Source organism: Taibaiella chishuiensis (genome assembly GCF_003014535.1).
GTDB lineage: Bacteria > Bacteroidota > Bacteroidia > Chitinophagales > Chitinophagaceae > Taibaiella > Taibaiella chishuiensis.
Genome location: NZ_PYGD01000001.1, coordinates 1,440,636 through 1,555,978 on the forward strand (window position 1 = coordinate 1,440,636; position 115,343 = coordinate 1,555,978).

Here is a 115,343-nt window from a genome sequence, read left to right on the forward strand (position 1 = left end):
CAAGGCGCTCAAAATCCCGGTAGCGCATGGCGAAGGCCGTTATTTTGCCGATGCCGAAACCCTGGCCAAACTCGAAAGCAATAACCAGGTAGTGTTCCAGTACTGCAGCGAAGAAGGTACGGTAGACGCCGCCTTTAACCCCAATGGTGCTATCAATGATATTGCCGGTATCTGCAACGAAGGCCGTAATGTATACGGTATGATGCCGCACCCCGAGCGTGCCTGCAGCGAAGTGTTGGGCAATACCGACGGCGTGGCGGTTCTCCGTTCGCTGATCGCCAGCTGGTCCTAAGCTATAGAAAAAGAGTCTGAATAAATAAAGAGCCGCTTGATATCAAGCGGCTCTTCTGTTTTATATTTTCGGAGGAATCAGGCGTCCAGTTGCGCCCGCAGGTTGCTCAGCTCCATAAAGAAGGTATCTGCATGGGCTGCCAGGAAGCGGTCGGTAAAGGCTGCGAGTTGCTGTGCCTTTTGCCGGTATTCGGCGCCGGTACTTTTCAGTACGCCTATTTCCTGGAATTTCAGTTTCAGCTGGAATTCGATGGCTTCCCTTTTACTTTTATCCCGCAGCAACACATCGTCTTCATCACCCGACCACAATACCGGGTCGCTGTGCTCGCCGATCAGGTCCAGGGCCTGTTGCCACTGGTTATTGCTTTTATACCGTGCAATTTCGGCCAGTGCCCGCATAAAGTCTTCTGTTCTTCCGGAGAGCGAATGCCTGATTGCCATACGTTATTTATTTTTCAGCGGCGGTTTCGAATGTACTGTAGAAATAAGGGGTCTTGGCTTCGAACTCGGCGCTGCAGGTATCTACCATTTTAAATACGCGGGTAATGCCGGCTGCTTTGCGTGCTTCGTACACCTCTTCGGCGGTACAGTCTTTTACGAAGGCAGCGATCTGTTCGTCGCTGAAGCCCATTTGTTTGGCCTGGCGCAGCAGGTCTACCGGTAATTTATCCAGGTGCTGGTATTGTTTGATCTTGTTTTCCAGGGTTACGATATCCTGGATCTGGTACAGGAACCAGCGGTCGATCAAGGTAAGTTCGCGTACGGTTTTGATAGAGATACCGGCCTGCAGGGCTTCTTTGATCCGGAAGATGCGGTCCCAGGTAGGGCGCTTCAGGTATTCCATCAGTTCTTCAGGACGCATCTGGCTGCGGCTGATCGAATCGAGACCGATGGCATTGTTTTCGAGGCTTTGGCAGGCCTTCTGCAAGGCTTCGGGGAAGGTACGGCCAATGGCCATTACTTCGCCTACCGATTTCATCTGCAGGCCCAGGGTATCGTCCGCGCCTTTAAACTTATCGAAGTTCCAGCGGGGCATTTTTACGATCACATAATCCAGTGCAGGCTCGAAATAAGCCGAAGTCGTTTCCGTGATCTGGTTTTTTAATTCGTCGAGGGTATAGCCTACCGCCAGTTTAGCGGCCACTTTTGCAATGGGGTAACCGGTAGCTTTCGAGGCCAGTGCCGAAGAGCGGCTTACCCTCGGGTTGATCTCGATAGCAATGATCTCTTCGGTTTCGGGGTTGAGGGCAAACTGTACATTACAACCGCCGGCAAAGTTGCCCAGGTCGCGCATCATATCGATAGCGGTATTACGCATCAGCTGGAAGGCCGTATCGCTCAGGGTCATAGCCGGGGCCACGGTAATACTGTCGCCGGTATGGATACCCATCGGGTCAAAATTCTCTACGGTACAGATAATCACAACATTGTCGTTCATATCGCGCAGCAGCTCCAGCTCGAACTCTTTCCAGCCCAGTACGGCTTTTTCTACGAGTACCTCGTGTATGGGCGATGCTTTCAAACCTGCATCCAGTGCGGCTTCTAGCTCGTCTTTCGATTTTACGAAACCACCACCGCTACCGCCCAGGGTAAAGGATGGGCGGATAACCAGCGGAATGCCGATCTCCTGGGCATACTCCTTGCCTTCCAGCAGGGAGTTGGCCACGCGGGCCGGTGCTACGGGAATATTCATTTCGATCATCCAGTTGCGGAACAGGTCCCTGTCCTCGGCTTTGTCGATCGCTTTGATATCCACACCGATCAGGCGCACATTGAATTTTTCCCAGAGACCCAGTTCCTCGACTTCCTTGGCGAGGTTGAGCGCAGTCTGGCCACCCATGGTAGGCAGTACTGCGTCGATTTGGTTCTCTTCCAGGATCTGTTCTATACTCTCGGCCGTAAGGGGCAGCAGGTATACCTTGTCGGCAACGATCGGGTCGGTCATGATCGTGGCGGGGTTGGAGTTGATAAGGGTTACTTTGATCCCTTCTTCCCGAAGGCTGCGCGCAGCCTGGGAACCGGAATAGTCAAACTCGCAGGCCTGGCCGATAACAATAGGGCCGGAGCCGATAATCAGAACGGATTTAATGGAAGTGTCTAAAGGCATTTTTTGAGATAAAAATGATAAAAATAAAAATGCAACAAAGAGGTTGTCTCATAGACCGGCAAACCTGCCGGCTTACGGGCTGCGAAAGTACATCAAAAAAAAGAATTTTTCCCCGGGAATCCCGACATTAACGACCCGGAAGGGTGGAGGCCGGGCCCGGCGTGCCCTGTATTTTCCCCGGCCTTGCTGTATCGGCTCCAGCTAGTCGGTAGCGAGGGCCAGCGTAGCGATACCCAGGCTGGCCGCACCGGCTTCTAATAAGGCCAGTCCTGCCGCTTCGAGGGTGGCGCCGGTGGTCAGTACATCGTCGACCAGCAGCAGGCGCTTGCCCCTGATCTGCGCAGCCTTTCCTGCCCGGAACACGGTGGCCACATTATCCAGCCGCTCCAGTCTCGACTTGCGGGTTTGCGATCCGGTATCCCTTACCCGCTCCAGGGCGTTTGCGGCTACGGGCAGGCTGGTGGCTGCTGCAATACCGCCGGCAATGAGTGCTGCCTGGTTAAAGCCTCTGCGGTAGGCCTTTTGCCGGTGCAAGGGCACGGGTACCAATAAGTCGGTGGCTTCGAGCCAGCCATCGGCCTGCAATTCCTGGCCAAATACATTGCCGAGGAACGATCCGGTTGCAGCACGGCCTTTGTATTTAAGCTGGTGCAGGAGGTGTTGCATCATGCCGTCTTTGGTAAAATAGGTAAATGCCGTGGCCCGGACCAGGGGCAGCCTGCCGGTAAACAAGCGTTGCACTTTGTTTTCGGGCAGACGGTGCAGTCCCGTACGGGGTAAGTTGAGCAGGCAATGCAGGCAAAGTACCTGCTCGGAACCGCTAAGCGCCCGGTCGCAGGCCGCGCAGAGATCGGGGAAAAAGAGCCCGCTCAGCGCATTGGCAGCGGTTTTTACGAAGTTGAAAGCCATAGAACAACAGGTTATGGCGGCCTTTTGGTTGCATGAAGATAATTAAAATATTACTTGCTTTTGTGCAATCGCTTCACCGGGGGCATCTCTATTTTAGCTTACTTTGCTTGTAGAAAATAAAAAAACAAACACCATGCTCAAACGCATTTTGCTAACCTTGTTGATTGCAGCCGGCTTTGCTCCTGCATTCGCTCAAAAGAACAAAATGGACAATTCCTATCAGCGCCAATGGCAGGAGGCCGATTCGCTGCTTAACGGCGGTTTGCCTCAATCGGCCGCAAAGGTCGCACGTAATATCCTGGCCGGCGCCGAAGCGCAAAAGGATCAGCCCAACATCATCAAAGCGCAATTGTTTTTGATGAGTACGGACGCGGACGAAGCCAGCGATACCGCTAATATCCACAAAGCGGAGCGTTATGCCGCTATGGCTACCGGGCCCGAAAAAGCCCTGTGGCAAAGCATTACCGCCCAACTGTACTGGGGGTATTTCCAGCAACACCGCTGGCAGTTGTACCAGCGCACGGCGCTCGCAGGCAATCCTCCTGAGGATATCGCCGCCTGGGACGCCCCCGCATTTTTTAAAAAGATATCGGCCTTATACCAGGCTTCCCTGGCCAACCCCGCCGAACTGCAGCAAATACCCGTAGCGCGCTATACCGCCCTGCTGGTAGCAGGTAAGAATACCCGTAAGCTACGCCCCACATTATACGACCTGTTGGCGTTCCGCGCCTTGTCTTATTTCGGCAACGATGAACGGGAAGTAATTAACCCGGCCAATAAATTTGAGCTGGATAAGGCCGCCGATTTTGACCCGGAGCAACAGTTCCGCGGCCTGAAGCCGGTAACTACCGATGCCAATTCCGTGCTCCTGCAGGCCTGCAACCTATACCGCGAAGTATTGGCGTTTCATGCAAAGGACAAAGAACAGGATGCACTGATCGATGCCGATCTGCAGCGACTGGCATTTGTTTATACCTATTCGGTACATCCCGATAAGGACAGCCTGTACCTGCAAGCCCTGCAGCACCTGGAAAAACAATATGCAGGCAATCCTGCCGTGGCCCAGGTATCCTTCCTGGTGGCTGCGCAGCTGGTCAATAAAGGGGAAGCACAACCTGTGCCGCGGGCAAAGGCCCGGGGCGGTGCTAAACCCGGCAATCGCGATCTGCCTGCCATCGTCGCGAAACTCAAAGAGATTACAAGCCGTTACCCGGGCACCGAAGGCGCTGCTAATGCGGCTAACCTGCTTAATAGCCTGCAGCAGGCTTCCCTGGACCTCAGGACCGAAGAAGTAAACCTGCCCGGCGAAAATATAAAGGCATTGATCACTTACAGGAATACGACTAAGGTATACCTGAAAGTGTACCGTATCAATAACGACCTGTTGCGCGGGCGCTACCGGAACCAGGCGAATATGCAGCAGCAATTGCGCCAGATGACGCCTTTGAAAAGCTGGGAACAAACTTTGCCCGGCAGTGCAGATATGGAAGAGCACAAAGCCGAAATCAAAGTGGATGCTTTAGTGCCGGGAACTTATGTACTGGTAGCCGATCTTACCGGTCAGCTTGACGATAAGGCGGGCAATATGGCGTCGGCCGCATTCTTCCAGGTATCCGGCTTAAGCCTGGTAGCCAATAGCGGCAGCGCTACGGCTTATGTGCTCGACAGGGCCACCGGCAAGCCCCGTGCCGGCGTTAAAGCCACCTACTGGCGGCAATCCTGGAACAATAAGAAGAACCAGGACGAACTGAAGCAAATCGGTACGGGTGTTTCCGATGCCCGTGGCCGCCTGCAGTTGCCAGCAAAATCCCAACATGACTATGAAAACAGGCTGGCGGCAGTAAGCCTGGCGGCTGGCAACGACAGCCTGGAGGTGAGCAGCTATTTCAATATCAGCAAACCGGAAAAAAGACTGCCTGTTGTCACGACCAAAACCTTCCTGTTTACCGACCGTTCTATTTACCGGCCCGGGCAAACGATCTTTTTTAAAGGGATCGTACTGAGCAGCTCCGACTACGAACGGCGGAACGAAGTACTGGCCAATAAAATCATGACCCTGGGCTTCTATGATGTCAACAACCAGAAGCTGCAGTCGATGGAAGTGACGACCAATGCATTTGGTTCGTACACCGGTAAGTTTACCGCGCCGGAAGGCTTACTGGGCGGGCAGATGACCATCAGGGATGAAGGCAATAGCGGCGATGTTTCGTTTTCTGTAGAAGAATATAAGCGCCCTAAATTCTATGTGGCCTTCGATACCCTGAAAGGCAGTTACAGCCTCGACCAGGAACTGACTGTAAAAGGTTTTGCCAAAGCTTATGCCGGTAATCATATCGACGGCGCTACGGTATCGTACCGCGTGGTACGCCGCGCCCGCTTCCCTTACTACTGGTGCTTTTACCGCTGGGGTATGCCATCATCACCGGAACGCGAAATTGCCAGTGGCAAAACCGTGACCGGCGCCGATGGTTCTTTTACGGTGAACTTCCGTACCCTCCCCGACAAATCGGTAGCCCCGCGTACCCTGCCGGTATTCTCTTACGAAATCATGGCCGATATCACCGATGTAAACGGCGAAACCCGCAGTGGTAAGGAGCAGGTACAGGCAGGCTACCGCAGCCTGCAGATCAAGGCCGGTATCGCAGAAGACAGCCGGCCGGAAGACCTGGCCGCCCTTGCAGTGCGCACCGAAAACCTGAACGGCATTTTTACACCGGCTACCCTGAAGGTATCGGTATATCGCCTGGTATACCCGGGACAATACCGTAAACGGCTTTGGGAAACACCCGACCAGTTTACAATGACCGAGGCTGAATTCCGCAAGGCCTTCCCCGATGATGAATACAAGGAGGAAAGCAGTTACCTGAACTGGGAAACCGGTAAGGCGCTGTGGCAGCAAACCATGACCACCACGGCTACCGGTACCCTGAACATACCCGCCGCCACCCTGGCCGAAAACGGCTGGTACCTGGTGGAACTGAGCGGCAAAGATGCCCAGGGCAACGAAGTGACCGAGAAAAAATATACCCATGTATGGGCGCCGAACCGTAAGGGTAATGCCCAAAAGGACCTGCTGGCTTATACGGATAAACAAACCTATGAACCCGGTAACGAAGCCGCAGTGTGGACCGCCACGCCGGTTAAAGATGCTCACCTGCTGGTATTACAAACCCGGATGTCGGGGGTAGAGGAGCAGGAACAGCAGGGCAATCCCATAAGTTTCAAAGTGACGGAAGAAGACCGTGGCGGCAGGGCCTTTGCCTGGTTATACGTTTATAAAAACAGGGTGTATACCGCCGAAAAACAAGTGAATATTCCCTGGACCAATAAAGAGCTGAGCCTCGAGTGGGGTACGCACCGTGATAAGCTACAGCCAGGCGAAGGCGAAACCTGGACGCTCACCATTAAGGGCGCAAAAAAAGAAAAAGTAGCGGCAGAGCTCCTGGCCGGCATGTACGATGCCTCGCTCGATGCGTTCCGCCTGCATAGCTGGTCGCCGGTAGGCAGCCTGTATCCCATGGTATATAACACCGGCCGGTGGCAGGGCAACTATGCCTTTGGCGTAGCCGATGGCATTAGCCTGGTTTATGGCAGGAATACGGACTACCTGCAGTACGAGAAATCGTACGACGAATTATATGGCCTGCCCGCGGCCAACGGGTATTACCCGTATGCTGAGGGCCGTATATCCGGCAGAAACATGAGGATGCGTGACGCCAGCAATATGACCCTGGCGGCTGCGCCGATGGCGAAAGGCGCGCCCGGTGCTGCCGATAAAGTGCTTTATGAAGATGTTATTGAACAGGAGGCTGCGCCCGCAAATGCGGAAGATGACCGCGATGCAACGCCCGGAACAGGACAGACCGCGCCCCAGGTGCGTAAAAACCTGCAGGAAACCGCCTTCTTCTTCCCGCAGCTGGCTACTGATGCAGAGGGTAATGTAACCGTAAAATTCACGATGCCCGAAGCCCTTACCGAATGGAAAATGATGGCGTTTGCGCATACCAAAGACTGGCAGACCGCTTACCTCGAAGGCAAGGTGAAAACCCAGAAAGACCTGATGGTGATGCCGAACCTGCCCCGCTTCCTGCGCCAGAACGACGAGATGGTGATCAGTACGAAGATCAGCAACCTGAGCGCTAAAACGCTGAACGGTACGGCTACGCTCGAAATACTGGATGCAGCAACCCTGCAGCCGCTCGCCCTGCCCTTCCGCTTAAAAGACGACAAACAAAGTTTTGAAGTAGCCCAGGGGCAAAGCACTACGGCCAACTGGACCATCCACATACCCGAAAGCCGCTATACACCGGTTGTATTCCGCATCGTAGCGCAATCCGGCAACTTCTCGGATGGCGAAGAAAATACCCTGCCGGTAATTACCAACCGCACCCTGGTTACCGAAACCCTGCCTTTGCCGGTAAGGGGCAACCAGGAACAATCGTTTACCCTCGAAAAACTCCTGAACAATAAAAGCAATACGCTCAGCAACCATGCCCTTACCGTAGAGTTTACCGGTAACCCGGCCTGGTATGCCGTACAGGCGCTGCCTTACCTGATGGAGTATCCTTATGAATGTGCCGAGCAAACCTTTAACCGCTTTTATGCCAATGCGCTGGCTGCGCACATCGTGGCCCAGTCGCCTAAAGTAGCTGCGATCTTTGCGCAATGGAAAACAGCCGATACTGCTGCCTTACTGTCGAACCTCGAAAAGAACGAAGAGCTGAAATCGGCCCTGCTGGAAGAAACGCCCTGGGTAATGGAAGGCAAAAATGAAAGCGAGCAGAAACGCCGCATCGCCACATTGTTCGAGACCCATAAAATGGCCCGTGAGCTGGACAAGAGCCTGAAAAAACTGGAACAGATGCAACTGGATGCCGGCGGCTTCCCCTGGTTTAAAGGCATGCCCGGCGACCGATACATTACCCAATACATTGTAACCGGTATGGCCAGGCTGCAACACCTCGGCGTTAAAGCAGCGAACGAAGGTGCGGCCCGTACTATCATTGGCAAAGCGCTGCCTTACCTCGACCGCTTCCTGCAGGAAGACTACGACAACCTGGTAAAAAACAAGGCCAAAATGGAGGAACAGCAGATATCTTATATCCAGGTACAGTACCTGTATATGCGTAGTTTCTTCGCGGATAAGAGCGTGTCTTCCGCCACGCAAAAAGCGTTTGGTTACTATAAAAAGCAGGCCTCCGTTTACTGGCCGAAGTTCAACCCTTATCTCAAAGGACAGATCGCCCTGGCCCTGCAACGTTTCAACGATACCAAAACACCGGCACAGGTAATGGCTTCGCTTAAAGAAACAGCCATCCGCAAACAGGAAACGGGTATGTACTGGAAAGATATGCCACGTGGTTATTGGTGGTACGAGGCGCCGATTGAAGCACAGGCCTTACTGATAGAAGCCTTTGGCGAAGTGGCAAAAGATAAAGCAGCCGTGGATGAACTGAAAGTATGGCTGCTGAAGCAAAAGCAAACCCAGAACTGGCAAACAACCAAAGCCACGGCCGACGCCTGTTACGCGCTGTTGCTGCAGGGCAGCGACTGGCTGGTGAACGAACCGGCGGTTACTATCAGCCTGGGCAACGAGCAGATCCGGTCTGTTGAAGTGAAAACGGAAGCCGGTACCGGTTATTTCAAAAAACGCTTCGATGGCCAGGACGTGCAACCCGCGATGGGCAATATTAAAGTAAAAGTAGACCAGGCTAAAAACGAAGGCGTAAGCTGGGGAGCCGTGTACTGGCAATATTTCGAAGACCTGGATAAAATTACGGCCGCAGCTACGCCGCTGAGCCTGAAAAAACAACTCTTTATCGAGCGTAATACCGACCGTGGTCCGGTGCTGACCGAGATCAAGCCGGGCAACGAACTGCAGGTGGGCGATAAGGTTAAAGTGCGCATAGAGCTGCGCGCCGACCGCGATATGGAATATGTACACCTTAAGGACATGCGCGCTGCCTGTATGGAACCGGTTAATGTGCTGAGCGATTATAAATACCAGGGCGGCCTGGGTTATTATGAAAGTACCCGCGATATGGCCACCAATTTCTTCTTCAGCTACCTGCGCAAGGGTACCTATGTATTCGAATATCCTGTATTCGTAACGGCCAAAGGCGATTTCTCCAATGGTATCTCTACCGTGCAATGTATGTACGCACCCGAGTTCAGCAGCCATAGCGAAGGCACAAGGGTTAGGGTAAAATAATTCCTGGCTTTTTTGTACACAACAACCAGGCGGCCCGGCGATTCATGCGCCGGGCCGCTTCGTTTTTTGTCACGGGATGGTAAAAAAATCGGATGCGATAGCTATATCTATTTTATAGATGCCGTTATCAATATTTAAGTAGTGTACATTCTCAATCTCTTAACCTGTTATTTGCACGTTTTTTCCTTCAATGCTTTATCTTTGCCCCAAAGCATGAAGCGACTCGCCGCCATATTATTCCTTTCCATTTTTACCCTTATGATGCTGCCCGTAAAGCAGATCGGTAAAATGTTATGGGATAACCAGATGACGGAAGAAGTTCATGAACATGGTCCCTGTCATAAGAAAATGACCAATAATGACCATGATAAATTCTGGTACCATCATCTCTTCGCTCCCGTGCGTATGGAAGACAGCAAAGTGGTCTGCTATAAGCACGCTTCCCGTCCTGAGGCATTGATCAAATGCCATCACCTGGACGTCCCTTTACAGCCTCCGAATTTTTGTTAATCAGTATCCGGGCATTTTCCTGCCCGGGGTGGTTGCTTTCCGTATTAACCGGCGTGCCTAGTCGTGCGCGGGTGGTTCGGGCAATCGCGGTTTCCCATTCCTTATCTGCTTAACAACAAATTGTTATGTCTAAAGAAAAATCATTTTTCGCAAACGCGAAAAGCGACTTGACTGCGGGACTTATTGTCTTTCTTATAGCCTTACCCTTGTGCCTGGGCATCGCCCAGGCCTCCAATGCGCCACCCCTGGCAGGTATTATCGCCGGTGTAATCGGTGGTATCGTTATCGGTTTTTTCAGTAAATCCCAGTTAAGCGTAAGTGGTCCGGCTGCTGGCCTGGTCGCTATCGTTATCGGCGCCCTCGAAAAGCTCGGCGCCTTCGAAATCTTCCTCTGCGCGGTGATCCTGGCCGGCGCTTTCCAGTTGCTGCTGGGCTTCCTGCGCGCCGGTAGCATTGCCAATTATTTTCCTACCAATGTTATAGAAGGTATGCTGGCCGGTATCGGTCTTACCATCATCATCAAGCAGATCCCCGATGCCGTAGGCTTCGTCAATCCGAAACATACCGAAGGTATGACCGATGCGGACGATGGCTTTACCCTGCAAAGCATTACCGATTCTTTTAATCACCTGGAGCCCGGGGCTATCATTATAGCCATGGTCGGTATTGGAATACTGGTATTGTGGTCGCTTAAAGGCATGAAAAAAGTGCAGATGATCCCCGCGGGCCTGCTCGTGGTGATTATAGGCACCCTGCTCAATCAACTGTTTGCCACCGTGGCGCCCTCGCTTTATGTAAGCGGCAACCACCTGGTTAACCTGCCTGTGCCTAAAACTGCAGGCGACTTTTTCGGTAATTTCAAACTGCCCGACCTGAGCGGTTTTGCAAATCCCATGGTTTGGTCTACCGGCCTGGTTATAGCGGTCGTAGCTTCTATCGAGACCCTGCTCTGTATCGAAGCTACCGACAAGCTTGATCCCCAGAAGCGGTATACCTCGGGTGATGCGGAGCTGCGGGCGCAGGGCATCGGTAACATCGTCAGCGGTTTTATCGGCGGTTTACCGATCACCTCCGTGATCGTGCGTTCCTCGGCCAATATCAATGCCGGTGCACGTACCAAGCTGTCGACCATCTTCCATGGTTCACTGCTGCTGGTTTGTGTGGCTACTATCCCCTTTATCCTTAACCTTATTCCTAAAGCAGGTCTGGCAGCCATCCTGATCTATACCGGTTACCGTCTTTGCCGCCCTGCTGTGTTCAAACATATGTGGCATGCGGGTCTTACCCAGTTCCTGCCCTTTGTGATCACGGCGCTGGCGGTCGTATTCCTCGATCTGCTTAAAGGTGTGGGCCTGGGTATGGCGTTCAGTATCTTCTACATCCTGCGCAATAACCTGCGTATCCCGTTCTTCTACAAGCGTTCGGTATACGAGTCGGGCGAAGTGGTACGGCTCGAGCTGGCCCAGGAAGTCTCGTTCCTGAATAAAGCCAGTATTAAGAAAACACTGGAAAACATACCGGAAGGCAGTACCCTCATCCTGGATGCCACCAATACCGAATATATCGATTATGATGTACTGGAACTGATCAAGGAATTTCAACTGTCCAAGGCGCCGGATAAGGATATCCGGATGTCGCTGATCGGTTTCCGCAACACTTATCACCTGGATATAGGCAGCGCCGACCATAAAGAGGAAGAGGAGTTGCCGGGTTACGGGCAAAAGCCGATCCGGAAAACAGCCGGCGATTATAAAAAACTACTCAAACAGCTTACGTCCTGAGCATAGGCCTTTTATCCGGTACAGGCGCAGGACTAAAGTTTGGTAGCGTTTATTAATAATATATAATTACTTTTATAAGAAAAAAATGAAAAGCACAACGAATAATACTAATGTAATGACCCCCGAAGCGGCATATAAATTACTGAAAGACGGTAACGAAAGATTCATCAATGGTATCAGCGCTAACCGCGACCTGCTGAAAAGCGTAGCCGATACCAAAGACGGACAGAAGCCCTTCGCCGCCATATTGAGCTGCATGGACTCCCGTGCCCCGGCAGAACTGCTCTTCGACCAGGGTATCGGCGATATCTTCAACATCCGTATTGCGGGCAACGTGATCTCGCCTTATGTACTGGGATCGCTGGAGTATGCCGTTGCGGTAGCCGGGTCGAAACTGATCCTGGTTATGGGCCATACCAATTGCGGTGCCGTTAAAGGCGCCTGCGACGATGTGAAAATGGGTAACCTGACCGCATTGCTCGACCAGATCAAAGATTCTATCAGTCACGAGCCGGTTGCCGAAGGTGAAGATCGCACCGGTAATAATAAAGATTTTGTAAACCGCATCGCCCTGCAAAATGTGCATCATTCCGTTAACCAGATGATGGAGCAGAGCGATGTGATCCGCCAGCATGTGGAGAACGGCACCATCCAGATCGTACCTGCTATGTACGATATCGCCACCGGTGTCGTTACCTTCCATAAGCAGTTGGAGCTGGCTTAAGATTTTTGTCTTGTTTGTATTTAGTTAGAGGGTTCCGCTTCCTGTAAGCGGAACTTTTCTATTTTTACGGCATGGAGATACAACACGAGTCCGATCATAAAGGAGGGAAATTTTTTGTAGCCCGCGAGGGCCGGCAACTGGCCGCTATGACCTATATCTGGGCCGGAGAAAAACGGATGGTGATTGACCATACCGAAGTAGACGCCGCGCTGAAAGGGCAGGGGGTAGGCTATCAACTGGTGGCTGCAGCCGTAGCTGCAGCCCGGGCAGGTGGCTTTACGATATTGCCGCTCTGTCCCTTTGCCAAAGCGGCTATGGCCAAAGAGCCTGCTTATGCCGATGTGCTGGCTTAAGGAGTGTTTGATCCGGGGTGTTGTTGCCCGGTTTCGTATAGCATAATAACAGCTATTGTAGCTGCTATAAAAAATTCCCGCAGGGTTACCTGCGGGAATTTTTTTAAACGGTATTGTGCCGGCTTACCAGTCTTTGCTGAGTTTAACGGGTACGCCTTTTTCTTTTTCTTTCTTCTCCTGTATTTTCTTCTCTTCCTGGCGCAGGGCATTCAACAGGTTTTCGGCTTGCTGCTGGCTCAGTTTACTAGGCTGTGCCTGGGGCTTTTGCTGGTCTTTCTGGTCCTGGTCTTTATCGCCTTTGCCTTCGTCCGGCTTGTCTTTTTGATCGTCTTTCTTGTCTGGGTCGCCTTTACCCTTGTCGTCTTTCTTATCCTTGTTGTCCTTATTATCCTTATTGTCTTTGTTGTCTTTATTATCCTTGTTGTCCTTATTGTCTTTGTTATCCTTATTGTCCTTATTATCCTTGTTGTCTTTACCGCCGCCGTCTTTCTTCATCATGGCATTGGCATAGGCCAGGTTGTATTTGGTATCCGCATCGGTGCCATCCAGCCTCAGTGCCTGTTTGTAGGCATTGGCAGCCTCTTCCCATTTTTTTTCTTCAAGGAAGGTGTTGCCGATATTGTGATAGGCCCTGGCCTGCTCTTTTTTATCTTTCGTGTTTTTAATACTGGCGGTCATTGCCTGGCGGGCATTGTCGTATTGTTTGCCCTGGTACAGGGCATCGCCGATATTGAACATACCGGTATACGAGCCTGGATCCTTTTGCAGGGCGCTCTGGTAAGCCCCCTGGGCTTCCTTGTATTTTTTCGCCTTATACAACTCATTGCCCTTGCGCAGGTCGGGCCGCGGGCTTTGCCCCGAAGGCTGCTGCTGTGCATAGGCAGATGCGCTGACCATTAAGGCGGCCATACATGCCGTTACTATTCTCATGATTGAACTCCTGTGCTTTGTATCGTTGATTTCTTTTTAAAAATGGTGGCGGCAGGTAACAGCCAGTCGGCGATGAGCAGCAGCAAAGCCGCACCGATAAAGTACTGGAAATAGCTGCTGTAATCGGTAAACATAACCATACCCATGTTTTTGCCTTCCATATTATCGATCAGGTCGGTAAGGTAATCTGCCACCTGGTTGGTATTGGCCAGCAGCTTGTAAGTGCCGCCAGTGGCCTGTGCCAGCGATTTCAGTTCTTCTTCGTTCAGCTTGGTGATTACCGGGTTACCGTTCTCGTCCAGTTTGGGTTCGCCGGTTTCGGGATCGATAATGGTAGCGCCTTGTGGCGACCCTATGCCCACGGTATAAATGATCACACCCTGGTCGGCGGCTTTCTTGGCGGCATCCAGGGCCTGTTCGTCATGGTCTTCTCCGTCCGATATCAGTACAATGGCTTTATGCTTTTTTTCTTTCTGGCTGAAGGATGTGTTGGCCAGGTTGATGGCTTCGGACAATACCGTGCCCTGTGTGGGGATCAGGTCGGGCTTTACGGTCTCGAGCAACATACGGGCCGCGCTGTAGTCGATGGTAAGCGGTACCTGCAGGTAAGCTTTACCGGCAAATACGACCAGCCCTACACGGTCGTTCTTCATCTTGTCCATCATGCCGGCAATCAGCATTTTGGCGCGGCTCAGCCGGTCGGGCTGTATATCGCGGGCCAGCATACTTTTACTTACATCCAGGGCAAAGAACACGTCTACGCCTTTGCGTTCGGCCTTTTCGGTCTGGGCGCCCATCTGCAGGTTGGCCAGGCCGAGTATGGCCGACAGCAGCGCCAGGGTTACCAGTACGAATTTGGTCGTGATCCTGCCGTTGATCCTGCCGCTGAGCAGGTTCTTTACCAGCGCCGGGTCGCCCAGCCGTTTAATGCGGCTGCTGCGCCATTGCAGGTAGGCGATATATACCACCACGACCAGGGGTACCAGCAAAAGCAGCCACAGGTATTCGATATGTTGGAAACGGAACATAGTCTGTATAAGGTCCTTACGTTTTATGAAAAGCCTCTGCAGAGGTCTTCAGGCAAATATAAAACTCTGCAAATAAACGAATTTGAACAAAAAGTTATTGTGCTTTTTTTTAACACAGACTTTTAGTGCTATTTTTGCGCGGTTTCCCAGGACAAAGCTGGGGGCTTGAAAAAAATAAACAATGAAGAATACGCCATTCACGGAAAAACACATTGCACTCGGCGCTAAAATGGCCGAATTTGCAGGCTACAATATGCCCATTTCCTATACGGGTATTAACGACGAACACGCTGCTGTGCGTAACAATGCAGGTGTGTTTGACGTAAGCCATATGGGGGAGTTTATTTTAAAAGGCCCCAAGGCCCTGGACCTCATACAGCGTGTTACCTCCAACGATGCTTCCAAGCTTACCCCCGGTAAGGCGCAGTACTCCTGCCTGCCTAACGAACAGGGCGGCATCGTGGACGACCTGATCGTGTATTGCCTCGAGGAAAACAACAGCTATATGCTGGTCGTGAATGCCTCCAATATCGAAAAAGACTGGAACTGGATCAGCAGTAAGAATACCGAAGGTGTAGAGATGCAGAATATCTCCGACAAAACGGCGCTGCTGGCCATACAGGGCCCTAAAGCCGTAGAATATATGCAGCAGCTGACCGATGTGGACCTGGTCAACCTCAAGTACTACACCTTTGCCAAAGGCACCTTTGCCGGCGTAGACAACGTAGTGATCAGCGCAACCGGTTATACCGGCAGTGGTGGTATCGAAATTTATTTCGAAGATAAAGACGATAACAGTACCAGGATCTGGGATGAAATATTCCGCATAGGTGGTCCAAAAGGTCTGAAACCAATCGGCCTGGGCGCACGCGATACCCTGCGTCTTGAAAAAGGATTCTGCCTGTATGGCAACGATATCGACGATACTACTTCGCCGCTCGAAGCCGGTCTGGGCTGGATCACCAAATTTACCAAAGACTTTACCGCCCGCCCGATACTCGAGCAGCAGAAAGCCGAAGGCGTACAGCGCAAACTGGTAGGACTGGAAATGGTAGATAAAGGTATACCCCGTCATGGTTACAAGATCCAGGATGCCGAAGGCAACGAGATCGGTTATGTAACCTCCGGTACCCAGTCGCCCACACTGGGCAAGGCCATCGCCGTCGCTTATGTAAATAAAAGTTTTGCGGCCGAAGGCAACGAGGTATTCGTTGTGGTACGCGACAAAGCCCTGAAAGCACAGGTGGTAAAAATGCCGTTCTTAAAATAAATAAACCAGGTTCGATCTGAACCCGGGTATACTTCAATAGTCTGATAGTGTTGCTATTGTAAAAAAGCAAAGGTTGACCTGGTTTCATCCTTTGCTTTTTTATTGATAAATGTCTATTGTTTTATAGGAACATATATAAAATTTTACAAAAATCAGTATATTGTAGTTATATTTATAAGGAGAACCTTCGTAAATTCGCAGTCATTTTAACCGGAGGCGGGTTTCGAACCGGCGCCGGTAATAGAAAAGTTTAATTTATTATATATTTATAATCCATTTATGGAAAGCAGTGCTGCAAAATCAAAGTCCAAAAGTGCTCCTAATTTAAAAAAGGAATTGCAGAAATACTTTGGATTTGATGGATTTAAGGGGGAGCAGGAAGTAATTATCAAAAGCATATTAAAGGGCAAGGATACCTTCGTAATCATGCCCACAGGGGGCGGCAAGTCGCTGTGCTACCAGCTGCCCGCCCTGATCAGCGAGGGGGTGGCCCTGATCGTGTCGCCGCTGATCGCCCTGATGAAGAACCAGGTGGACCTGATACGGGGTTATAGCGACGACGATAACGTGGCGCATTTCCTCAACTCAAGTCTCAGCCGGGTGCAGCAGCGCAAGGTTAAAGCCGACCTTACCGAAGGCAAGACCAAAATGCTGTACGTAGCGCCCGAAACCCTTACCAAGAGGGAAAATATCGACTTCTTCTCCGATATTAATATTTCGTTTGTGGCGGTGGATGAAGCGCACTGTATCTCGGAATGGGGACACGATTTCCGGCCCGAATACCGTAAGCTGCGCGACATGATCTCCGAGATCAATCCCAAACTGCCGATCATTGCCCTTACCGCTACGGCCACGCCCAAGGTACAGGACGATATCGTCAAGAACCTGGATCTGCAGGATCCCACGACCATCGTAGCTTCGTTTAACAGGCCCAACCTGTATTACGAAGTCGTACCCAAAATATCCAAGACCCAGGTGCTGAAGCATATGGTGCGTTATATCAATACGCATAAAGGCAAAAGCGGTATCATTTATACGCTCAACCGTAAAACTACCGAGGAGCTTGCAGACATGCTTTGTGCCAACGGGATCAAAGCCGTGGCCTACCATGCCGGTCTCGATGCGGGTACACGCGCCCAGCGCCAGGACCAGTTCCTCAAAGACGAGGTGGAAGTGATCGTGGCAACCATTGCCTTTGGCATGGGTATCGATAAGCCCGATGTGCGTTTCGTGATGCACTACAACATCCCGAAATCGCTGGAGAACTACTACCAGGAAACGGGCCGTGCGGGCCGCGACGGCGGTAACAGCAAGTGTATCCTGTATTATTCCTACAAGGATGTGCAGAAGCTGGAACACCTGATGCGCGACAAGCCGCTGAGCGAACGCGAAATGGGCGCCCAGCTGATTACCGAAACCGTTGCCTATGTAGAAAGCGGCGCCTGCCGCCGCAGGTTGTTGCTCCACTATTTCGGCGAGATCAGCAAAACCGAGAACTGCGGGCATTGCGATAACTGCTGTCATCCGAAAGAGAAGCTCGATGTGAAAGACAGCGTGAAGATCGTGCTCGACGCCATCGACGAACTCGACGAGCGCTTTGGTATCGACTATGTCGTGGATGTGGTATTGTCTAAAAACAACCCGCAGATCAAGACCTTCAAGCATGATAAGCTGCAATCCTACGGCGCAGGCCTCATCATGGAGATGGACGAAACCTTCTGGCAGTCGCTGATCCGCCAGATGATGCTCGAAGACTTTATCCGTAAAGATATCGAAGAATACGGCTTACTCAAGATTACCGACAACGGCCGCAAGTTTCTTAAAAAACCTTTCTCGATCAAAGTGGCGCTCAACCACCAGTACCGCGAAATGGAGGGGGAAGAAGAGGAAGAAGCCAGCAGCGGCGGTACGGCGGCTGTGGATACGGCGCTGCTCGAAATGCTGGTAGACCTGCGTAAAAAAGTGGCCAAGGAAAAGAACCTGCCACCCTTCGTGATCTTCCTCGAAAACTCGCTGGAAGACATGGCGCTGAACTATCCCACCACGATGGAGGAACTGGAAAAGATCCAGGGGGTAAGTAAAGGCAAGGCCCTGAAATTCGGTAAGAAATTCGTGGAGCTGATCGCCAAGTATGTAGAAGAAAATGACATCGAAAGGCCGGATGATTTCGTAATGAAAAACGTAGCCAATAAAGGCGCGCTGAAAGTCTACATCATCCAGAATATCGATAAGAAAATACCACTCGAAGCCATTGCCCGTAACAAGGACATTACCGTAGCCGAACTGATGACGGCCATGGAAGGCATCGTAGCCAGCGGTACCAAGCTCAACCTCGGTTACTGTATCGACGAAGAGCTCGACGAACGCGAGCAGGAAGATATCTTCGACTTCTTCCGTAACTCGACCGACGACGACCTGGAACTGGTATACGAAGAGTTCAAGGATAGCGATGTAAGCATCGAGCAGTTACAACTGATGCGGATCAAATTCCTGAGCGAATACGGGAACTAAAATATAGCGGTCGAAGAGACAAGCGCCGGGCTACAGCCCGGCGCTTTTTTATTTAAGCATTCATAAAGGAATGGACTTTGTTTGCTTAGGGCCGGTCGCTTATCTTCGCATATATGGAACATCAATGGAGTGAATGGGTAAACTGGCTGCAGCAGCGGTTGCAACAACCCTTGCCGGGATATGAAGCCCAGAGAAAGATGATGAACATTAACCGGCCGGATGTACGGGTAACACCCGAAACCGCAAGGCAAAGCGGCGTTATGCTGCTGCTGTATCCCGAAGCGCAGGACGTACGCCTGGTGCTGATCGAAAGGACGGACGACGGCGGTGTGCATGGCGGACAGATCGCTTTGCCCGGTGGTCGTAAAGAAGACTATGATACCGACATCGTAGACACGGCCCTGCGCGAAGCTAATGAAGAAGTAAACCTGGATCGCGAAAGCGTACAGGTGCTGGGGCAATTGAGTCCTTTATACATACCCGTCAGCAATTTTGAAGTACACCCGGTTATCGTGGTCAGCGACCGAAAGCCGGAGCTCAGCCCCTCCGAAGCCGAAGTAGCCCGCATCCTTTACCTGTCGCTGTCCGGCATCTTCGCGGATAAAGACGATGTGGAAGTACGTCCTTCCGGCTTTCCCAATATGACGATCCGTACCGTCGCTTATATGATGAACGATACCAAATATATATGGGGCGCCACCGCTATGATCCTCTCGGAGCTGGAAGCGATCTGGGAGGAGCGCCCGGGTCAATAGATCAGCGGATCAGTACCAGGTCGCCTTTCTTGCTGAATTTTTCTTCGTTGATCTTATATTCGATAGTATAGAAGTAAGTGCCCGCATCGCATGCAACGCCATTAAAAGCGCCATCCCAGAAGATGCCGGGTGTTTTGCTTTCAAACACCTTTTGTCCGTAGCGGTTATAGATGGCATGGCTGTAAGCCTTAGCTGCCGGGCAATGCAGCTCAATAATAAAAACGTCGTTGTGCCCGTCGCCGTTGGGTGAAAAAGCATTGGGGACAAAGGGCCTGCAATTACAATACATCGTTGCCAGGTGTACGGAGTCGCTAAAGGCGCCGCAGGCATTGGCAGCGGTAACGGTATAAGTGCCCGGGCCATCCGTAAAGATAGTAGCCTCAGTACTGCCATTGCTCCATAAATAATTTCCCTCGGGTACTATTTCCGCGTGAAGCTGCAACGTCGTTCCGGCGCAGACCAGGGTATCGTTTTCATACAGGTGAAATGTGGGGATGATGACGTCTATGGCAATGCTGTCTGTTACGCTGCAGCCTTCGAGCGTTGTTGTAAGGGAGTAAGAGCCCTTTTGGCTAACATTAAAAGCACTTGCGGTGCTGCCGTCCTGCCAGCGATAAGTAGCGCCGGCGACAACGGGCGATGGAACAAGCTGGTAGCCTTTGCACACTGCCGTATCATTACCCAGGCCGGTATTAAAACGGATAAACCGCACACGGAAGCTGTCAATACTCAACCTGCATCCATCTCTTCCGTATACCCAATAAATGCCATCATTATTGACCGTGTGCTGCACACCGGTACCGCCGGTATTCCACAGGTAGCTTTCATGCACTGCGGGCGCATTCAGGGTAACCTGCGGTAGCTGGCAGATCGTCGTATCGATGATTGCCGTTGCTATGGTGTCGCGGGGTTCATGAACAACAACGATATTGCCGAAATCAGAAAAGGTTGCCGAAGGAAAGAGCGCCGATGTAAGTGCATCCCGATTATAGAGGCAGGCGCTGCCGGCCGCATCGGGGTTGCTGATACAGCCTACGCGTTTTGCCCAGATGCGCAGCGTATATATTTTATCGTCGGGGCCTTTGCGTAAGTGCATAAACATCCCGGTATCGATCACTATCCTGGAGCTTTGCACCGCCGTAAGATTGGGTAATAAACTGAGGTCGTATTGGAGTAGGTTGTTTATACCTGCATAAAGTTTACTGCCGTCGGGCGAAAACACAGCCCCGGCCGAACCCATAGGAGCGGCACTGAGTTGCCCCAATGATGCAAACAGCCCGGTTGTTTTATCGAAAGACAGCAAGTGCATCGCCGTGCCGCCAGATACCGCCAGGGTGGCTTCTTTATTAAAGGTCATGCGCGATGCCGGTACCGGGATCGCATTGGAGGTTACCGGCGTGGTACTGATCCCCGGGGCGGTTAGCTTGAAAGACAGGTGCTGCGGGCTGTTGCCGTCGTGGAGTATGATCCAGTAATTACCACACTCGCCGGCTTTTTGTACCACCACGCCCTCGGATACATTGGTGGCCAGCACTATGTTTTTCTGACCGGGCACCACATCTCCAAGCCCGCCGTTTAAAGTCATATCGATCACCGAGTAATAGGCATTATGCGTACTGTCTTCGTAGGCATCCGTGGTAATCACATAGTATTGTTGCGGGTTGGCGGGCGACCTGGCAATAGCAACCCCTGTTGCGCTGGAGCCCATATGTATTCCTCCCCAGATCGGACCATTACCCAACATGCCTGTGCCGTTGGGCATAAGATTATTATTCCTGTCCCAGTTATTAAAGCCCGAACTGTAGAAGAGTAGGTTGCCCGCCGGGTCGCAAACGCTGGCGCAGCCTTCGGTAGTCACCATGCTGTGCCGGAAAAAAGAAGGAGGCGTGGTATTGAAATTGAGACCGAGGCTATCGCCGAAACACCATATATTATTTTCGCCCTGGGCCTGCGAAAGCCGGGCAAACAATATCAAGATCAGGATGATGCCTGAAGTAAATAAACGTTTCATGGAAGGTATACCGGTTGAGCTTGCATAGCGATTGGATTGCTTAACGGATCAGTACCAGGTCGCCTTTTTTGACGACCTTTTCCGGCCCGTTTTTAAAGGTTATGTAGTAGAAGTAAGTGCCCGCATCACATGCAACGCCATTAAAGGCACCGTCCCAAAACCGGCCCTGCTCCTGGCTTTCAAACACCTTTTGTCCGAAACGGTTATAGATGACATGCCCATAAGCCGTTATGGCCGGGCAATGCAATTCGATTACGAACCGGTCGTTGAGCCCGTCGCCGTTGGGCGAAAAAGCATTGGGGGCATAAGGCCTGCAATTACAATACATCGTTGTTATACGAATCGAGTCGCTGAAGGTGCCACATATATTTTCGGCGGTAACGGTATACGTGCCGGCTTTATTGATCGCTTTATCGGGGCCATTGCTGCCGTCGTTCCAGGTATAAATGCTTGTGGGGTTAGCCTTGGTATGCAGCATCAGTACGGCATCGCTGCAGATGGTCGTATCGGTCTCCTGTAAGTCGGCATAGGGGACGGTTATGTCGATCATAACGCTGTCGGAAAGGCTGCAGCCTGCTACAGTTGCCGTTACTGCATAGCGGCCTTTACGGCTTACGGTAAGGCCCGGGGCAGTACTGCCGTCCTGCCAGCGATAAGTAGCCCCTGCTACTGTAGCGTCCAGCCTGAGGCTGTCGCCCTGGCATAGGGTAGTATCGGGGCCCAGATCGGTAGAAAAGTGTACGAATCGTACATGGAAGCTATCGATATACAGGCTGCACCGGCTGCCGCTGTACAGCCAATAGGTGCCGTCCTGGGTTACGTCGGCCTGGTTGTCCTGGCTCCCGGTACTCCACAGGTAGCTTTCTGCATCGGCAGGCGCCTTCAGCCTGAGTTGGTTTGCCTGGCATACTGTGGTATCCTTCGTGGGACGTATGGTGGTATCCTTTTCATGTACGATAAAAACATTACCCAGTTCCGAATAGAACCCGGAATTGTAGTTGGGTAAAGTCATGGCTGCCCCATCATACAGGCAGGCAGCGCCCGCTGCATTGGGATTTTGAATGCAACCCAGGTCGGACGTAAGCGGCAGGATATAAATTTTGCCATCGGGGCCATTGCGCATGAACAGTTTGATATTCGATGCCGTGTCGATTACCGTCCGGGAGTTTTGAACCGCCGTCATATTAGGTAAGAGACTGAGGTCATATTGCAGCAGCACAGAGCCGGCGTATAACTTACTGCCATCGGGCGAAAAGGCCGTGCTGTAGCCGCCGTAAAGGCCGTTGAAAAGCATGCCGATCTGGCTGAAGATACCCGTGGTTTTATCGAAAGATAAAAGTCGCAAGTCTACTGTGCCGGAAGTAGCCATGGTTCCTGCTTTGTTAAAATTGAGCCGGCCCGCCGAATAAGGCATGCCGGTAGAGATTACCGGTGTCATATTGATGCCCGCAGGCGTTACCTCGTAGGCCAGGTAGTGCGGGTTGCTTTTATCGTGTAAAATGATCCAGTAATCGCCGCAGGTACTGGTGGCCTGTATGCGAATGCCTTCAAACACATTGGTGGCCAGTTGGATGTTTTTCTGACCCGGTACCACATCGCCCATACCGCCGTTCAGCGACATGTCGATCACGGAATAATAAGCATTGAACAGGTTTTCTTCCCCTGCATTGGTCGTGATCATATAGTACTGTTGCGGGTTGGCCGGCGATTTTACGATCGCAACCCCCATCATGGAAGAACCAATATTTATGCCGCCTACCGTCGGGCCATTGCCCAGCAGGCCGCTGCCGTTGGGCATCAGGGTATGGCTCCGGTCCCAGTTGTTGCTGCCCGAGCTATAAAACAGCAGGTTGCCTGCAGCATCACATACCGTGGCGCAGCCTTCATGTGTCTTCATCTGGTGCTGGAAGAAAGAGGGTGGTGTGGTATTGAAGTTCATGCCTACCTGCTGACCGAAGCACCAGATATTGTTTTCGCCCTGGGCATGCAGGTGCCGGGCATAAAAACAGGCGACCAGGAGGATTACCGGGAGTAGCAGGTGTTTCACAGGATTAGAGCGGGTTAGGTTCCTTTGAAAGATACAAATTATCGGGGAGCCGGTTGGGTAGGGGCATAAAAAAGGGAAACATAGTATATGCTTCCCTTTTCCTGTTATAATGAAAATAAGTATTAATTCAGGCTCCTGAAGTCGACGGGTACCAGCTTGCTGACGCCTGCCTCCTGCATGGTTACCCCGTAGATCACATCCACGGCAGCCATGGTCTGCTTGTTGTGGGTTACGATGATAAACTGCGAGTTGTCGCTGAATTTGCGGATCATTTGGGTAAACTTGCCTACGTTGGCATCGTCCAGCGGGGCGTCCACCTCATCAAGGATACAAAACGGCGCCGGCTTGATCAGGTAGATGGCAAACAGGAAGGCTGTAGAAGTCAGTGTTTTTTCACCACCCGACAGCTGGGTCAGCGTGCTCGGTCTTTTGCCTTTAGGCTGTGCGTAGATCTCGATACCGCTATCGGCAATATTATCCGGATCGGTCAGTTTCAGGTCGGCGGCATCCTCTTCGGTAAAGAGGGCCTTGAATACCTGTACGAAATTGGTCCGCACGGCATCGAAGGTCTCCCTGAATTTGGCATTGGCTGTATTCTCGATCTCTTCGATGGTCGCCATCAGGGTATTGTGTGCGTCTTCCAGGTCTTTTTTCTGGTCCACGATAAAGTCGTGGCGCACCTTCATCTCGCTGTAGGCCTCGATCGCGGTCGGGTTTACCTCGCCTATATTCTCAAGGCGTTTTTTCAGCCGGTCCGCTTCTGCATTAAGTTCCTCTACCGTCATGTCGTTCTTGCGGCCCTCTTCCAGTATGGCTTCCAGGTCTACTTTGAACTCTACGTTCAGGCGTTCTTTCATACCGGCTACCTGCAGCTTCATGGCGCCCAGTTTTTCGCGGATACCGCTCAGCAGGGTTTCGGCCTGTTCCTTTTCCCTGCGCTGCCGGCTAATCTTGCTTTCGTGCTCGCTTATGGCATTACGGAATTCATAGTAAGTACGGTCCTTCTCGCTCAGGTTTCTTTCATCTACATCTTTCTTCTGCATCAGTTCATACAGCTCATTATCGCCAAAGTGCAGCTTACCGCTGGTTTCGCTGATCTGTGCCGAAGTCTCTTTCAGTTGTTCGCGGTTGCTGGTGATCTGGCGTTCCAGGTCGGTCAACTGGTTGTTGCGGAAGCTGAATTCCTGTTTCAGGTTCTCGATCTTGCTTTGCTGGCGGGTGTGTTGGATGTTCTGGTTGTTGTACTGCTGGGTGGCCATGTTGAAGTCCTGCTCTACCGCGGCAAATTCTTCGGCTGCCTTTTGTATTGCAGCTTGCAGCGATTGCAGTTGCTCCGTGATCTCTTCGAGTTCGGTACGGGTATCGCTGATGCCTTCCTGCAGCTCCGCAAACTGGTCCTGGAGGTCCTGCAGGCGTTTTTCTCCGGTCAGGTTCAGTTGTTCGTAGTTTTCTATACGGTGCCCGAGGTTAATGGCCTGGTTGCTCAGTTTATTGATCTCGTTGCGCGCCTGGTCTATGGCCCGGTCGTTAAGTTCCTGGTTGAAACCGGTAATGCGGGTTTGCGTTTCGCTGATCTGTTGTTTCAGCTGTGCGGTAGATGTGGTAAGGCTTTCGATATCCGAGGCCAGGCGCTCCAGGTTTTTGGCGCGGCCTATTTTATTACCTTCGAACAGGCCTATACTGCCGCCGCCCAGGTTGTATTTACCCCGCAGGGTTTTGCCGCTCTTTTCAATGATCACATTGTTGTTGTGAACGGTTGCGCCGGTTACGTTGTCGGTACTTTCAGCAATATAAACGTGGCCCAGCAGGTGTTGTGCCAGCGCTTTGTATTGTTCGTCCACCTGTATTACGCTCATGGCGGGCACCAGGCCTTCCTGCGGCTCGCTGGCGGCAGTGGCGCCACCTGCGCCGAACTGGTCGAGCAGGAAGAAGTTGGCTTTGCCTTTTTTATGGCTTTCCAGCAATTGCACGGCCTGTGCCGCTTCCTGCACATCTTTTACCACGTAGTAGTTCAGATAGCTGTCCAGCACATATTCCAGGGCGGTACGGTATTCGTCTCTGGCTACGAATATGTCCGACAGGAGCGGGGCATTGCTGTTCCATTCTTTATTTTTTTTCAGGAACTTGATACTGTCGGGATAGCCTTCCAGGCTGTCCACCAGCGATTTCAGCAGGTCGTGTTCGTTGCGCCGGGCGTCGAGCTTACGGTTTTCTTCTACCGACCGGGCCCTTAACGATTCCAGCTGCTCCTGGCTTTCGAGTATCTTGTTCTTGATTGCTTCATGACGGCTTACCAGGGCCTGCAGGTCGTCCTGCTTTTGTTGCAGGTGCGCGTCGGTATCCTGTTTTTCGCGGTTCAGCTGCGCGATCTGTAAGGCGCGCTGGGCCTTCTCTTCCTGGATCTGCTGCATCGAGCGCTGCAGGTTCATTACAGAGGTATCGGCAACGGCTACTTTTTTCTCGGCATCAAATTGCCTGCGTTGGAATTGTTGCAGGTTATGGCGTTCTTCTTCCAGCTTCCGCTTTTTAATATCGAATGTTTCCCTTTTTTCGTCGAGGGTATTGCGCAGGTTTTCCAATTGGTCCCGTTGCTCCTGCAGCGATTCGGCCTCAACCGTGATCTGTTGCTCGGCAAAGGCGATCGATTCTTTCAATTGTTTCAGTTGCTCGCCGGCATTACCCAGGAACTGGTTCAGGCTTTTCTCGCGGTCCTGGAGGTGATCCAGGCGCTGCGCAGCCAGTTTCTTGTCGCTTTCCAGCTGGCGGATGCGGTTTACCAGTTCGTTGAACTGTTTCTGCAGGCCGTTCAGTTCCTGTTCTTTCTGTACCAGTTTTACCTTATTGGCCTCGATCACCGCTTCGTCGCCCGAGATCTCGGTTTCGATCTTCATCTTCTTATCCTGTTCGATCTCGTGCTGCTCGTTCAGGGCCTGGTACTTTTCGTTAAATTCTTCGAGCGAGGCCTTGGCCAGCTCTACGCTGATTTCTTTATACTCGTTCTTGATCTGGAAGTAGCGTTCTGCCTTACGGGCCTGGCTTTCGAGGGTACGCAGGTTATTGCCGATCTCGAACAGCAGGTCCTCGATTCGGGACAAATCCTGTTGCGTAGCATCCAGCTTTTGCTTGGCCTCTTTCTTCCGGGTTTTATAAATGGAGATACCGGCTGCCTGTTCCAGCATACGGCGGCGGCTGCCTTCCTTATCTTTGATGATATCATCCACCATACCCAGTTCGATAATCGCATAGGAGTCGTTGCTTACCCCCGTATCGAGAAAGAGGTTGTGGATGTCCTTCAGGCGGCAGGTCACGTCGTTGAGCCGGTACTCGCTCTCGCCGCTTTTGTAGAATTTACGGGTAATGGTAACCGTAGTAAATTCCGTAGGCAGCAGGTTGCGGGTATTCTCGAACGTGAGCGATACTTCGGCCATACCGGAGGCCGAACGGCTGCGCGAACCATTGAACACAAGATCTTCGAGGTTGTCGGATCGCAGCGATTTGATCTTGTGCTCACCGATTACCCAACGTATGGCATCGATAATATTCGATTTGCCACAGCCATTGGGCCCTACAATCCCCGTAATGGGATTGTCCAGCAGGATCTGTGTCTTATCGGCAAAGGACTTGAATCCTTTTATATCTAGTGATTTTAAACGCACTGATTTATTTTTAAAAAGAGGTCAAATGTACGAAATGCCCGGCATTTGTTATAATATGGCATTTCCCGGGTCCACCAGGCTATTTGTAATATTTAACGAAGTGAAATTCTGTTTATTTGAGGCAATTATTGTTTATGAATTAAGGTTTTAGAACGCAGGTAATCTATTTTCGTTTGGCAATTTTTTTATTATTTAAAAATAATGTTCTATGAAAAAAGGCATACTTGCTATTGTGCTGTCGGTTCTTGCAGGTGCGGGATACGCACAAACCCCGGAAAAGAAATCCGTGGCGCTGATTACTAAACTTACGGGTACCTGGTGCAATCCCTGTGGTACCTGGGGCTGGGAAGTCGCCAATAACCTGATTGCGGCCACCGAAAACGGCAAAGCGTTGTACATAGGCGCTTTCGTTTCGTTTACGGCCTACGACAACAAAAAATTTAAAAATGCGACGGCCGATGCGTTTTACAATACATTCGTATCGCCGCCGGAATATGGCGGTATTCCTGATTTTTCTGTAAACGGTATCGGCAGAATGCCCAAGACCGTTACGGTAAGCATTGCCACGGATACCTGCATGGTTGCTGTAAACGCTTTTAATGCTACAACGCCCCTGGCCAGTCCTGCGAATAAAATGTCGATCAGTGGGAATACCGTAAATGTTACTGCCAAAGCGCAGTTCTGGTCGGCAGGCAGCGGCGAATATTACCTGGCCGCTTACCTGATCGAAGACGGGGCATTGAACCAGCAAAACGGACAGAACGGTATCGTGCCGCACCATAGTGTTTTAAGAGGTACCATGTCGCCGGGCAAACACTGGGGCGAGCAAATTGCCAATGGCGCAGTTACGGCTAACCAAACATTTAGTAAAACCTTTACTTTTACCGTAACCAATGCGGAATGGGACAAAGCCAAATTCAAGGTATATACCGTTATCTGGAAAAAGAACGGCAGTAAATACGAATTCGTAAACGCCAGTAAAAATGAACCCGGTGGTACCGCGATACAAAATATAGCCGGTGTTGAGGAGATCAGCGTATTCCCGAATCCTGCCGCCCGCTTTGCCACGCTTTCGATCAAGGCCACTGCCGCGCAGGCGTTCGATATACAGGTTTCCGATATGAGTGGCCGTTTGGTGTACCGTAAAGACAACAACAAACTGTCGGCCGGTGACAACAACTTTACCCTGCCGCTGGACGGACTTAATGCCGGTATGTACAATGTAACTATTCTTTCCAAATCGGCCGGCATTACGCGGCGTCTTGTTGTAACCAGGTAAGGAAATAACTGGTACAGGTTATATCCTGCATGGCTAACAGGTACCGCGTTCCCCGGAACGCGGTACCTGTCGTTTTTTGCAAACAGGAGGAAGCCTGAAAATTATAGCCCTATCATTTTTCTGTTTTGTGTGGCAAGCAAGAATACCTTTACTTTGATCCGTAATTTCCGGTGCCGGTCCCTGGAAGAAGATCCCGCCCGCCGGAAGTGCTATTCTAAAACCTGATATAAATCCACAAAAAGATGTTAGCGACAAAGGGCTACGCAGCACATAGTGCGACAGATGCACTGCACGATTTCGAATTTGAGCGCAGGGACTGCGGTCCGCGCGATGTGCAGTTTGAGATTTTATACTGCGGGGTATGCCACTCCGACCTGCACCAGGTACGCAACGAATGGGGCGGTACCGTATACCCGATCGTTCCCGGTCATGAGATTGTAGGCCGGGTAACCCAGGTGGGCGACCAGGTAACCAAATTTAAAGTGGGCGACCTGGCCGGCGTAGGCTGCCTGGTAGACAGCTGCGGCGACTGCGAAAATTGTAAAAAGGACCTGGAACAGTTCTGCAAGAACGGCTCTACCGGTACGTACAACAGCAAGGATAAAGTATCGGGCGGGGTTACCTATGGCGGTTACTCTAACCAGATCGTGGTAGACGAGGGCTTTGTACTGCGGGTATCCGACAAGCTGGCCCTGGAAGCAGTAGCGCCTTTGCTCTGCGCCGGTATTACCACGTATTCCCCCCTGCGCCACTGGAAAGTGGGTAAAGGACATAAGGTAGCCGTAGTAGGCCTGGGTGGCCTGGGCCATATGGCGGTTAAGTTTGCCGCTTCATTTGGCGCCGAAGTGACCATGCTCAGTACCTCTCCTGCCAAAGAGCAGGATGCCCGTAAACTGGGTGCGCATAAGTTTGCGCTGACCCGCGACCCGGAGCAGCTTAAAGAACTGGCGAACTATTTCGATTTTATTATCGATACGGTTTCTGCTCCCCACGATTATAACCAATACCTGTCTATGCTGAATACCGACGGGGTAATGATCTGTGTGGGTGTACCGCCAACGCCTACCGAAATTATGGGCTTCAACCTGATCGGTAACCGCAGGAGCATCGCAGGTTCCCTGATCGGCGGTATTGCCGAAACCCAGGAAATGCTGGATTATTGCGCCGAACATAATATCGTATCCGATATAGAGGTGATCAAGATGTCGGAGATCAACGAAGCGTACGAGCGTATGCTTAAAGGCGATGTAAAATACCGTTTTGTAATCGACATGGCTACCCTGTAATTACCAGGTTGGCCGGTTGGTAAAAGGGCCGTCTCCCCCCGGGGACGGCCCTTTTTGTATATAAAACATTAGCGACGGGGGCCATAATTGGGTCCGTAATGAGGACGGTCGTGGTGATGGTGCCGCGGACGTGGCGGGCGCGGACCGCGATGGCCATAAGGCGCATATACACAGGAAGAGGCGCCCAGCGTTACAATCAAAGCAGTTACAAGCAGTACTACACGGTTTTTCCTTTTCATCATTTAATCTGTTTTTCTTTGGTGGTTTGACCGTCTAACCTTTCCCGGGTTTAGCGACAGGTTGTACAGGCGGTGTTAATACCATACAGACAACTTAAATGACGTTTACCCCTAAAAACAACAGCCGGCACGTTATGTACCGGCTGTCGCTCCTTTTTTTATTTTCTTACCAGCAAACTGTTGCTGTGTCTTATGCTTTTGCTTTCAGCGCTTCCCTGATCTTTTCTTCGATCTCTACGGCAAATTCAGGGTTGTCGTTCAGGAAGTTCTTAACGGCATCGCGTCCCTGGCCGATCTTATTGTCGCCATAGCTGAACCAGGAGCCGCTCTTGTTGAGGATGGCCAGTTCTACGCCCATATCGATGATCTCGCCTACTTTGCTGATACCTTCGCCGAAGATGATATCGAACTCTACCTGGCGGAATGGCGGCGCTACTTTGTTTTTTACCACTTTTACGCGGGTACGGTTACCCATCGCCACATCGCCGTCTTTCAGCTGGCTTACGCGGCGGATATCGAGGCGTATGGAAGCGTAGAACTTCAGGGCGTTACCACCGGTTGTGGTTTCGGGGTTACCGAACATGACACCGATTTTTTCCCTCAGCTGGTTGATGAAGATACAGGTACAATTGGTACGGGCGATGGTAGCGGTAAGTTTACGCATGGCCTGGCTCATCAGGCGGGCCTGCAGACCCATTTTGCTATCGCCCATTTCGCCTTCCAGCTCGCTTTTGGGTACCAGTGCTGCTACCGAGTCGATAACGACTACATCCAGGGCGCCGGAGAGGATCAGCCTTTCGGCGATCTCGAGGGCCTGCTCACCATAGTCGGGCTGGGAGATCAGCAGGTTGTCCACGTCTACACCCAGTTTGCGGGCATAGGCCGAGTCGAAGGCGTGTTCCGCATCCACGATGGCGCAGATACCGCCTTTTTTCTGGGCTTCTGCAATGGTATGGATCGCGATGGTGGTCTTACCGGAAGATTCAGGTCCGTATATTTCTATAATCCTGCCTTTAGGAAAACCGCCGACACCCAAAGCCACATCCAATCCCAGTGATCCGGTAGAGGTTACTTCGATCTCCTGCTGCTGCTTGTCGCCCAGCTTCATTACCGAACCCTTACCAAAGTCTTTGTCAATCTTGTCAAGCGTCATCTTGAGCGCTTTCAGTTTTTCTTCTGACATTATATTTTATTTTTATTATGTATGATTTGCAATATATGCATATTTATCCTAAAGCAGTCTTTTTTGCAATGAAATTTTTACAAAGATTGCTCCTGTACCTGTTACCTTAAAAGGAGGATAATAAAACCAGGCCTTATTTACCGAACCATTCGATCGTGTCGGACAGCTTGCGTTTCAGGTCTTTACGGTCTACCACGAAATCGAGGAAACCATGATCTACCAGGAACTCGCTGCGCTGGAAACCGGCCGGCAGGTCTTTTTTGATCGTTTCTTTAATGATCCTCGGGCCGGCAAAGCCGATCAGGGCTTTAGGCTCCGCGATATTGATGTCGCCCAGCATCGCAAATGATGCGGTAACGCCACCGGTGGTCGGATCGGTCATTAATGAGATATAAGGCAGTTTGGCGTTTGCAAGCTGGGTCAGCTTGGCCGATGTTTTGGCCATCTGCATCAGCGAGAATGCGCTTTCCATCATACGTGCACCGCCCGATTTGGAGATGATCATAAAGGGGAGCTTCTGTTTGATGGCATAGTCGATGCCGCGTGCAATTTTTTCGCCGACTACGGAACCCATCGAACCACCGATAAAGTTGAAGTTCATACAGGCGATCACCAGTTTCTTGCCTTCTACTTCGCCTACGCCCACCGTCATGGCATCTTTAAGGCCGGTAGACTTTTGTGCGCTTTGCAGGCGGCTGGAGTAAGGTTTTACGTCAACAAACTCGAGTTTATCGATCGGGGCAATGTTTTCGAACAGTTCTTTGTATTCGCCCCTGTCGAAGAGGATATCGAAATACTCGACGGCATTGATCCGGTTGTGGAAGTTACAGTTGGGGCAGAGGTAAAGATTTTCTTTGAGCGCCGTTTGGGTTATGGTCGTCCTGCATTCGGAACATTTGTGCCAAAGCCCGTCCGGAGCCTCTTTTTTCTCTTTTGTTTCAGTAACAATACCTTTTTTTATGCGTCGAAACCAGGTTGATGACATGCTTTTTGTATTTGAAGAGCAGGAAAGGAACCGGTAAAACGGGACCTTGTCCGCTCATGAATATGATTGAAAATCGGGCAACAAATATACAATCCTTTTTATTAAAGCGGGAAACCTAAAGAAATCCGAGCTCCAGCTTCGCCTCTTCGCTCATCATATCTTTGGTCCACTGCGGATCGAAGGTTAGCTTCACATGCACATCGGTCACACCCTCAATAGCTTCCACTTTCTGTTGTACTTCGAAGATGATTTCGCCGGCAGCAGGGCAGGCCGGGGCGGTCAGGGTCATGGTGATCTCTATTTTACCGCCATCTTCTATTTTTATACCGTATACCAGGCCCAGTTCGTAGATATTAACCGGTATCTCCGGGTCATGCACGGTATGCAGCGCTGCCACAATTTCGTCGTATAAATTCATAACTATTTATAATTAAGAGGATAAATCCTCCCGGGAAAAATTCCGGGGTCCCGCCTGCAGGCCGGGATTAAGCCGGATGGATACTGTTTAAGGCCAGGGCATACATTTTCATCTGCTTCAGCATCGCCAGCAAGCCATTGCTCCGCGTAGGCGACAGGTGGCTGCGCAGGCCTATCCGGTCTATAAAATAAATTTCGGATTCGGCTATGGCCTTGGGCGGCTGGTGCGACAGCACGCTGATCATCAGGCCTACCAGGCCTTTGGTAATGATGGCATCGCTATCGGCCGTGAAAATAACCAGCCCGTCTTTGTATGCTGCATGCAGCCATACCCGCGATTGGCAGCCCTTGATCAGGTTCTCCTCCGTTTTGTACTGCTCATCGATCAGGGGCAATTCCTTACCCAGCTGGATAATGTGCTCGTACTTTTCCATCCACTCCTCGTAGTAAGAAAAATCTTCTATAATCTGGTCCTGGATCTCGTTTATCGTCATCATACACAGGCAAAATTTCTGATTGGCAAAGGTACTAAATTAGCAGCTGCCCGGCTTCGATATTAATTATACGCGCTTAATCACTTATTTTCGCTTGGCTGGCGCCCTGGTTGCCCGCTGTAACAATACCTTTTGCTTCAATCCGGATCAAAGATACAAACGCAGGTACGCCATTAGGTGGCGTAGTCCCGTTTTTTCAAAAAAAATATTTTTATGCGCATATCCTTCCTGGCTTTTGTTTTTATCAGTATTTGCGGTTTTACCGCGCAGGGGCAGAAAAAAAATGCCGAACGCGGTACCGGCGTTGGGGTTATTCGTGGGGCCGACCGTACCCAGGCTTACCTGCCTTTGCTGAAAGGGAAAAAAGTAGCCCTCGTGGTGAACCAGACCTCGGAGATCAACAGGGTGCTGCTGCCCGATACACTGCTGAAGCTGGGAGTTAACATAGTGAAGATCTTTTCGCCGGAACATGGCTTCCGCGGCCATGCCGATGCCGGCGCCAAGGTAAAGAACGGGATGGACGAGCAGACCGGCCTGCCGGTGATCTCCCTGTACGGCAACAATAAGAAACCGGCTGCCGAGCAGTTGAAGGACGTAGATGTAGTGGTATACGACCTGCAGGATGTAGGCGCCCGCTTTTACACCTATATTTCTACCCTGGAGTACCTGATGGAGGCCTGTGCCGAAAATAAAAAAGCGCTGCTGATCCTCGACCGCCCCAACCCGCTGGGTTTTATCGTGGATGGACCCGTGCTGGAAAAGGCCAACCGTTCGTTTGTAGGCATGCAGCCGGTACCGGCCGTATATGGTATGACTGCCGGCGAATATGCAAAAATGCTGGCCGGCGAAAAATGGATCAAGTCCATACCGGCTGATATGACGGTGATTACCTGCGAAAATTATACCCACCAAACGCAATACCAGCTGCCGGTAATGCCTTCGCCCAACCTGAAAAATATGGCGGCCATCTATCTCTACCCGTCGATGTGCTTTTTTGAAGGTACGGTGCTGAGCGTAGGCAGGGGTACGCCTTATCCTTTCCAGCAGTTCGGGCACCCGGCGTTGAAAAACTATACGTATACCTTTAAGCCGGAAAGTATGCCGGGCGCTACCGACCCGCCTTTAAAGAACCAGGTTTGTTATGGTAAACGCATAGCCGAAACGGGACAGGAGGCAGTAGCTGCTATTGGTAACCGGATGCAGATAAAGTGGCTACTGGAAGCCTACCGCAATTATCCCGATAAAAATAAGTTCTTCAATAATTTCCTGGTCAAGCTTACCGGTACCGAAACCTTCAGGAAGCAGGTGGAGCAAGGCCTTACGGAAGAGGCGATCCGGAAAAGCTGGCAACCCGGGCTCGACCAGTTTAAAAAGATACGCCGGAAATACCTGTTGTATGCCGAGTAGCACCCTGCTGATCATACGCTGGCGCCAGGCCCGCAAAGAGTTGCAGGGTGCAGGTTTTGTGTACGCCCTGGTATTGCTGGCGCTTGTTGGCCTGGCGGCGGCTTTTCTATATGGGCAGTTTGCCCGCGCCAATACTGCCTGGCTTTTTAGCGGCCTGATTGTTTTTACGGTATTGTCGGCACATACCGGCCGGCGCGATAAGGCTTTTTTGTACCTGCATATCGAACAGCCTGTAACCAGCCTGTATCTCGAATACCTGGTCTTTACCCTGCCATTTACCCTGCCGGCTTTGGCTACGCCGCATTGGTACCTGTTCCTGCTGATGCAGGTTTGTTTTTATGGCATAACGCATATCCGTACCACGCCTGTAAAAAAGACCTGGCTGCAGGGACTGTCCCGCATGATTCCGCCCCGCGATTTTGAATGGCTGGCCGGTATGCGGCAGGCGGGCTTCCTGGTACTGTTCCTGTATCTTGCCGCACTGGCGCTGAGCTGGCTTATCGTGGCGCCACTGGTATGCCTCTGGCTTATTACCGTCCGGATCACTTCCTTTTACCTGGAGTGCGAACCCCTGCCGCTGTTGTGGAGCCATGCCGCTACGCCGGCCCGGTTGCTGCAGTACAAGATCAGGAGGCATGTGGCATTGCTGGTACTCCTTTACCTGCCCGTGCTGGTCATCCATACCCTTTTGTGCCCGGGCATGGCGGGGATCAACCTGGCTTTTCTGGCGCTCCAGGCGCTGCTCCTGGTATTTGCCATTTTACTTAAATACACAACCTATACGCCGGGTAAGCCTATAACCGGCAACCAGCTATTGCTGGGACTCGCAGCGGTAAGCGTTGCTATTCCTTTCCTGTTGCCGGTTCCGCTGTTGCTATGTATCCGCAACTACGGCAGGGCCCTGCGTCAATTAAAAGACTATACCTATGATCCGGATTCGTGACCTGCAGTTTGGCTATGGCGGCCGGTTGGTGATCGACTGTGCCCGTATGGATTTCGAAGCGCAGCAGGTGCACGGTATCGTGGGCCTGAACGGCGCCGGCAAGTCTACCCTGTTCCAATTGCTGACCCGCTACCTGAAGCCCCGGCAGGGCGCCATCGAATGGGAGGGGCGTAATATGCAACGTAAGGATACGGGTTACCTGGAAACGCACAACTATTTTTACACCAACCTTACCGGTAATGAGTACCTGGACATTTTCCCGCGCAGCAATAAAGATTTCCAGCTGGAGCGGCTCAACGAATTGTTCCAGCTCCCGCTTAACGAGGTGACGGAGGCATATTCTACGGGGATGAAGAAAAAGCTGGCCCTGCTGGCTATACTGCAGCAGGACCGGCCGGTATATATTTTCGATGAACCTTTTAACGGGCTCGACCTGGAGTCGGGGCGGGTAGTGGAGCTGATGATCGCCCATCTGAAAGCAAAGGGTAAGACCGTACTGGTCTCTGCACATACATTAGGCCCCTTGCTGCAGGGCTGCGACCAGGTACACCTGCTGCGCAACGGGGTATTCGCCGTATCGTATGGGCGCAACGAGTTCGATCGCATCGAACGGGAGTTGTTCGATGATTTTAACCGTAAAGCCGGCGACCTGGTAAGGTCGGGCTTTTAAGGGTTTAATACTGGCCCGTGGTAAGCAGTACCAGCGTACAGGCTTCTACGGGTTGTATGCCTTTGGCTTCGGCCATGGCTTCCAATTCGGCATTTTCCGTACCCGGGTTAAAGATGATGCGTTCGGGTTTGAGCGAGAGGATATAGTCGTAATACTCCGGTTGCCGTTGCGGGTTGATGTACAGGGTAACGGTATTGATGCCTTCGAAAGCGGTCTTGTCTTTGCCAAAAGTTACATCTTCCACCTGCCCCTCGCGGTTGCCGATAGCGACTACCTCGTGGTTATGTCCGCGCAGCATGTGTATGGCTTTGTTGCTGTATCGTTCCGGGTTTTCGGAAGCCCCGATCACCAGTGTTTTCTTCTGTTGCATATAATAGTTATTACAGTTGCGGGCGCAATAAGTTTAAAAATGCCGGTACACCCGTATTGCCGGTTATTGTTCTACCGCTTCCTCGTCTTCTTTCCGGATCTCGCTCATGTCGCGGCCCGTATGGGTATGGATCGAATTTTCGTGTATATCGCTCTGGATCAGGGTTTCCAACTCTTCTATCTTTTTGCGCAATACGTTCAGGTATTGTTTGCGGTCGTGGCGCGCCGCGGCCATTTTCTTCAGCGATTTTTCATCGTGCTGGAGGAACAGGTCGTAGGCCCTTTGTGCGGTATAGGCCCTTACGCCCATAATCTTCAGCGCATCGGTGCCGGCGCGGAGCGAGGCGTCGATGGTCTCGCGGTATACGTGCAGCACGCCGGCATCCATCAGTTCGTAGGTATCGTCGAGGCCATGGGCGCGGGCTACGATATGCAGGTGCGGGAAGTGTTTTTTTACCGTATTGACCAGCTGCAGTACCTGGGCGCTGTCGTCGAGGGCGATCACGATCAGTTTGGCACGGTCGGCCCCGGCCGATTTCAGCAGGTCTACCCGCAGGGCATCGCCGTAGTATACCTTGATGCCGATTTGTCTTTGCCAAAAGTTACATCTTCCACCTGCCCCTCGCGGTTGCCGATAGCGACTACCTCGTGGTTATGTCCGCGCAGCATGTGTATGGCTTTGTTGCTGTATCGTTCCGGGTTTTCGGAAGCCCCGATCACCAGTGTTTTCTTCTGTTGCATATAATAGTTATTACAGTTACGGGCGCAATAAGTTTAAAAATGCCGGCACAGCCCGTATTACCGGTTATTGTTCCACCGTTTCCTCGTCTTCTTTCCGGATCTCGCTCATGTCGCGGCCCGTATGGGTATGGATCGAATTTTCGTGTATATCGCTCTGGATCAGGGTTTCCAACTCTTCTATCTTTTTGCGCAATACGTTCAGGTATTGTTTGCGGTCGTGGCGCGCCGCGGCCATTTTCTTCAGCGATTTTTCATCGTGCTGGAGGAACAGGTCGTAGGCCCTTTGTGCGGTATAGGCCCTTACGCCCATAATCTTCAGCGCATCGGTGCCGGCGCGGAGCGAGGCGTCGATGGTCTCGCGGTATACGTGCAGCACGCCGGCATCCATCAGTTCGTAGGTATCGTCGAGGCCATGGGCGCGGGCTACGATATGCAGGTGCGGGAAGTGTTTTTTTACCGTATTGACCAGCTGCAGTACCTGGGCGCTGTCGTCGAGGGCGATCACGATCAGTTTGGCACGGTCGGCCCCGGCCGATTTCAGCAGGTCTACCCGCAGGGCATCGCCGTAGTATACCTTGATGCCGATCTTGCGGAGCGATTCTACCCGGTCGCTGTTGGCATCGAGTACGGTGGTGTTGATGCCGTTGGCTTTAAGAAAGCGGCCGGTAACGCTGCCGAAGCGGCCATAGCCGGCAATAATCACCGGGTTATTTTCGTCGATGGGATCGGCGGCTCGTTTTTCTTCGGGCCGCTTCCGGATCACGAGCGGCATCAGCAGTTTTTCCATCAGCAGCATCAGCACCGGCGACAAGGCCATGCTGGCGGCTACGATCACCATCAACAGGTTAAACAGTTCGGTGGAGAAGATATGCTGGTCGCGGGCAAAGGAGAACAGTACGAAGGCGAACTCGCCCACCTGCGCCAGGGCAAAGGCAAAGAGCAGGAACTGGTCTTTGCGCATCTTGAATAAATAACTGAGCGTGGCCAGGATACCCAGTTTTACCGCCATAACACCCAGTACGCTCAATACCACCAGCAGGGGCTTATGGGCAATCAGGTTAAAGTCGATAGAGGCGCCTACTGCAATAAAGAACAGGCCCAGCAGTAAGCCTTTAAAAGGCTCTATATCGCTCTCCAGCTCGTGCCGGTACTCGCTGTTGGCCAGTACCACACCGGCCAGGAAGGTGCCGAGCGCCGGGCTGAGGCCCACCAGGGTCATGAGTACGGTAATGCCCACGACCAGGAGCAGGGCCGTAGCACTGAACAATTCGCGCAGGTTGGTGGCCGCTACCATTTTAAAGATCGGGCGGCTCAGGTATTTGCCCGCGAAGATAATAACGGCTACCGCAGCCAGTACCACCAGGGTACGGGCCCAGGGTTCGAGATTTTGGGTGAGCGATGCATCGTGGCTGCCATTGGTATGCGCTACACCATCGGGACTTAACAGCGGCAGCAGCGCCAGTATCGGGATCACGGCTATATCCTGGAAAAGCAGTACGGAAAAGGCGTTGCGCCCCGCCATGGTCTGCATCCAGTTATTCTCCGTCATGGTCTGTAACACGATGGCGGTAGACGACATTGCAAATATAAGCCCGATGGCCAGCGACTGGCTGAAGGGCAGGCCGATCAGGATATGACAGATGAAACCGATAATGAGCGTGGTAATCAGCACCTGCAGTCCGCCAAGCCCCATAATCGATACCCGCCAGCGCCAGAGCAGCTGGGGTTCTACTTCGAGGCCGATCAGGAACAGCATCATCACCACGCCGAATTCTGCAAAGTGCATAATGTCGCCGCCATTGTTACCGATGAGGGCAAAGGAAGAGGGGCCGATGAGGATACCGGCAATCAGATAACCCAGTACGGAACCCAGTCCCAGCTTTTTAGAAAGCGGCACCAGCAGTACTGCAGCGCCGAGGTAGATAAATGCCTGTAAAAAGAAGGAGTGTTCCATAGCGGGTGGTTTAATCAGGTTTTGTAAACAGGGGTTGCGGTAGTATCGGTATCCAGGTTGTGATCGTTCAGGTATTCCAGTGCCTTCAATGCTTCGGGATCGAAGTCATTGTTGGAGAACATGCGCAGCAGGGTCTTAAAATGTTTGGCGTGCAGGGATGAAGCCGAAGCATCGGCCTTGCCCGATTCATGCATAACGAAAGGCGGCAGGTAACGCATTTTACAAACAAAAGCCAGTTGGTTGACGGGTACTAGGTAAGAGGCCAGCGGAAAGCGGTTATGCTCCTCTTCCGAATAACTCTCGCGGGTACCGCTGGTGGTAATGGCATTAAAAATGATCTTGTCCTTAAGTTTGTTGACGCCTTTTCCATAGGCCCAGCCATGGGTAAATACCGTGTCCAGGTATTGCTTCATCAGGGCAGGGATGCTGTACCAGTAAAAAGGGTGTTGCAGGATGATGACATCGTGTTGTTCGAGGTATTCCTGTTCTTTCTGCGTATTGATATAAAAGCGGGGATACAATTCGTAAAGGTCCCGTATCTGCACCTGGTCTACCGAAGCCGCAGCCTTCATCAGCCGGATGTTGTTTCTCGATTTTTCAAGCGCCGGATGTGCTACCACAAGGAGTATTTTTGCCATAATAAACGGGATTTTCCGGATGGAAACAAAAGTAAAATAGAATAGGCAATTAAACTATAGCAATCCGTTATCTTAATATTGTTGCCGTACCGTTTATATGAAAAATCCCCGGACAGCAAGGCTGGCCGGGGATTTCTCGGATTTTTTAAAAAAAATATTACAAAGTTTTAGCGTATTCGTTCAGTACCTGCATGATCGGCGCTTTGTTTTCGGGAGCAGCGTTGAATTGCTGAACGGCACGGTTATAGGCGTCAGAGCGGGTTTGGAGCTGAGCCCGTAACTTGTCGCCCGCGGCTGCATTGCCTTTATCCTGCGCATCGCCCATTTGGTGTTTGGCAGCGCCGATACCGGTCATCATTTTGATTTTAAGGTCTGCGAAGGCGGCGGCGGATTTTGTCGCATCTCCTTTTTCAAACTCACTTACTTTAGCCAGGAAAGCTTTTGCTTCGGTGCTGGTTTTGGCCTGGGCTACTGCAGTTTTTTGCTGTGCCTGGGTAGTAAATGTGCCTCCGGATATTAACAGGGCAGCTGTGAGTGCAATTTTCCAGTTCATAATTATTTCGATTTTGAATGAATGAATGTGGTCAGTTTTAGTACGGATTTATTGATACTGAATACAAAGACCGTTAAAGTTCGGAAATGGTTTGGAAATAGTTGAATATTTTTATGCATTCTGAGGCTTCTTTAACATCATGTACCCGGAGCAGGGCCGCTCCCTGCTGCAAAGCGAGCATATGCAGGGCTGTGGTGCCGTTCAGGGCATCACCGGGCCCGTTGCCCAGTAACTTATAGATCATCGACTTGCGCGAAAGTCCCGCCAGTACGGCCTTGCCGGTGAGCTGCAGGGTATGCAGCCCCTTCAGTAGCTGGTAATTATGGGCTATGGTCTTGCCGAAGCCGAAGCCCGGATCCAGGATCACATCTTTAATACCTGCGTCGCTGCAGGCTTTCAGCTTATGCACGAAATAATCGAGCACCTCCAATACGACATTATCGTATTGCGGGTTTTGCTGCATGGTGGCGGGCATGCCCTGCATATGCATGGCGATATACGGTACGTTAAGCCCGGCCACAGTTTCGAGCATGGCGGGGTCGGCGTCGCCCGCGCTGATGTCGTTCACTATAGCTGCGCCGGCAGCCACCGCCTGTGCGGCTACGGCGGCCCGGTAGGTATCGATCGAAATAAAGACATCGGGGAAGGCCGCGCTCAGGGCTTCAATAACCGGGAGTACGCGGTCCAGCTCTTCTGCAGGCGATAAGTCGGCCGCATCGGGCCGTGTGCTCATACCCCCGATATCCAGTACCAGGGCGCCCGCCGCGATCATGGCGCGCGCCTGTTCGACCATGGCCTCCGCGTTATGTTGGCGGCCGCGGGTGTAAAACGAGTCGGGTGTGGCATTCAGGATACCCATTACCGCCGGTTGTTCCAGGCAGAGCAGGCGTCCTTTACAATTAAAGGTATAGTTCATGGATAGGCTTAAAAGGGATGAGATAATTGCAGTTTACCGGCCAGCCCGCGCAATTCCGTTACCACCGATTCTGCCAGCGGGATGCCGTTGCTGCTGCGTTCCTGTTCCATTTCCCGTTCGGGATCGCCGGGTATCAGTACTCTTTCCTGGCCTGCTGCCGGCTTTGCCGCCCGGAAGCGCCGGATCCAGTTGTCCATATGGTCTTTGAAATCGGCAGCAGGCCGGAAAGCATCGATCCGCATCACGCCGAAGAAATGGCCGAGCCCTTTGCCGGGCATATTGTCGGGCATGGGCACATAGGCGGGGAAGGGAGGCGCCCAGGGGCCATAGGAGGCGCCGCTCAGTACCGCGGAAAAAATATCGACGATACTGCCCAGGGCATAACCTTTATGGCTGCCATGATCGCGGTCGCTGCCCAGGGGCAACAGGGCGCCGGCCTGTTTCAGGATATTGGCGTCGGTACTGGGCTGGCCATCGCGGTCCTGCACCCAGCCCAGAGGGGCGGCTGCATCTTTGCGCTGCAGGAGCTCCAGTTTGCCGTTGGCCGCCGTAGTGGTGGCCATGTCGGCCACAAAAGGCGGTTCGGTACCGGCGGGTATGGCCACGGCTATAGGATTGGTGCCCAGCATACGTTCTACAGAGAAGGTGGGCGCTACCAGGGCGCTGGCATTGGTCATGGCGATACCGATCATCTCGGCTTCGAGCGCCATCATGGCGTGTATGCCGGCAATACCGAAGTGGTTGCTGTTACTGACACTGATCCAGCAGGTACCTGCCGTGCGGGCCTTTTCGATGGCTACCTGCATGGCGTAAGGCGCTACTACGAGGCCCAGGCCTGCATCGCCGTCGATAACCGCGGTAGACGGACTTTCGTGAATAATCCGGATATCGGGCCGGGCATTGATACGGCCGGCCTCCCACAGGCGTACATAACCTATGAGCCGCGCTATGCCATGGCTATCGATGCCGCGCAGGTCGGCAGAGAGCAATACGGCCGTTGCAGTATCCGCATGGGCATCGCTGCAGCCTATATGCTTAAAAACATTACGTGTAAATTCGTACAACTGTTCATAAGTGAAAACCTGTTCCTTCATAGGCCGCAAATTACAGTCTTATCGCCGAAATAGCAATCCGGCATCAAGGCGGGGGTAACACGCAGGTAATAAATGATGCATTTGTAAAACAGGAAGAAAACCTTCCGTTTACAGGCTTAAAAATACCCGCAAGTGGGTATTCCGATTTGCCGGGAAGCGCAGTATATTCGCCCGGTTTTTGAAAATGATATTGTTAATATTATTTGAAAATCAGTTAACTACTTATTAACTGCGGGTGTAGCATTTTTAGCAATCATTTATATTTGCCGGCATAAATTAATTGTAGTTTTGTGTTTTACTTTTTGCCATAATATGAAGAAAAAAATTTACCATATTTTAGCTTTGTTTGCTGTTATTGCAATGGCTTCCTGTTCCAATACCACGCGGTATTTTAAAGTTGAAGGAAGTGTTGCCGGCATGCCGGTGCAAAATGTGGTACTTGAGGAGTGGGGCGTGGATGAAGTAAAGCTTGTCGATTCGGTAAGATCGGATAAGAACGGTCATTTCAGCCTGAAGGGTGTATATGGCGAGCCTGCTTTATACCGTATCAAAATGGGCACTAAGGTCATGCTTATCGTTGTGGACGGGGAGCATATTTCCCTGAAAGCAAAATGGGACAAAGACTACGACCTGAATAACTACACTGCAAGCGGTTCGCCCGGTTCTGCCAGCCTGAGCACCTTCCTGGGGCGCTACCGGCAGCTGAACGAGGATATCCTGGCGTTGCAGATCGCTGCCGACAGCCTGAATGTAAATGCTGCGCCCGACAGTGTGCTGATATTGGTACAGGGCGAAAGCGACCAGAAGTATAAAGAGATGACGGCCTTTGTAAAGAATTATTCCGATTCGGCGCAAAGCGTGCCGGTTGCCTTATTTGCAGCCCGGGTATTGCTCAACCTCGATGCCGAAATAGATTACCTGAAAACCTTTGCCGGTAAAATGTCCAAGCGTTACCCGGACAACGAGTTTGTAGCCGAGTTCCGTCAAAAGGTAAAAGAGAAAACGGATATGATGCAGAGTGAGAACACAGGTCCCGGAGCCGGCAGTGCCGCCCCCGAGTTCACGCTCACCTCGCTCGATGGCAAACCGGTTGCACTCAGTTCCTTTAAGGGCAAATTTGTGCTGGTCGATTTCTGGGCTTCCTGGTGCCCGCCATGCAGGGCCGAAAACCCCAATGTAGTCGCTGCCTATAAAAAATATAAAGACCGCAATTTTACGGTATTGGGCGTATCGCTCGATAATGACCGCGAAAAGTGGAAACAAGCGGTGGAAAAAGACGGCCTGGCCTGGACCCAGGTTAGCGACCTTAAAGGATGGGATTCCGAAACCGCTGCCAAATACGGCGTACAATCGATCCCTGCCAATTTCCTGCTCGATCCTTCCGGCAAAATTATCGCTACCAACCTGCGGGGTACGGAACTGGACCGGGTGTTAAACTCCAAACTGGTAACGACCAGCCAGGTGGCTGTTGGTAATACGACCGCTAAGAAATAATTCAGCAAAACGATTTTAATATACATGAAGATGGCCATCCGTAAAGGGTGGCCATTGGTGTATCCTATAGTGCTACACTTCGTGCTGGTTAAGGATCAAGCGGGAAAGTTGGAGCCTCCGGTATGCTTACCCAGATTTTTTGTTCTTCTTTGTCTTGATACAAAGAAGCAAAAATCAAGACTGTAGAAAAAGTGCTAAAAATGCCTTGTACGCCTAAAAGAAATAAGTCCGGGCAATAGTAAAAATTGGACAAGGGAATGACGAACGAACTAAAGTACAGGGCCAGACTGTGGGAACTGTATTTCTTTTTATACGGCGTCCTGCAGCATTTTATTAACGCCCTTTTTCTAAAGGTCGGTATGTTCGGTTTTTTCCTGGCTTGACGTCCCAGCAGCGTAGGTAACGGGTGTTGAGCAAAGCATGCCTACGCGGCTGGTGACCAGATGTTACGACCAATATACACCCGTTCGCTGTGCCGCAGCGCCGCTATTGATATAGCAGCCTATAATTCCCACTGCGAACTGCGTAGTGGGAATTACGGACATTGCGGGGATGTCAGGATTTTGTTTTTGCTCGCTGCGAGATCCGCGCCGCCGCGAGCCCTTAATTAAATATAGACCTGCAAGCCATACAATCGGCCGACCTTAGAAAAAGAATCCGCCAGAAACTCTGCTTGATCCTGGTTAAGCCGGTATCATCACGCGCAGCGCGGCCGGCATCATTTCCACCTTCAGCTCGTTGCCGCAGGCATGTACATCGCCGTCGGTCTGTAATATAGTAAGTTTTGGATGCCTGATCGTTACCCGTTTGCCACGCAGGTGTTTTACATACTTGCTCTTAAGCAGGCTGCCGTTAAAGGCGCGCAGGGCGATATAAGAACCGAGTATTTTCGGAAATTTTTTGATAATGACCACGTCGAAAAGGCCATCCTGCAGATCGGCTGTGGGCGCAATCTTGAAGTTATAACCGAATTGCTGGGCATTGGCCACCGTCAGTATAAACGCTTTTTCCTGCAGCACTTTACCATCTACTTCAATTTCCCATTCCCATTCTTTATAAGTCCAGAGGTGTTTGGTTACGATCCAGCTGTAAATGGCCATGCCGCGGCGTTCGCTCTTGGCAAATTTTTTGGCCACCAGGGTGTCGAAGCCCACGCCTACATTACTCACGAATATGCGGTCGTTTACTTTACCCAGGTCGATATGGATACGCTTACCGGTATTGATCAGGGCTATGGCCCTGGACTGGTCGAGCGGTATGCCCAGGGTACGGGCAAGCCCGTTGCCCGAGCCTTTGGGGATAATGCATAAGGTGGCATCGGTACCCTGTATGCCCGTAATCACGTCGTTTACGGAGCCATCGCCACCAACTGCTACGATGGTCTTGTATCCATTGGCCACGGCATTGCGGGCCAACTCGGTGCCATGTTTGGCGTATTCGGTATAGGCTATTTCCGGGTCAAACAGGTTTTTATCGAGCTGTTTGTCGATCAGGTCTTTGAGGGCTTTTACGCGGTCTACACCCGATTTCGGATTAATGATAAAGAGAATTTTTTCCATTGAAAATGTTTACACGACCACACGTTTGCCGTACGCTTCGTTGCTGCTTAAATAACTGCTTTAAGACTGAGGTCCAGGCTTACGGCATGATGGGTAAGTGCGCCAATGGAGATGAAATCCACTCCTGTTGCTGCGTATTGTTCGATATTGTTGATATTGATACCGCCCGATGCCTCGGTTTCGTATTGACCGTCGATCAGGGCTACGGCTTCGGTGATCAATTCCGGTTTATAGTTATCGAGCATAATGCGGTGTATGCCGCCTGTAGCCAGTATTTCTTTTACATCGTCGAGGTTGCGGGTCTCGACCTCTATTTTAAGGTCCAGGTTATGGGCCTTCAGGTAGTCCTGTGTTTGGGTAATGGCTGCACGGATACCGCCGCAGTAGTCGATATGATTGTCTTTCAGCATAACCATATCGTACAGGCCCATCCGGTGGTTATAACCACCGCCGATGCGTACGGCTTCTTTTTCAAACCGGCGGAACAGCGGCGTGGTCTTGCGGGTATCGAGTATGCGGGAGCGGTAGCCTTTTATCTTATCGGCATAAGTGCGGGTTAGCGTGGCAATGCCGCTCATACGCTGCATGCAATTCAGCACCAGCCTTTCGGCTTTTAAAATGGTATGCACATGGGCCGATACCTCGAAGGCGACGTCGCCGTAAACGATGGTGTCGCCGTCTTTTTTATGCCATTCGAAACGGGCTTCGGGTTCCAGGTAGTAAAAAATGTCGCGGGCGATGTCGAGGCCGGCAAGTATGCCGTCTTCTTTGATCTTGAGGGTTGCTTTGCCCGTGGCAGTCGGAGGGATGCTGGCCAGGGTGGAGTAGTCGCCGGATGCCACATCTTCTTCCAGGGCCAGGCGGATAAATTCTTTGGTATCCATTCCTATAGATTGAAGCGCAAAGATAAGGATTTGTGCTGCCATAAAAAGGCAGGTCGAAAACGGGAAAGCAGGGTCGAAAAAGTTGATGCCCGGGAACAGGCAGACAGGATAACCTGCGCCCCCTGTTAGAAGCGGTAGCCGATGCGCAGATCCAGTTGGGGATGGATGTAAATACCGGAGCGTTTGTTCATCGAAAAAGGATCGATCCGGATCAGGTCGTTTTGTTGCAGGGGCGGTGGCGGCTGACCGGTATGTCTTACCTGGTTAAGCACTGGGCCTGCACCTGCACCGATATCGATCACCAGCCTGCGGTCGGCGCCGATATACATTTGTACGCCCAGCTTGAATACCGGGCCCAGGCTAAAGTTGCGGGTCTTGTAATCGTAAAGGCGCCGTATGGTGTTGCCCTGGTTGTCTGTTTCCTTTTGCCATTCGGAAAAATGGGTATTGGCCTGCTTGATCAGGAATTCGAGCCCGGTGTACATGTCCGCGCGGGCTATCTTGCTGCGATGCCGGTGCGGCAGGTAGATGCGTAATTCGGGCCGCAGGCTGAAGGCATTGAGCGAGCGCACCGAGGATTCCTGGTGGCTGTAGGGCGCATAACCCGCCTCCAACTGGATCGAGAGTGCATCCTCCAGGCGATACTCTCCGCAGATACCCAGGCCAATATCCGATTCCGAGAGGCTCATCATATTGGCCTTCAGGATCCAGGAGCCCGTATAGTTGTAGGCGCCGGCCCTAGCAGTCATGCTGTAAAAGCATACCATGGCCAGCAGGCAGGTGCGGAGATATTGCGGGCAGGAGTTGCTCATTTAGCCTGTGATTTTGGACAATAGGCGGATATGGGTGATATCGGAAATGTCGTACAGCGCGGTGCCCCCTTCGATCATACAGATCAGCACATCGCCATAGGGGATACAATCGTAAAAGGTTTCGCCGGTAATGGTGCGGCTCAGCACCGGGGCATAGGCTTCTTTTAAGTTGTATACTTTGAGGCCGCTGTTACCGTCGCATACATAGAGTATATTATCCTGCAAGCCCAGGCCATGCGGGTTATTGAGGTTTACCGTGTTTTTCAGCAAGGGCTGCACTACGTTATGAAGGTCGTACACATACAGGGCATTGGTATTGCCACCGCAGGTGGTGCCGGTGCGCACTGTAACATAGGCCACGGTATCGGTGGCCACCACGGGGTCGCAGGCCCTTGCATGACTGGCCGTGCCCAGCAACGAAGGCTCGCCCGGATTGGCAATAGAGTATACATACATCGCATCCCTGGAGCCGATAAACAGCTTGTCTTTCCAGGTGTAGATCGTTTCTATATTAAACCCGATACTGGTGGTATTTACCTTTACCGGCGCGTAGCCGGTGGCCAGGTCGAAAGTATAGAGGTTCTTGCCATCTACTACGTACAGGTGGTCCATGGTAATGGTAAAGCGGGCCAGCGAGCCCCCGGTACCGGTATCGCTGCCGGAACTGCTGTTGTCATTTTTACTGCAGGAGGTGCAGCATGCCAAAGCGATTGCGGCTAACACCAGGTATTGGTAAAAGTATTTCATGTCAGTATTTGCACTTAGGTGAGTAAAGGGTTTTTTTCTGCCAGCCGATCACGCTGCCCCGGTCCGGATTGATGCACTCGAAATATCCTTTTTCGGGAGGCACGTTACCGCCGGTAATGTGGAACATATCCTTCATGCGCTGTACCTCCCGCACCGACTGCGGGTTGCTGATATTGAGCACTACCAGGTCGTTGTAGTTATTGGTATAGAGCAGGTCGCCTTTGATCGATAGCTCCTGTGCCCCCGAAACGTGTATAAATGCTGTACGGGCAGGGTTTTCGGGACGGGTAATATCGATGATATGAATGCCGCTGCCTTCTTCGACCTGGTACATGGTTTTATCACGAACATAGATCTTGCCGCCCCGGACGATAGGCTGGGGGGCATCCGAGCGGATATTGGCCATAGTGGAGTCGGATTGGTAAACGGGCGCATAACCGATCACCTCGCCAGGGGTATTGCTGCCGCCCTTGCAGGAAGCCAGCCCGGTAAGCGCGGCCCCAAGGCAGCATAGTAGTATAAATTTCCTGGTCATCTTCAGATTGTTAAAGCTTTATTACCTGCATTATCATGTATTGCAGGAATAATCCGCTATTAGATATGACGATTGTATAATTGTATGCATTTGGTGTTTCTTTAAAATTAATATTCCGCGATATTGACTAATTTTGGGTCTGGCTTATGGAATCGGGGGCTATGCCTCATCCTTGTATTTAAATACCGACTATGACATTCGAACAGCAAAAAAATATGAAAGCCCTTGCCTGGACGGCAGGCGTGCACCTGTTGCTGATCCTTTCTTTTCTGCTGATAAAATATACCCTGCCGGAGATACCGGTTATGCCGGAGATGGGGATGGAAGTAAACCTGGGTACATCGGATAACGGGTCGGGCAACGACCAGCCCGAGGTACCCGAGGATCCTGCTGCAGCCGAAGCTGCGGTGGCCGTGAACCCGGCTGCCTCCTCCGACAACGACCAACCCGAGGTACATACCTCCGAAGACAATGATGCCCCTGCGATAGTGCCCGCCCATAAAACGCCTAAAAATAAAAAAGTAGCCGTACAGCCTGTGCCCGATAAGCGGCAGGCCAATAATAAAAATACAGCCCATCAGGCCAATACGAACAAGACCGTAACCGCGGCGCAGAAGCCCCGCTATGTATATGCCGGCGCCAACGGCAAAGGTGGCAACAGCGCTGCCGGTAACCGCCCCGGTGGTAACGAAGGTATAGGCCAGGGCGATGGCGATATGGGCGTACCCGGCGGTACACCCGGCGCTGCGAACTATAAAGGCACACCTGGCAATGGTAATGGGGGCACCTCTATCGGGCACTCTATTTCAGGACGTAATATCGTAAGCCGGCCCGATCCCAGCGCCGAATTCCGGGAAGGCGGTAAAGTGGTGATCCGCGTAACGGTTAACAAAGACGGCGCTATTACCGACTCTCGCGTGGTGTCTGCCGCCAATGCCACGATACGGGCGCTGGCTTTAAAGAAACTGCAAAGTGTACGCTTCAATAAGTCTGCCTCTGCTCCTGCCGAACAGTTCGGTAACATTACTTTCGAATTCAGGGCTACACGTAATTAGTTGATGGCTGGCAGCCCGTAGCGTGACGTTACGACCCAAAGACCGCTAACCCCTAATATCTAACACCTAACCTCTAATATCTAACCCCTAATATCTCACATCTAATACCTAATACCTAACATCTCATATCTAATATCTAATATCTAATATCTAACATCTCATATCTAATATCTAATATCTAATATCTAATAACATAAAGGGCGGGAAGCAATCATGCTTCCCGCCCCTTTTTATTTTTGCCGGTATGGTATCCTGGTGTTATTTTTCGATATCGTATTTATACGAACGGATAGCACGGAACAGGGCCATCGCGATCTGTTGCTGGCCGGACTCCGAGTTCAGGAACTCTTCTTCTGTTTCGTTATTGATAAAGCCGATCTCGGTAAGCACGCCGGGCATGGCGCTATTGGCCAGCACCTGCAGGCTCATTTGCTTCACACCAAGGTCGTTGCGCCCAGTACGGGTATAATTGCTCTGGATCTTGCTGGCAAAGTTGACGCTTTTGCTCAGGAAGGCCTGGGAGTATTGGGCAACGATCATAGCTGTTGTCGGATCGCTCTCATCCAGCAGGCCGGGTTCGTCGCTCACGGTTTCGCCGTATTCGCCTATTGCCTTTTCTTTTTCCGCGTTACGGCTCAGACCCAGCACATAGGTTTCGGTACCATTGGTGGCGGTTTCGCGGTGTATGATGGTTTTGTATACCGGCACTTTTCTTTTTCTCCTGCCTTTACCCACGGTACGGGAGCCTACCTGTACATGTTCGCGGCGGCCGGCGGTAGAATTCACGTGTACCGACAGGAAAAGGTCGGCCGATGCCCTGTTGGCAATATTGCCCCTTTCTTTCAGTTCGATAAATACATCGGTATTGCGGGTGTATACAACCTGGAGCTGGGGCAGGCTGTCTTTTAAGATACGGCCCAGTTTAAGCACGACACCCAGGGTCAGGTCTTTTTCATTGGACATCTTACCCCTTGCGCCGGGATCTTTACCACCGTGCCCGGCATCCAGCACAATCTTCTTTACCGTTTTTTTAGATTGGGCAAACAAACGGTGTGTGCCGGTGAATATAAGTATAAGGAAAAGGAAAGAACAGGATAATCTGATATAACGGAGAGGGAATGCTGTCATCTTTTGATATTTGTTCGCGCTTATGCAAAAAAGCGGCTCGAAAATGTAATATTTTAAAGGTTTCCCAGTTTAAATGGCGGGAACGTGCAAAATAGAATTTTTATTAAAACTTTCGTTTAAAAAATACAGGGAAATGTCAAAAAAGTATACCCTATTTTTGCAAAAATAAATGAACCTACCGGGAATCCTTAATTTTTATTCTTTTGCTGCAAGCCGCCTGTTATGTATAATGGTGGCTGTTTTTGTATGGGTCTGTCCGGTACAGTCGCATGCACAGGCCCGGGATAAAAGGGACACCACTGCTGCCCCGGTGCGGGTAGCCGACTCTGCTGCGGCAAAGGCCGATACCATGGCCAGCCCGCCGGATACCGCCAGTGTCGAAAGCAAAGAGAAAAAACTGGGTATCAAAATTGCGCCCGATGCCTTGCCCGCCGCCGTCAGGACCTCGGCCCGGGATTCGGCCGTGTTGGATATGGAGCATAATATGTTCTACCTGTACGGCGCCGCGGAAGCGGGTTTCCAGGATGTGTCCGTTAAGTCGGGCAAACTGATCTTTAACCAGAAGATCAATACACTGCTGGCGGAACCCGATGTGGATTCCACCGGGAAAAAGACCTCCCAGCAGGAATTCAAACAGGGCACCGAAACCTTTACCTACGATACCCTTAAATACAATTTCAAGAGTAAACGGGCCGTGGTACGGAATGCCCGCTCGCAATACGGCGAAGGGTTCGTAATCAGCGAACAGATCAAACGGAACGCCGATGAGAGTATTTATGGTTTCCACAGTTTGTATACCACCTGTAACCTCGATCATCCGCACTTCGGTATCCGGGCCAAAAAGATCAAGGTGATCCCCGGCAGGGTTATTGCATCGGGACCGGCCAACCTGGAGATCATGGATGTGCCTACGCCGCTCTTCCTGCCCTTCGGGATGTTCCCGATCAAGCAGGGCGAGCGATCGGGCTTTATTATGCCTACCTATACCATCGAAGAAAACCGCGGGCTGGGTTTACAGCGGGGCGGTTATTATTTCGCGGTAAACGATTATCTCGGCGTCATTACACAGTTTGATATCTTCTCGAAAGGCAGCTGGGGCTTTTTCTCCACCGCACAGTACAATAAACGGTACCAGTATACCGGCAGCCTTGCGCTGAACTATGCCTATCGCAAAACCGGCGAGGTGTATGACCCTGAATCGAGTATCAGTAAGGATTTCCAGATTACCTGGAGCCACCAGGTCGATCCCCGGTCGAGACCGGGTACCTCGTTCAGTGCCTCGGTCAATGTGGGTACAAGTACCTATAACCAGTTAAACGGGCTTACGGCGTCTACGGTACTGAACAATACCTACTCCTCCTCTATTTCCTATTCCAAATCCTGGGTGGGCAAACCTTACTCGCTTAACGTATCACTAAGGCACAGCCAGAATACGCTGTCGCGCCTGGTTACCGTAGGGTTGCCGGAGATGAATTTTAACCTGGGCCAGTTCTCGCCCTTTCAACGCAAGAACATGGTGGGCACGCCGCGCTGGTACGAAAAAATATCGGCGTCCTACTCGGTGGGCCTTGCCAACCGCTGGAACTTCTACGACACTTCCCTTGCGCTGAACAATATTGCGTTTAACGACTTCGACAACGCTATTAAACACACTGCCTCCCTGCAGGCAAACTACAATGTATTCCGCTACTTCACCTGGAATATTAACGTGCCGTATAACGAATACTGGAATACCAAAGCTCTTTACCGGAGTTATAATCCGGCTACCGACCACCTCGATTCTACCTTAAAGACCGGTTTTTTTGCCACACGCGATTTTTCGGTCAATACCTCGCTCAGTACCCGGGTGTATGGTATGAAGATGTTTAAAAGAGGAAAGATAGCCGGTATCCGCCATGTGTTGACGCCGACCGTAGGCTTAAGTTATATTCCCGGTTTTGCGAAATCGCCGTATAACTATTTTTACGAAACCCAGTTGGCCAAAAATGCGCTGACTACCTACGAATCGCCTTATTACAACACGCCTTTCGGCGGGCCACAAAACCGCTTTAACCAGGGTTCGGTCAACTTCGGGTTGCAGAATACCCTGCAAATGAAGGTGCGGACCAAGGATTCTACGGGGGGTAACAATACCAAAAATATTTCGCTGATCGATGGACTCAGTATCAACGGTTCGTATAACCTGTTTGCCGATTCCAATAAGATGTCCAATATTACCGCGGCGTTCCGCACGTCGATCCTGCAGATCTTTAACGTATCGGCCAATGCCGTTTTTGATCCCTACCGGTATAATGGCACCCGCCTTACCCGCGAATACCTGGTCAATACCGGTGGCGGCCTGATGGCCTTTACCGGCGGTAGTGTGGCTGTGGGGGTAACCCTGTCGGGGAAAAAGAAAAACAAGGAGGAGCAGGACAAAGCCACCGGTAAGGATGGTGAAGCCAAGCGACTGCTGGGCAATGGCGGCTACGACGACTATTATGATTTCAACATTCCCTGGAACCTGAATATCAATGCGGGGGTTACCGGTAACCGGGTGCGCCGGGACAATGGTCTTGCCGATACGGTCGTATTCCGGCCCAACCTGACCTTTAACGGCGGTTTCAATCTAACCGAACGCTGGAAGCTGAACGTAAACAGCGGTTTTTCGTTCCAGAGTTTTACGAAAGTGGATATCGGTTATACGCAGATCGATATCAGCCGCGACCTGCATTGCTGGCAGATGAGCCTTAACCTTGTGCCGTTCGGCACATACCGTAGTTTCCACTTTACCCTGCAGGTAAAGGCCGCGGTACTACAGGACCTGAAACTTACCCGGCGAAAGGCTTACCAGGACAACTTCTAGGGCGGTCAGCGGCTGCTGTCTGCCTCTTCCTCTTCGTTGAACATAGGCTCTTCCTGTTCGTCTTTCACGCCTTTCTTAAACGGATCCCAGCTTATTTTTACTTTACCGTCGTCGCCGTCCATAGCCCGGAGATAAATGATAATGCCCTTTTTCTTTTTCGGCTCGCGGCCCTGTGCAATCAGTTCTTCATCCTTTTTAGGGTTACGCAGCGGGATGGCCAGGCTGATATCCGTGCCCTTATCGAATGCATATACACCCTGTACGGTCATCCTGATCGCGCTGGATTCTATTTCCATCGGGTCGATATTGATCTTGCCCTTATTGATGTTCAGTTCGTTTTTCAGGGTTTTGAAGGTGATATTGGACAGGTTTCTTTTCTTAAAGGCAAATTTCTGGATCGACATCAGGGGCGCAAAGTTCACCAGGGCGCCATTGGTCAGCAGGAACGATACTTTACCGTTCATGGAGTTTTTGATGATGGCGCCGCTCTCCAGCATGCCGCCGGCTATATTGATGTCGGCCGAGAGCGACCCCTGCAGGTTATTGCTGTTCAGGGCCTCTACGCCAAAGTTTTCGAAGGCGTAAAACAGTTTGTTGACTTCCACGCTGTTGATTTTCGCTTTAAGCTGGAAGGGATTACCCGGGTTTTGCTGGTTGATGCCAGCATCCAGGGTAAGAGTGCCCCCGGCATGTTGCAGGCTTACATTGTGCAGTTGAATGGCATCCTGGGTAAGGTCTACATCGGCTTTAATACGCTGCGCTTCGAAATGCCGGTAGGTAAGCCGGTTTACATTCACATGCAGGTTCATACTGCTTTTTTCAAGCAGCTGCTGGAGGCGGTCGGCTATACGCGCAACTTTATGATTTTGCTTTTTACGGCTTGTGGTCTTTTTCTTCCGCGGCGCCAGGAAGCTTTTAAATTCATTCAGGTCAATCAGGTTGCTGGCTATATTCCAGTCGAAGTTGACCCGGCCGGGGTCGAGGAAGTATACATTCATGAAATTGCGCGCCGTGCCGTCTATTTTAATACTGCTGTTACGCGACGACAGGGTGGTATTGTGCAGCATCAGGTCGTTGCCCAGGAACTCAATATTGACGTTACATTTCTGGAACGCCAGGTCGCGCGGTACATAGGTAAGCGCCACATCCTTAAGCCGTATATGTCCAAACATCGAATGGCGGAAGGTATCCGTAGACAGGATGGGGCCGGTGTAATCGAGTTGTACATCGGCCTGTCCGCCTTTAAATGCAAAGGTGTTGTCCAGCACTGCGCTTAGCCGCTCTACCGGGAATTGCGATACCAGCTTCAGCTTCATCAGCGGGTTAATAAGGCCATACACCACGATCGAGTCGGCCCGGAAGCGGATGCCCGAGAAGGTCGACTGCAACCCGGTAATCGTGATCGCCGAGTTGTCGTCGCCGAGCCCTTTGCCGGCCACGTAGTTGTTGTAAAATTCGCCTTTGAGATCGGTCTCTTCCATTTTACCGAAAGTAGACAGCAGCACATTGTTATGCGCCTGCCAGCGGGCGAAGATCAGCGGGGTATCGGGGTATTGGAAGGAACCGTTTACCGTAACCTGCACGGCAAAATTGCGCTCCAGGTCAAAGCTGTCGAGCTTTTGCGCAATATGGCGCGACAGGTAGGAGGCGCTCTCGCGGAAGCCTATGGACGGAGCGTCGATATCGATGGTATAATCGGCCGGTTTATGCCCGAAATGAAACATACAGCCTACTTTGATATCCGTGCCGTCGAAGGCTACGGTTTGTTTCGGTAATTGCAGGTCTTTCGTTTTGCGGTTGAAAAGGATATGCAGGTTGCCGTCGAGGTCCTTGTCCTTTACAAAGCCGCCCCGCGCCAGGTTAAAGGCCAGCTGGTGCACATGGGCATCTGTTTCGGCCATAATATCCATCACATCGCCCTTGTTCTGGATCTTACCGTTCATCTCCCGGAAGCTCACCTTAAATTGTTTGTCCCGTTCAAAATGATCAAAGGTGAAGGTGACGTTTTCGATCCCGAATTGATTGATCTCTACCTGCTTGCCCTTGCCCTGTTTTTGTTGCGGGTTCTTCTTCTTCAGCAGGTAGGTATTGCTGTAGCCGTTTTTGTCGGTAAAGAGGTAGATGGAGCCGTCGGCAATGGTTACCTTCATCACTTCCGGGTGTTTGGTCAGTAACGACAACACGTTCAGCTTTACATAAACCGATTTCAGCTCGATCAGGTTTTTCTTATGGCTGCTATAGAGGCTATCGCTCAGCGATACGCCTTTGAGCCGTACCGATACATTGGGAAAGCCTTTGAGCATGGCAGGCTCCATGTCTTCGATATGGAAGTTGCCGTCTATATTGTCGCTTACACTGGTAGTGATCTTGGCGAGCAACTCCTTTTTATGACTGCTGATATACCAGGCCAGGGCAAACCAGGCCATTACCAGCAACAGCAGCAGGCTCACCAGCACGATGATGATTACCCTTACCCATTTCGGAATACGTTTATACCGCGTTTTTAATGTCTTGAGTCTGCCTTCTTGTTTCAGGGCCATAATTTATTCGTTTTCGGGCAATGGATAATGCTGGTATTGGTTCCTATAGTAACGCGGAAAAATGAAAAATGTTTTTCATCCGTCCGCTATATCCTTTTTACAGTAAGGTGATAATCGTATGAAGAACAGCTATCCCGGTTTGCCTATCTTTGCCCTATGCCACTAACCATCAGACTGGCCGAACTGGCCGATATCAATATTATCCAGGATCTGATCCCGCCTATATGGTATGCAACTTATGCAGCGATCCTGACTCCCGAACAAAGCGAATACATGCTCGACCGTATGTATGCCGCCCCCGTTTTAACCGAACAGTTCCGCGAAGGGCAGGTATTCCTGCTTATATACGAAGATGCACGCCCGGTAGGATTCGCAGCTTTCGAATGTAATTATAAGGGAAGTACTGCTTGTAAATTACATAAAATTTACCTGTTACCCGACATGCAGGGTAAAGGCGCCGGCAAGTTATTGCTCGAAGACGTGGCTACCCGCGCCCGCGAAGCGGGACAGCAGCACCTGTTATTGAATGTAAACCGTTTCAACAAGGCACTTGGTTTTTACCAAAGCCGCGGTTTCAGCGTGATTGCCGAGGAGGATATAGACATCGGCAACGGGTATTTTATGAATGATTACCTGATGCAGAAAGAATTGTAACTGCAAAAGCCCGGGGGCTGTATGAACATCGGTTCTACAGCCCCCGGGTTATTTTTATCAGTACATCGGCCCGGATCAGGCTTCTGCTTTTTCTGCAAAATGGTTGTGCAAAATCTGCGTAAAGTTGGACTTTACGAGTTTCACCGCATTTTCGATCATGGATTTGAAGGCCGGCTGGTTGGAAATACCGTGGCCGATCAGCACCGGGGCATTAACACCCAGGATGGGCGTACCGCCATAGATCTCGAAATTAAACTGGTCGAGGAATGGATCCTGTATCTTTTTCTGCTCCGCGAAAATATGGTATACCGATTCGGCGATTTTAAGGGCTACATTGCCGGTAAAACCTTCACATACGATCACATCGGAGTTATCCAGGAACAGGTCGCGTCCCTCAACATTGCCGGTAAAGTTAATACCGCTATGCTGCTTCAGCAGGGGATAGGTAGCCTGGGCCAGTATATTGCCTTTACCTTCCTCTTCGCCCAGGTTGAGCAGGGCTACCCTGGGGTTATCCAGGTCGAGTACGTGTTTGGCATACAGCGATCCCATTACTGCAAACTGAACAAGATGTTCGGGTTTACAGTCGGCATTAGCGCCTACGTCCAGCAGGAAATTATACCGGCCATTCAACTTAGGTATAGGAGAGGCGATCGTAGGACGCAGCACTCCGGGAATAGCCTTAACGGTATACATGGCGCCTACCAGCATTGCGCCGGTATTGCCTGCACCGATAAAGGCATCGATCTTGCCCATCTGTAATAAACCGAACCCAATCGCAATGCTGGAATCCTGTTTTTCCTTTAAGGCTTTGGTCGGGTGCTCGTGCATACCGATAACGCTGGCCGATGGGATAAGGGTATAACTTCCCTCCCATTGCTCCAGCGCAGCCAGGTACGGACCTGCAATATCCGGATTGCCGATTAATACGAAATGAATATCCTCTTCTTGGTCTGAAATTGACTTCAAATAGGATATAACGCCTTTGATTGCTTCTTCGGGGGCGTAATCACCACCCATAATATCAATCCCTATATTCATGTAGTATACTGCCCGGTAGAAAATTGAAGAAAAGGAAATTGCCGGCAAGTTATTAAGAATAACAAATTACCGGCTATTAAGTTTACATTATTCGGCTGTTCCTGTATCTTCTTTAGGAGTATTGTCGATAACAAGTTTTCCTTTGTAGAATAATTTTCCTTCGCTCCAATGTGCGCGGTGACGTACGTGAGCTTCTCCGGTTACTGCGTCTGTGCTAATGGTATTTGCTACCGCTTTGTAGTGCGTACGACGTTTAGCGCCTCTTTGCTGCGAATGGCGGCGTTTAGGATTAGGCATGACTTAAAGATTAAAAATTAAAAATTAAAAACAATTTACACTATAAAACAGAGTTCCGGTTAATTCTGGCCCTCTGTGGAATCTAAATCTTTGAACTGGTCCAGTCCGCTCCAGAGGCTTTTTTTAGGGCCTTCCGGGGCTCTCATTTTTTCGAGGAGTTTCAGCGCCTCCGGGTTACAGCCCGGTGTGCCGTCCTCTTTGTCCGGGTGGATATGCTGCAGCGGCATGCTCAGCATAATAAACTCGTACACCCAGCCCGATACGTCGAGAATGGTCTCGCTGCGCGGGATAAAGGCAACATCGGCTTCGTCTTCTTCTTTCTCCTCGTCGTCTTCCGTATTGCCTGTAAGTTTTACCACCAGGTCAAATTCATCCCACAACCGCATCGAGAATGGATCTCCGCAACGGTCGCAGGCCACGTCTACCGTACCGTCGATATCAAAATGCAACAGGAAAAAGCTGCTTTTTTTATCAAAAGTGAGGTCTACGGTAACCTTCAGGTTGTCAAAATCAGGATGTTCATGCCCCAGCTCCTCTATTACCCGGTCGTCGAGTTCGTACTTGTATTCGTGTACGCCCTCCTTCAAGCCCAACCAGGGTATTTCAAATTCACGATGATGTTTCATGTCAGGCAATTTTCAAAACAAATTTCGGGCTGCAAAGGTAGCTTAAAAATTTAAATTTACATCATTTTATTTCTCTTTATCAGGTAACGGTGCAAAACCTGCTCCACCGGCTCGCGCATATCGCAGGTAACCATGTCGATATGATACTGCAAACATTGGTTGGCCAGGCGGGTACGGTAAGCCGTCATTCTTTTAATATATTCTTCTTTTATATCTGAAGGGTTGAGCTTCAGGGTTTCATTCGTTTCCATATCGACAAACTCGTAGGGCCTGTTTTCGAAATCGAAATCGAGCTCCCGGCGGCCGTCCACCACATGGAACAGCAGTACCTCGTGCTTGTTGTACCGCAGGTGCTGCAGCGCATCGAACAGGGCATCGTTCTGCTCCGGGTCGTCGGGCATATCGCTGAACACGATGATCAGCGACCGCTGGTGCACCCTTTCGGCCACCTGGTGCAGGGCCGCAGCGGCCCGGGTTTGCCGGTGCGGATCCTGGAGCTGCAACAGTTTTTCCAGTTCATTCATCAGCATACGGTAATGCCGTACACCCGACCGTGCCGCCGTAAGCTCGTTCAGGCTTTCGTCGAACAGGGCCAGCGAACCGGCATCCAGCTGTTTTTTAAATAAATGCAACAGGCAGGCGGCGGCCACGCAGGAATAATGCAGCTTGCTCAGTCCCTCTCCCGGGAAAAACATGGACGAAGAGGTATCGATAGCGATACAGCAGCGGAGATTGGTCTCCTCCTCGAATTTTTTTACGAACATACGGTCGTTGCGGCCAAACACTTTCCAGTCGACATACTTGAGGTTGTCGCCGCTGTTGTACAGCCGGTGCTCCGCAAACTCTACCGAAAAGCCATGAAAGGGGCTTTTATGCAGCCCTATGATAAAGCCTTCGACCACCTGGCGGGCGATCAGCTCCAGGTTTTCGATCGCAGACTGAGGGGGAATCACTGTCATCCCGTAAAGGTAGGAAAGGAATTACGGATTCAGACAGTTGTTTTTAACGGCAATAAGCAGGGCAGGTTATTGTCCCGGGGGATTGGAAATATAAAAGTCGTTGATTATCTTTGAGCGTTCTACCCTGTAAATTCTATTCGATGAAGAAACGTTCGACATCTGTTCTTACCGCGTTTGCGGCCTTGTTTGTGTTGTTTGCTGCCACTTCCTGCACCAGGGAGTATACCTGCCAGTGTACCATTACCAGTACCGGCCAGCCGGGCCTGCCTGCGCCTACTACGAGGGATTATTCCATTACCGATACCAAAAAGAGCGCGGAAAGCGCCTGCAAGGGCAAATCCAATACGACCAATATCGGCGGTATCACTACCGTTGAGGATTGCGACCTGCGCTAAAAGGCGCCGTTCCTGTTAAGATATTCAGCCCTTTGTCTGCTGTAACGGCCGGCAAAGGGCTATTTTTTGTCGTAAAACAGTTCGGAGGCAATACGGTCGGCCAGCAGTTTCCCCGCCGGGGTAAGCACCAGGTGGCCGTCCTGCAGGAGCATGCATCCCTTGTCGCGGTAAGCTGCGCTGCGTTCGGTAATATCGGCGGCTACATCGCTGCCGAAATCCTTTGCCAGCAAGGCCAGGTCTGTACCCCACATGGTACGCAGCGAGGTCATCAGGTACTCGTTCAGCCGGTCTTCAAAACTAAGCTCCTCTCTTTCTGCCGGTACATGGCTATCGGTCAGTACCTGTTTCAGGTAAAGCGCGTTATTGGCTACATTCCACTGGCGGCTGCCGCCATCGAACGAGTGCGCCGAAGGGCCCAGGCCGATGTAATGCGCGCCGCGCCAGTAATTGGTATTGTGCACGGCATACCTGCCCGGCAGGGCAAAATTCGATATTTCGTAGTGATCATAACCTGCTCCGGTCAGGGCGTCCATCAGGAGCTCGAACTGCGTGGCCGCCTGTTCGTTGTCGGGCTCAACCGACCGGCCTTTTTCTATGGCGTGGGCCAGGGCGGTGCGCGGCTCTACCGTAAGGGCGTACGACGATATATGCGGCACGCCCAGGCCCAGGGCGTAGTGTATATTCTCCTTCCATTGCTGGTCGTTCATCGTTGGCGTACCGTAGATGAGGTCGATACTGATGTTTTCGAACCCCGCATCCTGCGCGGCTTTTACGGCATAGTCGGCCTCCTGTGCCGTATGGGCGCGGTTCATATACCGCAGGTCTTCTTCGCGAAACGATTGGATACCGATACTCAGGCGATTGACCGGCGTACCGGCCAGGGCTTTCAGGTAAGCCGGGGAAAGGTTGTCGGGATTGGCTTCCAGCGTTACTTCGCCGGGGGCATCGAGGTTAAAGCTGCGGGTCATTTTATCCCAGAGTTGCATCAGCTCCGACGAAGAGAGCAGGGAAGGGGTGCCACCGCCCCAGTATACCGTACTGATCTCCTGTTGTTGCAGGTAGTCCTGCCGCAGCGCCATTTCCCGGCTCAGGGCAGCCAGCATATCATCTTTCTGTCGGAGCGAAGTGGAAAAGTGGAAGTTGCAATAATTACAAGCCTGTTTGCAAAAAGGAATATGAAGGTAAATGCCTGCCATGCGGCAAAGGTACTGGATTTTAAATGCCCGCTGTGCAGGGGCACAATCGTTGCAATTGCAACTTTCGGCACAAATAATTTTAGGATTTTAATCCGGTTTTAAGACCTATTTTCGCAACTATAAATCTAACGATCAACATATGCGCAACAAAATAGTACTGGCCTTCTTTACCGCCGTTATTTCCTCTACCGCTTTTGCCCAACAGGAGCAGAGCGTAAGCAGCTGTACCGATAAAGTAATGCATGCAGAGCTGGTGTCGCTCGACAAATCATTCGAACAGCAGGGCTTCAGCGTGATCATGTTCAATTCCATGAGCATGCCATCCGGTTCCTATGTGCCGGTACAACTCAATATGGAACAGGGCAAAATGTACCAGATCAATTTCCTCGCCAGTAAAGATTTTCAGCAATACAACCTTACCCTGATCGATAAAGACCGCAAGAAGCTGATCAATAAAAAAGTGAAACAAGGCGGTAGCAACCGGTTGTCCGAAAGTTTTGCTGCGCCCTATACCGGTAACTATATCATTGTCCTGTCTCAGAAAGTGAAAGGCCAGCCCGAAGCCTGCGGTGGCATTTCCATCCTGAAGAGCAAATAAGCAAGTAACGATACGGTCTCCAGGACCCGGCGAACGGATATACTTTCGTATGGAACAGGTATATCCGTTCGTTTTATTCGCTGTTTTATCCCTACATTTATCCCGGCGTTGCCCGGGCTCCGCCGCCACGGCGCATTTTAAACAAAATAGACTCTGAGCATACAGGCAGGAAATAAATCCTTGTTCGGTAATTCATTCCGCATATTTGCGATCCGGCTGTTCAGCACTCTGGCCAGCCTGGTCGTTATGGTTTTTTTTTCGCATCAGCTCAGCCAGGAGGATAATGGGCAGTACCTGGGTTTTATCGTTAACCTGACGATTACCTCCACCCTGGCCGGGCTGGGTATCGGCCTGCTGCTGTTTACCTATACCGGCGACGAGCTGCGCTACCTGGTACGGAGCATCAGGCCCAGGTATTACTATGCCTATCTCGCCTTGTTGTTATTGATCGCGGGTGTATTTGCGGGGCTTACCTGTGGCAGCCCGGCAGCCCTTGCCCGTAGCGGGTATATTCCCTTCCTGTTTTTTATTGCCTATACGGCAGGCGTGCTGTTGGAGTCCGTGCTGATGGTAGCCAAACAGTTCAAACTGTTGTTGCTGAGCGGTTTCCTGTACGCGTTGCTTTATGTGGGGGTTAGCCTTATGGCATACGACAAAGGGTTCAGTATGGACCGCCTGCTGCTCTGGCTCCTGCCGGTTGTGTATGGCAAGCTGCTGCTGCTGCTTTGGGCGGCTTTCAGCTTCCTGCGCCGGCCGCCGGTAGGGGATCCGGCCTCCTTTAAATCTAAAAAAACATTCAGCCTGTGGTTGCACCTGGGTTTTTACGACCTTTCCAATATGCTGATCCAATGGCTCGATAAGTTTATCGTGTCGCTGTTGCTTACGGCGGGTACCGCTGCAGTGTATATCAATGGCACGGTCAATATTCCGTTTGTGCCGCTGGCGCTCAGCGCGGTCAGCAATGCCACGCTGATGCAGTTAAGTTATACCACGGGGCGGCGCGAGAAGGCGGCATTGATGCGCCAGGCGGGGCGCCTGTTGTCCTGTATTGCCTATCCTGTATTTTTCTTCCTGCTTTTTTTCAGGGCCGAGTTTATTACCGTTGCCTTCTCCGATAAATATGCCGGTGCGATCCCGATCTTTCTTTGTTCGGTGCTGATACTGCCGGTGAGGGCCTATAGCAATACCACTATCCTGCAAAACTATCACCGGGGCCGGCTCATCAATATCGGCGTAGTGCTCGATTATATCGTGGCTATTGCCATTATGTACCCGCTGTATCGCTGGCTGGGCCTGGCGGGCATCGCATTGAGCTTTGTGCTCAGCACTTATGTGCAGGTTATCTTCTACCTCTACTTTTCTGCACGGCTGCTGGGGCAACCCATGACGCAACTGGTGCCGCTTAAGAACTGGATAGGGAAACTGTTGGGTTTCGGGCTGCTGGGCTTTGGGCTGTATCATTTCCTGCACGGATTACTCACGCCCTTTTACTTGCTGGTAGCGGGTTGCAGCGTGATGGGCCTGGTAAGTGTCGTCCTGCTCCGCTACGAAATGAAGCGCGAGTAAAAAGGGAGTTGTACCTTTGTATACCTAAAATTGAATTTGTATTTGTGATTGAGAACAAAAATATAATCGGTAACGAGGAGAAAGCAGTGCTGGTGGGCCTCATACAGAAAGACGTAAAAGAAGCCCAGGCTTTGGAATACCTGGATGAGCTTGCTTTTCTTGCCGAAACAGCCGGGGCTACCGCTGTTAAAAGTTTTTACCAAAGGTTGCCCCATCCCGACCGGCGCACCTTTGTGGGTAAGGGAAAACTCGAAGAGATCCGGCAATACGTGATCCGCCACCAGGTTACCCTTGTTATTTTCGACGACGAGCTTACGGGCTCGCAGATCGCCAATATCGAAAAAGAACTGAAAGTAAAAACGATCGACCGTTCGGATCTGATCCTCGATATTTTTGCCCGCAGGGCTAAGACCGCACAGGCCAAAACCCAGGTGGAGCTGGCGCAATACCAGTACATCCTGCCCCGGCTTAAGGGAATGTGGAGTCACCTGGAGCGCCAGGGGGGCGGTATCGGTTCGCGTGGCCCGGGGGAAACCGAGATCGAGACCGACCGCCGTATCGTAAAAGATAAGATCGCCCTGCTGCGCAAACGCCTGGGCGAGATCGACAAACAGGCTTCTACCCAGCGTAAGGAGCGCGGTACCTTTATCCGCGTAGCGCTGGTGGGCTATACGAATGTGGGCAAAAGCACGCTGATGCAGGTACTGAGCAAGTCGGACGTATTTGCAGAAAACAAACTCTTTGCCACCCTCGAAACGACGACCCGCAAGGTGGTGTTTGAAAAAACGCCCTTCCTGCTGAGCGATACCGTGGGCTTTATCCGCAAACTGCCCCACCACCTGGTCGAAAGCTTTAAGTCTACCCTCGACGAGGTGCGGGAGGCCGATATCCTGCTGCATGTGGTCGATGTGTCGCATCCGCAGTACGAAGACCAGATCGGCGTGGTCAACAGCACCCTGCAGGACATCGGGGCCTTTGACAAGCCCATCCTGATGATCTTTAATAAAATGGACCAGTATGCCGAGCGCACCTTCGACGAATGGCTGGAAGAAGAGGTGAAAGAAGACCTGCTCAGGCAACTGCACCGGCGCTGGGATAACCTGACCCATGGCAATGCCATATTCGTATCCGCAACCGAAAGGTCCAATATCGACCGGTTGCGCGAAACCATCCTGGAAAAAGTGAAAGGGCTTTATGAAGAACGATATCCTTACCTGAACAGTTTTTATTAAAACAGGAAACCATGCCACAGCAGGCATGGTTTTTTATATCGCAGCTTATGAAAGAGCGTTATCATGTCATTTGGGAAGGCAATACAATAGGCCTCCTCGAAAACCTGTCGCGGGATATGTGGTATATCGAAGGTGCCTGGTTGCCTGCCGAGGGGGAACAGGCCGCTGTGTTTGCATCGCTGTTACCCGAAGCCGGCGCCCGCGAGCGGCTTGCTGCCCCGGCCACACTGCCCCGGGTGGTACTTTCGGAAGTACAGGACGGGCACAAACTGTACTGCCTGGCTTTTGTACTGATCGATGGTATACTGGGCCTGCGGCAACTCACTTCGCGGGAAGGCCTCGACGAATTTTTTCCGGGCAGGTAGCGTGTAAGACTTCGGGGAAATACAAATCCAGACCAGGGTTCCGGCCCGGGATCGACATACAAAAAAGCCTTGCCATCGATGGGCAAGGCTTTGTTTTTAGTTAGGTTCGGAGTTACCGGTTGTCTTTTCTTTCGACCAGGTAACCTTCCGGGTAATTAACGGCCTCGAGGTAAAGCCCGTGGCCGGTTACACTGAAATCGGCGAGGGTACAGTCCTGCGCCTGTATAATTTTATGAAAACCGTCGAGCGTAGTCTTTCCCCGGGCTACCTGCAATTGTGTGCCTACCAGGCCGCGTACCATACCCCTCAGGAAACGGTTGGCCTCTACGATATAGTGCAGTTCTTCGCCCTGCTGCTCCCAGTAAGACTGGAATATGGTGCAGAAAAAAGTAAACGACTGGGTATTGCGTTTCGAAAAGGTTTCGAAGTTTTTATAGTCGAACAGGGCCTTTGCCGTTTCGTTCAGGATACCCGTGTCTATCTTGAAAGGATAGAACAGCGCGCGCTGATGCAGGAAGGGGTTTTTATCGGCGTAGATGCGGTAGCGGTAACGCCTGCTGGTGGCATCGAAGCGGGCATTGCCCTCCGGTTTGGAACAGGTATAGATATGTTTTATCGAAATGGCCACGGGTAAGATGGCATTCATTTTATAGCGGAAATGCGGATGCAGTTCCTGCTCTTCGTCAAAATGGTAAAAATTGCTCAGGGCATGCACACCCTCGTCGGTACGGCTGGCGCCAAAGGTCTCTACCGGCCTGCGCAGCAGGGTAGACAGGGCATTATTGATCGCGTACTGTACCGTGCTGAGCGTACCCTGCAGCTGGCTGCCATGAAAGGCGCAGCCATCGTAACTTACTTCCAGGAAATATCTCATAGTGTGGCTTTGCGGTTGGCGGCTGCCGCATTTTTTTCGGCTGCTTCCCGCTTTAATCTTTTCTCGACAATGAAGGGTGCGAATGGTAACAGCGATGCCAGGAAAATAAGGGCTACCTTGCCGATACTCCATTTATAGGTTACCCAGGCCTGCAGCAGGAAGAAGATGTACAGCACGAACAATACGCCATGCGCCCATCCCGGGTACTTAACGGCCGACTCCATATTGGCCAGGTATTTGAGCGGCATAGCGATACCCAGCAGTACGAGGTACGAAATGCCTTCGATAAGCGCTACCAGGCAAAAGCGGTTTAAAACTTTAGTATCCATAATGCGAAAAAATTGGCGCAAAGGTAACGCCTATTCCCCGTTTAAATCGTTGTATCCGGCTAATCTGTGTATATTCGTATGTTAAACACATAATCCGCATAATCATGAAAAAGCAAATCCTGGTCGTCTGCCTGCTGATGGCATCGGCAAAGTTCGCGACCGCCCAGAAATGGACGCGCGAGGACTTCAGGGCCCTGAGGGCTACAAGGGGCATATGGATAGCCGACCTTTCGAAAGATAAACAATACCTGGAGATATGGACGCCCAAAAACGACACCTTAATGGAAGGCCGGTCTTTTTACATCAATAAGGACAAGAAACAAGAGCTTGCCGAAACGGTACAACTGGTATACAGCTCGGGTGCGATCCGGTATATTGTAACTACGGCAGGACAAAACGACGAGGAGCCCGTTGCCTTTACGCTGATCAAAAAAGAAAAACGCACGTTCACTTTCGAAAATGAGCAGCACGATTTTCCCCAGCAGATCATCTACCGGTTTCCCAAGAACAATACGATGAAGGCCACCATCAGCGGTAAGACACCACAGGGGCCCAGGAACCTGGATTTCAACTTCGTTAAAGTAACCGGCCGCAAGTTTGAACGCTAACCGGCGCTTTATTTAGAGCAGTACACCCCGCATAAACAGTACGGCAAAGCTGAAATAGATCAGCAGCCCGGTTACGTCTACCAGCGTCGCTACAAAGGGCGCGGATGATGTGGCCGGGTCGGCGCCCAGTTTCTTCAGGATAATGGGCAGCATAGAGCCGGTAAGCGAACCCCAGAGCACCACGAATACCAGCGATATACTGATCGTACCGGCAATCATCAGCCAGTGTTCGCCGTATACATTGGGGGCGATCATATGCCATACAAATATCCTCAGGAAGCCCACCAGGCCTAAGCATACGCCCAGGAGGAAGCCCGAAATGATCTCGCGGCGCATTACCCGCCACCAGTCGCGAAGGGTAACCTCGCCCAGGGCCATGGCCTGGATGATCAGGGTAGAAGCCTGCGAGCCGCTGTTGCCGCCGCAGGAAATGATCAGGGGAATAAACAGTGCCAGTACGGTGGCTTTATGGATCTGGTCTTCGAAAAAGCCCATGGCCGTGGCCGTCAGCATTTCGCCGATCATCAGGATGGCCAGCCAGCCTACGCGTTTTTTTACCAGGTTAAATATAGAGGTATCGAGATAGGGTTCGTCCAGGGCTTCGGTACCACCGATCTTCTGGATATCTTCCGTATATTCTTCTTTAGCCAGCCACAGGATATCATCTACCGTAACGATGCCCAGCAATATATACTGGTCGTCGGTTACCGGCAGCGCCACGCGGTTGTTCATCCGGAACATCTCGATGGCTTCTTCCTGCGGATCGTTGGCATTGAGGGCGATCAGGCGGTCATCGGTCAGCTCGCTTACCATCGTCTCCGGCGCTGCCAGCAGCACTTTCCGGATACGGAGGTCATCGAGCAGTTCGCCTTTGTCGCCGATCACATAGATCACATCGATGGTTTCGGAGTTTACTCCGTAGCGGCGTATATGTTGCAGTACCTGCGCTACATTCCAGTGTTTTTTTACGGCTACATAATCGGGGGTCATCAGCCTGCCCACGCTGTTCTCGTTGTATCCGAGCAGGGCCAGGGCCTCTTTGCGGTCTTCGGCGGGCAGCAGGATGATCATCTTTTTCACTACATCGCCATGCAGTTCGCTGAAGAAAGAGGTACGGTCATCCGGTGGCAGCTCGTTGATGAGCTCGCTTATTTTAGCGCCGGATAATTTTTTGATAATACGCTCCTGTACCGGGAAGTCCAGGATGCGGAATACATGTACAGACCTGCTGATCGGGAGCATTTCTATAAACCTGGGACCAAACTCCGGAAGTTCATCAATCAGTTCCTTGACATCCGATATATTCAATTCTTCCAGCATGTCATACAGGGCAGTATTGTCTTCGGTGTCTATCAGCAATTCAACTTGTTCTATGAGTGTGTCCAGGTTTTCCATAGATAAAAAGCGGCATTAAAAATTTAGATGAGCAGTCTGTATTTGCTTGGTGTAGTGCGTTTTTGCGCAAAAGTCGTTTATTTTTTCCTGGATTCTGCATTATGTAACAGAGAATTTTTTATGTCTTTCCTTATAACTGGTAAAAAACATGCATTCGTTGTTTTTAGATTTTTAGGCTTCCGTAACAGAGCGATGAAGAATATCCGGGCGACCGGGTAAACATTGCCGCTCATTTTGTAATTTGCGCAGGTTTTATGTGTTTCAAATTCAATCAATGGATAAACTGAATATGCTCCAGGAGAAAATAAATCAAGCCCACCTGGGGGGCGGCCAGAAACGTATCGACAGCCAGCACAGCAAAGGAAAGCTGACCGCGCGCGAAAGGATCGAATTGTTACTCGACGAGGGATCGTTTGAAGAGATCGGGATGCTGGTGACCCACCGGGCCAAAGATTTCGGTATGGAAAAAGAGCAGTATCTCGGCGATGGCGTAGTTACCGGTTATGGTACCGTACACGGCCGCCTGGTCTATGTGTTCTCCCAGGATTTTACGGTATTCGGCGGTAGCCTTTCCGAAACGCATGCGGAAAAGATCTGCAAGATCATGGACCTGGCCATGCAAAACGGCGCACCGGTTATCGGGCTTAACGACAGCGGCGGCGCCCGTATCCAGGAAGGTGTAGTATCGCTGGGTGGTTATGCCGATATCTTCTACCGCAATGTACAGGCCAGCGGCGTTATCCCGCAGCTGAGCGCCATTATGGGGCCCTGCGCCGGCGGTGCGGTGTACTCGCCCGCTATCACCGACTTTATCCTCATGGTGGAGCATACGTCCTATATGTTCGTAACCGGTCCTAACGTAGTAAAGACCGTTACCCACGAAACCGTTACCAGCGAAGAGCTGGGTGGTGCACAGACGCATGCGCAGAAGTCGGGCGTAACCCATTTTGCCTGCGAAAACGAAGTCGCCTGTATCGAGCATATCAAACAACTGCTGAGTTATATGCCGCAGAACTGTGAAGAGGATGCGCCGGTATATCCTTACGAGGCGGGCAACGAGATCCGTACCAAACTGAATGAAGTTATCCCCGCTAACCCCAACCAGCCTTACGATATTAAAGAGGTGATCGAAGAGGTGACCGATAGCGAAAGCTTCCTGGAAGTACATAAAGACTATGCCGAGAATATCGTGGTAGGCTTTGCCCGTATTGCAGGCCGCAGCATTGGTATCGTAGCTAACCAGCCTGCAAGCATGGCCGGTGTGCTCGATATCAACTCCTCCAAGAAAGGCGCCCGTTTCGTACGCTTCTGCGATGCATTCAATATCCCCTTGCTGGTATTGGTCGATGTGCCGGGCTTCCTGCCGGGTACCGACCAGGAGTGGAACGGCATTATTACCAATGGCGCCAAACTGTTGTTTGCGCTGAGCGAAGCTACGGTACCCAAGATTACAGTAATTACGCGCAAAGCCTATGGCGGCGCATACGATGTAATGAACTCCAAACATATCGGCGCCGATCTGAACTATGCCTGGCCTACGGCAGAGATCGCCGTTATGGGGGCGAAAGGCGCTGCAGAGATCATCTTCAAAAAAGAAATCTCGGAAGCCGCCGATCCGGAAGCGAAACTGAAGGAAAAAGAGCAGGAATACCTGGAGAAGTTTGCCAACCCTTACGGCGCTGCGGCGCGTGGTTATATCGACGAGGTGATCGTACCGGATGTAACCCGCGAAAAACTGATCAAAGGGTTTAAAATGCTGGAGAACAAAGTGGCCTCCATGCCGAAGAAAAAACATACCAATATCCCGCTGTAAGCAGGATCGCACAGGAATAAAGAAGCCCGGCCAGAGTAATCTGGCCGGGCTTTCGGTATAGATGGGTATGCGCTAATAAACCGTGATATAACCTTTGTCAAACTCTTCTTTGTTCTTGAATAATTTGAATTTAAACAGGCCCGTGGCCTGGAAATTACGTTTGTCGAGGATCACGACCTTATCATTGATCCGGGGTACGGTCAGTACTTCACGGTCTTGCTGGTCATAAAATACCAGGTGGTAGTTTTCTTTAAAGGCATCCTGGATCTCGATATTGATATTACCGGTAAAAGGATTGGTAAATACATATTGAGATTTTGGATAGGAAACCGTATTGATGCTGTTTACGGCTGCTGCCTGGCCTCCTGCCTGCCCGATCAGTTTCTGCAGCGAGTCGCTGGGGGGCAGTGGTTTACGGTTGGCAATAGCGGCGCTGTCTACGATTACTTTAGCCAGGTTACTCTTCCATTCCATATCGGAGCTGAAAAGAATCATGAGCCGGTACCAGTTTTTTCCGGGCATAGGGTGGGCGTCTACAAAGCTTTGTACGCCTTTCTTCAGGTTGTTTACATAACCAATAGTGGTAAAGTTATAGTTGCTGTCGGCAGAGCGCTGAACGGCGATAGATTTGAGCCCGCTTTCGTAGGGATTGGTCCAGCTTATTACATTAATCCCGCCCTGGGTAACTGTAGCGATTTCCGGTAAGGTCGGCTGTGCATAGCCGGTATAGCTCAAGCCTGTCAGGAGCAGGACTGCGAGCACAATGCTTTTCAAAAAATTCATGGTTCAAACTTACATTATTAATACGAAATCAGCAGGAAAGCGTTTGTGAAAATTTGCCTATCCCGGCAGGGAGAAACAGAGTTGGTCTTTAATAGAACGGTTGCCCTGCAGGCCGCCGGTATGGATGGCAATGATATGACTATGGGCAGGCAACTCCTTATTGCCGGCCAGTTCCAGCAGGCCCCACATCATTTTGGCGGTATAGACGAAGTCCAGCGGGATATGATACTGCCTGTAAAAGTCGTTGATAAAGGTGATCAGCTCCGGGTTATGCCGGGCAAAACCACCGAAATGATACCGTGCTTCCAGTTGCCAGTTGGCGCATCGCGGCAGGCGTGCGGCTATTTCCCCTTGGAGGTAATCGCCGCCTTTCATCACCGGGAAGCCCAGCATGGCGCATGACTGCGCCAGGTTTTGGCGGATACCACAAAAAGTAGTACCGGTGCCTATGGCCAGGGTTACCAGGGTCGTATCGCCGGGCAGCAAGCCGGCGATCGTGCCCGCGCCCCGCATGCCGGCCTCGTTATTGCCGCCTTCGGGTATTATATAGGGACGGCCGAACTGCAGGCCGAGTTGTTCCAGGTAAGCAGCGTCTTCCTTACGGTTATAAGCTTCGCGGCTTACGGTCTGGAGCTGCATACCCAGGTCGCGGCATTGCTGCAGGGTATCGGATGTTGCGGTATCGGCATGCAGGCCCCGTACTATCCCGATAGCCTGTAAGCCGGCGGCCCTGGCGGCAGCGGCGGTAGCTACCAGGTGGTTGGACCAGGCGCCGCCAAAGGTAAGTACAACAGTATGCCCCTGGTCGCGGGCGGCTTTTATATTTTCTTTGAGCTTAAACCATTTGTTGCCCGAGATAACAGGGTGGAGCAGGTCGAGCCGCAGCATACCGAGCCGTATGTCGCGGCGCTGCAGTTCCGGATCGTTGATATAGTCAATACGGACCTGGTCCTCAGTAACCATATTCTTTAAGGTAGGTATCGTTTTCGCGCCATTTGGGACGCACTTTTACAAACAGCTCCAGGTGTACTTTTTTATCCAGGAATTTTTCGATGCTCTGGCGGGACTGGATGCCCAGTTTTTTGATCATCGAGCCGCCTGCGCCCAGCAGGATCATTTTCTGGGTTTCGCGGGTAACGATGATATCGGCCAGGATGCGGGTAACATGCGGTTTTTCTTCGAAAGCCTGGATCAGTACCGCGGTATGGTAAGGAATTTCCTGGTCGTATATCGCATAAATCTGCTCGCGGATCATTTCCGATACGAAGAAGCGCATGGGCCGGTCGGAGATATCCTCGTCGGGATAAAAGGCCGGAGCCTCGGGCAGGAATTTAAGAATGGCCGGGATGATCTTCTTGGTATTCATTTTTTTCAGGGCCGAGATCGTCATCGTTTTATCCGGCTTGATCAGCGCTTCAAAACGTTGTACCAGTTCCGCCTGTTTTTCTTTATCCGCAACCAGGTCTACTTTATTGATCAGGAGTATCTTTTTGGTCTTTAATTTCAGCGGCTCTATAATGGCGGCAAACTCCTCGGGGTTATCCGTTACATCGACCATCAGCAGGGCCACATCAGCATCTTCCACGGCGCTGCGTACCTGCATCATCATTTTGGTGTGCAGTTTGTATTGCGGATCGATAATGCCCGGGGTGTCCGAAAATATGATCTGGTATTCTTCTTCTGTAACAATGCCCAGTATACGGTGACGGGTAGTCTGTACCTTAGGCGATACAATGGCCAGGGTTTCGCCCAGCAGGGCATTCATCAGTGTTGATTTGCCTGCGTTGGGCGGTCCGAATATATTGACAAAGCCGGCTTTATGTGTTCTTTCCATCTGACTGCAAAGGTATTTAAGATCAAAAGCAAAAACTAAAAATTTTAATCTGTGCGCTTTGCTGCCGCTGAGGGGCGGTTAGCCGTTGTTTTTGCGGGTAAACAGGGGGCGATTTCAAGTTTTTTAAAATTAATTACAAAATAATTTTGTCAGTTTAAAAATAGCGCTTACCTTTGCACCCTCATCGCGAGGTAGAGCAGCGGTAGCTCGTCGGGCTCATAACCCGAAGGTCCTAGGTTCGATCCCTAGCCTCGCTACAAGCGATAGCAAAGAGGCCGGTATTTTTACCGGCCTCTTTCGTTTTTTGTCCGGCCCGTATGGTACGCCCCGTCTGCATTACAGCGGATTGCTGTTTTTCAAATCTTACCCTGCTTATAACATGTTGTCTGTGGTGCGATCCCTGGCCTCGCTACAACATTAAGCTTCAACTTATCATGGATCAAGCGGAAAAGTTGGGGGACTCTGCGATACTTACCCTGATTTTTTTATTCTTCTTTGTCTTAATACAAAGAAGCAAAAATCAAGACTGTAGAAAATTGCTGAAAATGCCTTGTACACCTAAAAGAAATATTCCGGGTAGTAGTAAAAAATGGACGAAGGAATGACAAGCGAACTAAAGTACAGGGCCAGACTGTGGGAACTGTATTTCTTTCTATACGGTGTCCTGTAGCATTTATTCGCTGTATTTTTTTATTTTTTTATTGGTGCTCATGAGCGCTACGCGGTTTATTAACGTCCTTTTTCTAAAGGTCGGTATGTTTCGTTATTTCCAGACTTGACGTACCGGCAATACATGTAATGAGCGTTGAGCAAAGCATGCCTACGCGGTTGGTGGCCAGATGTTACGGCCAATATGCGCAGTTTCGCTGTGTCGTAGCGTCGCTATTGATATAGCCTATAATTCCCAATACGAACTGCGTAGTGCACCTTACGGATATTGCGGGGATATCAGGATTTTCTTTTTGCTCGCTGCGAGATCCGCGCCGCCGCGAGACTTTAATTAAATATAGACCCGCAAGCCATACAATCGACCGACCTTAGAAAAAGAATCCCCCACAAATTCTTCCTGATCCAAATCTTACTGTGCTTATAACATGTTGTCTGTGGTGCGATCCTTAGCCTCGCTACAGCGCCAGTTTAAAACTTATCAATCCTAACATGCTCAGCCCGGCCGTTCCGGGTGAAGCGATGCTTAAGCTTATCCTCCGCATGTGCTCCCCATCCGGGACATTATCCTGTTTGTATGCAATTACAAAAAAATGAAGAGGCCATAGGGGTAAACAGGTAGTGTGTTGTATTTATACCGGATGCACGCAGGCGATAGCTTGCCGTGGTGTTGTATCAAATCAGGTCTGGTATAACAAAGACCTTTTCTCTAAACCCAAAAACGTATCATGAAACAAGCCTTACTATTCGTTGCTGCTCTTGCAGCTGCCTTATCTGCTCATGCACAATCCAGGCGCGGCCTGTGGGTCACGCCCAATTCTGCAATCGGTTTGGGCGGGCTGGTCAATAAAGAGTATATCCCCTATAAAAACAATGTATCTGTATACCTGGGTATCGGTGTGGATGCCGGTTATATGTTCGGCGATCATGTCGGCCTTTTTACCGGGCTTAACTACTGTGGTTACGGTTATGCCCTGGACCAGTCTGACCGGAACAACGACAGGCTGCTGGTAGGCACCCAGGCCATGCTGGAGCTGCCCCTGTACCTGCGTTTTGTATCCACCACGGCCGGGCGCTTCGGCTTCTTTACCCATGTTGGTTTTAAATACGGTTTCCTGGTCGGACAAAAAGACTTTATCCAGGTCGACGGCAAAAGAAGCGATGCGCCGACACGGGCAAAATATAACGACCAGAGTTTTTCTCCCTTTGTGTATCTTGGTATGAATATACCCGCCGGGCGCAGGGTAGAGATGACACTGGGCCCCGAGCTGACCTACCAGGCCTCCAACCTCTTTGCTTCCGGATCATCGATGCGGGCCAATTACCTGAACGTGGGCATCAAATTCGGTGTGGGTATCAAAGCAACCCGCTAATCCACCGCATGCCGCAACCGGCGCACAGCAAAGATTTGCAGATTACTTGCTTTTAAGAAATACGACGCATTGTACTATCGGTTTTCGCCCGCACCCGGCTCCTGGAGCCGGGTGCGCTGCGTTATAAACGGTTGTATATTTCCGTGAAAAAATATATTACACCTGTATGTTGTACAGATTCCGCCTTCCTGAAAGAAAAAGGCGCGTTTCGTAAAGCCAGACTATAAGATGACGAATTGTGGAGGCTGGATTTTTACATGATCAGGATTGCACAGTTATACGGTGCTGCGGATGCTTCATTCCAGAACATGTCGAAGCTGTTGCCGTTGCAGGCATTACCCGCCGGCACAAATTGGGCGGGTGGTGCGCCGCTGCCAAAAACGGGAGAGCCGAGCAAAAGGTTGCTGGGCGTGCAGGTGCCATAACAGGAAATAACCTGTCCGTTTACAGCCGCGATGCCGGCCAGACCGGGAATCAATGTGGGGTTGATAAAATTGGTGCCGCCCGGAGGTAGCGTGGTCAATGCCGAATGGTGTATCGTGCCGTCCGGGTTGATACAAATGAAGCGTACGTAAATATTATTGCTCAGCAGGTTCTGTATCGCAACACTGTTGGCTTGGGCAGCCAGGCTCATCATGGCCATGGAGAGCGCGCATAAGATCTTTTTCATGTGTAAAATAGTTTTTAGTACCTGACAAAGATCGCAATGCCCGGGGGCTAAAAAAGCCCCGCGGCAGGGCGCTACAGGACTTTTTTTAAATGTAAAAACGTTACCCCCGGGAGGGGTAACGTTTTGCTTTTTAGACACTCGGCATTCTTAATTATAAACAAACCTTACCGCGTATACTTCGTTGCCGGAGACAACGCGGAGCAGGTAAACGCCCTGGGCTGTAGCGGGGGTAAGCTCGATACGGTGATCGAGTTTGCCGCCGGGTACGGACAGATCCCTGCGATAGATGATCCGCCCGGCTTTATCTATGATATCTACCGTTGCTTTGGATGCTGCGAGCGATCCTTTCACATTGAAGATACCATTGTTGGGGTTGGGGTATAAAGACAGCTTTTTATCATTGCCGTTCAGGTCGATGATACCCGTACTGTTTTCGTCCTGTACGATAATGCTGATCGTGATCCAGGGCGAGTAATCGCCGTTGGCACAGCGGGTCCTGATATGGAAGTAGTAAACGCCCGGGGTCAGAGCAGAAGCATGGTATACCGTATCGGTGGTGAACATGCCCGATGATGGATTACCGGGTTGCATATCCAGCACGAACTCGTAACCAGCAGCGCCGGGTACTCTGGCCCAACGGAACACCGCGTTGGAGAACCGGATGTCGGTAGAGATCAGCGATACGGGCACGAGGCAGGGTGGTGGCGGTGTAATGACACTTATGGTAATGGAATTACTTACAGCGCTGTCTGTAGTGGCACAGGTAGCATTACTGACCAGCACACAGGTAACCACGTCGCCGGAGTCGATGCTGAAGTCGGTATAAGAGGCACTGTTAAAGCCAACGTTCAGACCGTTCTTCTTCCATTTTAAAACCGGTGCAGTACCACCATTGGTCAGGGTTGCGGTAAAGGTAACCGGTGTGCCCACAGGTACGGTAGTAGCAGGTGCTGCAGTGATCGTTATGGAAGGTGGAACAGAAGGTACAACGGTCAGGTTAAGCGTAATCACGCTATCGCAGTTTACTGCATTCGGCATGGTAAAGGTCGCTGCTGCGGTTCCGCCTGCACTCACACTGATGCCATGCCAGAGGTAAGGCAGTTGCGCCGAACAGATCGTCTTATTGTCGATACCGGTTGATGCGTTCTTAACCGTGAGGTTAAGGGTCACGATACTGTCGCATCCTGCTGCATTAGGCGTGGTATAAGTGGCTACGCCGGTGCCGCCGGTAGTCACCGTAATGCTGTTCCATACATAGGGCAGTTGATTGCTGCATATCGTCTTGTTATCGGTAGCGGTCGACGTATTTTTTACGGTCAGGTTCAGGGTAATGACACTGTCGCATCCTGCAGCATTCGGTGTAGTGAATACCGCTGCGGCGGGGCCGCCTGCAGTTACCGATATGCCATGCCAGAGGTAGGGCAGTTGATTGGAGCAGATGACCTGGTTTACCGTTCCGGTTGAAGGCTCTTTGACGTAGAGATGCAGGGTGACCACACTGTCGCAGCCCTGGCTGGAAGTGCCGTTAAACACGGCAGTGGTGGTATTGCTGCCGGGCGCTACGTTTACGGTAAGCCCGTTCCAGCTCAGGGGCAGGGCATTGCGGCATATAGTGTCGTTGACGTGCAGGGCGTAACTCTCCCTGACAACAAGGTTAAGGGTAACTGTGCTGTCGCAGCCGGCCTGGTTGGTGCCCGCAAATACAGCAAAGGCCGGGTTGCTTACCGCGGTAGCTGGTATCGTAAATCCATTCCATACTGCGGGCAGCATATTGCGGCAATAGGTTTTGGTTACGGTTACTTTGGCCGTATCCCTGATATAAAGCTGGAGGTTGACCACACTGTCGCAGCCATTGGCCGCGGGTGTGGTATAAGTAGCTGTTGCGGTATTGCCCGTTGGCGGTGCTGCTACCGTAAGCCCGTTCCATGCAAAAGGCATCGTATTGCGACAGGTTGTGTCTTTAACCGTTACCGGTGTGGGCGTGGGTTTTACGGTAAGGTTCAGGAAGAGTATGCTGTCGCAGCCGCCTATATTGGTTAAGGTATAACTGGCTACTGCAGTACCGCCTGCGGGTACGCTGATGCCGTGCCAGGTATAGGGCAGCTGGCTGCTGCATATGGTCACTGCCTGTGGTACCGTATCATTAACACAAGGGGGGATATCGTTGATCTTAGTCAGGAAGGCATCGAATTCTGTTCCGGTCAGGGTTGTTTTATAAGCGCCGGCAGTGGCAATACCCGTAGTGGATTGCGTACGGCCCAGCAGGAAGATGTCCTGGCCGGAAGTAAGGGCCGAAGAGAGCGCGTCTGTTGACGGACCGCCGATATAGCTGGTCCACATCATAGCGCCTGCGCCGCTGAACTTAACAATCAGCCCGTCAGAAAGGCCCGCATGTGTGGCCTGGAAGCCGCCGGCCGTATTGAAGCCGCTGGTAGAATAGGTGCTGCTGGTCAGGATTACATTACCCAGAGCGTTTGTAGTAACGGTGGGGTAGTATTCCCAGCTGCTGGCGCCCTGGTAGGTGGCCCATTGCCGCACACCGGAGCTGTTGAACTTGACCAGCATGTTGTCGCCGCCGCCGGCATTGGTAGTTTGATAGGCGCCCGTGGTTGCGATACCGGTAGTAGAGTAGGTGGTTGCCGTAAGAAAGATATTGTCCGCTGCATCTACAGCAACCGAGGCGCTACCGTCCGATTCCTGGTCGGGACCGCCATAATAGGTGCTCCACAGGCGGGCGCCGGCCGGGCTGAATTTAACCAGGAAGGCATCCTGTTGTCCGCCATAGGCAGTTTGTTGTGCGCCGGTGCTGGCAATGCCGGATGTAGAGTTCGTAATACCGGCAAGTACAACATTGCCGGCATTGTCGGTTGCCGTATTGTGTATCGAAGTGTAAAAACCAGTACTTACGCCCTCTTCGCCAGGCCCGCCAAAATACGTACTCCATTGTATGGCACCGGCGCTGTTGAATTTGGCCAGGAACATATCGCTGGTACCCGAAAGGCTGGTCTGGTAAGCGCCGGGGCTAGCAATACCATTGGTAGAACCTGTGGTACCGCTGAGGTACACATTGCCGGTAGCATCGGTAGAACAGCCGTAGGCATTCTCAGCTGCACTGCCGCCAAAGAAGGTCGCCCATTGACGTATACCCGAACCATTGAACTTTACCAGATAGGCATCCCAATCGCCGCCATGCACGGTCTGGTAAGCGCCCGTGGTCGTAATATTGGTGGCCATAGGGGTCTTGATCGTCCCGGTCATATACACATTGCCAGCGTTATCGGTAGCGCATGCACCGCCTGATTCTCCATTGGAATTGGGCACCGCCGTATTGACGCTGCCATAATAAGTGCCCCAGAGCGGTGTGCCGGCCGGGCCGAATTTGACCAGGAAGTTATCATTGCCGCCCTGGATGGTGGTCGAAAAACCACTGGCTGTAGCGATGCCGCTCGTAGAGGAGGTAACACCGCCGATAAATAAATTGCCGGATGCATCCATAGCAAAGCCCTGTGCGTCTTCCAGGCCTGAACCGCCATAGTAGGTCGACCAGGTTACCGAAGGGTCGATCACCAATGTTTCCGCAGGGTTGGCGCGCACCGTAAAGCCGATCGTGCCATCTTCGTATTGAACGAATTTACTGGGTACGGGTTTGCCGTTCGAGAAGCTTTGGGGCGCTTGCTCCTGTACCTTGCCCAGGCTGGTTTGCATCAGCAGACCGCCATCGGCGGTAAGGCTCACTTTTTCGGCGTCCTTGATTTGTAACCGGATCGATGCAGGATCGCCACCGGGATGCACGATAAAGTCATATTTCAGGGATTTGCCCTTGCTGTATACGACCCAGTCTATATGCGGGTATATATTTTCATAAACGATCTTTTCGTAGGTCGCGATATTGGTAATGCCTGCCGCCGGCGTATTGGCCGTGTAGTAGTTTTCCCGGAACAGTGTTTGCCCTTCATTACGGATCACCGGCTGGGCATTGGCGCCCAGCAGTTGCAGGGAAAATAAATGCAGTTGTGTTGTTGCCTGTTTATCCTTACCGGTGACTACGCGCGAAAACTGGTAATGGATACCACTCCGGTCCAGGAACAGGCGGGCATTGTTATCGTGTGCGGTAAACAGGATATCCGGTCTTGCCTTACCGGCCTTGTCGGTTACCTGGCCCCTGTTCTCTGCAAATACGAAAGGCAGGCTCCGGCCCAATGCTTTCGTCTTCGCTGCGCCTTGTCGCGTATCCTTTACCTGGGCTTGTGCGGCAAGCGTCAGTATCAATACGGGTAAAAAGTAGAATAATCTCTTCATCATTGTTTTTGCTATTGGGGGTATGGAATAATATTTTGTTTTACAGGGATGCATTTTTCGCTGCACAAAACTATTTTAAGGCAGCGCCATCGCCTATAATCTTTTTGCTATGTATTTAATATTGTAATGTCTATCTGTTTTATTTTTAGATTAGTAGGCTGTTTGTGATACGCATTGGTAACATTAAAATAATGTATAAGGCAGGTGTATTATGCTGCAGGAGCGGGGTGTAGGACAGGCGGCATATACCCATAAAAAAAGAGGCTGCCCTACAGGGGCAGCCTCCGTAAAAGGGGGCAAAGTATCGTGCTTAGTGCTTAACGAATTTGTCAGCTTTCAGCAGGGCTGAGTTATCAGCATTGTAAACCTGGATCAGGTACATGCCGCTAACCAGGCTGCTTACGTCTACGCTCTTAACGTTGTTGCGCTCGATCAGTTTTTTACCGTCGATGCTCAGGATCACCACGTTAACCTGCTCAGCAGCTTTAACGTTCAGGGTGTTCTTAGCAGGGTTAGGATACAGTTCAACTTGGGCAGCAGCGAAAGCGTTTACACCAGTGTTACCGCTGATGATCGCGTTACCGGTACCGATTACGCTGAAAGAGTTGATCTGCAGACCGTTGGTAGTAGCACCATTGTAACCGAATACGGCGAAATCAACACCGGCAGGAGTTACGCTGATAGCAGAAGGCAGAGTGAAGACAACTTCGTTGTGGCTGTAACCGCAATCGTCGGCTTCAACGTCAACAGGAGTAGATACAGTCCACAGAGATGAACCTACAGCTTTGGCAGCCAGGTATAATTTGTAAGTACCAGCGCCAGTACCACGTGGAGTAACGGTGATCGCGGTAGCGTTGAAGGCAGCGCCTGTAGCAGCTACGCGGGTAACGATAGAACCATTGGTAGTCTGGTCAACAGCAGTAGTGGTGTTGGTCAGGCCTGAAATACCACCGTTTCCGCAAGGTGTAGTGCTACCCCAGTTAGCTAAAGTCAGTGCAGTAGCAGAAGTACCGTTAACACCGGCAACAGCGTATACATTGGTAGAGTTACCACCACGACCTACGTACAGGGCTTTAGTGCCAGGACGGTAAGCGATAACCGTGTCACGGGTTACACCGAAACAACCGTTAACGTCTTTACGGTAAGTGATGATCGCATCGCCAGGGATGTTAGCAGTGATAGCACCTGAAGTTGGGTTGATAGAGATAACGCTGGTATCGTTGCTGCTCCATGTACCACCAGTCACTGTGCTGCTCAGGGTGTAAGCAGTACCGATCAGGGCGTGACGGAAAGGAATAGCAGTGCTTGAAGCGATAGCGCCAGAGATAGTACCGGCATTAGCAGGAGTAGGAGCAACAGTTAAACTGCTAACTGCAGAGAAGTCAGATGTACCAGAGATAGAGCAGGTAACTTTAACACGGTAGTACCTTGTACCGGCAGTAGTTAAGTTACCAGTGTTGTATACAGCACCGGTAGCGCCAGCGATATCAGCAAAGCCAGAAGTAGGGCTGAGTGAAGACTGCCATTGGTAAGTAATACCAACACCGGCAACACCACCCGTACCCAGGTTGTAGTTCAGGAAACGTGAACCAGTATCACAGATAGTAACAACAGCAGGCAGAACGCTATCAGCTGTAGTAGCTACAGTACCGGCGTTACAGTTAGCGTTAGTAGTAACGATACCGTAAACTTCCAGGGTATTCAGCTGGAAAGTACCGGTAGCAGCACCAGGAGCAAATGGGAATACAGCAACTTCGAGACTGTCTTTGATACCGTTAACGGTTGGGTTAGGGTTAGCAGTGTTGCCGGTATAGAAATCCCAAGAGTTAGCGCTTGCACCACAGTTACCGCTTACCAGAGCCTGGTCGTTGGCCTGAGCTACCCAAGGACCCCACACACCAGCGTTAGCAACGCGGTAAGCGATACGGGCTTTAGTAGCACCTGTAGAAGATACGCGTGCACGGGCGTGGATGCGGGACATATTCAGCGCCATACCAACTTCTGGTTTAACGATGTAGCTAACGCGTGCGCTGTCTTTGTTGTAAGCATTGTTAGCAACAGTAACAGTCAGGCCGCTCAGACCACCTGAACCACAAGGAGTAGTAGTACCGAAACCGGTAGCTTTCAGTTGGCTAACGATATCGTCAGGAACAGGGATAACATCAGTGCTTGTACCGTCAACACCAGCATACAGAGCCAGGGTGTTAGGCCAGATAACGTCAACGCTTACTGATTTAGAACCAACACAGCCAGTAGCCAGGTCAGTTACCTGGTAAGTAACTTCAGTGTTACCACCGAATTTACCGGTCAGGTTGCCGGAAGCGTCGATAGAAGCTACGTTAGGACGGCTGCTTAACCACAGGCCACCAGGAGTAGAGTTGGTTAAAGTCTGAACTTCGTCAACTAACATTGGAGAGTTAGCGAGTACGTTACCGATAGCTACGGTGTTAACAGTAACCTGTACAGAGTTGGTAGAAGCAACTGGAGTACCTGGAACCGCAGCGCAGGTAGTTACTGCACGATAGTAAGCAGTAGCAGTCAGCGGAGCAGTAGTGTAGGTTGTACCGGTAGCACCTGGGATATCGGTCCAAGAGGTGTTGTTCGGTGAAGTCTGCCATTTGGTAGTGATACCAGCACCGTTACCGTTACCGGCTACAGTCAGGGTAGTTGTGTTACCGTTACAAACAGGGTTTGTACCGGCAGATACAGTACCGCCGGCAGGAGCTGTGCTACATGTAGTAGAAGCGCCGTCAAACACGTTCTGTGAAGTGATACGGTGTGTAGCGGTATTGTTGGTAGCGCCCAGCATCTTTACGCGGATGATCAGGTTGGTAGCGCCGTTACAAGCAGCAGGCAGGGAGATAGTCTGTGTCTGGCAAGAAGTAGTAACTGCGAAAGAACCACCTGGTACAGCTACGTCGCCGGCACCGATGTTGTAATAAACCTGTCCGGAAGCCGGGCCAGGAGCACTTGATTTGGTATTGGTGAAGGTCATCGTGATACCGCTGTAACCACCGGCATTCAGGTTGTACTGCCAGTAGCCGGTACCAGACTGCCAACCGGCAGCGTAGAAACCAGTACCAACGCAAGTTGAAGTTGCAGTCGAAGTCTGGGTACAAGTGAAAGAGGAAACAGGGATGTTGATAGCGTTAGCTTCGCCTGCAATCAGTTGCAGAGCCAGCATAAACATACCGCCGGCGAACATTACCGAACGCGAAAAACGCGAAGGTTTTTTGGCTTGCGGAACAGTTGATACCGCAGTTGAGATTTGGTTCATGGAAGTTTTTTTTTGTTTTACACCATACCGATGGCGGTGAAACCATCAGTCGTTTGGATTGGATACCTGGGTCGGATACGGGTGTACTTGGGTCGGATACATTGTAAAATTAGTTCCTAAAAATGCCTTGCTCCTAATTAAAAAATTATGATGGTCCTGTTATCAGAATGAATATTCGCTTAAGGTCATGATATGAAAATATGATAGGCCAAAGCGGGCATAACCTTATGAATATTCCATGTATAACGGTACGCCCGTTACATTTTTCTGATACACCTGCAAGCGGCAGTTTTATCTTCTGTGGTTTACAAATTTTTTATAGATCCACCGGCGGTTTAAACCGGTGTAGTCGGTTAAAAAAACATGAGTTATCGTCGTTCCGGATTAAAGAGACAAACAATAATTATCTGGGTGAGTTCCAGTAGTTGGCGGGCAGCAAACTAACAAGGAATAAGGTGTTGTTTTAATCAGAAATTCGGATAACTCATGGTATCCGACCGAGATACGATGTAAAGGTAGACGGCCCCGGATTTATTCCTACAATACGTTTATTATGTATTGAACTTAGTTATTTGTATTGTTATGATTATTAGTTGTTTGAATTGTTGATTTAACAATTTAACAATATTCATATGATATGGTTGCCTATATCTACAATGCACCTTTATAAGGCTGTTTATATTTAGAGAAATGACGTATCTGTATAGAATGCAGGAGTAAGTTAAAAGCTGCGCAAAATCGGCAAATAAACAGGGTTTATGCCCGGGTATAAGGCATGGGTGTATGCGAAAAGAATACAGGTTTTTATCTGTAGTTTTTATGCAGCATAAACGGCATTTTTTAGTCGTAAGAACAGGTGCAATTATTTGAACCGGCAGGCGTAAAAACAGGGCATAATACAGGGATATCGGCCGGCCGGCTGCGGGTAGAAGGGCAGGGCTCGGCTACCAACGTTCAGGTGCCGTTATTTATTATATGCTGTTGCTGCAGTAATGCATAATTATATTAGGTATTGTCTCGGTGTTGCTTGGTTCCTCGGTGTAGTGGTATATTAAAGACTGGCTTTACCGGGAGCATGTTATCTGCAGGATGAAGGCCGCTATGCCTTGTGGGCATTCGTTTGTAGTATGTGCACGTTTGAATGAAAGGCGTGGGATTATATTGGGGATTGTTACGGTAAACGGACTTTACGCGGCGTCCCGTGCCTGCAGGGCTTTAACATTATCCATAGAGCATGCAAGTCGCTTATTTGCTCCGATGGTATCCTTACAGCCAACGCTACGTAAAAGCGCTACTGGACGGGCATCCTGTAGGTGCATGAGCTTATCGTAACATAGCGCTATGACCGGTGGCAGATCCAATAAATGATTATGCAGCTGTGGTACCATAAGCAGACCGCTCAAAATATACTTGGTGCGTAAGCTGTCCAGCACTGGTCGCAACGTCTCGCTATGACCAGGTATTTTTTCAAGGGAAATAAATAGGGAGGGCTGGAGCTATCCGGGATAGATAAATATACTACCATCCCAGGTCCCAGCGGGCGAATGTGATCCCCTGAAATTCTTTTTTCTCGCAGCGCCGCGGCCTTTTAAAAAAAAGGACAGATTAAACGAATCGCTTTACCGGGACCGATATGTTTCTTTGTCTTTTTTAGCTGTCCCCGAAGGGTATCCTGCAAAGGGACCCTGCGGAAGGCGGGCAATAACAGGGGTAAATAGCATCAAACGGATATCCCTGCCGGCCGGATAAACTGCCGCCCCATTCGCAATGTCCCTACCAGTAGCCGTTGCGACGAAAATCTACTCACCAGTTCGATGGCGTGCAGTGACGCGGCAATCACAGAAAAGATTTAGCTGTCCCCGCGGGGTCTCCTGCAAAGGGACCCTGCGGAAGGCGGGCAATAACAGGGGCAGATAGCATCAAACGGATATCCCTGCCGGCCAGTTTCGGGCATAAAAAAAACACCCGCCCCGAAAGGCGGATGCTTCTATATAACCAATAGGAAACCCGTGTTAAAAGGTCTTTGATGTTTTATTGCTTTACAAACTTCAGGGAAGCGCTGCCGTTATCGTCGGCATACTGCATGAAGTACAGGCCCGGTGCGAGCTGGGCAACATCAAGAGACAGGGCATTGCCGGTTCCGTTTGCTGTAGCGGCCATTACTTTCCTGCCCGTAGCGTCGGTTACCGAATAAGAAGTTTTACCCTGCAGGCCTTCTACGAAGAGGGTGTTGCGGGTAGGGTTGGGATACACGCGGATAGCGCTGCTTACCGCGTCTTTGCGCAAGGCTACGATATTAGAGTAGCTGAACCTGTTGTCCCTGTCGATCATTTTCAGGCGATACAGTGCGGTACCGTTTACTTTAGCGTCCAGGTACGTGTACTGGTTGTTACCATTCAGGTCGTTGCCTTTAGCTTCCAGGCTGGCTACTTCGGTAAATTGCTGACCGTTGCTGCTGCGTTCTACTGCGAAGCGCGCTACATTGCTTTCCTGTGCTGTAGCCCAGTTGAGGCGGTTGCCGTTATTTTCCTGTTGGCCTTTAAAGCTCAGCAGGTGCAGTGGCAGGGCTGTACCCACTACGCCCCTGATGATCAGGCTTGGGTTTCCGGATGCGCCGTTCATGTACCAGTTGCCACCGGCAGCAGTTGCATTATATACCAGGAGGCGGAAGGTAACTGTAGTGCCGGCAGGTACATTGGTTAATGCGGCTTCGTTGCTCAGTGTAGTAGCGCCCTGGTTGGTACCACCGGAGCTTGTAGAGGTCGTAACCATTGAAGTGCCTATGTCGGTATAAGTTGTGCCATTGAGGCTGTACTGCCATTGCATTTCCCGTGCACCGGTATTGGACCTGCGGGTATTGAATGCGCCGATCTCGCTGAAGCTGATTGTATAACCGCTACTTGGCGTCACCGTAAACGTTACATAATCTCCGTTGGTAGCTGCGGCTGCTGCGGTTGCCGAGTTGTCGAAGCCGTTTCCACCCCAGGTATCGCCTGCTGCGTTACCTGCGCTGGCAGTGGTAACACCGGGCCCCCGGGTTAAACCGCCCACAGTAATGTTGCTTGCGGTTGTGCTGGCCGCGAAGGGGCTGACGCCAAACTGTATCTGGCCCGCAAAGTTCCATTGGCCCAGCGTTACCGCCTGGCCCCAAACCTGCTGCATGCTAACGCTGAGCAGGGCAATAATTGCAAGTAATTTTACACGTTTCATAAAGATCTGATTTTTTAAATTTAAAAGGTTAAACCTGGGATGATGACTGTTTTGAGAACCGGGATAGATGTTGTTGGTGATGAACAGGAACAATCCTGTATAGTGTAGCAATGGCAATGCTATACCCGGCAACCTGAATATTTTATTGCAGGGCAAAAGTAAAACGGTCCATTATCCTCACCTATAATCTGTTTGTTATGTATGCGTTTTTATATTGCGTTATTTGCTGGCAGGTAGTGTGTTGTGTTGTGGTGTAAGGCATAGGATAATAATATGGTAACATACCCGGCTCTTGCCGGCTATAACCCTTTACCGGCAATGCTTTGCTGCGATGCACTGTTTTTATGCAGGTTATGCTCCGGCTTTCCCGGCGGCTGGTATTACTGCCGGGCGGCTTATGCATGATGCAAAAAAAACAGCGCTGTATTTTTTGCATCATGCAAATACAGCGCTGTGTTATCTGGTAAAAATAAAGCTTACCGTACCAGGGCAAAGTCGCCCTTCAATGTTTGTTGTTCACCTTGTAAGTTCTCCACGGTAAGGGTATAATAGTAGGTGCCCAGGTCGCATTTAACGCCGTTGTATGATCCGTCCCAACCGTCGCCTAATTGTTGCATATAGGCCCTGTTGTATATTCTTTGTCCCCAACGGTTGAAGATCGAGAAGTCAACGATCTTATGATCGCGGATAAAACGCGGCACGAAGTAGTCGTTCATGCCATCCCCGTTCGGCGAAAACGCAGTGGGGACAAATATTTCAGACGATGGCAGGATAATAATGTCCAGCTCTGCGGTGTCTTTACAATTATTTTCGCTTACCGCAGTTACGATGATACGGCTCCTGCCCTTTTTCAGGTAAGTAACCTTTTGCCCGGTCGCATGCTGGTTGGGAAACAGGGCGCCGGGTTCCCAGCTGGTCACCGTAAAGGCCTGTGCCGCGCTCGTGGTAAGGGTTACAGGTACTCCGATCTCTGCTTCCAGCGTCGAGGCCTGCAGCGACAATACAAAGTGTTCCACATTTACGCGCACCGTGGCAATGCCTTCACAATTGAGTTCGTTCGCTGCACGGGCTACATAGACGGTCGTTTGCGCGGGACTTACGGTAATGGTTTGTTGCCCCGGTGGAAAACCGTCCCAGCTTACCGGCAGGGCAGCGGTGGCAGTAAGCGTGGTTGTTTCACCCCTGCAGATCGTCAGCTCCGGGGGGACGGTAATTTGCGGTGTCGGCAATATATGCAGGTATACGCGGCGGTATATACTGTCGCAACCGCCCGGCGTTTTTATCGTATCGGTCACTACCTGGCTGGTCGTATAGGGCACACCTTTAAACACGATGTTCTGGCAACCATGCAGGGTATCTCTCGTAACGCTGGTAACCACCGTTTCAATTTTGATCTGCATATAGATATAGGCGCTGTCGCAGCCCAGCGCGGCATGCAGCGTATCCTGCACTACGGTCGATGTGGTATAGGTTACACCATTAAACGTTACCGGCTGGCAGCTGCTGATCATGCCACTTACTACTACGGGCGTAAATACCGACAGGTGCAGGTGGATAATGCTGTCGCAACCCGCGCTGGTACTAAAAGTATCGAGGTATACACCGCCAACCGTCAGCGAATCGCCGTTGAAGAAATATTTGTCGCCCTGCTCTATACAGGTATAGATGTGATTGTCGACGCCGCTCACATTGGTCAGCATACCATTAATCCAGGTCGCATTGGCCGCGCTGTTGGGCGCGCCCGGCGTTTCATCGGCCGGTGCGTTACCTACATTGTAGGCGGCGGAGAGGGTATATTGGTTATTGGTAAGGTAGTAATTTCTGGCCCCGCCGGCAACGGTCTTGCTGATAACGGCAGCCGATGCATTCAACAGGTTACCATAAGCGATCGAGTGGTGCGCGGTACCCGGCGCCGTAGGGTCTACAACGATTACAGCATCGCCGGTATTGGCCAGCCCTATTGCATTCCAGGCAGGGGAGGCAGTGTAGGCCGTGCCGGCAGGATATACATAACCGGTAGAGGAAGGGGATAAGGGTGTAGCTACAGTACCTTCGATAAACGGCGATACGGATGGCAGCACATACACATGATCGTTGTTGGCGTCCGTAGGATCATCGGGCATCGTGATCACCGGGTTTTTATCGCCGAGATTGTAGAGCAGGATTATGGAACCGTAAGGAACACAAGACCAGTTAGGGCTGTTGGAAAAGCGGATATGCCCCGGGGCTATACCCTGGCCGCCTGCTGCGCCGTACCAGCCGTTATTGTCGTCTATTATCCATCCGCGAAGGTCGGCACAGCTATCGCCGCTGCAGTTCCTTTGTCCGACTACCACGAGTTCAATATACTCCTGGGCGCCGTTGGCGCCCTGCGAAAATTCATTAATGATCAGCTGTTGCGCTTCGCTAAAAAGGCTGCAAAGGGACAGGAACAGCAATAAAAACCGGAATTTCATAGTGTGTTTCGTTATTGGCTTACCTGTTCGATAGTCTTGTACTATTGATTAGCTGCAGGTTTCAGTTTAATAAAAGTTGATTTTTTATCTGTGATATTGGTATTGCTGATCTCGAGTGAATTCTTCGTCGATTTATAAGAGCTGATCAATACTTTGGTACGCACAAACGGGAAATGTTTATGACCGTTTTTCCAGTTCCTGGCATTCCGCGAATTGGCTTTGGCATAGTGTTGTACTTTGTTGTATAATTCAACGAGCTCGCGTATTTCCCGGATCTTGTTCATGTACTCTCCGTATATCTTCTTCAGGGATTCAAGGTTGTCTTTAAAGGCAATGAGCACATTTTCGCTTTCTTTGATTTTTTTATACTCTTCGATATTGCTCATTATAGATTCACTTAATCCTTTGTGAGTTGCAGGTGATATGTTTGTCATTGTGCTGCGATTGGTTTGTTGGATAATGAATGTATGGTCGGTCTGTGTTTGTATCGTCCGGGTTGTGCCGGGGTGCCGCTGCACCAACGGTCCTTTGCCGGTACCTCCGGTTGCTCCTGCTTTAATTTGTTATTATGAATCGTGTTGTACCGGGATGGTTTTCGAAAAATGAGATAATGTTGTACCCGGATCCAAACTGCGCGCCGATGGTCGATCGCCGGCTTCACTTTTTTGATTTTTGTCACCCTTTCTGCGGTTGCAGTGACAGGTTTACAAATGCAAAAATGATAGGAATGAGAGGATGTCCCTATAATCCATAGGTTATGTTTGAAATATTAATAAGTGTATGTTGCTTTAATTCAAATTAATGTCAATTGAAAATTGCGGAACTTAACAGCAACTTAATATTGGAGTTACAAGCAGGGAACTTTGCAGGACGGCAGGTGGTATCGCCGCATCCCGCTAAGCCGCTTCAGGAAAGCCATTCCGGATTTTTTTACTTCATCGTTCCTGCCGGTTGTACCGGCCACATAACAGTGCTCCCGCATTTTTAGTGCCGGCGTTACTATTATGAAAATGTTACCAATCAATTTTTAGATGTTCCAAAAAATTTGTTGATAGTTTGTTACGTATTGTATAAATCGATACATAACAATCGGCTTATAGGTGGCCATAGGTGCGCAGTCTAATTTCGCCTTTCGAAATGAGGATGATGGCCTTTGTTTATGCCGGTCGAGAAACCATACAAACAGCACTACCAGCCGGCGGTCACTTCAACACACAGGAAACACTGTTGATTGTTTAATTATCAAAATTTAAAAATCCAGAAAAATGAACAGAATTTTAAAAACCGGAGTATTGTCGGCATGTATTGCCATGACAGGAATGAACGCGATGGCACAGGTCTATCCTTACTTTGTTGACTTTGAAATAGACAGTACCAAAGCTTATGCGAGCACAACCCCGGTATTGCTCAATGGTAAGAACTGGGTAATGCCCGGCGTATACCTCGGAGATATGGTAACGGCGAGCGATAAGTTCAACGGTCAGCATGCAGCCCGTGTACGTCGTGTAGACAATGCAACCGGCGCTAACGGCAGCCTTACTTTACAGCAGGACCTGCCACAAGGTATCGGCAGCGTAACCTTTTCTCATGGCCGTTATGGTTCCGAAGCAGGTTCTACCTTACAGGTTTATTACAGCACCAACGGCGGTTCTTCCTGGACGCCTGCAGGCAGCGCGATCACACCCGGAGCCAGCCTGGCTTCTGTTACCGTACCGGTAAACGTATCCGGCGCCGCAAGGATCAGGATCAGCAAAACCGATACCTCTGCTTCAAGGATCAACGTAGACGATATCCTGATCACCGGTTTTAACGACTATGCAACCAATGTGGTTGTTGTAAACAAGGCACCGCTTGGACAGAACGTACCCCTGACTACCAATACCCTGACCTTCAAATTTAATGAGGCAATTGCTAAAGGCACTTCGGGTAATATCGTATTGCACAATGCTACTGATAATACTACGCAATCCTTTGCTGTAGCTACTTCTACCGATGTAAACGTAACTGGTTCCGATGTCGTGGTGAGCGGTGTTACTGTTGCTTCCAACAAAAGCTATTATGTAACCTTCGACTCTACTGCCTTTGTAAAAAGCGGTGGTACGCTGAAAAGCACCGGTATCTACGCCAGCAATATCTGGAAATTCTCTACCGTAGATACAAGCACGCCTCCGACACTTACTTCCCTGAACGAAACCTTTGTAGATTGCCTGGATCCGAATATGGGCGCTTTCCGCCAGACCAGCGTTACCGGTGCAGCTACCTGGAAATGCGGTACACAGGGTCATACCGGTAACAACTCCGTATACATCAACGGCGGTTTCTCCGGTGGCGCCAACGATAATGAAGACTGGCTGATTACCCGTTCTGCTATCGACCTGTCTGCTATGAACAACCCGGTACTGGAATTCTGGATCAAGAACAGGTATACCGGTACTACGACTAAAGACGTACTGGTATCTACCAACTACAGCGGTACCGGCAGCCCGAGCAGCGCTACCTGGGTATCTGTTAAGAATGTATCTACCGATGCCTCTACGGATTGGAAAATTTTCAACAACATTTCCCTGAGCGCTTATAAAACCACGCCTTTCTACCTGGCCTTCAAATATGTTTCTTTCTCTTCCAGCACCGGTGCACAGGAATGGTCACTGGATGATATCAAGATCAAAGCTGGTGGCGGTACCGGTATTGCCGACCGCAAAACGGATGAACTGGGCCTGATGGTACTGGGTACAGCTACACCTAACCAGATCCTGGTAGGTCTGAACCTGAAGAAAAACAGCCAGGTTGTGCTGAGCGTATATGATGCAACCGGCCGTAAAGTGTATGATGCAAAAGCCAACATGCAGGGCGGACAGAATGTATACAAAGTAGAAAACATCAACCTGAATGCCGGTCTTTATGTGATCCGTGTAAGCGATGGTGAATACTACAATGCCGTTAAAACTATTATTCAATAATTAACCTTAAGTACCGGTACGAAAACGTACGTCAGCGGTAACCCGTTTGCACCTATCGCTGATGTACGTTTTTATTCCGGCTATTACCGTCCCTGATGGAGACTACCGGCCCAATGCCGCTGTAGCCGGGCTTTTTATGGCTTTTCTTTTTATAGTCTGAAAAATTATATCAGTTAACCGGTGTTTATTAACGCTGTGTTTATCTTAAAAAATATTAATTAAAATGAAAAAGAATTTTATTATCCTGTTGTGTGCCTGCTCGGTAGGACTGGCAATTACGGTGTCTTCCTGTCTTAAAAAGGAGTTTGATGCGCCGCCGAACGAAAGCAGCTACGATCCGGGTCTTACCGTTACCCACACGATTGCCGAGCTGAAGGAAATGCCGCAAACCCTGATCTCCGACGACGTCGTGATTGCCGGTGTGGTATGTATGGATGACAGGAGCGGTAACTATTACAAGAAGATCGTGATCCAGGATGCAACCGGTGGTATCGAAGTGGAAATCGACCAGACCAACCTGTATACCGATTATCCCGTAGGCCGCAAAGTATATATCCGTTGTAAAGGCCTGTACCTGGGCAATTATTTCGAGCTGCCGCAACTGGGCGCTGCACCGGATGAAAGAGGTTCGCTTACCCAGATCAACGGAACTATGGTGGACGACTATATCGTTAAAGGCAACTTCCCTAACGCGATCAAGGTAGATACTTTCGACTACAGCGACCTGACCTCCGTTGACCCTGCCAGGGTGAATACCCTTGTTGCGATCCGCAATGCGCAGTTCTCCGAATCAGATGCAGGTGCTCCTTACTCCGCTCCCGGTGCGACTACCAACCGCAATCTTTCCGATTGTTCTTTTTCCGGTGGTATCGTGGTGCGTTCCAGCAACTATGCTAAGTTCCAGTCTTTCCCTACACCTAAAGGCAATGGTGTTTTAGTAGCGCTGTATACCCGCTACCGCAGCACGCCGCAGCTCATTATCCGCGATACTTCCGATGTACGCTTTGTAAACCCGCGTTGCGAATAAGCGGCAGGAAAGGCTTTCGGACGGATGTTCTGCCACAATCATTTAACCAGTTCAACAATATTTACATTATTAAGACATGAAACATTCCTTGATTACAGGATTGCTTTTACTCTGTTTCTTTTCTGTGTTCGCACAGCAGGATGCACTTGTCAAAGGTAAAGTGGTTGCTGCGGCCACTCAAAAAGGAATAGCAGATGTGGAAGTTACCATACCGGAGCTGAAGCTGATGAAGACTACCGATGGGTCCGGCGAATTTACGTTCAGCAATGTGCCCTTTGGTACCTATCGCATGATCGTAGCCACCACCTTTATCCACAACGATACGGTAAAGCTCACGGTAAGCAACAACCTGGTCGATATCGGCACGGTGGCTGTATCTATCGACGAGGCTGCTACCAGCATGCAGAGCCAGCAGATGCCTACTATCTCGCTCGAAGAAAGCGCCGTAAGCGCCGATGATGAAGGCGTAAGCGACCAGAGCGTATCGGGCGTACTTACCGCATCCAGGGATCCTTTCCTGTCGGCTGCTGCCTATACCTTCGGACCGCTGCGTTACCAGCTGAGGGGATATACCCGCGATCAGCTGGAAGTATATATGAATGGCGTACCCATGAATGATATCGAATCCGGTTCGGCATTCTGGGGGCAATGGGGAGGCCTGAACGATGTGTTCCGCAACCAGGCGGTAACCTTCGGCCTGCAACCCGCAGAGACCGGTTTCGGCGGACTGACCGGCGTAACGCAGATCGACGCTACTGCCGCTTCGCAGCGCCAGCAGACCCGTATCTCCTATGCCGCTTCTAACCGTACTTACCGCAATCGTGTAATGATCACGCACAATACCGGTATGATGCAGAACGGATGGGCCTTTTCGGTTTCGGCTTCCAAACGCTGGTCCGATGAAGGTTATATTCCCGGCACTTATTACAACGGATACTCTTATTACTTAGGTATCAGTAAAAAAATAAACGATAAAAGTTCCCTGCACCTGACTACTTTCGGAACACCGACCAGCAGGGGCAAAGCGATGCCTGCCACCCAGGAGGCCATCGATATCGCAGGCGATAACTTCTATAACCCCAACTGGGGCCTGCAGAACGGCAAAGTCCGCAACAGCAGGGTAAACAATACTTTCCAGCCGACTACAATCTTAAACTATCAATACAAGCCGAACAATAATACCTTCTGGAACGTTGCATTTGCTTTCCAGACCGGCTATAACGGCAATACTGCACTGGACTGGTACAACTCGCCGGATCCGCGCCCGGACTACTACCGTAACCTGCCCAGTTATTATATCAACAATCCTACAGGTGCTAACTATAAAGAAGCTGCGGCACAGGAAGCCTACCTGCGCGCTCATCCCGAAAGGATGCAGGTGGATTGGAACGGCCTGTACCAGGCTAATATGATGAATGTGGAAACTGTAAATGGTGTTACCGGCAAGCGTTCGCTTACCGTAGTAGGAGAAGACAGGGATGACGTAAACCGTTATACCTTCGCTACCAACCTGCAGAAGAACCTGGGCGAACATGTTACCGTGTACACGGGCATCACCGGTATCCTGCAGATGGCGGAGAGCTACCGCAAGATCGATGACCTGCTGGGCGGTGACTATTTCGTAAACCTGAACCAGTTTGCTGAACGTACCTATATCGGTAATGCGAAGTTTAACCAGAACGACCTGAACAATCCCAACGCGATCGTAAGGGTGGGTGATAAGTACGGTTATGATTACAAATCCCGCTTCCACAAAGCATTCTGGTGGGGACAGTCTACTTTTACTTTTAACAAGTTCGACTTCTTCCTTACGGCCCGCCTGGGTATGGAAGGTTTCCAAAGGGATGGTCTGTATAAAAGCGGCTTATTCCCTACCGAATCTTTCGGTACCTCCAAGACGTTTAACTTCCTGACCTATGCTGCCAAAGGTGGCGCCACTTATAAGATCGACGGCCGTAACTACCTGTATGTAAATGGTGGTGTAATGACCAATGCGCCTACATTCGACAATACCTTCTTCTCGCCCAGGACCCGTAACACCACCATCGATAACCCGAGGATGGAAAAGATACAAACCATCGAAGGCGGCTACCTGCTGCGTTCCCCGGCCCTGAGTGGAAGGCTTTCCGGTTTTGTTACCGATATCAAGGACATGGTGGACATCAAACGTTTTTACCACGAGGACTACCGGACTTTCGTAAACTACGTAATGCGTAATGTAGACATCCGCAGCATGGGCGCCGAGCTGGCCCTGCAGGCCAAAATCAGCCCGAGCTTCTCGGCTACGGCTGTAGCCTCTGTAATGCAGGTGTTTTACACCAACCGCCCGGATGTGAGCATCTACCGCGATAACGATACGACCAGCAGGGTAGGTACCAGCAAAGTGTATATTAAGGACTACTATGTGGCCGCAGGCCCGCAGTCGGCTTATACCCTGGGCCTCAACTACCGTTCGCCCAAATACTGGTATGCCAATGTAAACTTTAATTACCTCGATCGTAACTATATCGACATCAATCCAAGTAAAAGGACTTCGGATGCCGTAGGCCTGCTGGAAGACGGATCTGCACAAAAAGCGGCGATCCTCAGCCAGGAGAAACTGCCTTCTGCCTTTACCGTAGATCTGTTTGCCGGTATGTCCATCAAAGTGAAGAAGTATATCAAAGGCGCATCGGATGCTTCGTTCCTGTATATCAATGTGGGCGTAAACAATGTGCTGAATAATAAGAGTATCGTTACCGGTGGTTTTGAGCAGCTGCGATTCGATTATGGTACCCAGAATTCCGATCGTTTCCCTGCCAAGTACTTCTATGGTTTCGGAGCCAACTACTTCATCAATATCAGTTATAAGTTTTAAACTTTAAAAAATGTCACTGAAGTCTCTTTTGTCAGCGCTGCTTATATGCCTTTGCTGCTCGCTGAGCACACAGGCGCAACTTATCGTAAATGAGTTTTCGCAGGGCGCTTCCGGCAATAAAGAATATATAGAACTGGTGGTTTTAGGACAGCGTACCTGTAATGACAGCTGTGCAGACATCAGGGGCTGGATATTTGATGATAATAACGGATGGTATGGTACAACGGCCATATCGCCCGGTTGCTACCGGTTTAAGAATGATCCGAACTGGTCCTGCGTGCCTTACGGCAGCATTATCGTGATCTACAACAGTGGTGATCCCAATGCAAGCCTGCCGCCCGACGATCCTACGGATGCCAATAACGACGGGGTGTACATCGTACCGGTCACCTCTCCCTTGCTCGAAATGCATAACACCCTGCCGAGCGGAACGTCGATGACGTATCCCGCAACGGGCTTTACTGCATCTACCACCTGGACCAATATGGCCCTGAACAACACTAACGATGCCGTACAGGTAATCAACCCGGCCAACCTGACCACTGCTTTTCATGCGGTGAGTTATGGCAGCGGTGTGGTAGCCCCCGTGCATCTTACGGCCTCCGGTTCCCAGAAAGTTTACTACCTGAGTAATGATCAATACAACTCCTCGGCGGCCTGGGTAGCGGGTAACGTACCTGCCAACGAGACGCCGGGAGCGCCGAACAGCACCGCTAATGCAACCTGGATCAACGGTATGCACAGCGGCGCTGCCGGTGGTGTTTCTTCCAACGATACCTTGCATGTGGTAGTCTGCCAACCCGACAGCTTTTTGTTTAACGGCAACTACTACCATACCACCGGTTACTATCCTTTTACCTTTGTATCGGTGGCAGGCTGTGATTCTATCGTAACCCTGCACCTGTCGGCCAACCCGGTGCCGCCCGCACCGGTTGTCGGCGCGCCGTATACCTTCTGCCAGGAGGAAGTGGTAACCGCATTGACCGCTACCGGTATCAATGTATTATGGTACAGCGCTCCTGCGGGAGGTACCGGTACTACTACAGCACCGGTGCCGGCCACCGGCGTTCCGGGTGTATTCTATTTTTATGTTAGCCAAACCGTGGCGGGCTGCGAAAGCCCCAGGGCAACGATCGAGGTGCATATTACACCGAAGCCGGCTCCGCCTGTTTTCGGCAACAATGCACCGGTAATCTGCCAGGGCAGCCCGTCTTATACACCCGCTGCTACCGGTCAGAATATACAATGGTACAATATGCCTACCGGCGGCACCCCCATGGCTACGGCGCCGGTGATCAATACGACTACGGGGCTTACGGTTTCCTGGTATGCTACCCAAACGGTAAATGGCTGTGAGAGCGACCGGGCACTGATCAAGATCCGCGTAAGCGCTATCAACGCCGACTTTACCCTGAGCACGGATACCCTGTGTATCTCGGATTCGCTGCGGGCAACCAATACCTCTACCGGCAACGATTACATTAATTTCTGGGACTTCGGCGATGGCTTTACTTATGTACATCCCAGTTACGCGCACAAGTACCTGGAGCCTGGTGTTTATACCGTAATGCTGGCGATCAAAAACAGCGATGGCTGTGTGGATACGGCCCGTAAACCGGTATGGGTATCACCTGTACCCGATGTGCGCGTTACCCAGGATAAGTATGATATCTGTACCGGTGATATGGTCAATTTTACACTGACCTATCTCGAAGGCTTCAGTCGTATGAACTGGGACTTCGGCGATGGCAACGGTTTCTCCCAGGACGAAATAAATCCGGGCGCCCGCAGGGGACACAATACCAGCCTGGACGTGCAACACAGCTATGATCGCCCGGGTACCTTCTTCTTTACCACTACGGCTTATACGCCGGGTTGTGGCGAGAAGAGCTGGAAGGACTCTGTGAATGTACATGCCATGCCACATGTCAGCCTCGGCCCCGACAGTGTACTGTGCCTGCACGATGCACCTATACTGCTGAAGAACGATATGCCGCGGCAGGAAGGCGAAACCTATCTCTGGAGCACCGGCGAAACCGGCGACCAGGTTAAAGTAAAACACCATGGCGACATCAGCCTGACAGTAAGTACTCCGTATTGCAGTACTACAGATGTGGTACACGTAAGCAAAGACTGTTATATCGATGTGCCCAATGCCTTTACGCCCAATGGCGATGGCGTAAACGATTATTTCTTCCCGCGCCAGCTCCTGTCTTCGTCGGTTACCGACTTCCAGTTACAGGTGGTGAACCGCTGGGGTCAAAAGGTTTTCGAAACCAGGCAGATTGATGGAAGGGGCTGGGATGGCCGTTTTAACGGTACCCTGCAACCGGAAGGGGTGTATATCTACCTGATCAAAGTCGTGTTCCGCAATGGCGCTTCTGAAAACTACCAGGGCAATGTAACCCTGCTTCGATAGCGGGAACACAAGCCTTTATTTTACCTTAAAATGATCCGGGCGAAAATCCCGGAAGTAACAGTACCATTTCATGAATAGTAAGTATCTTATAGCTGCACTTTTGCTCAGTTCTTTTTACAGCGTGACGCCTGTTGCAGCGCAGGACCATCATGCAGACGATTGTGATGCAGGGGAGCAACAGCTCCGGGCGCGCTCGGAGCGCCAGGCTTTTGAAGACAGTATGGACCTGGTACGTTTTGTACCGGCGGCCCGGCTCAAAACGGGGTATAATGCGATACCCTCCGCAGGCAGCGAGCCAATGTTCCTGCGCCGGCAGCAGGATAAACTTTTTGGGTTTTTTCGCGGCGTAAAAAATGCGGATGTATACCTCGTCACCTTGTCGGAAGCCGGCGCTTCTGTTTACCAACCCTTGAATGGTGTGTCCTATAAAGCGGGCGACAGGATCGGCAAGTCGACGGTTGTAGCCGCCGGCGATGCCACGGCCTTTGTGATACCCGGCCTGGACCCGCATGCTACCTACCAGGTCCATGTATTTGCCGGTAATACCAACAGCACCGGCGGTCTGCGGTATAGCCCGCAACCGGTATACAGTACAGAAAAGGGCACGGATGCCACTACCGTATATAATTATTACTTTGGCAACCTGCATAGCCACAGCAGTTATTCAGACGGCAACAAAGACAATACCAGCCTTACCCCGGCCCAGGACTATGCCTTTGCAAAGGACGCAGCATGTATGGATTTCCTCGGTATTGCAGAACATAACCATTATTCTTTTCCCGGTAACCCGGGCATGCACCGCGCCGATTACCACCTGGGCCTGCAACAGGCTAATACCTTTACCAGTAATAACCCCAACTTCCTTGCCTTGTATGGTATGGAATACGGTGTGATCAGCAATGGCGGTCACGTAGTGATCTACGGTATCGACAGCCTGCTGGGATGGGAAACGATTTCCGGCGCACCCAACTACGATATCTTCGTGGGTAAATATGACTATGCCGGTCTGTTCAATACGGTTAACCGTTTTAAGTCCTTCAACGCTTTTGCTACCCTGGCGCATCCCGATGACGGCGATTACAGCAACCTGCTCAATACCGCGTACCGTGCCCAGGCCGATAGCGCCATTGTCGGATCGGCATTGGAAAACGGACCGGCTTTCAGCGATGCAACCAACTATTCCGATTATCCTTCTTCGATGAGTTACCTGCAGTATTATAAAGGCATACTTGCCAAAGGATATCATGTAGGCCCTACTATCGATCATGATAACCACAACCTGACTTTCGGCCGCACTTCGCGTTCCCGGCTGGTGGTACTCAGTCCGTCGCTGGCTAAGGCCGATTTTATGAAAGCCATGCGCAGCCGCAGTTTCTACGTATCGCACAGCTGTACCGCAATGCTTGATTTTATGGTTTCGGGTATGGCTATGGGTACTTCGGCCCAGCATGCCGGCGAACCTGCTATTGCCGTATCGGTTACCGACGCCTCTTCGGGCCAGCAGCCCAATATCCGGATCTATAAAGGTACCAACGACGGTATCATGGCTTCGATCGTTGCTACGGGTAACGGCAATACCTTTACGTATACCGATAATACCCTCGCCGACGGCCAGACTGCTTATTACTTCGCCGATATCCGGATCGGCAGCCAGCGTACCATTTCATCACCGGTATGGTACTACCGCAACGACGATGCCTCTACGGGTATAGATGAGGTTAAGGCCGCGGTAAACAACGATGCGATCCGGATCCTGGGTAACCCGGTGAAAGATGGTATCCTGAAATATAAGTTCGTTGGTGCGGCCGCTGCCAGCCGTTTGCAGTTGCGTATCGTGGATATGCTGGGCAGGGTGATGTACGAAGAGCAGGCTGCGGGCGGCGAACAGGAGCGCAGAACAGACCTGTCGTTGTTACCGGCCGGTAGTTATGTGCTCCAGGTGTTTACGGCTAAAGGCAATGCTTATGCCCGGTTTGTAAAGTACTAGTGCGCCATGTGGTGTGCTTTTTTACCAAAGCTTAGTTCTCCTAATTTATAAGATATTTATCCATGCGCTTTACTCCATCAGCAGCTATTATCGGCTGTAGCCTGTTGTTCTCCTTTCATGGCGCCTTTGCGCAAAAAAAGGATTACCAGATCAATGCTATCGCTTTTTATAACCTCGAGAACCTGTTTGATACAGTAGACGATCCCGAAAAGATCGACGAGGAATTTACCCCTACCGGTTCCTATCACTATACACCGGCTATTTATGCCCAGAAGCTGCATAACATGGCTACCGTGCTGTCGCAGATCGCTACGGAAAAGGTGCCCGACGGACCAGCACTGATCGGTGTGGCGGAAATTGAGAACGCCAAAGTATTACAGGACCTGATTGCACAGCCCGAACTGAAGGACCGTAAGTTGCGTTATGTGCATTTCGAATCGCCGGATGTAAGGGGTATCGATGTGGGCATGTTGTACAATCCCAGGTATTTTAAAGTATTACAGGCCGAGTCGTTGCCGATCGACATTACAGAGAACGGGAGGAAAGAGTATACCCGCGATATCCTGTATGTAGCAGGTCTGCTGAACGGCGATACCCTGCATGTGATGGTGGGCCACTGGCCTTCGCGCAGAGGTGGTGAGGCTGCCAGTAAATGGAAGCGCGAAAAGGCGGCTTCGGTATGTAAGACTAAGGCCGATAAGATCCGCGCTGTAAACCCCGATGCACGGATCGTGGTGATGGGCGATCTTAACGACGATCCCATAAGCCCGAGCGTTGCCGTAACACTGGGCGCAACAGACCGCGAAACAGCAATTAAGAAGAACAGCTTCTTTAATCCCTGGATCGCTTATTACAAAAAGGGTATCGGTACCCTCGGTTATAACGACAGCTGGAACCTTTTCGACCAGATCATGTTGTCGCCTGCGTTCTTAAAAGACGATACCGGCGGCTGGAACTTTTACAAGGCCGAGATCTTCAACAAGTCGTTTCTGCGCAGCCAGTTCGGCCAGTATAAAGGATACCCGCACCGTTCTTTCTCCGGCAGTACCTGGATCAATGGTTACAGCGATCACTTTCCTACCTATATCTATCTCATCAGGCAGATCAATAAGGAATCCTGATCTTGCCCGCGCCGGGCTTAATATAATAACCGCCGCTTATTGGGCAAGTCCTGTACGCAGGGCATGCCCGACAAGCGCCGCGGTACTGTTCACTTCCAGCTTCAACGATATATTGAAATGATATTGTTTAACGGTATTGGTGCTGATGCCCAGTTCCTTGGCAATATCTTTTTTACTTTTACCCAAAGCGATGAGCTGCAGCACTTCTTTCTCCCGCGGACTTAAAGTAGTCTTTACCGAAGCCTCCCGGGTGCGCCGGTCGCCAAGGTTTGTGATCTTGTCTTTAAGGGTAGGTTCGATATAGATTTCGTTATGGTATACCGCGAGTACAGCCTTCTTCCATTCCTCTGCGGTTGCATGTTTCATAATATAGCCCGATGCTCCTAACCGTAACATGGTGTTGGCGCTGATCGCACTGTCCAGTACACTGATCGCAAGTATTTTGATGCCCGGGTGCGTCTTCTGCAGGTTACGGGCTACCAGGTCGCCGTTCTGGTCCGGCAATAATATATCCAGGAGCAGTACATCTATTTCCAGGCCTTTTTCAAGTTCTTCCTGGAAGGATGTGGCGTTATACCAGGAATGCGTCACTGTAATTGTCTCATCATCCGTAAACATTCTCTTAATACCGTCGACGACTACCGGGTGGTCGTCGAGTATGGCCATCTTTATTTTCATCTTCAATACTTTTTGGTTTCAATTGGCAATGCGTTAAAAAACAGGATCACGAAAAATAACACCGGGTCGTTTTGTTATTTTAAGCCATCGTGTGTTGATAGGGTATAGAAATATGAATGATCGTTCCTTTATCCACAATAGACTCCACGCTCATGATGCCTTCCAGTGAGGCTACCCTCCAGTTGATGTTTTTTAACCCTGTGCCTTTCGATTTCGATAATTTATTGATGCCTTTCCCGTTGTCTTCCACAATCATCTTAACATGTCCGTCGAGTAATACAATATTGATCGCCGCAATAGTAGCTGAAGAGTGTTTAATTATATTCTGAACCAGTTCCTGTACGATCCTGAAAATATTCAGGGATATATCATTATTCACCTCCGACCAGTTCCCGTTAATGTAGAGTTGTATCTCCAGCTTCTTTTCCCTGTTGATCTGCTGGCAAAAATTATTGATCGCTTCTTCGAGACCCTGCAATACAAGCGTTTCGGGAATCAGGTTATGCACGGTATTGCGCAGCTCCCGCGTGGTGCTGTTCAGCATCGTTATGATCTGGTCCAGATCCCTGTCTTCCCCGGCAGCGCAATGTTTGGATTTATACTGTTCCAGTTGCCGGTTCATGGCAAGCAGCATACTGCCTATACCATCATGTAGCTCCCGGCCCAACCTGCTGCGCTCTTTCTGTTCCCCTTCAAACAAGGTCTTCGCCCTAAGCAATTCCTGTTTGTTTTTAATGCCCGAAGTTTTGATACTGTTTAAAAAGCATCTGATTGTAGAATACACGGTCCTTGTTTTTTTAAGTTGATTGGCTACTGGCATTACAGCTGCGAAACTAAACCTGTTAAATAAATTTAACACGGACGCTATCGATTGATAGCGGAATGATAACTTAACAAGCTGTAAACATTTGCTGGCGGCGGCTTACAGCTTGCCCGGCAAAACATGTAATATGTATTTGCCGGGCTTTTTTTACATTCCGGTTTTTCCGATCTGCTTTTGCGACCTGTTTATTACTTTAAGCTGCTGGCTTGTAGTCTTTTATTTGTTTCGTTTCGTTTTTATTGTTTTTGTATCGATGTATAAGCGCTGTGCCTCTTCATCAGTTTTTGTTTCCGGGTCAGGGTAGTTGGATATGTTTTATGTGTTGCTTTTCTTACCGCACCAGGGTGCAGTTACCGCGCATATTGATCGGTTCGCCATTGGCGCATTTACCCGTAATCCGGTAATGATAGTCTGCTATATCTGCCGGCTGACCGTTATTGATCGTGCCATCCCAACCTTTGCTGATATTATACGAGGTAAATACGGTGGCGCCCCAGCGGTTATAGATCTGCAGCACATACTCCGAGGGATGGCCCTGGCTTTCCGGTTTGAATATATCGTTGAGCCCGTCGCCATTAGGACTGAATGCATTGGGCATCCAGATGGCGCAACAGGCCTGCGCTTCGATACTGATCGCTGCTGAATTGCTACAGCCGTTTTCATCGGTGCCGGTAACAGAAACAGCATTGTCGCCTCGGTACAGTACCGCCGTGAAACTGCCGTCGCTATTGGTTTCTACTTCGTTATAAGTCCAGGTGTAGTTTTGTGCGCCCGATGCAACCAGTAATACCGAATCGCCGATACAGTGGTTGCCGGGTTGATCCTGTGCGATGCTCAATACCGGGTGCGGGTGCACGACAATCTCGAGCGATACCACAGAGTCGCAACCATAGCGGCTCCGGTAGTACAGGGGATAAGTGCCGGCAGCGGTATACACCTGGCCGTTAAACAGGAATTCCTCGCCCGTACACATTTCATGCGTTACATGCCCCTGTTCCGGCTGATGCACCCTGATGTTGATAATGCGTACCACACTGTCGCAGCCCGATAAGGCGCTTAAGGTATCACGGAGTGTGGTGTTTTGGGTATAGGTACGCGTTTCGAATACAACGGCGCTACAGCCGGCAGTATCGACCTGGAGCAGCACAGGCAATGCATGGGGTTTGATGTGTACAACCCGGTACAGGCTGTCGCAGCCGCCGGCAGTCAGGAAGGTATCCAGCAACGTTGCCGGTGTGGTATACTCGGTGCCTTCAAACCATACACTGCCACATGCAGCGGTATCGAGGCTAAGCTGCGCGGGCTGAGCGCTGATCTGCAGGTGCAGGGTTACGGTACTGTCGCAGCCGCCGGTGTTCTGGAACACATGGGTATAAGTGCCGGCCAGGGTCAGCGTTTGGTTGCCGAAGCTATAGCTTTCGCCATAACAACGTGCTACACTGATGCTGGCGGTATGTACCGGTTTTACAGTAAGCAATAAGGTAACGAGGCTGTCGCAGCCGTTACCGGCCGTAAATGTATGGTTATAGGTGCCTGCCAGGGTCAGCGACTGGCCGGCCCAGTTATAGCTTGTGCCGGCGCATATCGATGCAGGGAAAGTGTCGATAATCGCGGCGCCCACATTGAGTGTAAGCGTAACTGTACTGTCGCAGTGGTGCACATCCTGGAATACATGTGTATAGATGCCGGAGTTGAACAGTGTCTGATTGCCGAATACATAACCGACCCCGAAGCAGGTCTGCCTGGTTATCGCATTTTGCTGCACCGGTCTTACAAAAAGATGCAGGGTTACGGTGCTGTCGCAACCGGATGCTGCTGTAAATATATGGTTGTAAACTCCCGTGGCGGTAAAGGACTGGCCACCCCAGGCGTAGGTAACGCCTGCACAGGCGGTATCTGCAAACTGGTGGGTTATGGCCGGTCTTACAAACAGGTGCAGGGTTACGGTACTGTCGCAGCCTGCAGTTGTGGTAAAGGCTTTGTTGTAATTGCCGGTGGTGGTATAGGTTTGCCCGGCCCAGGTATAGGTACCGCCATTGCAAAGTGTGTCTGCAAAACTATGGGTGATGACCGGCTTTACGAATAAGTTCAGGGTAACGATGCTGTCGCAACCTGCAGCCGTGGTAAAGTTCTTGTTGTAGTTGCCCGTGGTGGTATAACCCTGTCCGGCCCAGGTATAAGTACCGCCGCTGCAAACGCTGTCTGCGAAACTATGGGTGATGACGGGTTTTACGAATAAATGCAGGGTAACGATGCTGTCGCAACCTGCAGCCGTGGTAAAGTTCTTGTTGTAGTTGCCCGTGGTGGTATAACCCTGTCCGGCCCAGGTATAAGTACCGCCGCTGCAAACGCTGTCTGCGAAACTATGGGTGATGGCGGGTTTTACGAACAAATGGAGGGTGACGGTACTATCGCAACCGGCAGCGGTGGTAAAGCTCTTGTTGTAGTTGCCTGTAGCCGTGTAAGTTTGTCCTGCCCAAGTATAGGTACCGCCGCTGCAAACACTGTCTGCGAAACTATGAATGATGGCGGGTTTTACGAATAAATGCAGGGTAACGGTACTGTCGCAACCTGCAGCGGTGGTAAAGGCTTTGTTGTAGTTGCCCGTGGCCGTGTAAGTTTGGCCGGCCCAGGTATAGGTGCCGCCGCTGCAAACACTGTCGGCGAAATTATGGGTGATGGCGGGTTTTACGAATAAATGCAGGGTAACGGTACTGTCGCAGCCTGCAGCGGTCGTAGTAAAGCTCTTGTTGTAGTTGCCCGTGGCCGTGTAAGTTTGTCCTGCCCAGGTATAGGTGCTGCCGCTGCAAACGCTGTCTGCGAAACTATGGATGATGGCGGGTTTTACGAATAAATGGAGGGTAACGGTACTGTCGCAACCTGCAGCCGTGGTAAAGGCTTTGTTGTAGTTGCCCGTAGTGGTATAACCCTGTCCTGCCCACGTATAGGTAGGGCCGCTGCAAATCGTATCCGCAAAACTGTAGGTGATGACCGGCTTTACAAACAGGTGCAGGGTAACGCTGCTGTCGCAACCGTTGGCAGCGGTAAACGTATGATTATAGTTGCCGCTTGCATTGTAGGTCTGTCCGCCCCAGGTATAGGTAGGGCCGCTGCATATCGTATCTGCAAAGCTATAGGTAATGGCGGGCCGGATAAACAGGTGCAGGGTAACGCTGCTGTCGCAGCCATTGGCTGCCGTGAAGGTATGGTTATACAGGCCTGTTGCCGTATAACTTTGCCCGGCCCAGGTATAGGTGGCGCCGTTACATGCCGTATCGGAAACGTTGTTGCTGATAGCCGGCCTTACAAACAGGTGCAGGGTTACGCTGCTGTCGCAACCGGATTGGGCGCTGAAACTGTGGTTGTATGTTCCGCTTGCGGTATACGATTGTCCGCCCCAGGCATAAGTGCCGTTGTTGCAAATGGTATCGGCAAAGCTGTACGTGATGGCTGGTCTTACAAACAGGTTGAGGTTTACGGTGCTGTCGCAGCCGTTGGCGCCGGTAAAGGTTGCGGTATAGGCCCCGCTTGCTGTCAGGGTTTGCGTACCCAGCAGGTAGCTGCCGCCGTTGCAGATGGTATCGTTCTTAATAACGGTAACCGGTTGCAGTATGGCTATGCCGAGTGCATTGCTGCTTACCGGGCTGGCAGTAATACAGGGCGCATTCGATACCATACTACAGGTTACGATATCGGTTGACGACAAGCTGTTATTGCTGTAGGTATTGGTGTTGCTGCCTACTGGGCCCCCATTCAGGAACCAGGTGTAAACGGGCGCGCTGCCACCGTTGACGGGTGTAGCGGTAAATGTTACATTGGTACCCGCACATACCGGCCCGGCAGGTGCGGCATTGATCGATACTGCGGGTGGGGTGGGTTGCCCTACATCACCGGTGATCCGCAGGTTAGCCGTTTGGCAGGTGCCTGTCGAAGCGGCGGAGCCGTAGTAATACACCCGTACCTTCAACATGCCGGAGCATAGGTACGCCGGTGTGGTTAAGTTCCAGGTATTGTTGGTAAAGTTGCCGCAGCCGGCATTATTGGGGGCATAGTCGGCGCCATTGTCGATCCAGGTAGTGCCGCCGTCCAGGCTGTAGGCCAGGCGGGCCTTGGCAGGTCCCTGGCCACTGCGGCGCATCGATACGGAGATGCTGTTGATCTGTATGTAATAACCCGGTGCAGGGGTGATATTGACATTCAGGGCGGGGCTGGCCGCATTGGCCGGGTTATAGGTGGCATATGCGGGTGCGGTTGTAAGGCCGCTGATGCCGCCACCCGCCGCGCATACGGTATTGGAGCCCCAGCTGCCTACCGTAACCAGGTTAGTGGCGGTAAGGTTGGGCGCAAGGCTGTTATAGGCGCCGTTGGTGGCAGTAGTATAGTTATAGATTACCTGTTGCGCCTGCGCCGGTAATACGAATAACAGCAGTATGCTGAAAAGCTGTAGAAAACGGTTCATCTTGTTGAAATAGGAATAAGCAATGAATTATTTGACCACGAGCACTTCTCCTCTTTTATGCAGTAAGGTGCCGTCTTTACAGAGGTAGGTTACATGATAGAAGTAGTTGCCGAGGTCGACCACTTTACCGTTGAATATGCCGTTCCAGGGCAGGCCGCCGTCTTCCAGGTATACCATCTGTCCCCAGCGGTTAAAGATCTCGACCCGGGTAATACGGGTGCCGTCGTGGACCTTCATTTCGAAGTAGTCGTTCAGGCCGTCCTGGTTGGGCGTAAAGGCTGTGGGGATAAAAATGAAATCGTCGCAGCAGCGTTCCACGGTAACGGTAAACCGGCCGCGTTCGCTTTCGCAGTCGCCGTACGACTGGCTTACATAAAACTGCTGTACCTGCTCTGTTGCGGTATTAATCTGGGGCGCGCCTTCCAGCGGCATACCGCCAAGGGCATCTTTATACCATTTCAGGTTACTGCCGGTTACCGGTATTTTTTTGATCATTTCATTCACGCACACTTTAAGCGGCTCGATCGCGGGCGGTAGCGGGAAGGATACGATATTGATCTGTACCGAATCGCTTACAGACCCGCAGATGCCGCTGCTTACGGTAAAATAGTAGGTGCCGGATTGTGCAACGGAGGGGTCGGGTATTTCGAGTATTTTGTCGGTGACCGTACCATGCGCCGAGGTCCACTGGTAAGTAAAGGCGCTGTTGTCCGGTGCGATCATCGGGGTGATCATGATCGGGGTATGTTCGCAAACATTCACGTCTTCTCCCGCATCTACATAAAGCGGTTTGGGCATGATATTAAGCTGCAGGGCGCCGGTCAGCGTATCGCAGCCGCTGCCTGCTGCAGCATAGGCTTTCAATACATAAGTGGTGCTGGTGGCCGGGTTGGCCAGCGGCGTCAGTATGCCGGTATTGTTGAGGCCTATTGCCGGCGTCCAGTTAAAGGTAAGGCCCGTGCTGCTGTTGCCTTCTATTTGTACATAGTTGCCTTCGCATACTGTCGTGTCGTTGGTCAGCAGGCTCATCTGTGGGGCATCCAGCAACAGTAGGGTGGCTGAGTCGATCACGTTAAGACCGCCGCCGCTGCAGTTAGCAGGCGCCAGTAAGCGGACTATGAGATCGCGGGTGCCGGCCGGCGGTGTTGGCAGCCCGGTTACCGCAACGGTTACCGAGGTGGCATTGGCCGGGATGGTAACTGTGCCGGGTAACGAAGTGTAGTCGGTGCCGTTTACAGCGGTACCGCCAACCTGGTAGTTCAGTACCTGCGGGCTGGGTTTGGCTACCGAACGGCTAAAGGTAAAGCTGCCGGGCAGGCAACCTTTGTACAGCGCCTTGCCGCCGGGCAGGGTTACCGGGCCCTGTGCCGCAACGGAGAAGGTGGTAGACTGCAGGCTGCCGGCTTTTATAAATACGCCGGAGTCGTACAGGCCGTTCTGGGCATCGGCTATGGTGAGTTTCAGGTGGTAAGTATCGCAGGGGTTAACGGAGTGAGCTGCGGTAAGCACCGTGGTAAAGCCCCGGTAGCCTACGGTTGTGCCGCCGGCGTTATTGATGTAATAAGCGGTAAAGGGCGATCCCGCACCCATAGCGGTACAGTTGGGCAGAGAGCCGTAAGTGCCGGGTATGCCGTTGTTGATCGAATTGACGGTAACCGGGATATTGGTGCCCGGTACCCTGGCCATATTATAGGTACCCGCTATGCCGGGCCCTGAAATGAAAAATGCGAAGGCGTCGTTATACGGGCCGCAAATTGAATTAATATACTCTTCCGAACCGAATACATATTCAAATTTAACCGTGTCGCCCTTGGGCACCAGGTCGAATTGCAGCATACAGGCATCTCTCGTGGTCGATGCGCCGGAAAGTGCCGCCAGTGCCGGGTCTCCGTTGGTGTTGTTATTATTGCTGGTGAGGGGTGGTTCTGCAGCGGCTACGGCCATGGCATTACCCGTGGTCAGTACGATACCGCTGTCGAGGCCCAGGTTGCTGGAGGTAACGGTAAAAACACCGTTGGCCGCCGCAGCACAGGTAAGCGTTGCGTTGGTAATGGTAACGCCGCTGCCGGCAAGCCGCTGCGCCAATACGGTGGCGTTCTGGTTGGCGGTTATCGATATCTGGCCGTAAGCAACGGCGCCGGATATAAAAAGCTGCAGCAGGAAAATGGATTTAAGAACAGTGTACAGGTATCGGTTCATAATTGAGATTTGACCGGGTATATTGCGGTGTAAAATGATTTTATCGGCCCCTGGTTACGGGTATGTTATAGATGGATGGCGGAACGGGGTCAGGTGGTGTGCAGGTAGGGGCGTAACAGGTCAAGCTGGTTCAGGCTTCTGATCTTCTCAATGCCATTGTCTTTAATTTGCCGTACACGTTCGCGGGATAAGTCAAAATTGCGGGCAATGTCTTCCAGCGAGCAGGCTTCTTCCCGCCCGATGCCGAAATACATTTTAATGATCGTGCTCTGCCGCTCGGACAAAATGCTGAGGGTGCTGGTGATGTCGCGGTTCAGGGATTCGGTATGGGCAAGCTGCCCGTCGGTACGGCCTGCATTGTGGTTGGGGAGCAGGTCGGCAAGCGTGGTATCTTCTTCTTCGCCCACCGGCGCATCGATACTCAGCTGTTTAAAATTGGTAGCCAGCAGGGCCTCCACTTCTGCGACCGGTATGCCCAGGTAGTCGGCGATCTCGGGGGCCGAAGGGGCACGTTCGTATTGCTGCTCCAACTGGTTGAATACCCGGGCGATCTTATTCTTTAAAGTTACTTTGTTGAGCGGTAGTCTTACAAACCGGCTATGCTCTGCCAGGGCCTGCAGTATCGACTGGCGGATCCACCACACCGCGTAGGAAATGAATTTGAATCCTTTGGTTTCGTCGTAACGGCTGGCAGCGGTTACCAGACCCAGGTTGCCTTCGTTGATGAGGTCACTGAGACCCAGGCCCTGGTTTTGGTATTGTTTGGCCACCGACACCACGAACCGCAGGTTGGCCACAATCAGTTGCCGCGTCGCTTCCGCATCTCCTTCTTTGATCTTCCGGGCAAGCTGTTCCTCCTCTTCGGCAGACAGTAAGCTGGTTTTGGCTATTTCCTGGAGATATTTTTCCAAAGAATGGCTCTCGCGGATAGTAATGGATTTCGAAATCTTCAACTGGCGCATAACACACTGATATTTTATGGCCCCTTGCGGGGAAATGGTCCGGGTGGGCGGCCTGCCGGGGCTGAATCTTTAAGAACGGCTGCCGCTACCTGTAAGGCTCATTTACGGGTGTAAAATTACTGGCCTCCGCCGGGCGTCACTATAATCCATATGTTATGTATGATATTTATTAAACTGTTACTTTCTTGTTTTTAACTACTTGTGCATCGTTTTAAGAATTTGGTAACAGAATCATAATATATCGTTCAGCATGTATTTGTCGGTAAAAATCAAGTGGAAACCGGGATGAAAGATATACGGGTAAAGGCTTCCACAGTCATTAAGGAAGAGTGTGGAAGGGGAGCGTACGACCGGTTAACGCAGGGGTAGGGGCAGGGGAAGGTGTGATGAGATGCCCCGGATATTATTTGTGCGGGAAAGGAGAAAGGAAACGACGTATTCGCTCCGGGTGGAGCAATAAAGGGCAAAAGAAAGAGGCGGAAAATTTTTTCCGCCTCTGTTTATCTTATCCGTTCAGGTCTTTGATCAACTGGTCAAAGGCCGTTCTTAATGCCGCCAGTTCTTCTTCAACAAGGGTCAGCCGGGTTTCCAGTTCTGACCGTGATGCGGGCGCCGGCGCCTCGGATTCCATTTCTTCGGGTTCGATAGCGGCCGGGTCGCCCAGCAGGTGCCGGTAGCGCGCCTCTTTTTGTCCTGCCTGCCGGGGCAGCTGCTGTACAAAGGGCTGGCCGGCGCCGGCCAGTTTTTCCAGTACCTGTTGCACTTCTTCCAGCGAATCGAATTCATAGAGCCGGCCCGAATTAGTGTTCAGTTCACCGGGTGTTTGCGGGCCGCGTAAGGTTAGCATACAGATTACGGCGAGCTCGGCGGGCATCAGTTGATAGATCAGGGCAAAGTTGTGCTTGTACTTTACCGCGCGGCTGGAGCCGCCTGTGGCCGTAGCTACCAGGCCTTTCCGCTTCAGACTGTCGAGGGTCAGTACCACGGTTTGTTCGTCGTATTGTACCACGGGTTTACGCGAGGTTTTCTGGTTGCAGGCCGCCGTAAGGCCGTTTACGGTCATGGGATAATACTCGGGTGTGGTCTTCGATTTTTCCATTAAGGCGCCCAGTACCCGCAGCTCGAACCCGTCGAGCACCGGCAGTTGTTTCTGATCTTCCATAGTTTAAATAAGATAAGGGATGTTATAGCTTTACCTGGCGGATAACCCGGCGCAGGTTCAGCTCGATAATATCGGCCATGTTTTTACAGTTAAGATAATGGGCGTCGTCGTAATGTGCGGCCAGCCCTTCCCGCAGCTCCTGTACCTTTTCGGGCGGCGAGATGTTGTCTGCACGCATTACGTCGCGCAGGTAAGCTACGCGCGTGCGCTCGCTGCGCAGGCGGTGCACGATAGAGGATGCCTCCTCCTGCTGGTATTGGATAAATGTTTTTTCGGTAAGGTAATTGATGCCCAGTTGCACATAAGGATAGTTTTCCTTGAAGAACTGGGGCAGGTATACCTTCTTATTGCCTTCATAACATTCCTGGTCGAAGTCGATGCAGCGTATGCGGAACTGGAAATCGTCGAAGTCGGGCGTGATCTGCATCACGAAGTTATACGATCGCATATCGCCCAGCAGGGTCAGGAAACAGCGTTCGTTAAATTTCACAAATTCTTTGGCGATACGCTTGGGGTTGTACTCTTTATTGTCCAGGTGCAGCCGGGTAAACACATCGCCTGGTATGCCGGGTATATGCTCTTCCACCAGGGTGCTTTTGTCCACCATATAATTAAGCTGGTTGGGCGAAAAAATATGTTCGATCTCCATGCCGTAGATGCGGGAGGCATCGGCCACTTTAATGTAGAAGTAGTCGTATACGTCATTGAGCCGGTTTACGATCCGGATGCGGAAGGGGTGCGTATTGCCAAAGGTGCAGTAATCGATCCGGTCGATGTATTTATGCTGTACGATGCGGAGGTTACCCGAAGCCTTCAGCATGGCATACACTTTTTTCAGCCCGTTATGCAGGTTCTCGATTTCGTGCGGCGGGTAAATGGGGCATTCCCACAGGGTATCTTTCCCGTTTTTATCCATCAGCGGTACTGCTTCCCTGAAATTGCGGAGATCGTTGTAGCTTACGGGAAACCGGGCTTCCCGCTGGTATTCCCGCAGGTATTTGCGCAGGGTTTCGTTTACTGGATAAACCGGCTTTTTCCGGGATATGGTTACATCTTCTGCCATACTGCAATTTCCGTTTTTTTACACAAAAAAGAGAGGATCAGTACATGATCCTCTCTTTAATCAATAATTAAACAAAACGTAATAGCTTAGAGCGACTGCTGATACAGGGATTCGTCGACGCTGCGCTTGATACCATAATACTGGAATGTTTTACGGCGATAGCCTTTTTTATAATAGGCATCGGTATCTCCTTCTTCAGGAACGGTAACCCAATCGCGGGTTTTTGGAACATACCAGCGGTAAACGGCAACGCGGTTGGCATCGCGGCGGATGGGCGCATAGAATTGCAGGTGCTTTTCTTTATAGCCCATTTTCAGCATGTCGTCGTCTGAATACTCATCTTCAGCAACAGAAGCGATATCTTTAGTAGTAGGGTTAAACCAACGGTAAACAGCAATGCGGTTTGGTCCGGGTTCACGATATGCATAGAAAAGTAAAGTCTTTTCGTTGTATTTCCAGTTAAGCAGCTGTCCTTCCTGATACTCACCTTCGGCTACAGTTACATAGTTCCTGTCCACCTGGCTGAACCAACGGTATACCGGAACCATTTCGTCGTTGTCCTGCGCCCGAACTGTATTTCCAAAGAACATGCCTGTAACAATAGCAGACACCAATAATAATTTTTTGTTCATAGTTAATTGCTATTTTTCGAAATTGTTTCCAAAATACATAAAAAAAATCCGGACTTACAATAGTTTCGATAATTTTTTTTAATTTTTTTTTAGGATCAGCAGGATGCCCCGATAAAAGATAATAGCTTCTTTACGCTTCTTTTTTATCTTCGCAAACAATAAATTTTTAAGAAATCAGTTATTTCATCATATTATCGTGCCTAAAGGAATCAGAAACTTGAAAAGGGTTATTAATTTTATATCAGCGGTATCTGTATTAGTTTTATTATTATGGAGTAGCCAGCATGTTTATGCTCAACAATCGGATAGCCTGAAGGCCGCACAAAAACGTATCCAGGACAGCACCAAAGCTGCACAACAAAAGCGAACAGACAGTCTCACCTTTATCCGCAATTACAAGCAAAGCAAGCATTACCAGGACAGTGTGGAAATCGCGCGGCAAAAGCGCGTAAATGCGATGAAGGCCTCCCAGCAGTCAGCTGCAGACTCTTTGCTGATCGTACGCAAACGCGTATCGGACAGCATTATGAATATAAGGCGCAGGTACTCCGACAGTATTAAAAACTACAACGACAGCGTACGTACTGCACTGAAAGTCCAGATCGAAAGACAGAAAATAGAACGGCAAAGAGCAAGCGACAGTATAGCCGCCTTACGCGCCTACCGCGAAAGCAAACACTATAAGGACAGTGTGACGGTGGCCCGGCAAAAGATAAAAGATGCCGCGGCAGCGATCCGGAAACACAACTCCGATAGTATGCGGGCCGCGCAGAAACGGATAACGGACAGCACCTTCGCAATCAGGAAAGCTTTTAATGATAGCCTGAAAACTGCCCTGGAGGCCAATAAGGCCCTGCGAAAGGTACAACTCGATAGTATGGCGGCCGTCAGGAAGTCGAGGGCCGATAGCCTGGGCAAAGTGCGGGAGGCCCGGGCCGAACTCCGAAAACAGAAGGCTGCCGAAAAGGAGAAGGCCAAAAAAGATAAGATGAACCTCGCCCTGGAGCTCAAGATCAAGAAGAAACAGGATAAGTATACCAACGAGGATATGCGTAAGAAGTCCTGGTCGCTGCCGCGAAAGGTGATCCAGAATACCTTTACGCGTTACAATTATTACTTTAACGCCGATAAGAAGATGGACGAGGCCGTAGAAAATATGGTCCGGTCCAATACCGATAATTATGATAGCCTGCTGGCCCTGTTTCCCTTCGACCCCGACCGGGACTCGATGAAGCTTATGTCCGACATGGATACCATTATCCGGAAATCGTCGGTAGGCATCCAGATCCACGATCCGCGCGCCAAATGGCAGGACAACCTGTACCTGCTGGTGGGCCAGGCCTATTATTATAAAGGGGATTACCAGAATGCGGGCTCCGCGTTTAAACTGATCGTGGCACAGGCCGAAGCCGATAAGCGCGAGCAGGAAAAGAAATCGGGTAAGCCCAAGACCAAAGAAGACAGGAACAAGCCGATAACCTACAGCGAAGCGGAGAAAACCGGTATCGCCGGTATGCTCGAACATAAATCGTCGAAAAACGAAGCTATGCTCTGGCTGTCGCGTACCCTTGCCCAGAGCCGTAAAGAAGGGCAGGCGCAAACTCTGCTCGATATGCTGCGCAACGATGCGGCCTTCCCGGCACGGCTTAAAGGAAGGCTGGCCCTGGAGCAGGCCTTTATAGACCTGCGGCGCGGCGATGCCGCAAGGGCGGCGCAATCGCTGGCCGTAGTATCCACCGACAAGGACATGCCGGACTGGATAAGAATGCGCTCCGGTTACCTGAACGGCCAGCTGCAACAACAATTGCTCAACTATAACGAGTCCAGCAATTCGTTCAAAGGCGTGATCGCCCTGAACCCCAACCTGGAAATGGACTTTTACGCCCGTAAAAACATCGCGGTAAACAGCCTGTACAACGGCAATAACAGTATCGATGCCACCGATATGCTGGCTAAAATGGCGGCCGACGGTAAGTACAGGCCTTATTACGACCAGATTTATTATGCCATGGGTAAGGCCGCTTTAAAAAACAAACAGAGCGATAAGGCGCTGGAACACTTTAAAAAGAGCGTAGCCCTGAGCCAGAGCAATAAAAAACAAAAAGGCCTGTCGTTTGCCGCCCTGGGCGACGAGTATTATAAACTGAGTAACTACAACAGCGCCAAACGCTCGTACGACAGCGCAGCCATGTTCCTGACAGCCGCGCAGGAACCGGTGTACAGCCTGGCCATACAAAGAGCGCAGGCGCTGGATAAGATCGCCGTGCCGGGTACCGAAGTGCGGGAACAGGACAGCCTGCTGCGCCTGGCCTCTTTATCGGAGAAGGAACAGCGTGGTGTAATACGCGATTATATAAAGGCCCTGGAGCGCCAGCAGGCCGACAGTACCTTCCGGGCTATGAACGGTCTGAACAACAATACCAATACGGCCATGAACACGATGGGGAATAACCCGGGTACGCAGGCCTGGTATTTTGCCAACCCCAACCTGATGAAGACCGGCGAAAACGACTTCAAGCAACGCTGGGGCAACCGGCCGCTCAAGGATAACTGGCGCAGGAGCGGCTTCTCGGCTTCGGGCTTCGATGCCGATGGCGGCGATGCGGAAAGCGGTGCG

Annotated in this window: 86 protein-coding genes and 1 tRNA gene (2 of these 87 cut by a window edge); 34 read left to right on the top strand and 53 right to left on the bottom strand. The window is 51.0% G+C overall.

Annotated features, from left to right (window positions below; translation table 11 throughout):
- Nucleotides 1-292 carry the 3' portion of a phosphoribosylformylglycinamidine synthase subunit PurQ gene (gene purQ / locus B0I18_RS06125; RefSeq protein ID WP_106521747.1) on the top strand. It extends 404 nt beyond the left edge of the window, so only the last 292 of its 696 coding nucleotides appear in the window; its start codon lies beyond the left edge, outside the window; it ends in the stop codon at nt 290-292.
- Between the two features lie 77 nt (nt 293-369).
- Here the strand turns inward: purQ and B0I18_RS06130 are convergent, their stop codons facing one another.
- The 3 genes from B0I18_RS06130 to B0I18_RS06140 all read right to left on the bottom strand — a co-directional run bounded on the left by B0I18_RS06130 (nt 370) and on the right by B0I18_RS06140 (nt 3,307).
- Nucleotides 370-732 carry a hypothetical protein gene (locus B0I18_RS06130; RefSeq protein ID WP_106521748.1) on the bottom strand — a complete coding sequence of 121 codons (363 nt, stop codon included), beginning with the start codon at nt 730-732 and terminating at the stop codon, nt 370-372.
- Between the two features lie 7 nt (nt 733-739).
- Nucleotides 740-2,398, bottom strand: a complete 1,659-nt coding sequence (carB, locus tag B0I18_RS06135; protein ID WP_106521749.1) for a carbamoyl-phosphate synthase large subunit — start codon at nt 2,396-2,398, stop codon at nt 740-742.
- A gap of 201 nt (nt 2,399-2,599) precedes the next feature.
- Nucleotides 2,600-3,307, bottom strand: coding sequence for a ComF family protein (locus tag B0I18_RS06140; protein WP_106521750.1), 708 nt, complete (start codon nt 3,305-3,307; stop codon nt 2,600-2,602).
- A gap of 133 nt (nt 3,308-3,440) precedes the next feature.
- Between B0I18_RS06140 and B0I18_RS06145 the strand changes: the two genes are divergently transcribed.
- From B0I18_RS06145 to B0I18_RS06165, 5 genes are all read left to right on the top strand, one after another.
- Nucleotides 3,441-9,518 carry an alpha-2-macroglobulin family protein gene (locus B0I18_RS06145; protein ID WP_106521751.1) on the top strand — a complete coding sequence of 2,026 codons (6,078 nt, stop codon included), beginning with the start codon at nt 3,441-3,443 and terminating at the stop codon, nt 9,516-9,518.
- A gap of 213 nt (nt 9,519-9,731) precedes the next feature.
- Complete coding sequence (locus B0I18_RS24905) at nt 9,732-10,028, top strand: hypothetical protein (RefSeq protein ID WP_146146667.1); 297 nt, start codon at nt 9,732-9,734, stop codon at nt 10,026-10,028.
- Nucleotides 10,029-10,153: 125 nt separating this feature from the next.
- Nucleotides 10,154-11,809 carry a SulP family inorganic anion transporter gene (locus B0I18_RS06155; RefSeq protein ID WP_106521753.1) on the top strand — a complete coding sequence of 552 codons (1,656 nt, stop codon included), beginning with the start codon at nt 10,154-10,156 and terminating at the stop codon, nt 11,807-11,809.
- An 85-nt stretch (nt 11,810-11,894) separates the two neighbouring features.
- On the top strand, nt 11,895-12,533 hold the full coding sequence (locus tag B0I18_RS06160) for a carbonic anhydrase (RefSeq protein ID WP_106521754.1): 639 nt from the start codon (nt 11,895-11,897) through the stop codon (nt 12,531-12,533).
- Nucleotides 12,534-12,604: 71 nt separating this feature from the next.
- Nucleotides 12,605-12,886 (top strand): GNAT family N-acetyltransferase, encoded by a 282-nt coding sequence (locus B0I18_RS06165; RefSeq protein ID WP_106521755.1) that lies wholly within the window; start codon nt 12,605-12,607, stop codon nt 12,884-12,886.
- 123 nt (nt 12,887-13,009) lie between these two features.
- On the opposite strand, the gene B0I18_RS06170 is transcribed toward B0I18_RS06165, so the two are convergent.
- Both B0I18_RS06170 and B0I18_RS06175 read right to left on the bottom strand, forming a co-directional pair.
- Nucleotides 13,010-13,816, bottom strand: a complete 807-nt coding sequence (locus tag B0I18_RS06170) for a tetratricopeptide repeat protein (RefSeq protein WP_106521756.1) — start codon at nt 13,814-13,816, stop codon at nt 13,010-13,012.
- Complete coding sequence (locus B0I18_RS06175; protein ID WP_106521757.1) at nt 13,813-14,844, bottom strand: VWA domain-containing protein; 1,032 nt, start codon at nt 14,842-14,844, stop codon at nt 13,813-13,815. Before B0I18_RS06175 ends, B0I18_RS06170 begins: the two co-directional genes overlap by 4 nt.
- 181 nt (nt 14,845-15,025) lie before the next feature.
- On the opposite strand from B0I18_RS06175, the gene gcvT reads away from it, so the two are divergent.
- The 3 genes from gcvT (at nt 15,026) to B0I18_RS06190 (ending at nt 19,380) form a co-directional block, all read left to right on the top strand.
- Entirely contained in the window at nt 15,026-16,114 is a 1,089-nt protein-coding gene (gene gcvT / locus B0I18_RS06180; RefSeq protein ID WP_106521758.1) for a glycine cleavage system aminomethyltransferase GcvT, read from the top strand.
- Between the two features lie 336 nt (nt 16,115-16,450).
- On the top strand, nt 16,451-18,625 hold the full coding sequence (gene recQ, locus B0I18_RS06185) for a DNA helicase RecQ (protein ID WP_245882057.1): 2,175 nt from the start codon (nt 16,451-16,453) through the stop codon (nt 18,623-18,625).
- A 113-nt stretch (nt 18,626-18,738) separates the two neighbouring features.
- Nucleotides 18,739-19,380 (top strand): NUDIX hydrolase, encoded by a 642-nt coding sequence (locus tag B0I18_RS06190; protein WP_106521760.1) that lies wholly within the window; start codon nt 18,739-18,741, stop codon nt 19,378-19,380.
- A gap of 1 nt (nt 19,381) precedes the next feature.
- Here B0I18_RS06190 and B0I18_RS06195 read toward each other — a convergent pair whose 3' ends face one another.
- From B0I18_RS06195 to smc, 3 genes are all read right to left on the bottom strand, one after another.
- Nucleotides 19,382-21,391 carry a T9SS type B sorting domain-containing protein gene (locus B0I18_RS06195; protein ID WP_106521761.1) on the bottom strand — a complete coding sequence of 670 codons (2,010 nt, stop codon included), beginning with the start codon at nt 21,389-21,391 and terminating at the stop codon, nt 19,382-19,384.
- 40 nt (nt 21,392-21,431) lie between these two features.
- Nucleotides 21,432-23,438 (bottom strand): T9SS type B sorting domain-containing protein, encoded by a 2,007-nt coding sequence (locus B0I18_RS06200; RefSeq protein ID WP_106521762.1) that lies wholly within the window; start codon nt 23,436-23,438, stop codon nt 21,432-21,434.
- 122 nt (nt 23,439-23,560) lie between these two features.
- Nucleotides 23,561-27,094, bottom strand: a complete 3,534-nt coding sequence (gene smc, locus B0I18_RS06205; RefSeq protein WP_106521763.1) for a chromosome segregation protein SMC — start codon at nt 27,092-27,094, stop codon at nt 23,561-23,563.
- 208 nt (nt 27,095-27,302) lie between these two features.
- On the opposite strand from smc, the gene B0I18_RS06210 reads away from it, so the two are divergent.
- Nucleotides 27,303-28,373, top strand: a complete 1,071-nt coding sequence (locus B0I18_RS06210) for a T9SS type A sorting domain-containing protein (protein ID WP_106521764.1) — start codon at nt 27,303-27,305, stop codon at nt 28,371-28,373.
- A 242-nt stretch (nt 28,374-28,615) separates the two neighbouring features.
- Nucleotides 28,616-29,659: an NAD(P)-dependent alcohol dehydrogenase gene (locus B0I18_RS06215; RefSeq protein ID WP_106521765.1), complete on the top strand. Its 1,044-nt coding sequence runs from the start codon at nt 28,616-28,618 to the stop codon at nt 29,657-29,659.
- Between the two features lie 68 nt (nt 29,660-29,727).
- Here B0I18_RS06215 and B0I18_RS25045 read toward each other — a convergent pair whose 3' ends face one another.
- The 5 genes from B0I18_RS25045 to B0I18_RS06235 form a co-directional block, all read right to left on the bottom strand.
- Complete coding sequence (locus B0I18_RS25045) at nt 29,728-29,901, bottom strand: hypothetical protein (RefSeq protein ID WP_181358351.1); 174 nt, start codon at nt 29,899-29,901, stop codon at nt 29,728-29,730.
- Nucleotides 29,902-30,088: 187 nt separating this feature from the next.
- Entirely contained in the window at nt 30,089-31,081 is a 993-nt protein-coding gene (gene recA, locus B0I18_RS06220) for a recombinase RecA (protein ID WP_106521766.1), read from the bottom strand.
- A gap of 133 nt (nt 31,082-31,214) precedes the next feature.
- Nucleotides 31,215-32,066 (bottom strand): acetyl-CoA carboxylase, carboxyltransferase subunit beta, encoded by an 852-nt coding sequence (gene accD / locus B0I18_RS06225; RefSeq protein WP_106521767.1) that lies wholly within the window; start codon nt 32,064-32,066, stop codon nt 31,215-31,217.
- Nucleotides 32,067-32,181: 115 nt separating this feature from the next.
- The gene (locus B0I18_RS06230; RefSeq protein WP_106521768.1) at nt 32,182-32,484 is read right to left on the bottom strand and encodes a DUF59 domain-containing protein; all 303 of its coding nucleotides are present in this window, start codon (nt 32,482-32,484) and stop codon (nt 32,182-32,184) included.
- A gap of 67 nt (nt 32,485-32,551) precedes the next feature.
- A complete protein-coding gene (locus tag B0I18_RS06235; RefSeq protein ID WP_245882058.1) occupies nt 32,552-32,980 on the bottom strand; it encodes a SufE family protein in 429 nt (142 codons plus the stop codon).
- A gap of 210 nt (nt 32,981-33,190) precedes the next feature.
- Here B0I18_RS06235 and B0I18_RS06240 point away from each other — a divergent pair, with 210 nt between their 5' ends.
- The 3 genes from B0I18_RS06240 to B0I18_RS06250 are packed head-to-tail and all read left to right on the top strand — an operon-like array spanning nt 33,191 to nt 35,997.
- Nucleotides 33,191-34,384, top strand: coding sequence for an exo-beta-N-acetylmuramidase NamZ family protein (locus B0I18_RS06240; RefSeq protein ID WP_106521770.1), 1,194 nt, complete (start codon nt 33,191-33,193; stop codon nt 34,382-34,384).
- Nucleotides 34,374-35,327 carry a hypothetical protein gene (locus B0I18_RS06245; RefSeq protein WP_106521771.1) on the top strand — a complete coding sequence of 318 codons (954 nt, stop codon included), beginning with the start codon at nt 34,374-34,376 and terminating at the stop codon, nt 35,325-35,327. The genes B0I18_RS06240 and B0I18_RS06245 overlap by 11 nt, the downstream gene beginning before the upstream one ends.
- A complete protein-coding gene (locus B0I18_RS06250) occupies nt 35,311-35,997 on the top strand; it encodes an ATP-binding cassette domain-containing protein (protein ID WP_106521772.1) in 687 nt (228 codons plus the stop codon). The genes B0I18_RS06245 and B0I18_RS06250 overlap by 17 nt, the downstream gene beginning before the upstream one ends.
- 4 nt (nt 35,998-36,001) lie before the next feature.
- Here B0I18_RS06250 and B0I18_RS06255 read toward each other — a convergent pair whose 3' ends face one another.
- The 8 genes from B0I18_RS06255 to B0I18_RS06290 form a co-directional block, all read right to left on the bottom strand.
- Nucleotides 36,002-36,367, bottom strand: coding sequence for a CoA-binding protein (locus tag B0I18_RS06255; RefSeq protein ID WP_106521773.1), 366 nt, complete (start codon nt 36,365-36,367; stop codon nt 36,002-36,004).
- Between the two features lie 63 nt (nt 36,368-36,430).
- Nucleotides 36,431-36,952, bottom strand: a complete 522-nt coding sequence (locus B0I18_RS06260; RefSeq protein WP_106521774.1) for an NAD-binding protein — start codon at nt 36,950-36,952, stop codon at nt 36,431-36,433.
- Nucleotides 36,913-37,107, bottom strand: coding sequence for a CoA-binding protein (locus B0I18_RS06265; protein ID WP_106521775.1), 195 nt, complete (start codon nt 37,105-37,107; stop codon nt 36,913-36,915). Before B0I18_RS06265 ends, B0I18_RS06260 begins: the two co-directional genes overlap by 40 nt.
- Nucleotides 37,108-37,171: 64 nt before the next feature.
- A complete protein-coding gene (locus tag B0I18_RS06270; protein ID WP_106521776.1) occupies nt 37,172-39,061 on the bottom strand; it encodes a monovalent cation:proton antiporter-2 (CPA2) family protein in 1,890 nt (629 codons plus the stop codon).
- A 14-nt stretch (nt 39,062-39,075) separates the two neighbouring features.
- A complete protein-coding gene (locus B0I18_RS06275) occupies nt 39,076-39,699 on the bottom strand; it encodes an NAD(P)H-dependent oxidoreductase (protein WP_106521777.1) in 624 nt (207 codons plus the stop codon).
- A gap of 157 nt (nt 39,700-39,856) precedes the next feature.
- Nucleotides 39,857-40,252, bottom strand: coding sequence for a hypothetical protein (locus B0I18_RS06280; protein ID WP_106521778.1), 396 nt, complete (start codon nt 40,250-40,252; stop codon nt 39,857-39,859).
- Nucleotides 40,253-40,325: 73 nt separating this feature from the next.
- Nucleotides 40,326-41,168: a dihydropteroate synthase gene (gene folP / locus B0I18_RS06285; protein ID WP_106521779.1), complete on the bottom strand. Its 843-nt coding sequence runs from the start codon at nt 41,166-41,168 to the stop codon at nt 40,326-40,328.
- Between the two features lie 8 nt (nt 41,169-41,176).
- A complete protein-coding gene (locus B0I18_RS06290) occupies nt 41,177-42,262 on the bottom strand; it encodes an Ldh family oxidoreductase (RefSeq protein ID WP_106521780.1) in 1,086 nt (361 codons plus the stop codon).
- Nucleotides 42,263-42,574: 312 nt separating this feature from the next.
- On the opposite strand from B0I18_RS06290, the gene B0I18_RS06295 reads away from it, so the two are divergent.
- Entirely contained in the window at nt 42,575-43,756 is a 1,182-nt protein-coding gene (locus tag B0I18_RS06295) for a TlpA disulfide reductase family protein (RefSeq protein ID WP_106521781.1), read from the top strand.
- Between the two features lie 683 nt (nt 43,757-44,439).
- Here B0I18_RS06295 and B0I18_RS06300 read toward each other — a convergent pair.
- The 5 genes from B0I18_RS06300 to B0I18_RS06320 all read right to left on the bottom strand — a co-directional run bounded on the left by B0I18_RS06300 (nt 44,440) and on the right by B0I18_RS06320 (nt 48,293).
- On the bottom strand, nt 44,440-45,315 hold the full coding sequence (locus B0I18_RS06300; RefSeq protein ID WP_106521782.1) for a diacylglycerol/lipid kinase family protein: 876 nt from the start codon (nt 45,313-45,315) through the stop codon (nt 44,440-44,442).
- Between the two features lie 47 nt (nt 45,316-45,362).
- On the bottom strand, nt 45,363-46,199 hold the full coding sequence (nadC, locus tag B0I18_RS06305) for a carboxylating nicotinate-nucleotide diphosphorylase (protein WP_106521783.1): 837 nt from the start codon (nt 46,197-46,199) through the stop codon (nt 45,363-45,365).
- A gap of 125 nt (nt 46,200-46,324) precedes the next feature.
- A complete protein-coding gene (locus B0I18_RS06310) occupies nt 46,325-47,011 on the bottom strand; it encodes a DUF3575 domain-containing protein (protein ID WP_106521784.1) in 687 nt (228 codons plus the stop codon).
- On the bottom strand, nt 47,012-47,758 hold the full coding sequence (locus tag B0I18_RS06315; RefSeq protein ID WP_106521785.1) for an LVIVD repeat-containing protein: 747 nt from the start codon (nt 47,756-47,758) through the stop codon (nt 47,012-47,014). It lies immediately after the preceding gene.
- Nucleotide 47,759: 1 nt separating this feature from the next.
- Nucleotides 47,760-48,293 carry an LVIVD repeat-containing protein gene (locus B0I18_RS06320; RefSeq protein WP_106521786.1) on the bottom strand — a complete coding sequence of 178 codons (534 nt, stop codon included), beginning with the start codon at nt 48,291-48,293 and terminating at the stop codon, nt 47,760-47,762.
- A gap of 191 nt (nt 48,294-48,484) precedes the next feature.
- Between B0I18_RS06320 and B0I18_RS06325 the strand changes: the two genes are divergently transcribed.
- A complete protein-coding gene (locus tag B0I18_RS06325; RefSeq protein ID WP_106521787.1) occupies nt 48,485-49,348 on the top strand; it encodes an energy transducer TonB family protein in 864 nt (287 codons plus the stop codon).
- 258 nt (nt 49,349-49,606) lie between these two features.
- Here B0I18_RS06325 and B0I18_RS06330 read toward each other — a convergent pair whose 3' ends face one another.
- Nucleotides 49,607-50,476 (bottom strand): N-acetylmuramoyl-L-alanine amidase family protein, encoded by an 870-nt coding sequence (locus tag B0I18_RS06330; RefSeq protein ID WP_106521788.1) that lies wholly within the window; start codon nt 50,474-50,476, stop codon nt 49,607-49,609.
- A gap of 169 nt (nt 50,477-50,645) precedes the next feature.
- On the opposite strand from B0I18_RS06330, the gene B0I18_RS06335 reads away from it, so the two are divergent.
- Nucleotides 50,646-53,321: a putative LPS assembly protein LptD gene (locus B0I18_RS06335; RefSeq protein WP_106521789.1), complete on the top strand. Its 2,676-nt coding sequence runs from the start codon at nt 50,646-50,648 to the stop codon at nt 53,319-53,321.
- 5 nt (nt 53,322-53,326) lie between these two features.
- Here B0I18_RS06335 and B0I18_RS06340 read toward each other — a convergent pair whose 3' ends face one another.
- On the bottom strand, nt 53,327-55,861 hold the full coding sequence (locus B0I18_RS06340; RefSeq protein WP_106521790.1) for an AsmA family protein: 2,535 nt from the start codon (nt 55,859-55,861) through the stop codon (nt 53,327-53,329).
- Between the two features lie 156 nt (nt 55,862-56,017).
- On the opposite strand from B0I18_RS06340, the gene B0I18_RS06345 reads away from it, so the two are divergent.
- Nucleotides 56,018-56,515, top strand: coding sequence for a GNAT family N-acetyltransferase (locus tag B0I18_RS06345; protein WP_106521791.1), 498 nt, complete (start codon nt 56,018-56,020; stop codon nt 56,513-56,515).
- A 75-nt stretch (nt 56,516-56,590) separates the two neighbouring features.
- Here the strand turns inward: B0I18_RS06345 and plsX are convergent, their stop codons facing one another.
- The 4 genes from plsX to B0I18_RS06365 all read right to left on the bottom strand — a co-directional run bounded on the left by plsX (nt 56,591) and on the right by B0I18_RS06365 (nt 59,438).
- Nucleotides 56,591-57,556 carry a phosphate acyltransferase PlsX gene (gene plsX, locus B0I18_RS06350; RefSeq protein ID WP_106521792.1) on the bottom strand — a complete coding sequence of 322 codons (966 nt, stop codon included), beginning with the start codon at nt 57,554-57,556 and terminating at the stop codon, nt 56,591-56,593.
- Between the two features lie 87 nt (nt 57,557-57,643).
- Complete coding sequence (rpmF, locus tag B0I18_RS06355; protein ID WP_106521793.1) at nt 57,644-57,853, bottom strand: 50S ribosomal protein L32; 210 nt, start codon at nt 57,851-57,853, stop codon at nt 57,644-57,646.
- Nucleotides 57,854-57,912: 59 nt separating this feature from the next.
- Nucleotides 57,913-58,479 (bottom strand): YceD family protein, encoded by a 567-nt coding sequence (locus tag B0I18_RS06360; protein ID WP_106521794.1) that lies wholly within the window; start codon nt 58,477-58,479, stop codon nt 57,913-57,915.
- Between the two features lie 56 nt (nt 58,480-58,535).
- On the bottom strand, nt 58,536-59,438 hold the full coding sequence (locus tag B0I18_RS06365; protein WP_106521795.1) for a DUF58 domain-containing protein: 903 nt from the start codon (nt 59,436-59,438) through the stop codon (nt 58,536-58,538).
- A 140-nt stretch (nt 59,439-59,578) separates the two neighbouring features.
- Here B0I18_RS06365 and B0I18_RS06370 point away from each other — a divergent pair, with 140 nt between their 5' ends.
- On the top strand, nt 59,579-59,833 hold the full coding sequence (locus B0I18_RS06370; RefSeq protein WP_106521796.1) for a hypothetical protein: 255 nt from the start codon (nt 59,579-59,581) through the stop codon (nt 59,831-59,833).
- 59 nt (nt 59,834-59,892) lie between these two features.
- On the opposite strand, the gene hemW is transcribed toward B0I18_RS06370, so the two are convergent.
- Complete coding sequence (gene hemW / locus B0I18_RS06375; RefSeq protein ID WP_106521797.1) at nt 59,893-61,029, bottom strand: radical SAM family heme chaperone HemW; 1,137 nt, start codon at nt 61,027-61,029, stop codon at nt 59,893-59,895.
- A 139-nt stretch (nt 61,030-61,168) separates the two neighbouring features.
- Between hemW and B0I18_RS06380 the strand changes: the two genes are divergently transcribed.
- The 4 genes from B0I18_RS06380 to B0I18_RS06395 all read left to right on the top strand — a co-directional run bounded on the left by B0I18_RS06380 (nt 61,169) and on the right by B0I18_RS06395 (nt 64,790).
- Entirely contained in the window at nt 61,169-61,627 is a 459-nt protein-coding gene (locus B0I18_RS06380; RefSeq protein ID WP_106521798.1) for a hypothetical protein, read from the top strand.
- A gap of 180 nt (nt 61,628-61,807) precedes the next feature.
- A complete protein-coding gene (locus B0I18_RS06385) occupies nt 61,808-63,193 on the top strand; it encodes an MATE family efflux transporter (protein WP_106521799.1) in 1,386 nt (461 codons plus the stop codon).
- A gap of 44 nt (nt 63,194-63,237) precedes the next feature.
- Nucleotides 63,238-64,425, top strand: a complete 1,188-nt coding sequence (hflX, locus tag B0I18_RS06390) for a GTPase HflX (protein ID WP_106522058.1) — start codon at nt 63,238-63,240, stop codon at nt 64,423-64,425.
- A gap of 11 nt (nt 64,426-64,436) precedes the next feature.
- Nucleotides 64,437-64,790, top strand: a complete 354-nt coding sequence (locus B0I18_RS06395) for a hypothetical protein (RefSeq protein WP_106521800.1) — start codon at nt 64,437-64,439, stop codon at nt 64,788-64,790.
- A 112-nt stretch (nt 64,791-64,902) separates the two neighbouring features.
- Here B0I18_RS06395 and B0I18_RS06400 read toward each other — a convergent pair whose 3' ends face one another.
- Together B0I18_RS06400 and B0I18_RS06405 are read right to left on the bottom strand one after the other, a co-directional pair.
- Nucleotides 64,903-65,664 (bottom strand): tRNA pseudouridine synthase A, encoded by a 762-nt coding sequence (locus B0I18_RS06400; protein ID WP_106521801.1) that lies wholly within the window; start codon nt 65,662-65,664, stop codon nt 64,903-64,905.
- On the bottom strand, nt 65,661-65,993 hold the full coding sequence (locus tag B0I18_RS06405; protein ID WP_106521802.1) for a DUF3817 domain-containing protein: 333 nt from the start codon (nt 65,991-65,993) through the stop codon (nt 65,661-65,663). The genes B0I18_RS06400 and B0I18_RS06405 overlap by 4 nt, the downstream gene beginning before the upstream one ends.
- Nucleotides 65,994-66,097: 104 nt before the next feature.
- On the opposite strand from B0I18_RS06405, the gene B0I18_RS06410 reads away from it, so the two are divergent.
- Nucleotides 66,098-66,601: a DUF6265 family protein gene (locus B0I18_RS06410; protein WP_106521803.1), complete on the top strand. Its 504-nt coding sequence runs from the start codon at nt 66,098-66,100 to the stop codon at nt 66,599-66,601.
- Nucleotides 66,602-66,613: 12 nt separating this feature from the next.
- Here the strand turns inward: B0I18_RS06410 and mgtE are convergent, their stop codons facing one another.
- Nucleotides 66,614-67,996 (bottom strand): magnesium transporter, encoded by a 1,383-nt coding sequence (gene mgtE / locus B0I18_RS06415; protein ID WP_106521804.1) that lies wholly within the window; start codon nt 67,994-67,996, stop codon nt 66,614-66,616.
- Nucleotides 67,997-68,270: 274 nt separating this feature from the next.
- Between mgtE and B0I18_RS06425 the strand changes: the two genes are divergently transcribed.
- The gene (locus tag B0I18_RS06425) at nt 68,271-69,809 is read left to right on the top strand and encodes an acyl-CoA carboxylase subunit beta (protein ID WP_106521806.1); all 1,539 of its coding nucleotides are present in this window, start codon (nt 68,271-68,273) and stop codon (nt 69,807-69,809) included.
- 72 nt (nt 69,810-69,881) lie between these two features.
- On the opposite strand, the gene B0I18_RS06430 is transcribed toward B0I18_RS06425, so the two are convergent.
- From B0I18_RS06430 to era, 3 genes are read right to left on the bottom strand one after another with little or no spacing between them, the layout of a single operon-like run.
- A complete protein-coding gene (locus B0I18_RS06430; protein WP_106521807.1) occupies nt 69,882-70,592 on the bottom strand; it encodes a hypothetical protein in 711 nt (236 codons plus the stop codon).
- A gap of 57 nt (nt 70,593-70,649) precedes the next feature.
- Entirely contained in the window at nt 70,650-71,555 is a 906-nt protein-coding gene (locus B0I18_RS06435) for a 1-aminocyclopropane-1-carboxylate deaminase/D-cysteine desulfhydrase (protein ID WP_106521808.1), read from the bottom strand.
- On the bottom strand, nt 71,545-72,426 hold the full coding sequence (gene era / locus B0I18_RS06440; protein ID WP_106521809.1) for a GTPase Era: 882 nt from the start codon (nt 72,424-72,426) through the stop codon (nt 71,545-71,547). The genes B0I18_RS06435 and era overlap by 11 nt, the downstream gene beginning before the upstream one ends.
- A 185-nt stretch (nt 72,427-72,611) precedes the next feature.
- On the opposite strand from era, the gene B0I18_RS06445 reads away from it, so the two are divergent.
- Nucleotides 72,612-72,683: transfer RNA gene (locus B0I18_RS06445), tRNA-Met, on the top strand.
- Between the two features lie 1,137 nt (nt 72,684-73,820).
- Nucleotides 73,821-74,465 carry an outer membrane beta-barrel protein gene (locus B0I18_RS06450; protein ID WP_106521810.1) on the top strand — a complete coding sequence of 215 codons (645 nt, stop codon included), beginning with the start codon at nt 73,821-73,823 and terminating at the stop codon, nt 74,463-74,465.
- A 253-nt stretch (nt 74,466-74,718) separates the two neighbouring features.
- Here B0I18_RS06450 and B0I18_RS06455 read toward each other — a convergent pair whose 3' ends face one another.
- The 6 genes from B0I18_RS06455 to B0I18_RS06490 form a co-directional block, all read right to left on the bottom strand.
- Complete coding sequence (locus B0I18_RS06455) at nt 74,719-75,135, bottom strand: hypothetical protein (RefSeq protein ID WP_106521811.1); 417 nt, start codon at nt 75,133-75,135, stop codon at nt 74,719-74,721.
- Between the two features lie 147 nt (nt 75,136-75,282).
- Nucleotides 75,283-79,437 carry a DUF7948 domain-containing protein gene (locus B0I18_RS06460; protein ID WP_181358352.1) on the bottom strand — a complete coding sequence of 1,385 codons (4,155 nt, stop codon included), beginning with the start codon at nt 79,435-79,437 and terminating at the stop codon, nt 75,283-75,285.
- 307 nt (nt 79,438-79,744) lie between these two features.
- Nucleotides 79,745-82,711 (bottom strand): T9SS type A sorting domain-containing protein, encoded by a 2,967-nt coding sequence (locus B0I18_RS06465; protein WP_106521813.1) that lies wholly within the window; start codon nt 82,709-82,711, stop codon nt 79,745-79,747.
- 2,031 nt (nt 82,712-84,742) lie between these two features.
- A complete protein-coding gene (locus tag B0I18_RS06475) occupies nt 84,743-85,921 on the bottom strand; it encodes a T9SS type A sorting domain-containing protein (RefSeq protein ID WP_146146669.1) in 1,179 nt (392 codons plus the stop codon).
- 476 nt (nt 85,922-86,397) lie between these two features.
- Nucleotides 86,398-88,377: a T9SS type B sorting domain-containing protein gene (locus B0I18_RS06485; RefSeq protein ID WP_106521817.1), complete on the bottom strand. Its 1,980-nt coding sequence runs from the start codon at nt 88,375-88,377 to the stop codon at nt 86,398-86,400.
- Nucleotides 88,378-88,418: 41 nt separating this feature from the next.
- On the bottom strand, nt 88,419-88,763 hold the full coding sequence (locus B0I18_RS06490; protein ID WP_106521818.1) for a hypothetical protein: 345 nt from the start codon (nt 88,761-88,763) through the stop codon (nt 88,419-88,421).
- 879 nt (nt 88,764-89,642) lie between these two features.
- Between B0I18_RS06490 and B0I18_RS06495 the strand changes: the two genes are divergently transcribed.
- The 6 genes from B0I18_RS06495 to B0I18_RS06520 all read left to right on the top strand — a co-directional run bounded on the left by B0I18_RS06495 (nt 89,643) and on the right by B0I18_RS06520 (nt 100,748).
- Nucleotides 89,643-91,337, top strand: a complete 1,695-nt coding sequence (locus B0I18_RS06495) for a T9SS-dependent choice-of-anchor J family protein (protein WP_106521819.1) — start codon at nt 89,643-89,645, stop codon at nt 91,335-91,337.
- 223 nt (nt 91,338-91,560) lie between these two features.
- Nucleotides 91,561-92,364 (top strand): DUF5689 domain-containing protein, encoded by an 804-nt coding sequence (locus B0I18_RS06500; protein WP_106521820.1) that lies wholly within the window; start codon nt 91,561-91,563, stop codon nt 92,362-92,364.
- A 76-nt stretch (nt 92,365-92,440) separates the two neighbouring features.
- On the top strand, nt 92,441-95,221 hold the full coding sequence (locus B0I18_RS06505; RefSeq protein ID WP_106521821.1) for a carboxypeptidase-like regulatory domain-containing protein: 2,781 nt from the start codon (nt 92,441-92,443) through the stop codon (nt 95,219-95,221).
- A gap of 10 nt (nt 95,222-95,231) precedes the next feature.
- Nucleotides 95,232-97,640, top strand: coding sequence for a T9SS type B sorting domain-containing protein (locus tag B0I18_RS06510; protein WP_106521822.1), 2,409 nt, complete (start codon nt 95,232-95,234; stop codon nt 97,638-97,640).
- A gap of 70 nt (nt 97,641-97,710) precedes the next feature.
- Nucleotides 97,711-99,627, top strand: coding sequence for a T9SS type A sorting domain-containing protein (locus B0I18_RS06515; protein ID WP_106521823.1), 1,917 nt, complete (start codon nt 97,711-97,713; stop codon nt 99,625-99,627).
- Nucleotides 99,628-99,689: 62 nt separating this feature from the next.
- Complete coding sequence (locus B0I18_RS06520; RefSeq protein ID WP_106521824.1) at nt 99,690-100,748, top strand: endonuclease/exonuclease/phosphatase family protein; 1,059 nt, start codon at nt 99,690-99,692, stop codon at nt 100,746-100,748.
- A 36-nt stretch (nt 100,749-100,784) separates the two neighbouring features.
- Here the strand turns inward: B0I18_RS06520 and B0I18_RS06525 are convergent, their stop codons facing one another.
- The 8 genes from B0I18_RS06525 to B0I18_RS06560 all read right to left on the bottom strand — a co-directional run bounded on the left by B0I18_RS06525 (nt 100,785) and on the right by B0I18_RS06560 (nt 112,726).
- Nucleotides 100,785-101,426, bottom strand: coding sequence for a response regulator (locus B0I18_RS06525; RefSeq protein WP_106521825.1), 642 nt, complete (start codon nt 101,424-101,426; stop codon nt 100,785-100,787).
- A gap of 79 nt (nt 101,427-101,505) precedes the next feature.
- On the bottom strand, nt 101,506-102,210 hold the full coding sequence (locus B0I18_RS06530) for a sensor histidine kinase (RefSeq protein ID WP_181358353.1): 705 nt from the start codon (nt 102,208-102,210) through the stop codon (nt 101,506-101,508).
- A 370-nt stretch (nt 102,211-102,580) separates the two neighbouring features.
- On the bottom strand, nt 102,581-106,708 hold the full coding sequence (locus B0I18_RS06535) for a T9SS type B sorting domain-containing protein (RefSeq protein ID WP_106521827.1): 4,128 nt from the start codon (nt 106,706-106,708) through the stop codon (nt 102,581-102,583).
- Between the two features lie 27 nt (nt 106,709-106,735).
- Nucleotides 106,736-108,907, bottom strand: coding sequence for a choice-of-anchor L domain-containing protein (locus tag B0I18_RS06540; protein WP_106521828.1), 2,172 nt, complete (start codon nt 108,905-108,907; stop codon nt 106,736-106,738).
- An 89-nt stretch (nt 108,908-108,996) separates the two neighbouring features.
- Nucleotides 108,997-109,869, bottom strand: a complete 873-nt coding sequence (locus B0I18_RS06545; protein ID WP_106521829.1) for a sigma-70 family RNA polymerase sigma factor — start codon at nt 109,867-109,869, stop codon at nt 108,997-108,999.
- 505 nt (nt 109,870-110,374) lie between these two features.
- Nucleotides 110,375-111,031 carry a YceH family protein gene (locus tag B0I18_RS06550; RefSeq protein WP_106521830.1) on the bottom strand — a complete coding sequence of 219 codons (657 nt, stop codon included), beginning with the start codon at nt 111,029-111,031 and terminating at the stop codon, nt 110,375-110,377.
- Between the two features lie 22 nt (nt 111,032-111,053).
- Complete coding sequence (locus B0I18_RS06555) at nt 111,054-112,094, bottom strand: hypothetical protein (RefSeq protein WP_106521831.1); 1,041 nt, start codon at nt 112,092-112,094, stop codon at nt 111,054-111,056.
- A gap of 86 nt (nt 112,095-112,180) precedes the next feature.
- A complete protein-coding gene (locus B0I18_RS06560) occupies nt 112,181-112,726 on the bottom strand; it encodes a hypothetical protein (protein ID WP_106521832.1) in 546 nt (181 codons plus the stop codon).
- A gap of 217 nt (nt 112,727-112,943) precedes the next feature.
- Between B0I18_RS06560 and porW the strand changes: the two genes are divergently transcribed.
- Nucleotides 112,944-115,343, top strand: the 5' portion of a protein-coding gene (porW, locus tag B0I18_RS06565) for a type IX secretion system periplasmic lipoprotein PorW/SprE (RefSeq protein ID WP_106521833.1). 1,113 nt of this gene lie beyond the right edge of the window; the window shows 2,400 of its 3,513 coding nt (coding positions 1-2,400); its start codon is at nt 112,944-112,946; its stop codon lies beyond the right edge, outside the window.

Bases quoted from the DNA above. Each gene is read 5' to 3' on its own strand.
- B0I18_RS06130 (WP_106521748.1), bottom strand. From the start codon at position 732: ATGGCAATCAGGCATTCGCTCTCCGGAAGAACAGAAGACTTTATGCGG.
- carB (WP_106521749.1), bottom strand. From the start codon at position 2,398: ATGCCTTTAGACACTTCCATTAAATCCGTTCTGATTATCGGCTCCGGC.
- B0I18_RS06140 (WP_106521750.1), bottom strand. From the start codon at position 3,307: ATGGCTTTCAACTTCGTAAAAACCGCTGCCAATGCGCTGAGCGGGCTC.
- B0I18_RS06145 (WP_106521751.1), top strand. From the start codon at position 3,441: ATGCTCAAACGCATTTTGCTAACCTTGTTGATTGCAGCCGGCTTTGCT.
- B0I18_RS24905 (WP_146146667.1), top strand. From the start codon at position 9,732: ATGAAGCGACTCGCCGCCATATTATTCCTTTCCATTTTTACCCTTATG.
- B0I18_RS06155 (WP_106521753.1), top strand. From the start codon at position 10,154: ATGTCTAAAGAAAAATCATTTTTCGCAAACGCGAAAAGCGACTTGACT.
- B0I18_RS06160 (WP_106521754.1), top strand. From the start codon at position 11,895: ATGAAAAGCACAACGAATAATACTAATGTAATGACCCCCGAAGCGGCA.
- B0I18_RS06165 (WP_106521755.1), top strand. From the start codon at position 12,605: ATGGAGATACAACACGAGTCCGATCATAAAGGAGGGAAATTTTTTGTA.
- B0I18_RS06170 (WP_106521756.1), bottom strand. From the start codon at position 13,816: ATGAGAATAGTAACGGCATGTATGGCCGCCTTAATGGTCAGCGCATCT.
- B0I18_RS06175 (WP_106521757.1), bottom strand. From the start codon at position 14,844: ATGTTCCGTTTCCAACATATCGAATACCTGTGGCTGCTTTTGCTGGTA.
- gcvT (WP_106521758.1), top strand. From the start codon at position 15,026: ATGAAGAATACGCCATTCACGGAAAAACACATTGCACTCGGCGCTAAA.
- B0I18_RS06190 (WP_106521760.1), top strand. From the start codon at position 18,739: ATGGAACATCAATGGAGTGAATGGGTAAACTGGCTGCAGCAGCGGTTG.
- B0I18_RS06195 (WP_106521761.1), bottom strand. From the start codon at position 21,391: ATGAAACGTTTATTTACTTCAGGCATCATCCTGATCTTGATATTGTTT.
- B0I18_RS06210 (WP_106521764.1), top strand. From the start codon at position 27,303: ATGAAAAAAGGCATACTTGCTATTGTGCTGTCGGTTCTTGCAGGTGCG.
- B0I18_RS06215 (WP_106521765.1), top strand. From the start codon at position 28,616: ATGTTAGCGACAAAGGGCTACGCAGCACATAGTGCGACAGATGCACTG.
- B0I18_RS25045 (WP_181358351.1), bottom strand. From the start codon at position 29,901: ATGATGAAAAGGAAAAACCGTGTAGTACTGCTTGTAACTGCTTTGATT.
- recA (WP_106521766.1), bottom strand. From the start codon at position 31,081: ATGTCAGAAGAAAAACTGAAAGCGCTCAAGATGACGCTTGACAAGATT.
- accD (WP_106521767.1), bottom strand. From the start codon at position 32,066: ATGTCATCAACCTGGTTTCGACGCATAAAAAAAGGTATTGTTACTGAA.
- B0I18_RS06230 (WP_106521768.1), bottom strand. From the start codon at position 32,484: ATGAATTTATACGACGAAATTGTGGCAGCGCTGCATACCGTGCATGAC.
- B0I18_RS06235 (WP_245882058.1), bottom strand. From the start codon at position 32,980: ATGATGACGATAAACGAGATCCAGGACCAGATTATAGAAGATTTTTCT.
- B0I18_RS06240 (WP_106521770.1), top strand. From the start codon at position 33,191: ATGCGCATATCCTTCCTGGCTTTTGTTTTTATCAGTATTTGCGGTTTT.
- B0I18_RS06245 (WP_106521771.1), top strand. From the start codon at position 34,374: ATGCCGAGTAGCACCCTGCTGATCATACGCTGGCGCCAGGCCCGCAAA.
- B0I18_RS06250 (WP_106521772.1), top strand. From the start codon at position 35,311: ATGATCCGGATTCGTGACCTGCAGTTTGGCTATGGCGGCCGGTTGGTG.
- B0I18_RS06255 (WP_106521773.1), bottom strand. From the start codon at position 36,367: ATGCAACAGAAGAAAACACTGGTGATCGGGGCTTCCGAAAACCCGGAA.
- B0I18_RS06265 (WP_106521775.1), bottom strand. From the start codon at position 37,107: ATGCAACAGAAGAAAACACTGGTGATCGGGGCTTCCGAAAACCCGGAA.
- B0I18_RS06270 (WP_106521776.1), bottom strand. From the start codon at position 39,061: ATGGAACACTCCTTCTTTTTACAGGCATTTATCTACCTCGGCGCTGCA.
- B0I18_RS06275 (WP_106521777.1), bottom strand. From the start codon at position 39,699: ATGGCAAAAATACTCCTTGTGGTAGCACATCCGGCGCTTGAAAAATCG.
- B0I18_RS06280 (WP_106521778.1), bottom strand. From the start codon at position 40,252: ATGAACTGGAAAATTGCACTCACAGCTGCCCTGTTAATATCCGGAGGC.
- folP (WP_106521779.1), bottom strand. From the start codon at position 41,168: ATGAACTATACCTTTAATTGTAAAGGACGCCTGCTCTGCCTGGAACAA.
- B0I18_RS06290 (WP_106521780.1), bottom strand. From the start codon at position 42,262: ATGAAGGAACAGGTTTTCACTTATGAACAGTTGTACGAATTTACACGT.
- B0I18_RS06295 (WP_106521781.1), top strand. From the start codon at position 42,575: ATGAAGAAAAAAATTTACCATATTTTAGCTTTGTTTGCTGTTATTGCA.
- B0I18_RS06300 (WP_106521782.1), bottom strand. From the start codon at position 45,315: ATGGAAAAAATTCTCTTTATCATTAATCCGAAATCGGGTGTAGACCGC.
- nadC (WP_106521783.1), bottom strand. From the start codon at position 46,199: ATGGATACCAAAGAATTTATCCGCCTGGCCCTGGAAGAAGATGTGGCA.
- B0I18_RS06310 (WP_106521784.1), bottom strand. From the start codon at position 47,011: ATGAGCAACTCCTGCCCGCAATATCTCCGCACCTGCCTGCTGGCCATG.
- B0I18_RS06315 (WP_106521785.1), bottom strand. From the start codon at position 47,758: ATGAAATACTTTTACCAATACCTGGTGTTAGCCGCAATCGCTTTGGCA.
- B0I18_RS06320 (WP_106521786.1), bottom strand. From the start codon at position 48,293: ATGACCAGGAAATTTATACTACTATGCTGCCTTGGGGCCGCGCTTACC.
- B0I18_RS06325 (WP_106521787.1), top strand. From the start codon at position 48,485: ATGACATTCGAACAGCAAAAAAATATGAAAGCCCTTGCCTGGACGGCA.
- B0I18_RS06330 (WP_106521788.1), bottom strand. From the start codon at position 50,476: ATGACAGCATTCCCTCTCCGTTATATCAGATTATCCTGTTCTTTCCTT.
- B0I18_RS06335 (WP_106521789.1), top strand. From the start codon at position 50,646: ATGAACCTACCGGGAATCCTTAATTTTTATTCTTTTGCTGCAAGCCGC.
- B0I18_RS06340 (WP_106521790.1), bottom strand. From the start codon at position 55,861: ATGGCCCTGAAACAAGAAGGCAGACTCAAGACATTAAAAACGCGGTAT.
- B0I18_RS06345 (WP_106521791.1), top strand. From the start codon at position 56,018: ATGCCACTAACCATCAGACTGGCCGAACTGGCCGATATCAATATTATC.
- plsX (WP_106521792.1), bottom strand. From the start codon at position 57,556: ATGAATATAGGGATTGATATTATGGGTGGTGATTACGCCCCCGAAGAA.
- rpmF (WP_106521793.1), bottom strand. From the start codon at position 57,853: ATGCCTAATCCTAAACGCCGCCATTCGCAGCAAAGAGGCGCTAAACGT.
- B0I18_RS06360 (WP_106521794.1), bottom strand. From the start codon at position 58,479: ATGAAACATCATCGTGAATTTGAAATACCCTGGTTGGGCTTGAAGGAG.
- B0I18_RS06365 (WP_106521795.1), bottom strand. From the start codon at position 59,438: ATGACAGTGATTCCCCCTCAGTCTGCGATCGAAAACCTGGAGCTGATC.
- B0I18_RS06370 (WP_106521796.1), top strand. From the start codon at position 59,579: ATGAAGAAACGTTCGACATCTGTTCTTACCGCGTTTGCGGCCTTGTTT.
- hemW (WP_106521797.1), bottom strand. From the start codon at position 61,029: ATGGCAGGCATTTACCTTCATATTCCTTTTTGCAAACAGGCTTGTAAT.
- B0I18_RS06380 (WP_106521798.1), top strand. From the start codon at position 61,169: ATGCGCAACAAAATAGTACTGGCCTTCTTTACCGCCGTTATTTCCTCT.
- B0I18_RS06395 (WP_106521800.1), top strand. From the start codon at position 64,437: ATGCCACAGCAGGCATGGTTTTTTATATCGCAGCTTATGAAAGAGCGT.
- B0I18_RS06400 (WP_106521801.1), bottom strand. From the start codon at position 65,664: ATGAGATATTTCCTGGAAGTAAGTTACGATGGCTGCGCCTTTCATGGC.
- B0I18_RS06405 (WP_106521802.1), bottom strand. From the start codon at position 65,993: ATGGATACTAAAGTTTTAAACCGCTTTTGCCTGGTAGCGCTTATCGAA.
- B0I18_RS06410 (WP_106521803.1), top strand. From the start codon at position 66,098: ATGAAAAAGCAAATCCTGGTCGTCTGCCTGCTGATGGCATCGGCAAAG.
- mgtE (WP_106521804.1), bottom strand. From the start codon at position 67,996: ATGGAAAACCTGGACACACTCATAGAACAAGTTGAATTGCTGATAGAC.
- B0I18_RS06425 (WP_106521806.1), top strand. From the start codon at position 68,271: ATGGATAAACTGAATATGCTCCAGGAGAAAATAAATCAAGCCCACCTG.
- B0I18_RS06430 (WP_106521807.1), bottom strand. From the start codon at position 70,592: ATGAATTTTTTGAAAAGCATTGTGCTCGCAGTCCTGCTCCTGACAGGC.
- B0I18_RS06435 (WP_106521808.1), bottom strand. From the start codon at position 71,555: ATGGTTACTGAGGACCAGGTCCGTATTGACTATATCAACGATCCGGAA.
- era (WP_106521809.1), bottom strand. From the start codon at position 72,426: ATGGAAAGAACACATAAAGCCGGCTTTGTCAATATATTCGGACCGCCC.
- B0I18_RS06450 (WP_106521810.1), top strand. From the start codon at position 73,821: ATGAAACAAGCCTTACTATTCGTTGCTGCTCTTGCAGCTGCCTTATCT.
- B0I18_RS06455 (WP_106521811.1), bottom strand. From the start codon at position 75,135: ATGAAAAAGATCTTATGCGCGCTCTCCATGGCCATGATGAGCCTGGCT.
- B0I18_RS06460 (WP_181358352.1), bottom strand. From the start codon at position 79,437: ATGATGAAGAGATTATTCTACTTTTTACCCGTATTGATACTGACGCTT.
- B0I18_RS06465 (WP_106521813.1), bottom strand. From the start codon at position 82,711: ATGAACCAAATCTCAACTGCGGTATCAACTGTTCCGCAAGCCAAAAAA.
- B0I18_RS06475 (WP_146146669.1), bottom strand. From the start codon at position 85,921: ATGAAACGTGTAAAATTACTTGCAATTATTGCCCTGCTCAGCGTTAGC.
- B0I18_RS06485 (WP_106521817.1), bottom strand. From the start codon at position 88,377: ATGAAATTCCGGTTTTTATTGCTGTTCCTGTCCCTTTGCAGCCTTTTT.
- B0I18_RS06490 (WP_106521818.1), bottom strand. From the start codon at position 88,763: ATGAGCAATATCGAAGAGTATAAAAAAATCAAAGAAAGCGAAAATGTG.
- B0I18_RS06495 (WP_106521819.1), top strand. From the start codon at position 89,643: ATGAACAGAATTTTAAAAACCGGAGTATTGTCGGCATGTATTGCCATG.
- B0I18_RS06500 (WP_106521820.1), top strand. From the start codon at position 91,561: ATGAAAAAGAATTTTATTATCCTGTTGTGTGCCTGCTCGGTAGGACTG.
- B0I18_RS06505 (WP_106521821.1), top strand. From the start codon at position 92,441: ATGAAACATTCCTTGATTACAGGATTGCTTTTACTCTGTTTCTTTTCT.
- B0I18_RS06510 (WP_106521822.1), top strand. From the start codon at position 95,232: ATGTCACTGAAGTCTCTTTTGTCAGCGCTGCTTATATGCCTTTGCTGC.
- B0I18_RS06515 (WP_106521823.1), top strand. From the start codon at position 97,711: ATGAATAGTAAGTATCTTATAGCTGCACTTTTGCTCAGTTCTTTTTAC.
- B0I18_RS06520 (WP_106521824.1), top strand. From the start codon at position 99,690: ATGCGCTTTACTCCATCAGCAGCTATTATCGGCTGTAGCCTGTTGTTC.
- B0I18_RS06525 (WP_106521825.1), bottom strand. From the start codon at position 101,426: ATGAAAATAAAGATGGCCATACTCGACGACCACCCGGTAGTCGTCGAC.
- B0I18_RS06535 (WP_106521827.1), bottom strand. From the start codon at position 106,708: ATGAACCGTTTTCTACAGCTTTTCAGCATACTGCTGTTATTCGTATTA.
- B0I18_RS06540 (WP_106521828.1), bottom strand. From the start codon at position 108,907: ATGAACCGATACCTGTACACTGTTCTTAAATCCATTTTCCTGCTGCAG.
- B0I18_RS06545 (WP_106521829.1), bottom strand. From the start codon at position 109,869: ATGCGCCAGTTGAAGATTTCGAAATCCATTACTATCCGCGAGAGCCAT.
- B0I18_RS06550 (WP_106521830.1), bottom strand. From the start codon at position 111,031: ATGGAAGATCAGAAACAACTGCCGGTGCTCGACGGGTTCGAGCTGCGG.
- B0I18_RS06555 (WP_106521831.1), bottom strand. From the start codon at position 112,094: ATGGCAGAAGATGTAACCATATCCCGGAAAAAGCCGGTTTATCCAGTA.
- B0I18_RS06560 (WP_106521832.1), bottom strand. From the start codon at position 112,726: ATGAACAAAAAATTATTATTGGTGTCTGCTATTGTTACAGGCATGTTC.